Annotated in this window: 97 protein-coding genes and 1 pseudogene (2 of these 98 cut by a window edge); 47 read left to right on the forward strand and 51 right to left on the reverse strand. The window is 70.5% G+C overall.

The window, feature by feature from the left end; genetic code table 11:
* The 3 genes in view from ACFSKW_RS07790 to ACFSKW_RS07800 are tightly spaced (at most 55 nt apart) and all read right to left on the reverse strand, a layout consistent with a single transcriptional unit that may run on beyond the window.
* A protein-coding gene (locus ACFSKW_RS07790) for an endo-beta-N-acetylglucosaminidase (RefSeq protein ID WP_379570643.1) crosses the window boundary here: on the reverse strand, nt 1–2,183 show its 5' portion. Its footprint begins 319 nt before the window's first position; 2,183 of the gene's 2,502 nt are visible here — the first part of the coding sequence; the start codon lies at nt 2,181–2,183; the stop codon falls past the left edge of the window.
* Nucleotides 2,184–2,197: 14 nt separating this feature from the next.
* Nucleotides 2,198–3,409: a glycoside hydrolase 5 family protein gene (locus ACFSKW_RS07795; protein ID WP_379570645.1), complete on the reverse strand. Its 1,212-nt coding sequence runs from the start codon at nt 3,407–3,409 to the stop codon at nt 2,198–2,200.
* Between the two features lie 55 nt (nt 3,410–3,464).
* Complete coding sequence (locus ACFSKW_RS07800) at nt 3,465–4,493, reverse strand: LacI family DNA-binding transcriptional regulator (RefSeq protein ID WP_379570647.1); 1,029 nt, start codon at nt 4,491–4,493, stop codon at nt 3,465–3,467.
* A 100-nt stretch (nt 4,494–4,593) separates the two neighbouring features.
* Here ACFSKW_RS07800 and ACFSKW_RS07805 point away from each other — a divergent pair, with 100 nt between their 5' ends.
* From ACFSKW_RS07805 to ACFSKW_RS07820, 4 genes are read left to right on the forward strand one after another with little or no spacing between them, the layout of a single operon-like run.
* Entirely contained in the window at nt 4,594–5,871 is a 1,278-nt protein-coding gene (locus tag ACFSKW_RS07805; RefSeq protein WP_379570649.1) for an ABC transporter substrate-binding protein, read from the forward strand.
* Complete coding sequence (locus tag ACFSKW_RS07810; RefSeq protein ID WP_379570651.1) at nt 5,871–6,743, forward strand: carbohydrate ABC transporter permease; 873 nt, start codon at nt 5,871–5,873, stop codon at nt 6,741–6,743. The genes ACFSKW_RS07805 and ACFSKW_RS07810 overlap by 1 nt, the downstream gene beginning before the upstream one ends.
* A 1-nt stretch (nt 6,744) precedes the next feature.
* Nucleotides 6,745–7,611 carry a carbohydrate ABC transporter permease gene (locus ACFSKW_RS07815; RefSeq protein ID WP_379570653.1) on the forward strand — a complete coding sequence of 289 codons (867 nt, stop codon included), beginning with the start codon at nt 6,745–6,747 and terminating at the stop codon, nt 7,609–7,611.
* A 27-nt stretch (nt 7,612–7,638) separates the two neighbouring features.
* Complete coding sequence (locus tag ACFSKW_RS07820; RefSeq protein ID WP_379570655.1) at nt 7,639–10,656, forward strand: alpha-mannosidase; 3,018 nt, start codon at nt 7,639–7,641, stop codon at nt 10,654–10,656.
* Nucleotides 10,657–10,894: 238 nt separating this feature from the next.
* Here ACFSKW_RS07820 and ACFSKW_RS07825 read toward each other — a convergent pair whose 3' ends face one another.
* The 4 genes from ACFSKW_RS07825 to ACFSKW_RS07840 form a co-directional block, all read right to left on the reverse strand.
* Complete coding sequence (locus ACFSKW_RS07825) at nt 10,895–12,475, reverse strand: hypothetical protein (protein ID WP_379570657.1); 1,581 nt, start codon at nt 12,473–12,475, stop codon at nt 10,895–10,897.
* Between the two features lie 155 nt (nt 12,476–12,630).
* Complete coding sequence (locus ACFSKW_RS07830) at nt 12,631–13,977, reverse strand: class I SAM-dependent methyltransferase (RefSeq protein ID WP_379570659.1); 1,347 nt, start codon at nt 13,975–13,977, stop codon at nt 12,631–12,633.
* Between the two features lie 11 nt (nt 13,978–13,988).
* A complete protein-coding gene (locus tag ACFSKW_RS07835) occupies nt 13,989–14,612 on the reverse strand; it encodes a Uma2 family endonuclease (protein ID WP_379570661.1) in 624 nt (207 codons plus the stop codon).
* A 32-nt stretch (nt 14,613–14,644) separates the two neighbouring features.
* Complete coding sequence (locus tag ACFSKW_RS07840) at nt 14,645–15,136, reverse strand: MarR family winged helix-turn-helix transcriptional regulator (protein ID WP_379570663.1); 492 nt, start codon at nt 15,134–15,136, stop codon at nt 14,645–14,647.
* A 96-nt stretch (nt 15,137–15,232) separates the two neighbouring features.
* On the opposite strand from ACFSKW_RS07840, the gene ACFSKW_RS07845 reads away from it, so the two are divergent.
* The 3 genes from ACFSKW_RS07845 (at nt 15,233) to groL (ending at nt 18,241) form a co-directional block, all read left to right on the forward strand.
* On the forward strand, nt 15,233–16,081 hold the full coding sequence (locus ACFSKW_RS07845; RefSeq protein WP_379570665.1) for an NAD-dependent epimerase/dehydratase family protein: 849 nt from the start codon (nt 15,233–15,235) through the stop codon (nt 16,079–16,081).
* Between the two features lie 166 nt (nt 16,082–16,247).
* The gene (gene groES, locus ACFSKW_RS07850; protein ID WP_043623565.1) at nt 16,248–16,559 is read left to right on the forward strand and encodes a co-chaperone GroES; all 312 of its coding nucleotides are present in this window, start codon (nt 16,248–16,250) and stop codon (nt 16,557–16,559) included.
* A 59-nt stretch (nt 16,560–16,618) separates the two neighbouring features.
* Complete coding sequence (groL, locus tag ACFSKW_RS07855; protein ID WP_379570667.1) at nt 16,619–18,241, forward strand: chaperonin GroEL; 1,623 nt, start codon at nt 16,619–16,621, stop codon at nt 18,239–18,241.
* A gap of 341 nt (nt 18,242–18,582) precedes the next feature.
* Here groL and ACFSKW_RS07860 read toward each other — a convergent pair whose 3' ends face one another.
* Nucleotides 18,583–19,521 (reverse strand): GlxA family transcriptional regulator, encoded by a 939-nt coding sequence (locus ACFSKW_RS07860; RefSeq protein ID WP_379570669.1) that lies wholly within the window; start codon nt 19,519–19,521, stop codon nt 18,583–18,585.
* A gap of 64 nt (nt 19,522–19,585) precedes the next feature.
* On the opposite strand from ACFSKW_RS07860, the gene ACFSKW_RS07865 reads away from it, so the two are divergent.
* From ACFSKW_RS07865 to ACFSKW_RS07875, 3 genes are all read left to right on the forward strand, one after another.
* Nucleotides 19,586–20,224: an HD domain-containing protein gene (locus ACFSKW_RS07865; RefSeq protein WP_379570671.1), complete on the forward strand. Its 639-nt coding sequence runs from the start codon at nt 19,586–19,588 to the stop codon at nt 20,222–20,224.
* 42 nt (nt 20,225–20,266) lie between these two features.
* A complete protein-coding gene (locus tag ACFSKW_RS07870) occupies nt 20,267–20,722 on the forward strand; it encodes a nuclear transport factor 2 family protein (protein WP_379570673.1) in 456 nt (151 codons plus the stop codon).
* A 1,971-nt stretch (nt 20,723–22,693) separates the two neighbouring features.
* Nucleotides 22,694–23,332 carry a sigma-70 family RNA polymerase sigma factor gene (locus tag ACFSKW_RS07875; RefSeq protein ID WP_379571507.1) on the forward strand — a complete coding sequence of 213 codons (639 nt, stop codon included), beginning with the start codon at nt 22,694–22,696 and terminating at the stop codon, nt 23,330–23,332.
* A 106-nt stretch (nt 23,333–23,438) separates the two neighbouring features.
* On the opposite strand, the gene ACFSKW_RS07880 is transcribed toward ACFSKW_RS07875, so the two are convergent.
* Nucleotides 23,439–23,816: a DUF5319 domain-containing protein gene (locus tag ACFSKW_RS07880; protein ID WP_379570675.1), complete on the reverse strand. Its 378-nt coding sequence runs from the start codon at nt 23,814–23,816 to the stop codon at nt 23,439–23,441.
* A gap of 28 nt (nt 23,817–23,844) precedes the next feature.
* Nucleotides 23,845–24,855, reverse strand: coding sequence for a helix-turn-helix transcriptional regulator (locus tag ACFSKW_RS07885; protein ID WP_379570677.1), 1,011 nt, complete (start codon nt 24,853–24,855; stop codon nt 23,845–23,847).
* A gap of 418 nt (nt 24,856–25,273) precedes the next feature.
* Between ACFSKW_RS07885 and guaB the strand changes: the two genes are divergently transcribed.
* Entirely contained in the window at nt 25,274–26,758 is a 1,485-nt protein-coding gene (gene guaB / locus ACFSKW_RS07890; RefSeq protein WP_379570679.1) for an IMP dehydrogenase, read from the forward strand.
* A gap of 8 nt (nt 26,759–26,766) precedes the next feature.
* Nucleotides 26,767–27,885 (forward strand): GuaB3 family IMP dehydrogenase-related protein, encoded by a 1,119-nt coding sequence (locus tag ACFSKW_RS07895; protein WP_379570681.1) that lies wholly within the window; start codon nt 26,767–26,769, stop codon nt 27,883–27,885.
* A gap of 194 nt (nt 27,886–28,079) precedes the next feature.
* Here ACFSKW_RS07895 and ACFSKW_RS07900 read toward each other — a convergent pair whose 3' ends face one another.
* Nucleotides 28,080–28,649, reverse strand: coding sequence for a dihydrofolate reductase family protein (locus ACFSKW_RS07900; RefSeq protein ID WP_379570683.1), 570 nt, complete (start codon nt 28,647–28,649; stop codon nt 28,080–28,082).
* Between the two features lie 72 nt (nt 28,650–28,721).
* On the opposite strand from ACFSKW_RS07900, the gene ACFSKW_RS07905 reads away from it, so the two are divergent.
* Together ACFSKW_RS07905 and ACFSKW_RS07910 are read left to right on the forward strand one after the other, a co-directional pair.
* Entirely contained in the window at nt 28,722–29,294 is a 573-nt protein-coding gene (locus tag ACFSKW_RS07905; protein ID WP_379570685.1) for a TetR/AcrR family transcriptional regulator, read from the forward strand.
* Between the two features lie 30 nt (nt 29,295–29,324).
* The gene (locus ACFSKW_RS07910; protein WP_379571509.1) at nt 29,325–30,101 is read left to right on the forward strand and encodes a phosphotransferase; all 777 of its coding nucleotides are present in this window, start codon (nt 29,325–29,327) and stop codon (nt 30,099–30,101) included.
* A 6-nt stretch (nt 30,102–30,107) separates the two neighbouring features.
* Here ACFSKW_RS07910 and ACFSKW_RS07915 read toward each other — a convergent pair whose 3' ends face one another.
* The 5 genes from ACFSKW_RS07915 to ACFSKW_RS07935 are packed head-to-tail and all read right to left on the reverse strand — an operon-like array spanning nt 30,108 to nt 34,558.
* On the reverse strand, nt 30,108–30,794 hold the full coding sequence (locus ACFSKW_RS07915; RefSeq protein ID WP_379570687.1) for a hypothetical protein: 687 nt from the start codon (nt 30,792–30,794) through the stop codon (nt 30,108–30,110).
* A 32-nt stretch (nt 30,795–30,826) separates the two neighbouring features.
* Complete coding sequence (locus ACFSKW_RS07920; RefSeq protein WP_379570689.1) at nt 30,827–31,648, reverse strand: class II fructose-bisphosphate aldolase; 822 nt, start codon at nt 31,646–31,648, stop codon at nt 30,827–30,829.
* Between the two features lie 29 nt (nt 31,649–31,677).
* The gene (locus ACFSKW_RS07925) at nt 31,678–32,556 is read right to left on the reverse strand and encodes a 1-phosphofructokinase family hexose kinase (protein ID WP_379570691.1); all 879 of its coding nucleotides are present in this window, start codon (nt 32,554–32,556) and stop codon (nt 31,678–31,680) included.
* A complete protein-coding gene (gene nagA / locus ACFSKW_RS07930; RefSeq protein WP_379570693.1) occupies nt 32,556–33,689 on the reverse strand; it encodes an N-acetylglucosamine-6-phosphate deacetylase in 1,134 nt (377 codons plus the stop codon). The genes ACFSKW_RS07925 and nagA overlap by 1 nt, the downstream gene beginning before the upstream one ends.
* Nucleotides 33,686–34,558 (reverse strand): SIS domain-containing protein, encoded by an 873-nt coding sequence (locus tag ACFSKW_RS07935; protein ID WP_379570695.1) that lies wholly within the window; start codon nt 34,556–34,558, stop codon nt 33,686–33,688. Before ACFSKW_RS07935 ends, nagA begins: the two co-directional genes overlap by 4 nt.
* Nucleotides 34,559–34,661: 103 nt before the next feature.
* Between ACFSKW_RS07935 and ACFSKW_RS07940 the strand changes: the two genes are divergently transcribed.
* Together ACFSKW_RS07940 and ACFSKW_RS07945 are read left to right on the forward strand one after the other, a co-directional pair.
* Nucleotides 34,662–35,432 carry a DeoR/GlpR family DNA-binding transcription regulator gene (locus ACFSKW_RS07940; protein WP_379570697.1) on the forward strand — a complete coding sequence of 257 codons (771 nt, stop codon included), beginning with the start codon at nt 34,662–34,664 and terminating at the stop codon, nt 35,430–35,432.
* A gap of 77 nt (nt 35,433–35,509) precedes the next feature.
* Nucleotides 35,510–37,246, forward strand: coding sequence for a glycerol-3-phosphate dehydrogenase/oxidase (locus tag ACFSKW_RS07945; RefSeq protein WP_379570699.1), 1,737 nt, complete (start codon nt 35,510–35,512; stop codon nt 37,244–37,246).
* A gap of 60 nt (nt 37,247–37,306) precedes the next feature.
* Here the strand turns inward: ACFSKW_RS07945 and ACFSKW_RS07950 are convergent, their stop codons facing one another.
* From ACFSKW_RS07950 to ACFSKW_RS07960, 3 genes are all read right to left on the reverse strand, one after another.
* Nucleotides 37,307–39,394 carry a beta-propeller domain-containing protein gene (locus tag ACFSKW_RS07950; RefSeq protein ID WP_379570701.1) on the reverse strand — a complete coding sequence of 696 codons (2,088 nt, stop codon included), beginning with the start codon at nt 39,392–39,394 and terminating at the stop codon, nt 37,307–37,309.
* Between the two features lie 32 nt (nt 39,395–39,426).
* The gene (locus ACFSKW_RS07955; protein ID WP_379570703.1) at nt 39,427–41,535 is read right to left on the reverse strand and encodes a serine/threonine protein kinase; all 2,109 of its coding nucleotides are present in this window, start codon (nt 41,533–41,535) and stop codon (nt 39,427–39,429) included.
* Nucleotides 41,536–41,717: 182 nt separating this feature from the next.
* Complete coding sequence (locus ACFSKW_RS07960) at nt 41,718–43,703, reverse strand: serine/threonine protein kinase (protein ID WP_379570705.1); 1,986 nt, start codon at nt 43,701–43,703, stop codon at nt 41,718–41,720.
* Nucleotides 43,704–43,758: 55 nt separating this feature from the next.
* On the opposite strand from ACFSKW_RS07960, the gene ACFSKW_RS07965 reads away from it, so the two are divergent.
* Genes ACFSKW_RS07965 through ACFSKW_RS07980 form a run of 4 tightly spaced genes read left to right on the forward strand, consistent with a single transcriptional unit; the run spans nt 43,759 to nt 48,532 of the window.
* Nucleotides 43,759–45,279 (forward strand): succinic semialdehyde dehydrogenase, encoded by a 1,521-nt coding sequence (locus ACFSKW_RS07965; protein ID WP_379570707.1) that lies wholly within the window; start codon nt 43,759–43,761, stop codon nt 45,277–45,279.
* On the forward strand, nt 45,276–46,922 hold the full coding sequence (locus ACFSKW_RS07970) for an FAD-dependent oxidoreductase (protein WP_379570709.1): 1,647 nt from the start codon (nt 45,276–45,278) through the stop codon (nt 46,920–46,922). Before ACFSKW_RS07965 ends, ACFSKW_RS07970 begins: the two co-directional genes overlap by 4 nt.
* Nucleotides 46,919–47,773 carry a PLP-dependent cysteine synthase family protein gene (locus ACFSKW_RS07975; protein ID WP_379570711.1) on the forward strand — a complete coding sequence of 285 codons (855 nt, stop codon included), beginning with the start codon at nt 46,919–46,921 and terminating at the stop codon, nt 47,771–47,773. The genes ACFSKW_RS07970 and ACFSKW_RS07975 overlap by 4 nt, the downstream gene beginning before the upstream one ends.
* Nucleotides 47,774–47,788: 15 nt before the next feature.
* Entirely contained in the window at nt 47,789–48,532 is a 744-nt protein-coding gene (locus tag ACFSKW_RS07980; protein WP_379570712.1) for an MBL fold metallo-hydrolase, read from the forward strand.
* A gap of 61 nt (nt 48,533–48,593) precedes the next feature.
* Here the strand turns inward: ACFSKW_RS07980 and ACFSKW_RS07985 are convergent, their stop codons facing one another.
* On the reverse strand, nt 48,594–49,061 hold the full coding sequence (locus tag ACFSKW_RS07985; protein ID WP_379570714.1) for an Lrp/AsnC family transcriptional regulator: 468 nt from the start codon (nt 49,059–49,061) through the stop codon (nt 48,594–48,596).
* Between the two features lie 66 nt (nt 49,062–49,127).
* Between ACFSKW_RS07985 and ACFSKW_RS07990 the strand changes: the two genes are divergently transcribed.
* Nucleotides 49,128–50,489 carry a pyridoxal phosphate-dependent decarboxylase family protein gene (locus tag ACFSKW_RS07990; protein WP_379570716.1) on the forward strand — a complete coding sequence of 454 codons (1,362 nt, stop codon included), beginning with the start codon at nt 49,128–49,130 and terminating at the stop codon, nt 50,487–50,489.
* Here ACFSKW_RS07990 and ACFSKW_RS07995 read toward each other — a convergent pair.
* A complete protein-coding gene (locus ACFSKW_RS07995) occupies nt 50,482–51,714 on the reverse strand; it encodes an MFS transporter (protein WP_379570718.1) in 1,233 nt (410 codons plus the stop codon). The two genes, ACFSKW_RS07990 and ACFSKW_RS07995, sit on opposite strands and share 8 nt — an antisense overlap.
* Before the next feature lie 90 nt (nt 51,715–51,804).
* Between ACFSKW_RS07995 and ACFSKW_RS08000 the strand changes: the two genes are divergently transcribed.
* From ACFSKW_RS08000 to ACFSKW_RS08020, 5 genes are all read left to right on the forward strand, one after another.
* On the forward strand, nt 51,805–52,782 hold the full coding sequence (locus ACFSKW_RS08000; protein WP_379570720.1) for a LacI family DNA-binding transcriptional regulator: 978 nt from the start codon (nt 51,805–51,807) through the stop codon (nt 52,780–52,782).
* Entirely contained in the window at nt 52,779–54,272 is a 1,494-nt protein-coding gene (locus tag ACFSKW_RS08005; protein ID WP_379570722.1) for a DUF885 family protein, read from the forward strand. The genes ACFSKW_RS08000 and ACFSKW_RS08005 overlap by 4 nt, the downstream gene beginning before the upstream one ends.
* Before the next feature lie 104 nt (nt 54,273–54,376).
* The gene (locus ACFSKW_RS08010) at nt 54,377–55,207 is read left to right on the forward strand and encodes an SDR family NAD(P)-dependent oxidoreductase (RefSeq protein WP_379570724.1); all 831 of its coding nucleotides are present in this window, start codon (nt 54,377–54,379) and stop codon (nt 55,205–55,207) included.
* Nucleotides 55,208–55,291: 84 nt separating this feature from the next.
* Nucleotides 55,292–56,842: a glutamine-hydrolyzing GMP synthase gene (gene guaA, locus ACFSKW_RS08015; protein ID WP_379570726.1), complete on the forward strand. Its 1,551-nt coding sequence runs from the start codon at nt 55,292–55,294 to the stop codon at nt 56,840–56,842.
* A gap of 50 nt (nt 56,843–56,892) precedes the next feature.
* Nucleotides 56,893–57,444 carry a hypothetical protein gene (locus ACFSKW_RS08020; RefSeq protein ID WP_379570728.1) on the forward strand — a complete coding sequence of 184 codons (552 nt, stop codon included), beginning with the start codon at nt 56,893–56,895 and terminating at the stop codon, nt 57,442–57,444.
* 103 nt (nt 57,445–57,547) lie between these two features.
* Here the strand turns inward: ACFSKW_RS08020 and ACFSKW_RS08025 are convergent, their stop codons facing one another.
* Nucleotides 57,548–58,942 carry an MFS transporter gene (locus ACFSKW_RS08025; RefSeq protein ID WP_379570730.1) on the reverse strand — a complete coding sequence of 465 codons (1,395 nt, stop codon included), beginning with the start codon at nt 58,940–58,942 and terminating at the stop codon, nt 57,548–57,550.
* 78 nt (nt 58,943–59,020) lie between these two features.
* Between ACFSKW_RS08025 and ACFSKW_RS08030 the strand changes: the two genes are divergently transcribed.
* A complete protein-coding gene (locus ACFSKW_RS08030) occupies nt 59,021–59,437 on the forward strand; it encodes a winged helix-turn-helix transcriptional regulator (RefSeq protein ID WP_379570732.1) in 417 nt (138 codons plus the stop codon).
* Here ACFSKW_RS08030 and ACFSKW_RS08035 read toward each other — a convergent pair.
* Genes ACFSKW_RS08035 through ACFSKW_RS08045 form a run of 3 tightly spaced genes read right to left on the reverse strand, consistent with a single transcriptional unit; the run spans nt 59,424 to nt 62,696 of the window.
* Entirely contained in the window at nt 59,424–60,575 is a 1,152-nt protein-coding gene (locus tag ACFSKW_RS08035) for an acyltransferase family protein (protein ID WP_379570734.1), read from the reverse strand. The two genes, ACFSKW_RS08030 and ACFSKW_RS08035, sit on opposite strands and share 14 nt — an antisense overlap.
* A gap of 10 nt (nt 60,576–60,585) precedes the next feature.
* Entirely contained in the window at nt 60,586–61,965 is a 1,380-nt protein-coding gene (locus tag ACFSKW_RS08040) for a hypothetical protein (protein ID WP_379570736.1), read from the reverse strand.
* A 47-nt stretch (nt 61,966–62,012) separates the two neighbouring features.
* Nucleotides 62,013–62,696: a polysaccharide deacetylase family protein gene (locus ACFSKW_RS08045; RefSeq protein WP_379570738.1), complete on the reverse strand. Its 684-nt coding sequence runs from the start codon at nt 62,694–62,696 to the stop codon at nt 62,013–62,015.
* Between the two features lie 159 nt (nt 62,697–62,855).
* Between ACFSKW_RS08045 and ACFSKW_RS08050 the strand changes: the two genes are divergently transcribed.
* The gene (locus ACFSKW_RS08050) at nt 62,856–64,277 is read left to right on the forward strand and encodes a glycosyltransferase family 39 protein (protein WP_379570740.1); all 1,422 of its coding nucleotides are present in this window, start codon (nt 62,856–62,858) and stop codon (nt 64,275–64,277) included.
* Here the strand turns inward: ACFSKW_RS08050 and ACFSKW_RS08055 are convergent.
* The 5 genes from ACFSKW_RS08055 to ACFSKW_RS08075 form a co-directional block, all read right to left on the reverse strand.
* Nucleotides 64,237–65,487: an acyl-CoA reductase gene (locus ACFSKW_RS08055; RefSeq protein WP_379570742.1), complete on the reverse strand. Its 1,251-nt coding sequence runs from the start codon at nt 65,485–65,487 to the stop codon at nt 64,237–64,239. The two genes, ACFSKW_RS08050 and ACFSKW_RS08055, sit on opposite strands and share 41 nt — an antisense overlap.
* The gene (locus ACFSKW_RS08060; RefSeq protein ID WP_379570744.1) at nt 65,487–66,515 is read right to left on the reverse strand and encodes a LuxE/PaaK family acyltransferase; all 1,029 of its coding nucleotides are present in this window, start codon (nt 66,513–66,515) and stop codon (nt 65,487–65,489) included. The genes ACFSKW_RS08055 and ACFSKW_RS08060 overlap by 1 nt, the downstream gene beginning before the upstream one ends.
* Nucleotides 66,512–67,897: an AMP-binding protein gene (locus ACFSKW_RS08065; RefSeq protein ID WP_379570746.1), complete on the reverse strand. Its 1,386-nt coding sequence runs from the start codon at nt 67,895–67,897 to the stop codon at nt 66,512–66,514. The genes ACFSKW_RS08060 and ACFSKW_RS08065 overlap by 4 nt, the downstream gene beginning before the upstream one ends.
* A 66-nt stretch (nt 67,898–67,963) precedes the next feature.
* Nucleotides 67,964–68,710: an SDR family NAD(P)-dependent oxidoreductase gene (locus ACFSKW_RS08070; RefSeq protein ID WP_379570748.1), complete on the reverse strand. Its 747-nt coding sequence runs from the start codon at nt 68,708–68,710 to the stop codon at nt 67,964–67,966.
* Complete coding sequence (locus ACFSKW_RS08075; protein WP_379570750.1) at nt 68,697–68,936, reverse strand: acyl carrier protein; 240 nt, start codon at nt 68,934–68,936, stop codon at nt 68,697–68,699. Before ACFSKW_RS08075 ends, ACFSKW_RS08070 begins: the two co-directional genes overlap by 14 nt.
* Before the next feature lie 172 nt (nt 68,937–69,108).
* Here ACFSKW_RS08075 and ACFSKW_RS08080 point away from each other — a divergent pair, with 172 nt between their 5' ends.
* The 3 genes from ACFSKW_RS08080 to ACFSKW_RS08090 are packed head-to-tail and all read left to right on the forward strand — an operon-like array spanning nt 69,109 to nt 73,486.
* Complete coding sequence (locus ACFSKW_RS08080) at nt 69,109–69,948, forward strand: hypothetical protein (protein WP_379570751.1); 840 nt, start codon at nt 69,109–69,111, stop codon at nt 69,946–69,948.
* Nucleotides 69,939–71,597, forward strand: a complete 1,659-nt coding sequence (locus ACFSKW_RS08085; protein ID WP_379570753.1) for a methyltransferase domain-containing protein — start codon at nt 69,939–69,941, stop codon at nt 71,595–71,597. Before ACFSKW_RS08080 ends, ACFSKW_RS08085 begins: the two co-directional genes overlap by 10 nt.
* An 11-nt stretch (nt 71,598–71,608) precedes the next feature.
* Nucleotides 71,609–73,486, forward strand: a complete 1,878-nt coding sequence (locus ACFSKW_RS08090) for a glycosyltransferase family 2 protein (RefSeq protein ID WP_379570755.1) — start codon at nt 71,609–71,611, stop codon at nt 73,484–73,486.
* Here ACFSKW_RS08090 and ACFSKW_RS08095 read toward each other — a convergent pair.
* Nucleotides 73,479–74,603 (reverse strand): DegT/DnrJ/EryC1/StrS family aminotransferase, encoded by a 1,125-nt coding sequence (locus tag ACFSKW_RS08095; RefSeq protein WP_379570757.1) that lies wholly within the window; start codon nt 74,601–74,603, stop codon nt 73,479–73,481. The two genes, ACFSKW_RS08090 and ACFSKW_RS08095, sit on opposite strands and share 8 nt — an antisense overlap.
* Nucleotides 74,603–75,562, reverse strand: coding sequence for a UDP-N-acetylglucosamine 4,6-dehydratase (inverting) (pseB, locus tag ACFSKW_RS08100; protein WP_379570759.1), 960 nt, complete (start codon nt 75,560–75,562; stop codon nt 74,603–74,605). Before pseB ends, ACFSKW_RS08095 begins: the two co-directional genes overlap by 1 nt.
* A gap of 128 nt (nt 75,563–75,690) precedes the next feature.
* Here pseB and ACFSKW_RS08105 point away from each other — a divergent pair, with 128 nt between their 5' ends.
* Nucleotides 75,691–76,419 (forward strand): cytidylyltransferase domain-containing protein, encoded by a 729-nt coding sequence (locus ACFSKW_RS08105; protein WP_379570761.1) that lies wholly within the window; start codon nt 75,691–75,693, stop codon nt 76,417–76,419.
* Nucleotides 76,416–77,369 carry a PseG/SpsG family protein gene (locus ACFSKW_RS08110; RefSeq protein WP_379570763.1) on the forward strand — a complete coding sequence of 318 codons (954 nt, stop codon included), beginning with the start codon at nt 76,416–76,418 and terminating at the stop codon, nt 77,367–77,369. The genes ACFSKW_RS08105 and ACFSKW_RS08110 overlap by 4 nt, the downstream gene beginning before the upstream one ends.
* 17 nt (nt 77,370–77,386) lie before the next feature.
* On the opposite strand, the gene pseI is transcribed toward ACFSKW_RS08110, so the two are convergent.
* Nucleotides 77,387–78,430, reverse strand: coding sequence for a pseudaminic acid synthase (pseI, locus tag ACFSKW_RS08115; protein ID WP_379570765.1), 1,044 nt, complete (start codon nt 78,428–78,430; stop codon nt 77,387–77,389).
* Nucleotides 78,427–78,927, reverse strand: a complete 501-nt coding sequence (gene pseH / locus ACFSKW_RS08120) for a UDP-4-amino-4,6-dideoxy-N-acetyl-beta-L-altrosamine N-acetyltransferase (RefSeq protein WP_379570767.1) — start codon at nt 78,925–78,927, stop codon at nt 78,427–78,429. The genes pseI and pseH overlap by 4 nt, the downstream gene beginning before the upstream one ends.
* 124 nt (nt 78,928–79,051) lie before the next feature.
* Between pseH and ACFSKW_RS08125 the strand changes: the two genes are divergently transcribed.
* The 3 genes from ACFSKW_RS08125 to ACFSKW_RS08135 are packed head-to-tail and all read left to right on the forward strand — an operon-like array spanning nt 79,052 to nt 82,540.
* Entirely contained in the window at nt 79,052–80,551 is a 1,500-nt protein-coding gene (locus ACFSKW_RS08125) for a glycosyltransferase family 2 protein (protein ID WP_379570769.1), read from the forward strand.
* A 35-nt stretch (nt 80,552–80,586) separates the two neighbouring features.
* A complete protein-coding gene (locus ACFSKW_RS08130) occupies nt 80,587–81,504 on the forward strand; it encodes a CDP-alcohol phosphatidyltransferase family protein (protein ID WP_379570771.1) in 918 nt (305 codons plus the stop codon).
* Nucleotides 81,497–82,540 carry a sulfotransferase family protein gene (locus ACFSKW_RS08135; RefSeq protein ID WP_379570773.1) on the forward strand — a complete coding sequence of 348 codons (1,044 nt, stop codon included), beginning with the start codon at nt 81,497–81,499 and terminating at the stop codon, nt 82,538–82,540. Before ACFSKW_RS08130 ends, ACFSKW_RS08135 begins: the two co-directional genes overlap by 8 nt.
* Before the next feature lie 99 nt (nt 82,541–82,639).
* Here the strand turns inward: ACFSKW_RS08135 and ACFSKW_RS08140 are convergent, their stop codons facing one another.
* The 8 genes from ACFSKW_RS08140 to ACFSKW_RS08175 form a co-directional block, all read right to left on the reverse strand.
* Nucleotides 82,640–83,689 (reverse strand): glycosyltransferase, encoded by a 1,050-nt coding sequence (locus ACFSKW_RS08140; protein ID WP_379570775.1) that lies wholly within the window; start codon nt 83,687–83,689, stop codon nt 82,640–82,642.
* Nucleotides 83,686–86,361 (reverse strand): bifunctional glycosyltransferase/CDP-glycerol:glycerophosphate glycerophosphotransferase, encoded by a 2,676-nt coding sequence (locus ACFSKW_RS08145; protein ID WP_379570777.1) that lies wholly within the window; start codon nt 86,359–86,361, stop codon nt 83,686–83,688. The genes ACFSKW_RS08140 and ACFSKW_RS08145 overlap by 4 nt, the downstream gene beginning before the upstream one ends.
* An 80-nt stretch (nt 86,362–86,441) precedes the next feature.
* Nucleotides 86,442–87,110: an SRPBCC family protein gene (locus ACFSKW_RS08150; RefSeq protein WP_379570779.1), complete on the reverse strand. Its 669-nt coding sequence runs from the start codon at nt 87,108–87,110 to the stop codon at nt 86,442–86,444.
* 245 nt (nt 87,111–87,355) lie between these two features.
* On the reverse strand, nt 87,356–88,198 hold the full coding sequence (locus tag ACFSKW_RS08155) for an FAD binding domain-containing protein (RefSeq protein WP_379570781.1): 843 nt from the start codon (nt 88,196–88,198) through the stop codon (nt 87,356–87,358).
* On the reverse strand, nt 88,195–90,585 hold the full coding sequence (locus ACFSKW_RS08160; RefSeq protein ID WP_379570783.1) for a xanthine dehydrogenase family protein molybdopterin-binding subunit: 2,391 nt from the start codon (nt 90,583–90,585) through the stop codon (nt 88,195–88,197). Before ACFSKW_RS08160 ends, ACFSKW_RS08155 begins: the two co-directional genes overlap by 4 nt.
* Complete coding sequence (locus ACFSKW_RS08165; protein ID WP_379570785.1) at nt 90,582–91,049, reverse strand: (2Fe-2S)-binding protein; 468 nt, start codon at nt 91,047–91,049, stop codon at nt 90,582–90,584. The genes ACFSKW_RS08160 and ACFSKW_RS08165 overlap by 4 nt, the downstream gene beginning before the upstream one ends.
* A 139-nt stretch (nt 91,050–91,188) precedes the next feature.
* Nucleotides 91,189–91,395, reverse strand: a complete 207-nt coding sequence (locus ACFSKW_RS08170; protein ID WP_379570787.1) for a hypothetical protein — start codon at nt 91,393–91,395, stop codon at nt 91,189–91,191.
* Nucleotides 91,385–92,962, reverse strand: a complete 1,578-nt coding sequence (locus tag ACFSKW_RS08175) for a PspC domain-containing protein (RefSeq protein ID WP_379570789.1) — start codon at nt 92,960–92,962, stop codon at nt 91,385–91,387. Before ACFSKW_RS08175 ends, ACFSKW_RS08170 begins: the two co-directional genes overlap by 11 nt.
* A 125-nt stretch (nt 92,963–93,087) precedes the next feature.
* Between ACFSKW_RS08175 and ACFSKW_RS08180 the strand changes: the two genes are divergently transcribed.
* The 4 genes from ACFSKW_RS08180 to ACFSKW_RS08195 all read left to right on the forward strand — a co-directional run bounded on the left by ACFSKW_RS08180 (nt 93,088) and on the right by ACFSKW_RS08195 (nt 97,597).
* The gene (locus ACFSKW_RS08180; RefSeq protein WP_379570791.1) at nt 93,088–94,290 is read left to right on the forward strand and encodes an ATP-binding protein; all 1,203 of its coding nucleotides are present in this window, start codon (nt 93,088–93,090) and stop codon (nt 94,288–94,290) included.
* A complete protein-coding gene (locus ACFSKW_RS08185; protein WP_379570793.1) occupies nt 94,287–94,919 on the forward strand; it encodes a response regulator in 633 nt (210 codons plus the stop codon). Before ACFSKW_RS08180 ends, ACFSKW_RS08185 begins: the two co-directional genes overlap by 4 nt.
* Before the next feature lie 57 nt (nt 94,920–94,976).
* Complete coding sequence (locus ACFSKW_RS08190; RefSeq protein ID WP_379570795.1) at nt 94,977–96,113, forward strand: FAD-dependent monooxygenase; 1,137 nt, start codon at nt 94,977–94,979, stop codon at nt 96,111–96,113.
* 83 nt (nt 96,114–96,196) lie between these two features.
* Nucleotides 96,197–97,597, forward strand: a complete 1,401-nt coding sequence (locus ACFSKW_RS08195) for a glutamate-cysteine ligase family protein (RefSeq protein WP_379570797.1) — start codon at nt 96,197–96,199, stop codon at nt 97,595–97,597.
* 132 nt (nt 97,598–97,729) lie between these two features.
* On the opposite strand, the pseudogene ACFSKW_RS08200 reads toward ACFSKW_RS08195, so the two are convergent.
* Nucleotides 97,730–97,834, reverse strand: a pseudogene (locus ACFSKW_RS08200) (DNA-binding response regulator); the annotation flags it as partial.
* 76 nt (nt 97,835–97,910) lie between these two features.
* Here ACFSKW_RS08200 and ACFSKW_RS08205 point away from each other — a divergent pair.
* The 3 genes from ACFSKW_RS08205 to ACFSKW_RS08215 all read left to right on the forward strand — a co-directional run bounded on the left by ACFSKW_RS08205 (nt 97,911) and on the right by ACFSKW_RS08215 (nt 99,571).
* Nucleotides 97,911–98,555 (forward strand): neutral zinc metallopeptidase, encoded by a 645-nt coding sequence (locus tag ACFSKW_RS08205; protein WP_379570799.1) that lies wholly within the window; start codon nt 97,911–97,913, stop codon nt 98,553–98,555.
* Nucleotides 98,556–98,617: 62 nt separating this feature from the next.
* Nucleotides 98,618–98,881, forward strand: a complete 264-nt coding sequence (locus ACFSKW_RS08210) for a WhiB family transcriptional regulator (protein ID WP_379570801.1) — start codon at nt 98,618–98,620, stop codon at nt 98,879–98,881.
* 9 nt (nt 98,882–98,890) lie between these two features.
* Nucleotides 98,891–99,571: a CPBP family intramembrane glutamic endopeptidase gene (locus tag ACFSKW_RS08215; RefSeq protein WP_379570803.1), complete on the forward strand. Its 681-nt coding sequence runs from the start codon at nt 98,891–98,893 to the stop codon at nt 99,569–99,571.
* Here the strand turns inward: ACFSKW_RS08215 and ACFSKW_RS08220 are convergent.
* Together ACFSKW_RS08220 and ACFSKW_RS08225 are read right to left on the reverse strand one after the other, a co-directional pair.
* Nucleotides 99,513–100,259: an ABC transporter permease gene (locus tag ACFSKW_RS08220; protein WP_379570805.1), complete on the reverse strand. Its 747-nt coding sequence runs from the start codon at nt 100,257–100,259 to the stop codon at nt 99,513–99,515. The genes ACFSKW_RS08215 and ACFSKW_RS08220 overlap by 59 nt on opposite strands.
* A gap of 220 nt (nt 100,260–100,479) precedes the next feature.
* Nucleotides 100,480–101,181, reverse strand: a complete 702-nt coding sequence (locus tag ACFSKW_RS08225; protein ID WP_379570807.1) for a PIG-L deacetylase family protein — start codon at nt 101,179–101,181, stop codon at nt 100,480–100,482.
* A gap of 96 nt (nt 101,182–101,277) precedes the next feature.
* Here ACFSKW_RS08225 and pcrA point away from each other — a divergent pair, with 96 nt between their 5' ends.
* The 3 genes from pcrA to katG all read left to right on the forward strand — a co-directional run bounded on the left by pcrA (nt 101,278) and on the right by katG (nt 107,494).
* On the forward strand, nt 101,278–103,527 hold the full coding sequence (gene pcrA, locus ACFSKW_RS08230) for a DNA helicase PcrA (protein WP_379570809.1): 2,250 nt from the start codon (nt 101,278–101,280) through the stop codon (nt 103,525–103,527).
* Nucleotides 103,528–104,794: 1,267 nt separating this feature from the next.
* Nucleotides 104,795–105,232: a Fur family transcriptional regulator gene (locus ACFSKW_RS08235; protein ID WP_379570811.1), complete on the forward strand. Its 438-nt coding sequence runs from the start codon at nt 104,795–104,797 to the stop codon at nt 105,230–105,232.
* 33 nt (nt 105,233–105,265) lie between these two features.
* Nucleotides 105,266–107,494, forward strand: a complete 2,229-nt coding sequence (gene katG, locus ACFSKW_RS08240) for a catalase/peroxidase HPI (protein ID WP_379570813.1) — start codon at nt 105,266–105,268, stop codon at nt 107,492–107,494.
* Between the two features lie 262 nt (nt 107,495–107,756).
* On the opposite strand, the gene ACFSKW_RS08245 is transcribed toward katG, so the two are convergent.
* Both ACFSKW_RS08245 and ACFSKW_RS08250 read right to left on the reverse strand, forming a co-directional pair.
* On the reverse strand, nt 107,757–107,963 hold the full coding sequence (locus tag ACFSKW_RS08245) for a ferredoxin (RefSeq protein WP_379570815.1): 207 nt from the start codon (nt 107,961–107,963) through the stop codon (nt 107,757–107,759).
* 3 nt (nt 107,964–107,966) lie between these two features.
* Nucleotides 107,967–109,175, reverse strand: a complete 1,209-nt coding sequence (locus ACFSKW_RS08250; RefSeq protein WP_379570817.1) for a cytochrome P450 — start codon at nt 109,173–109,175, stop codon at nt 107,967–107,969.
* A gap of 198 nt (nt 109,176–109,373) precedes the next feature.
* Here ACFSKW_RS08250 and ACFSKW_RS08255 point away from each other — a divergent pair, with 198 nt between their 5' ends.
* Complete coding sequence (locus ACFSKW_RS08255; RefSeq protein WP_379570819.1) at nt 109,374–110,033, forward strand: GbsR/MarR family transcriptional regulator; 660 nt, start codon at nt 109,374–109,376, stop codon at nt 110,031–110,033.
* 205 nt (nt 110,034–110,238) lie between these two features.
* On the opposite strand, the gene ACFSKW_RS08260 is transcribed toward ACFSKW_RS08255, so the two are convergent.
* The 4 genes from ACFSKW_RS08260 to ACFSKW_RS08275 form a co-directional block, all read right to left on the reverse strand.
* Nucleotides 110,239–111,030: a hypothetical protein gene (locus ACFSKW_RS08260; protein ID WP_379570821.1), complete on the reverse strand. Its 792-nt coding sequence runs from the start codon at nt 111,028–111,030 to the stop codon at nt 110,239–110,241.
* Nucleotides 111,027–111,860 (reverse strand): hypothetical protein, encoded by an 834-nt coding sequence (locus ACFSKW_RS08265; RefSeq protein WP_379570823.1) that lies wholly within the window; start codon nt 111,858–111,860, stop codon nt 111,027–111,029. Before ACFSKW_RS08265 ends, ACFSKW_RS08260 begins: the two co-directional genes overlap by 4 nt.
* Nucleotides 111,861–111,895: 35 nt before the next feature.
* Nucleotides 111,896–112,684, reverse strand: a complete 789-nt coding sequence (locus tag ACFSKW_RS08270) for a hypothetical protein (protein ID WP_379570825.1) — start codon at nt 112,682–112,684, stop codon at nt 111,896–111,898.
* Nucleotides 112,685–112,824: 140 nt separating this feature from the next.
* A protein-coding gene (locus ACFSKW_RS08275) for a hypothetical protein (RefSeq protein WP_379570827.1) crosses the window boundary here: on the reverse strand, nt 112,825–113,498 show its 3' portion. The gene runs 151 nt beyond the window's last position; the window shows 674 of its 825 coding nt (coding positions 152–825); the start codon falls outside the window, past its right edge; its stop codon occupies nt 112,825–112,827.

Genomic DNA, 113,498 nt, shown 5'->3' on the forward strand with positions numbered 1-113,498 from the left:
TCGGTGTTCCCGCCGTTCACGGTGCCGTTGACGGCCTTGGCCGGGCCCTCGTTCGCGTTGCACTGGCTGGAGGACGTGGCGGGCCGGTTGAGGGCGAGGTTGGTGTCGGTCGGCGGGGTGTCGGACCAGGAGATCGTGGTCGTGGCGGCGGCCGAGCGGCCGTACTCGGCGCCGACCGCCTCCACCTCGATCGTCGTGGCGGACTCGGTGCCGCTCCGGTCGAGCCGCGGCACGAAGTAGGCGTCGTTCGGGGTGGCGCCCAGGTAGGCGCGGGTGCCGTCGGGGTTGCGGCGGTAGACGTCGTAGTGGTGGGCCTGTCCCGCGCCCGTCCAGGACAGGCGGAGCGACTTGCGGGTGGCCGACACGTCGGTGACGCCGAGCACGGTCATCCCCGTCGGGGCGGCGACGCTGTCGACCGCGCCGTCGTAGACGGCCAGCTGGCCCACCCTGATGTCGTAGGAGTCGGCGGTGCCGGCGGCCTGCAGGCCGAGCTGCGCGATCGTCCTGCCCGCGTAGGCGGACAGGTCGAGGGTCCTGCGCTCCCAGCCGGTGCCGCCGGTCGCGCCGAGGTCGATCGTGGTGAAGCTGGTCGGCGAGTCGGTGAACGCGACAGCGGCCTTCAGGTTGGTGGCGCCCGCGGCGGGGGTCTTGACCACGACGGAGAGCTTGGTGTCGGCGGCCACCGGCAGGCGGGTCTGGTAGAGCCGCACCGTGTTGGCCGCGTCGAGGCGTCCGGTGAGGCGGAGCGACGAACCGCCCTCGTAGGCGTCGCCGTAGTCGATGGAGGGGGTCAGCTTGCTGCCGGTGGACGACACGATCCACTGGTAGGTGGGCGGCACGTCCTGGACCGACAGGTTGTTCCAGCCGCCGTCGCGCACGCGGGTGCCGCCGACGTTGTAGAAGTCGCCGTGCCCGGTGTTGAAGCCGGTCACGAACGGCTTCGCGGTGACCGGGGTCGACTCCGCGATGTAGGTGGCCAGGCCCTTCCACGCCGAGGACGTCGAGGTGTTGGACGGGTCGGCGTTGGCGCCCACCCAGAAGCGCGAGTCCTTGGCGCGGAAGTCGGCGGGCCCCGTCGAGGACTTCCACGTCCATTCGGGGCGGTAGATGCCCAGCGAGGTGACGTGCGGCTGCCCTGCGGGGAAGACCGCGTCCCACGGCACTCCGGTGTTGTAGCCGTTGGCCTCGGTGTCGATGCCGGAGTACAGCTCGTGCTCGTCACGGCCGAGTGATCGGGCCAGGTCGCGTGAGGAGTTCAGCTTGGCCGAGGTCCAGCCGAAGTCGAGGAACATCGAGTCGGACACCCTGGCGGGATCGGACAGGAAGGCGTCGTTGGCGGTGGTGAGCGCGTCCTGCCAGGACACCGAGCCGCTCTCGGTCATGGCGTCGTACCACATGAACTCGACCGGGCCCTTGGCCCTGGCGTACTTCATCAGGGACCGCAGCTCCGTCGCCAGGGCGGCGTCACCGCCGGCGGTCTCCTGGTTGATGAACCAGCCGTCGAAGCCGTAGTGCTGGGCGACCTGGACGAGCTTGTCGGCGACCGGGTAGGTGGATCCGGACTTCGTGACGAAGTCGCGCACCCACTGGATCTGGCCGCCGTACGCGGTGGGCGGGAAGAAGACGGTGCCGTAGACCTTGACGCCGTTGCGGTGGGCGGCGTCGATCACGGTGGCGTTGGGGGCGAGGATGAGGCCCTCGCCGGCCGAGCCGCCCCAGAACACCAGGGTGTCGACGTACTGCCAGTGGGTGAAGGCGTAGTAGTTGGGGTCGAGCGCGCCCTGGGAGGGGTTGCCCGAGGTGGGGGCGAACGACACCAGCGAGGCGACGCGGCCTTCGCCGGCGCGGGCGTTCGCGTTCGCCTTCAGCGCCGGGTCGGAGACGCGGGGGCGCAGCGGCACGCGGGAGCGGTTGAACCGGGCGTCGGGGTCGGTCGCCGGGTTCCAGTCGAGGATGGTGTTCGGATGCCAGTAGGAGGCGTACGGCTGGTCGCCGCTTCCGGCGGCGGCCCGCCTGCGCGCGGGCGGCGCGGGGTCCGCGGGCGCGGACTCGCCGGGTGCGGGGCGGACCGTGGAGTCGGCCGAGGGCGATACGGCCGGCGAGGGGTCGGCTTGTGCGGGATGCGTGACCAGGGCGGTCGCGGCGAGGACCCCGCACAGCAGGGGTAATAACGTCCGTCGCATCTGATCTCCTTCTCTCAGGCCTGGGCCAGGACGGTGTTGATCCCCCGAGCTGTGAGATAGCCGGTGTCGGCGGCGCGGTCGGCGGTGACGATGGCCAGCGGTCCCGACCGGCGCAGCCGTACCCACTCGGTGTGGAAGGCGCTGCCGGGCGCGACCTCGGCTCTGCGCTCGGGCGCGGACCGCAGGTCCACGTCGCACACCAGCGCCGGCCTGTCCGCGGCGGTACGGCGCCGCTCCTTGATGACGGCCGCCAGCTCCAGGGCCGCGGGCTTGGGCCGGTGGTCGACGGTGAACAGCCCGAGGTCGTACTCGCGGTCGGGGAAGTCGGCCAGCGCGCGGTCGAGGTCGTGGGAGCACCACCAGGTGACGCCCCACAGCGCGGGGTTCGCGGTGACCGCGTCGAGCATCCCGCGGACGAACGCGGAGGCGTGGCCCTCGGGGATGTCGGGCCTGGGCGCGCCGACCTCCTGCAGCCACACAGGACGGGCCGGGTCGAGCGAGGTGGCGGCGGCGAGTTCGACCAGGTAGTCGGCGTGGGTGACGGTGGCGGGGCCGAGCGGGCCGTCGATGGCGGAGACGCCGTTGAACACCCACGAGTGGACCGTCGTCACGTCGCCCAGGTCCACGTTGTCGGCGGGGTGGAACGGGTGGTCGGGGTCGTACCACGTGGCGTCGTACAGCGAGTGCAGGGTCAGCAGGTGCGGCGCGGCCGCGCGGACGGCGTCGATCAGCTCGGCGGCCCAGCGGGCGGACGCCTCCGGCGTGGTCGGGTTGGCGGGGTAGAGGTTGTTGACCTCGTTGCCGAGCGTCACGGCGAACACGTTGTCGCGGCTCGCCACGGCCCGGGTGAGCCGGTCGGCGTAGGCCGCGATGCCGTCGCGGACGGCCGGGTCGGTGAAGAGGCTGCGCTCGTGCCAGGTGAGCACCCAGGACGGCAGGAAGTCGAAGCTGGACAGGTGCCCTTGGAGCAGGTCCACGGCCACGGACAGCTCGAACTCGGCGGCGACGTCGATCAGCTCGAGCAGGTCGTCGATGCCGCGCTGCCTGATCAGCGTGCGGTTGGGCTGGATCCACGGCCAGATCGGGAACACGCGGACGTGGTCGAGCCCGATCCCTGCGAGGTCCTCGAAGTCGCGGCGGGCGGCGTCCGGCGAGGGGTCCAGCCAGCTGTAGAACCAGCCTGCCGAAGGCACGTAGTTGGCGCCGAAACGGATGGGGTGGGGCACGGGCACGCGTCCTCCGAGCGGTGAGTCGATCTCACCGGACCCTAAACCGCTTTAGTCACCCGTGCCAAGCCCCGGGCGCCGCCGTGCTCCGCCTGACGACCAGGCGCGGGGTGGCGGTCTTGAGGTCCTGTCTCGCCTCGGGGGCGGCGATCAACGCCAGCATGGCCTCGGCCACCTGGCCGCCCAGCGCGAAGGTGTCGCGCGAGAGCGCGGTGATGGCGGGGTGCGCGATCCGGGTGAGCACCGAGTCGTCGAAGGCCACGATCGACAGCTCGTCCGGCACCCGTACGCCCATCTCGCCCGCCACGCCCAGGCCCGCGAGGGCCATCACGTCGCTGTCGTAGATGATGGCGGTCGGCCTGCTGCCGCGGGACAGCAGCGCCCTGGTCGCCGCCGCGCCCTCCGAGTCGCTGAAGTCGGTCGCCAGCGACACCGCGTCGACCAGTTCGAGCCGCCGGGTGGAGTCGCGCAGCGCCCGCATACGGCGCTGGGTGTGCCGGAACGCCGGCAGCCCCGCGACGTGTGCGACGCGCCGGTGGCCGAGCGCCGCGAGGTACTCGACGACCGACAGCATCGCCTCCCTGTCGTCGGCCCAGACGCTGGACAGGGAGCCGTGCCGTCCTGGGCCGCCCAGCACCACGGTGGGCACGCCGAGTTCCTCGAGCACCTCGATCCTGGGGTCGCTCACCTTGAGGTCGACCACGATGAACCCGTCGACCCTGTGCGCGGAGGCCCAGTCGCGATAGACCTCGATCTCGGCCGCCACGTCCTCGACGATCAGCAGGTGCATCGCCACCGACTGCGCCGACAGTCCGGCCTGCAGGCCGGACAGGAGCTGGGCGAAGAACGGCTCCACGCCCAGCGTGCTGGCGGGCCTGGCGATCACCAGGCCGACCGCCTCCGCCCTGGCGCCGCCCAGGGCCCTGGCGGCGCTGTGCGGACGCCAGTTCATCTCCTTGGCCACCTGGAGGATGCGGGCCCGCGTCGCCTCGCCGACCCCTGGACGCCCGTTGAGCGCGAACGACACCGCGCCCTTGGACACCCCGACCCGCTCGGCGATGTCGGCGATGGTCGGTCGGCCCACGACTGTCTCCTTCACGAGTTCATCTCATCTATTGACACGGAAGTCTAGCCGGGGGGATAGTCCCGCAACTAGAGCGGTTTAGTGCCCGAAGGAGAGCGTCATGCGAAGGTACTGGGCAGGGCTGGCCGTGGTGGCCACGATGGTAGCCGGGGGCTGCGGGCTGGGCGAGCAGGAGCCTCAGGCGGCGGCGCCGAGCGCGAACGCCACCGGAGAGGTGAAGGGCAAGGTCAGCCTGCAGACGTGGGCGCTGAAGCCCAAGTTCACCGACTACGTGCAGGGCGTCATCGACGCCTTCGAGAAGAAGTACCCGGGCGTCGAGGTCGAGTGGCTCGACCAGCCGGGCGACGGCTACTCCGACAAGGTGCTGAGCCAGGCCGCCGGCGGCACCCTGCCCGACGTGACCAACCTGCCGCCGGACTTCGCGCTCCCGCTGGTGAAGCAGGGCCTGCTGCTCGACGTCTCCCAGGCCGACCAGAAGCTGTCCGACGAGTACGTCGCCGGAGGCATCGCCGCCTACTCCTACGCCGGATTCCAGGGCGTCTACGGCTACCCGTGGTACCTCAACACGGACGTCAACTACTGGAACTCCGAGCTGATGACCAAGTACGGCCTGGACGCGAAGAAGCCGCCGGCCACCTTCGACGAACTCGTCGCCCAGGCCAGGACCGTCAAGGAGAAGTCCGGCGGCAAGGTCTACCTGATGAGCCGCAGGCCCGAGCTGGGCGACCTGGCCAACGCCGGAGTGAAGCTCATGGCCGACGACGGCAAGAGCTTCACCTTCAACACCCCGGAGGCCGCCGCGCTGCTCGACAAGTACCGCGACGCGTTCAAGGAGGGCCTGCTGCCGCGCGACGTGCTGACCGACACCTACGCGGGCAACGCCAAGCTCTTCAACGAGAAGACGGCGGCCTGGACGACGGCCGGCGGCAACTACATCACCAGCCTGGCCACCGACAACCCGTCGCTGGCGCCCAAGGTGGTGCCGTCGACCGCGATGGGTACGCCGCCGCTGTACGTGCAGGGGCTGTCGGTGTCCAAGCAGACCAAGAACGCGCCCGCGGCCATCGCCCTTGCCCGCTGGGTGACCAGCCCGGAGAACCAGGCCGCCTTCGCCCACCTGGTGAGCATCTTCCCGAGCACCAAGGCCTCGGCGAACGACCCGTTCTTCAGCAAGAGCGACGGCACCAACGCCGGCGACGCCAAGGTCATCGCGTTCGCCTCGCTGGCGCAGGCCAAGATGCTCCAGCCGGTCGAGGTCACCGAGGCGATGAGCAAGTTCATCAGGCAGCAGTTCGCGCTCGCGATCAGCGGTGAGATCTCCTCCAAGGAGGCCCTCGACGCGGCCGCCGCCAAATGCGACGAGCTCCTCAAGAACTGATGACCCATCGACGCTGGTTCACTCCTTGGCTGCTGGTGGCGCCCGCCGCGGTCTGGCTGTTCGTGTTCAACGTCTGGCCATCGATCAACACGGTGGTCCTGGCGTTCACCAACGCCAAACCGCTGGGCGGCGGGCGCTTCACCGGCCTGGACAACTTCGCGCGGGTGCTGGACGACGACCAGCTGGCCGACGCGCTGCTCAACAGCGTCGTGTTCATGCTGGTCTGCCTGCCGTTGCTCACCATGCTGCCGCTGCTGATCGCGGTCCTGGTGGAGAAGAAGCTGCCGGGCATCATGTTCTTCCGGACCGCCTTCTACACTCCCGTGGTCGCCTCCGCCGTGGTGGTCGCGCTGATCTGGGGCTGGGTGCTGGACGACAGAGGCCTGGTGAACGGCTTCGCGCAGTGGCTCGGCGTCGTCACCGAGCCGGTCCCGTTCCTGACCGACCGCTGGCTCCTGCTGTTCAGCGCGATCAGCCTGACCGTCTGGAAGGGCCTCGGCTACTACATGATCATCTACCTTTCGGCTCTCGGGAACGTCAGGCGGGAGCTCCACGAGGCCGCCGCTGTCGACGGTGCGGGGGCGGCACGCCGGTTCTGGAGCGTGACCGTGCCCGGCGTGCGCAACACGATGCTCCTGGTCTCCGTGCTCGTCTCGGTCTCCGCGCTGCGAGTGTTCTCCGAGCTGTACGTGCTGTCCAACGGCACGGGCGGGCCCGGAGGGCGGGACATGTCGGTGGTGATGCTCATCCAGCTCTACAGCCGCGGCTTCACCGGCCACCTCGGCTACGCCTCGGCGCTCAGCATCGTCCTGCTCCTCATCACCATCGGCCCGATGCTTCTGCTCCTGCGGCTCAACAGGAAGGCGGCCTGAGGTGGCGGCACACGCCAGGCCAGGACGGCACAGCGGCTTCAACACGATCACCACCGGTGAGAAGGTCCTGCGTTACGCGCTGCTCCTGCTCGTGCTGGCCCTCACCGTCTCCCCGTTCCTGTGGCAGCTCTCCACCTCGCTGAAAAGCCTGGACGAGGACATCTACACCCAGACGCCGAGCTTCCTGCCCGAGCACCCCACGCTCGACAACTACGCCCAGGTCGCCGAGACCATCCCCGTCTGGTCCTATGCCGTCAACTCGCTCATCGTGGCCGCGATCGTGATCACGGGCAACGCCGTCGGCGCCACCATCGCCGGCTACGCCCTGGCCAAGCTCCGCTTCCGGGGCGCGAAACTGCTGCTGGGACTCTTCCTGGCCACGCTCGTGCTGCCAGGCGAGGTGACGATCATCTCCCAGTACGTCACCATCCGCAGCCTCGGCCTGGCCGACACCCTCCTCGGCGTGGCGCTGCCCGGCGCCATCGGCATGCTCAACGTGCTGCTGATGCGGACCGCCTTCCAGGCGATCCCGCCCGAGATGGACGAGGCCGCCATCATCGACGGCGCGACCGCCTGGGAACGGCTACGCCACATCGGCCTGCCCAACGTGCGCGGCATGCTCAGCGTCGTCATCATTTTCGCCTTCATCGGCGCCTGGGATGATTTCCTGTGGCCGCTCATCGTCCTGACCAACCCCGACAACTACACCCTCACCGTCGGCCTGCAGTACCTCAACGGCACGTTCAGCGCCAACCCCCGGCTCATCGCGGCCGGCACGATGATCTCCTTCGTGCCGATCGTGATCGTGTTCGCCTCGCTCCAGCGGTTCTTCTTCAGGGGCGTCGAGGAAGGCGCGATCAAGGGGTGACGGCTCACACCACCAGGGAGTTCCCCCATGCATGACGACCGCGAGCTGGTCGAAGCCCGCCTCAAGCGCGTCCTCGACGAGCGCATCCGCCCGGCCGTGTACCCGGAGTCGGTGCCGCTCGAGGTGGCGGTCTGGCACGCGCCCGGCGAGCCGGTCCCTGTCGCCGAGGGACTGTCGGCCGTACCCGAGCCCATCGCGGTCGGCGACCAGTGGGGCGCTCCGTGGGGCACCAGCTGGTTCACCGTCAGCGGCACGGTGCCGGCCGCGTGGGCGGGCAGGAACGTCGAGGCCATCCTCGATCTCGGATTCGACGAGAACATGCCCGGCTTCCAGTGCGAAGGTCTCGTCTACCGCCCTGACGGCACCCCCGTGAAGGGGCTCAACCCGCGTAACCAGTGGATCCGCGTGGGCGCGCCTGTCGAGGGCGGCGAAGAGGTGCGGCTGCACATCGAGGCGGCCTCCAACCCCGTCATCCTCGACTACCACCCCTTCCTGCCGACCACGCTCGGCGACAAGGAGACGGCGGGCACCGCGCCGCAGTACCGGCTGGCCCGCATGGACCTGGCCGTCTTCGACGAGACGGTGTGGCAGCTGGTGATCGACCTGGAGGTGCTCGGCGAGCTGATGCGGGAGCTGCCGGTCGACGGAGCCCGCCGCTGGGAGATCATGCGCGCCGTGGAGCGGGCGCTCGACGCGGTCGACCTGCAGGATGTGAACGGCACCGCGGCCGCCGCGCGCGAACGGCTCGCCGGTGTCCTGTCCACGCCCGCGCAGCCGTCCGCGCACCGGATCAGCGCCGTCGGTCACGCGCACATCGACTCCGCCTGGCTCTGGCCGCTGCGCGAGACGGTCCGCAAGGTGGCCCGCACGACGTCCAACATGACCGCGCTGCTGGAGGACGAGCCCGCCTTCGTCTTCGCCATGTCGCAGGCGCAGCAGTGGGCCTGGGTGAAGGAGCACAGGCCCGAGGTGTGGGCCAGGGTGACCAAGGCCGTGGCCACGGGGCGGTTCGTTCCCACGGGCGGCATGTGGGTGGAGTCCGACACCAACATGCCGGGTTCGGAGGCGATGGCCCGGCAGTTCGTGCACGGCAAGCGGTTCTTCCTGGACGAGTTCGGCATCGAGAACGACGAGGTGTGGCTGCCCGACACGTTCGGCTTCGCGGCAGGACTGCCCCAGATCATCAAGGCCGCGGGATCGAAGCGGCTGCTCACCCAGAAGATCTCGTGGAGCCAGACCAACAGGTTCCCGCACCACACCTTCCTCTGGGAGGGCATCGACGGCACCCGGATCTTCACCCACTTCCCGCCCGTCGACACCTACAACTGCTCGATGAAGGGCAGCGAGATCGCCCACGCGGCGCGCAACTTCAAGGACAAGGGCATCGCCCGGCACTCCCTCGCCCCCACCGGCTGGGGAGACGGAGGTGGCGGCACCACCCGCGAGATGGTCGCCAAGGCGGCCAGGATGCGCGACCTGGAAGGCTCGGCCACCGTCACGTGGGAGACGCCCGCCGAGTTCTTCGCCAAGGCCGAGGCCGAATACCCCAACCCGCCCGTCTGGGTCGGCGAGCTCTACCTCGAACTGCACCGCGCCACGCTCACCAGCCAGGCCAAGACCAAGCAGGGCAACCGGCGCAGCGAGTCGCTGCTGCGCGAGGCCGAACTGTGGGCCGCGACCGCCGCCGTCAGGACCGGACATCCCTACCCCCACGAGCGGCTCGACCGCATCTGGAAGACGGTGCTGCTCCACCAGTTCCACGACATCCTGCCCGGATCGTCGATCGCCTGGGTGCACCGCGAGGCGGAGAAGACCTACGCGGCCGTGGCCGACGAGCTCGGCGGCATCATCGACGCTGCCCAGCACGCCCTCGCCGGCGATCCCTCGGCAGGCACCACTCTCGTCTTCAACGCCGCCCCGCACGCCCGCCACGGTGTCCCGGCGGGCGGCGCCTCCGCCGCCCACACCGAGGACGCCGTCGTCCGCCGCCCCCGTGACGAGGGCGGATACGAGCTCGAGAACGGCCTGCTCCGCGTCGAGATCGACGGGCACGGCCTCGTCAGATCGGTGTACGACCTGACCGCCGGGCGGGAGGCGGTCGCGCCTGGCCAGGCGGCCAACCTGCTGCAGATCCACCCCGACTTCCCCAACATGTGGGACGCCTGGGACGTGGACGAGTTCTACCGCAACACGGGCACCGACCTGGTCGCCGCCGACGAGGTGGCACCCGGCGAGGAGCCGGGCTCGGTCCGCGTGGTCCGCTCGTTCGGCCGCTCGAAGGTCACCCAGGTGCTGAGCCTGCCACCGGGCGCCGGGCGGCTCGACATCAGAACCGAGGTCGACTGGCACGAGACCGAGAAGTTCCTCAAGCTGGCCTTCCCGCTGGACGTGCACGCCGAGCGCTACGCCTCGGAGAGCCAGTACGGCCACGCCTACCGGGCCACCCACACCAACACGAGCTGGGAGGCCGCCAAGTTCGAGGCGTGCAACCACCGCTTCGTGCACCTGGAGGAGCCCGGCTGGGGCGTGGCCTTGGTCAACGACTCCACCTACGGTCACGACGTGACCCGCACGGTTCGCGCCACCGACGCGGGGACCACCACCACGCTCAGGGCCTCCCTGCTCCGCGCCCCCCGCTTCCCCGACCCCGAGACCGACCAGGGCGTGCACCGCTTCCGTCACGCGCTCGTGCCGGGGGCGACGATCGGCGACGCGGTCCGCGAGGGCTATTTCATCAACCTGCCCGAGCGCGCCGTCCCCGGTGATGCCGAGGTCGCGCCACTGGTCACGATCGACAACGAGGCGGTGGTCGTGACGGCCGTCAAGCTGGCCGACGACGAGAGCGGAGACGTGATCGTGCGCTTCCACGAGGCACACGGCGGCAGGGCCAGGGCGACCCTGACGGCGGGCTTCCCGATCAGCGGCGTCGCGGCGACTGACCTGCTGGAGCGGCCCATCGCCGAACGTCGGCACGAGGGGGACGCGGTGTCCCTGTCGCTGCGGCCCTTCGAACTGGTCACCCTGCGGCTGAGCCGGCGACCGTAACGCGACGGGCCGCGGGGCCCTCGAACCCCGCGGCCCCTGGTCGACAGGACTCCCGGAAAGGTCCGCACGATCGCGACCCGGGTGTCCTGGGAGGTCCGCGCGAGCGCGGCCTGCGGTTCCTGGGATCATCGCGTTCCATCCCCGCCCGGTGGCCTGGTAGACCGGTGGCCTGGTAGGTCGGAAAACGCGAACGCCGGACCCGTCTTCCTCTCGGGTTCGGCGTTCGGCGGCCGTGCGTCTAGTCCTTCGGGTTGCGGCTGGGGCGCAGGAGGGCCTCGGCCAGGGCGAGCATGGTCTCCTCCAGCGCGCCGAGCCGCTTGGTCAGGTCGCTCGTGGCGGGCTCGACGATCCCCGTGACGCTCTCGGCCAGCTCCACCCGGTCGGGGCGGGCGGCGACGGCGTCGGTGAGGGCGGCGGCCGCGGCGGTCAGCCGCTCGTCGATCGCGTCGAGCCGCTTGACGTGCTCGATCGTCTGGGCGTCGAGCAGCTCGCCGATCCGCTCGCTGATGCTGAGCGTGGCGGGCAGCTGGCCCACACGCTGGTTGACGGCCTCCACCCGGTCGTCGATGGCCTCGAGGTGCTCGCCCGTCTTGTCGGCGGTGGTGGACATGCCGGTGAGCGTGGCGTCGACGCCGTCGAACCGGGCGACCACGCGCTCCTCGACCTCGGCCAGCCGCTCGTCGAGCGTGTCGAGGTGGGTGCCGAGGTCGTTGAAGCGGCCCTCGGTGCGAGTCGCGGTGTCGGCGAGCTGGTTGGCGGTGCCCGCCATGCGCTCGTCGATCGCGGTGAACCGGCCGTCGACGCGCCCGTCGAGCCCGTCGAAACGGTCGTCGTGGCGGCCCAGGTGGCCGTCGAGCGTGCCGAGACGGTGGTCGACGCCCGCGAGGCGGGAGTCGACCCCGCCGAGGCGGCCGTCGATGCCGTCGAGGCGGGTGTCGATGTCGGCCAGGCACTCATCGGCGGTCTCGATGCGGCCGTCGACGCTGGTCAGCCGGTTGTCGACGGCGAGGAGCCTGCCGTCGACGCGGTCGACCCTGCTGTCGACGCCGTCGAGGCGGCCCGTCAGGCGGGTCTCGGTGGCGTCGATCCTGGCGCCTACCTCCTCGATCGAGGCGGACAGCAGCTCCGTCGACGCGGCCAGCGACCCGTCGACCGCCTTGAGCTTCGCCTCGAACATCTCCGGCATGCCCTTCACACCGCTCTCGATGCGGTCGGTGCGGGCGGCGAGCTCGGTCATCGACTTGTCGAGCCTGGTGAAGCGGGTGGCCGCGGCGTCCATGCTGGCGCTGAGCTGGCCGAGCTTGCCGGCGAAGTCGCCGAGGCGCTTGGCGATGCCGTCGGTGCTCGTGATGACCGACTCGATCCGCTTGAGCGCCTCGTCGAGGGTCTCGCTCACGGTGCTGACGTCGGCCCAGAGGCCGGGCAGCTCGATCACCGGCTTGACCCGCTCGCTGACCGACTCGACCCTGGCGTCGACGTTGCCGACCTGCTCGCCTACGGCGTCGACGTGGTCACGCACCGCCTCCACGTGCTGGGCCAGCCCCTCCGCCCACGACGGCGGCCTGGTGGAGATGTCGTCGAGGCGGCCGCTCACCGTCTCGAGCGTGCCGGTGAGGCCGCCGAGCTCGCGCTCGCGGACCTCGCGCAGCAGCCACTCCATGCCCTCAAGCCGCTGGCGGATCTCGTCGAGCACCGCGCCTTGCGTGCGCTGCTCGTAGACGTGGTCCTGGGCGGCCCGCGCGAGCAGCTCGCGCATCCTGTCGGAGATGGCGGTCTGGCTGCCTGCCTGGAGAAGGGTGGTGTGGTTGGAGTGATCCACCGAAAGCTCCTTCACTCGCCGACGGCCTGCCGCGCAGCGGTGGGTATTCAGAATCGTTAGGGGAGAACTCCCGCCCGGTCACCTTAGTAGCTCGATCAAGATCTTTCGGTGCCGACTTTAAAAGATCGTGATTATCGATGTATCGCCCTGATTTGTCATTTACCCAGTTCGAGCGGGGTGCAGATAAGTATGGACGGCCGGTCCGCGATTCGGGTCAGAATGACAACCGCTGATTTGTCGCCGGACAATCGCAAATCGCTGCGCAAGCGTTCGATGTCGACCGCCGAGGCGCGTTTCTTGATAGTCACGTTTCCGACTCGGCGGGCCCGGAGTGCGGCTCTCAGCTTTTTGACGGAGAACGGCATGACTTCATCCACCTCGTACCCGGACGCCCATGCGGTGGCGACAGGTTCATCACCGGTGACGTAGGCGATCAGCGGGTCGGCCAGCCGTCCGTTGACCATCGCGGCCACCTCGGCGACCAGGTGTGCCCGGATCGCGGCGCCGTCGGGCTCGTAGACGTAGCGTCCCATCGGGCCGACGGGCACCCGCGCGCCTGTCGCGGTGAGCGTGCTCCCGCCGGGCAGCAACGTCGCCCTTCGCGTGAACCTCTCCGCGCCGGGGTCGGCGCCCGCCAGTGCGCCCGTCCAGAGCGCGACCTCCTTGACCTCGCCCTTGAAGGACACCCATTCGGCCTCCGCGCCCTGGGGGACGAACTCGTACGGGATCCCGGGCGCGACCTTCAGGCACGCGGCGGGCGCCCGGGCGAGCAGGTCGAGGATGACGGGCCAGGCAGGGGAGTAGGCGTTCGGGTCGAAGGTCCTCCCCTTGGCGGTACGGCGGGCGGGGTCGGCGAACAGGACGTCGTAGGCGGCGGGGTCGACGGTGGCGGCGTCGGCCGTACGAACCGTGACCCTGTCTGACAGCCCCAGCGCGTCGACGTTGGCCTGCGCGACGGCGACGGTCAGGGGATCGGTGTCGACGGCGTCCACGGAGCAGCCCGCGCGGGCCAGCGCGATCAAGTCGCCCCCGACACCGCTGCACACGTCGACCACCCGCAGGCCCGCGCCGACGCCCCCGGTCGTGCCGCCGCCCCGGATCGCGCCACGGTTCCCGGCCGTGCCGCCGTTGCCGATCGTTCCGCCTTCCCCGGCCGGACCGACGTCGCCGGTCATGCCGCCGTTGCCGATCGTGCCGCCTTCCCCGGTCGTGCCGGTGAGGAGGGAGAGCCTGCGGGCGCGGTGTTCGGCGACCTCGCGGCGGGTGGCCTGCTCGACGCCGTGGGGTGTGAAGTACATCAGCGCCGCGTCGTCACCGAACTTCGCCCTGCCCCGCTCCCTGAGCTTCGCCTGCGTGAGGGCGGCGGAGGTGAGGGAGGCGTCGTAGGTCTTGCGCAGCCTGGTCGCGGCCGCGACGGGATCGGCGCCTGCCAGCTCGACGGCCTCGGCGAGGGCTTGCTGCCCGCGCGGGGTCAGGAGTTCGAGGAAGGCGTCGTGGTCCACGCCATACGACGTTAGTGCAGGGTGTCGAACTCGATGTCGATGGGGAACGGCACGGAGACCTTGAGGTGATCCCGGTGGATGCCGGTGCAGACGTAGGAGGCGACGGCCTCGTCGAGTTCGTAGGTGTGGATGACGGGCCTGCTGTCCTCGTCCTTCACGATCCAGAAGTGCTCGATGCCGGCCTCGGCGTAGATCCTGGGCTTGACGTGGTTGTCGCGGTGCTCGGACTCGGGAGAGACGACCTCGATCACCAGATGGACTTCCCGCGGTGTGAACGCCGTGCGATTCCAATCGGTGGTCGCAGCGGTGTCGACCACGAGCACGTCGGGACATGGCCGTTGGCGTGAAGCGATCTTGATGTCCATCTGGCTCACCGCTGAGAAACGCTCAGGGGCCTGCGCTCTCAGAGCGTTTCTGAGGCCGATGATGACGCTCTCGTGGAAGAGCTTCTGAGGGGACATGAGGACAAGGGCTCCATCGACGAGTTCGACACGCTTGAAGAGGTCCAGCTCGCCCTGGGGCCCGTCCTGAGGAAGGAGGTCCAGGTCGTCGGCCGTCCACCCGCCCTCCGGCGGCAACGGCCAGTTGGCGAGGACGTGGCGCACGTCATCCATCGTGCTGGTCACGTCACGCATCGTAGCGTCATCCTCGCCGCCGCTTCTGGTCATCACATGCTCCAGTGTTCCCCGATTCGCGGCTCTGTGTCGTCGAGGGACAGGAGAAGTTTGCTGAGGAGCTCGCCGAAGGCGGACTGCTCGTCGGGTGAGAGGCCCGACAGCAGTGCCCGCTCGGTGGCGGCGCGGCCGTCCGCGAGGGCGGAGACCTGGCGGCGTCCCTCGTCGGTCAGTGTGACGATGATCATGCGGCGGTTGCCGGGGGCGGTCTCGCGGGTCACGAGGTCCTTGGCGACCAGCCGGTCGATGCGGTTGGTCGCGGCGCCGGGGCTGAGCAGCAGGGCGTTGGACAGGTCCGTCATGCAGGAGTAGCCGCCGACCTGGTACAGCGTGGCCAGCACGTCGTACTCCCACGACTCCAGCTCGTGGCCGCTGAAGTAGTCCTTCAGTCCGCGTTCGAGCAGCCGGGAGACGCGGATCGCGCGGCAGGTCACGCGGGCGGTCTCGCCGTCGTGGTCGGGGAGGGTGTCCAGCGCGTCTTCCATGCGGGGAATTCTACCAAACGCTTCGAGATTGAAGTCTTCGACCTTGCGTGTTAGTGTCCACGCAAGATTTCAATGTCGAAGTTTTTGAGGTGGAACATGAAGGTTCTGGTGCTGGGCGCGACGGGGTACATCGGCGGCGCCGTTGTGGAACGGCTGGTCGAGCGCGGCCACGACGTGGCGGTCCTGGTACGGCAACCGCGCACGATCGACGGTGTCGAGGACGTCCGCACGGGCGACCTGGCCGACCTCGCCTCGGTGAAGGCCGCCGTCACCGAGGACATCGAGGTGATCGTCCACGCGGCGGTGCTCACCGGGGACAGGGCCCACGACCTGGCGACCGTCGAGGCCCTGGGCAAGCCGGTCGTCTACGTCAGCGGCGTATGGGTGCTCGGCCCGACGGGGGACGGCCACGAGGAGAGCCCCGTGAACCCGATCGCGATCGTCGGCTACCGGCCGGAGATCGAGCAGGCCGTGCTCGGCAGGGGCGGGATCGTGATCAGGCCCGGCGTGGTTCACGGGCGGGGCGCGGGCATCGTCTCGATCCTGGTCGGGCAGGCGGCCGAGCGCGGGGTCGGGGTCTACGTGGAGGGCGAGAACAAGGCTCCGACGTGGACGTTCGTGCACGTGGACGACCTGGCCGACCTCATCGTGACCGCCGTGGAGAAGGGGCGGCCCGGAGCGGTCTACCACGGGATCGCCGAGGAGGCGGTGTCCGTGGCCGAGGTGGCGAAGGCCGCGGCCAAGGTGGCGGGGGTGCGGGAGGGCGCCGAGCCGTGGCCCGTGGAGCAGGCGGCCGAGGTGTTCGGCGGGCCGTTCGCGGACGCTCTCGCGCTCAGCCAGCGGGCGGGCGCGCGCCGTACCAAGGAGGAACTGGGGTGGGAGCCGGGCCGTCCCGGCGCTCTCGCCGAGTTGGTCGAGGGCTCCTACAGATCCGCTCTGAGCTGAGCCGCGCGGTTCGTGTTGACGGGCAAGGCCTGCTTGCATACTGTTTCGTGTTGGCACTCTCCTACTGAGAGTGCCAACGTGCGACGAGGCAGGTCTGACACCCGCGACGGCAGGCCCAGCTGGTCGCCTCTTCTAGATCAACCAAATCTGAAGGGGAGGTCCGATCGTGACGACCGCCACTAAGGTTCCCGTTAAGCCGCTCGGCGACCGCATTGTGGTCCAGCCGCTTGAGGCCGAGCAGACCACCGCTTCCGGCCTGGTCATCCCGGACACCGCCAAGGAGAAGCCGCAGGAGGGCAAAGTCCTCGCGGTGGGCCCCGGCAACTGGGACGAGGACGGCGACAAGCGGATTCCGCTCGATGTCAGCGAGGGCGACATCGTCCTCTACAGCAAGTACGGCGGCACCGAGGTCAAGTACGGCGGCGAGGAGTACCTCGTGCTCTCCGCCCGTGACGTTCTCGCCATCATCGAGAAGTAAGCCGTGAGAAAGCCCCGGGCCGCCAGTGCCCGGGGCTTTCTACGCTGAGAGGACTTTTCATGCCGAAGATCCTGGAGTTCGAAGAGGACGCGCGGCGCGCGCTCGAGCGCGGCGTCAACGCCCTCGCGGACGCAGTGAAGGTGACCCTCGGCCCGCGCGGCCGCAACGTGGTCATCGACAAGAAGTTCGGTGCGCCGACGATCACCAACGACGGTGTCACCATCGCCCGCGAGGTCGAGCTCGAGGCGCCCTACGAGAACCTCGGCGCCCAGCTCGCCAAGGAAGTGGCGACCAAGACGAACGACATCGCAGGTGACGGCACCACCACCGCGACCGTTCTCGCCCAGGCGATGGTCCGCGAGGGTCTGCGCAACGTGGCCGCGGGCGCTTCCCCGCTGTCGCTCAAGCGCGGCATCGACCAGGCCGCCAAGGCCGTCAGCGAGAAGCTGCTGGCCACCGCGCGCCCCGTCGAGGACAAGAAGGAGATCGCCAATGTCGCGACGATCTCCGCTCAGGACGCCAGGATCGGCGAGCTGATCGCCGAGGCGTTCGACAAGGTGGGCAAGGACGGTGTCATCACCGTCGAAGAGTCCAACGCCATGGGCATGGAGCTCGAGTTCACCGAGGGCATGCAGTTCGACAAGGGCTACCTGTCGGCCTACATGGTCACCGACCCCGAGCGCATGGAGGCGGTCCTCGAGGACCCCTACATCCTCATCCACCAGGGCAAGATCGCGTCCATCACGGACTTCCTGCCGCTGCTGGAGAAGGTCGCCCAGACCAAGAAGCAGCTGCTGGTCATCGCCGAGGACGTCGAGGGCGAGGCCCTGGCCGTCCTGGTGACCAACAAGATCCGCGGCACGTTCACCTCGGTGGCCGTCAAGGCCCCCGGCTTCGGTGACCGCCGCAAGGCCATGTTGCAGGACATCGCGATCCTGACCAACGGCCAGGTCGTCAGCGAGGAGATCGGCCTCAAGCTCGACCAGGTCGGTCTCGAGGTGCTCGGCAGCGCCCGCCGCGTCGTCGTCACCAAGGACGCCACCACGATCGTGGACGGCGCCGGCGACGCGCAGGCGATCGAGGACCGCGTCAAGGAGATCAAGCTCGCCATCGAGCAGTCCGACTCCGACTGGGACCGCGAGAAGCTCCAGGAGCGCCTCGCGAAGCTGTCCGGCGGCGTCTGCGTGCTGCGCGTCGGCGCGGCCACCGAGGTGGAGCTCAAGGAGAAGAAGCACCGCCTCGAGGACGCGATCTCCGCGACCCGCGCCGCGATCGAGGAGGGCATCGTCTCCGGCGGTGGCTCCGCGCTGATCCACGTCGCCAAGGACCTCGACGACCTCGGCCTGTCCGGCGACGAGGCCACCGGCGTGGGCGTCGTCCGCCGCGCGCTGGTCGAGCCGGCCCGCTGGATCGCCGAGAACGCCGGCCTCGAGGGCTACGTCGTCACGCACAAGGTCTCCGAGCTCTCCGTCGGCCACGGCCTCAACGCCGCGACCGGCGAGTACGGCGACCTGGTGGCGCAGGGCGTCATCGACCCCGTCAAGGTGACCCGCTCGGCCGTGCAGAACGCCGCGTCCATCGCCGGCATGCTGCTCACGACCGAGGCCCTCGTGGTGGACAAGCCCGAGGAGGAGGCCCCGGCCGCCAACGGTCACGGCCACGGTCACGGCCACGGCCACTGACCTGGGTTGACCCGAAGGTCCGCGTCCCGTCAGGGGCGCGGACCTTTCGCATTCCCCGGGCGGTCTGCCGGTCTGTGCGGCAGGCGTTCGTCGTTCTTCGGCGGTCTTCCGGTCTGTCTGTACGGCAGGCACCCATAGCCCACCGTGGGCGCGCGGCAGGGGTCCGTCCTGCCACGCCACTCCAGCGGGACGGGGCCGGCCGCCGTTACGTCACGCCCCTGCGCCGACGTCCTGAGGGGCGGCCCTGGAGGTGTCAGGTCTCCTGCGTCAACGTCCTGAGGGGCGGGCCTGAGGGTGTCAGGTCTCTTGCGCCGACGTCCTGAGGGGCGGGCCTGGAGGTGTCACGTCGCCTGCGCCGACGTTCTGAACCGGGCGCGGTAGGCCGAAGGCGTCACGCCCAGGTGGCGGAGGAAGGCCCGCCGCAACGACTCGTCGCTCCCCATACCCGAACGCGTCGCCGCCCCTGTGACCGTTTCGCCGGAGTCGAGGAGCGACTGGGCGGCCTCCAGCCGTACGGACTCCACGAACGCGGCGGGCGTGCACCCCACCCGCTCGTGGAACAGCCGCGTCAGGTGGCGCACGCTCACGCCGGCTCGCGCGGCCATCGCGGGCAGGGAGTGGTCGGCCGCGGGATCGGCGGTCACCCCGTCGAGCAGCTCACGCAGTGGGTCGTGCGCGGGGCGGGGGGTGCGCGAGGCAACGGAGAACTGCGACTGGCCGCCCGGTCGCTGCAGGAACACGACCAGGTCGCGGGCGACCTCCCTGGCCAGCTCGGCACCCGTGTCCTGCTCGACCATGGCCAGCGACAGGTCGATCCCGGCGCTGACCCCCGCCGAGGTGAGCACGTCGCCCGACCGCACGTAGATGGCGTCGGGTTCGACCTCGATCGCGGGGTAGCGTCCGGCCAGCGTGGCGGTGTGGCGCCAGTGGGTGGTGGCCCGCCTGCCGTCCAGGAGCCCCGCCTCGGCCAGAACGAACGCGCCCGTGCACACCGACGCGACCCGCTTCGCCGCGAACGAGGCGACCATCTCCACGACCTCTCCAGGCGGTAGCCGTGCAGGCAGGTCGGGCGAGCCGGGCACGACGAGGGTGTGGGCGCGTGTGACCGGCTCCGTCGCCTCCAGCCGGACGCCGGTCGAGGTCGTCACGGGCGCGCCGGTGGGCGAGCAGAGCCGCACCGTGTACGGCCCGCCGAAGCCCGCGGCCGTGCCGAACACCTCGAGCGGCGCGGTCACGTCCAGCAGCCGCACCCCGTCGTAGGCCAGAATCACGATGTCCATATATGAGGGATAGTAGTCCTGAAGGACATGGCCGCGATACGGTCCAGGTCGGCACGATGAGGTCATGGCAGAACGCATCGCTGACATCGAGATTCCTGACAGCAGCCTGGCGCGCGAGGCCACCGAGCTCGTGCGCGACGTGGCGGCGGAGCTGCTGTTCGACCACTCCCGCCGCGTCTACCTGTTCGGCGCCCTGCGGGGACGCGGGCGAGGGGTCGCCTACGACCCGGAGCTCCTGTACGTCGGGGCCATGTTCCACGACCTCGGCCTCGCCGACCGGCACCTGGAGTCCCGGCAACGGTTCGAGATCGACGGCGCCGACGAGGCGCGCGCGTTCCTCCGCTCGCACGGGGTGAGCGAGCAGGACGCCAAGGTGGTGTGGACGGCGATCGCGCTGCACACCACGCCCGAGATCCCCTGGCACATGGAACCCGAGGTGGCGCTGGTCACCGCGGGCGTCGAGGTGGACGTGCTGGGGATCGGGTACGACGAGGTGCCCGCCGCCGCACGTGAGGCGATCGTCGCCGCGCACCCGAGGCCGGACTTCAAGCAGCGGATCCTTGCGGCGTTCACACAGGGGATCGAGCACCGGCCCGCCACCACGTTCGGCAACGTCAAGGCGGACGTGCTGGAGCACTTCGTGCCCGAGTTCGTCCGGGGTGACTTCGTCGACGTCATCAAGAACTCCCCATGGCCCGAGTGATCCACACCCGCTCTTCGAGATCTACACCAAAGGAGATATGTCATGACTCGTCCGCCTGTTCCGCCCTTCACTGAAACCGACGCTCTGGCCAAGGTCCAGGCCGCCGAGGACGCGTGGAACACGCGTGACCCGGCGCGGGTGGCTCTCGCCTACACGCCCGACTCGGTCTGGAGGAACCGGGACACGTTCGTCACGGGGAGAGAGGCGATCGAGCGGTTCCTGACGGATAAGTGGGCGCGGGAGTTGGACTACGCGTTGCGGAAGGAGCTGTGGGCGTTCGGTGAGGACAGGATCGCGGTGCGCTTCCAGTACGAGTGGCGGGACTCGTCGGGGCGGTGGTGGCGGAGCTACGGGAACGAGTTGTGGGAGTTCGACGGCGAGGGGCTGATGCGGAGGCGCGAGGCCAGCATCAACGACGTCTCCATCACGGAGGCGGACCGCCGCATCCACGGCCCGCGCCCCCTCGCCGAGCACGGCGTCCCGTTCCCCCTGGCCTGACGTCTTCCCCCACACCACTCTTCCCCGGCACCGCCTTCTGACCTTCTCCCGCATCACCTTCTGACCTTCCCCCGCACCGCCTTCTGACCTTCCCGGCACCGCCTTCTGACCTTCCCGGCACCGCCTTCTGACCTTCTCCCGCACCGCCTTCTGACCTTCTCCCGCACCACCTTCTGGTCATCCCCCGCACCACCTTCTGGTCTTTCCTCCGCGCCACCTTCTGGGTCCTTTTCGTCGGACTCGGATGGTGACGGCGTGCCGCCTCCAGGTGCGGCCCCGCCGGTCCCGCTGACGACATGACCCGCTTGGGCGAGGGCCGCTTGCGCGGGCGGTGCTAGGCAGTGCCCGACCGCTTACGCGCCGGGTCCGGCTGGCTATGCAGGGATACGGCCGGCCTTGGCGCGGGTTGGTCCGGTTCCCGGGCGAGGTCCTGCTCGCCCGCGCATGGGGCTCAGCCCGCGGGGCCCTGCTCGCTTCGGCTCGGAGGTCGGGTCTGCGGGGTGCTGTCGCTTCGGTGTGGGGCTCGGCCTATGGGGTCCGGCTTGCTTCGGCGCGGAGGTCGGGCCTGCGGGTCCGGCTTGCTTCGGCGTGGGGCTCGGCCTGCGGGGTCCTGCTCGCTTCGGATCGGATATCGGTCTGCAGGGTGCTGCTCGCTTCGGGGTGGAGCTTGGCCTACGGGGTCCGGCTTGCTACGGCGCGGAGGTCGGGCCTGCGACGTCCAGCTTGCCTCGGTGTAAGGCTCGGCCTGCGGGGTCCTGCTCTCTTCATCACGAAGGCCTGTGGAGTCCGGCCTGCTTCGGGGCGGGGTTCGGCTGTGCCATCCGACCTGCTTTCGCGGGTTCGGCCCGCTCCCGGTGGATTCGGCCTCCTCGCCGTAGGGCGCGGCCCGGTCGTTGGGTGCGGTCGCCGTCGCGACGGGTCGGCCTCAGGTGTGCAGGGGGCAGCCCCCGGGGGGGCGGGAAGCCGATCCCTCGGGGCGGCGAGGGGACGCCTGCTACGCCGCAGATCTGGGAGGTTGTGGACCTGTGAGCCGTGGACCTCGGGATGCTGTGGGGCTGGGAGGCGTGGGCCTGTGACGTCGTGACCCCGCGGTGCTGTGGGGCTGGGAGGTGTGGGCCTGTGACGTCGTGACCCCGCGGTGCTGCGGGCTTGGGAGGTGTGGGCCTGTGACGTCGTGGACCCCGGGATGCTGTGGGGCTGGGAGGTGTGGGCCTGTGGCGCCGTGCCCCGCCATCTCGTGGACCAGAGAGGCCGCGAAGGTCTGGGGGAGGTGGTGCGGAGGGGGAGTCTGCCGGCGGTGGGTGGGGCGGGAATGGGCGAGTGAACACTGATGGGCCGACCTCGAGGGCGGGCGCGCCGGGGTCGGGGAGGTCGCGTGGGTGGGTGTCCGGGAGGACGGGCTCCGCGTCACGGGATGCCTGGGATCGCCGGGGTCGACACAGGTCGCGGCGTGTAGGGACGGATGGCGTCACGAAGGGGTGAGTCGCTGAAGGCGGGTGAGTGCGCCGGGCCCTCGGCCAGGCGATGACCCGCCGAGACGAGACACCCTGTCGCGGGGGCCGCCGACGCCGGACGTATCCCCCCGACGGAGGCTCGGCCTGGCGTGAGGATCGTCCTGATGGTCGATCGCCGGAGGGCGGGGTGCTTGAGGTAGGGAGGGCGCGGGGGCGGTCGGGCGGCGACGATGCTCGTCGATGGGCGGGGCGGGGTGGTCACGGAGAGTTCGTGGAATGGCGGTGGAGTCGCGAGGGCGAAGGTGTCCGGAAAGGGGGTTATTTCCCGGTAAACCGAACCCGTTCGTAAAGCGTCTACGCGTCTGACGCGTTTCGTGCATTTCCGCAAATGGCTTGAAATATCATGGCGACTTGAAATCCTTAGTGTGTCCGTCCGATTACCCCCCGTTATCGTCGCTTCAATGTGACCAATCCGTAGCCGTTCGCTATGACGACAGGCAGTACCAGTGCGGGCATCATGCCTAACGTGAGCGAGGGAAGCGTCGCCGACGCCAAAATTGGGGTAAGGCTTGCGTCGAGACTTCCGGCAAGATCGGATGAGTCCGACCTTCGGGAACTGACGAGCCTCGCCGTCCAGGGGGATCGCAGCGCGATCGAATCTCTGCTCGGGGAGCTCCGCCCGATGGTGGTGCGCTATTGCCGTGCGCGCCTTGGAAGGGTTTCAGGGCAATATCACATTGCCGATGACGTAGCCCAGGAAGTGTGCATCGCCGTCCTGTCCGCGCTGCCCCGTTATCGGGACATGGGGCGGCCGTTCGCCTCGTTCGTGTTCGGGATCGCCTCGCACAAGGTGGCCGACGCGCTGCGCAGTTCGGTGCGCTCGGCCGTACCGACACAGGATCTGCCCGACGGGCCCGACGAGGGGCCGGGGCCGGAGGAGACCGTCGTCCGCTACATCGAGGTTGAGCAGGCCCGCAGGCTGCTGTCGCGGCTGCCGGACAACCAGCGCGAGCTGCTGCTGTTGCGGGTGGTGTCGGGGCTGTCGGCTGAGGAGACGGGTAATGTACTCGGCATGACACCAGGTGCCGTGAGGGTCGCCCAGCATCGGGCGCTGGCCAGGCTACGGCAGATGGCCGAGCTGGAGTCGATCGCTTGACCGAAGACGAAAGCGACGCGCTCCTCGACGCGTTGTCACGGGGTGAGCCGCCGCCCGTGTGGGATCCGGCAGCCAGACTGCTCGCGGCGCTGGTCGAAGACGTCGGTCAGTGCCGCTCTTCGGTGTCGATGACGCCGTCGACGTAGCCCCTGGCGTACTCCCAGCTCACGTAGTTGGACGGGTCGGGGTGGAAGGCCGGCTCGTGCACCTGCGGCTGGCCGTTCTCGATCATCTGGCGGAGGTTGCCGCGCAGCAGCTCCCAGTCGAAGAAATGCTGTTCCGAACATTCGGGGCAGTCGAGGACCAGGCCGAGCACGCCCTGCGGCTCCAGCAGCGAGCGGAAGACCTCGACGTCGGCGAGGTCGGTGATGGCCTCGTCGCGTTCGGCAGCCGTCAGCGGCTCGGCGTCGTCGAGATCACCCAGCGCTGAGCTCGGGTCGTTCGGGTCGTCCGCGAACGGGTCCTGTGGCACATCTTCCAGCACCTTCCCACCATAAGACCGATGGGGTGCTTCAGGTGAGCCATCCCCTCCGCGCGGCCTCGACGCCCGCGTGGAAGCGCGACTGGGCGCCCAGTTCGGCGATGGCGCCGGCGAACCTGGCACGGACCGTGCGGACCGACACGCCGAGGTGGCGCGCGATGGAGTCGTCGCACATGCCCTGCGCGGCCAGGCGCAGCACCTGCACCATGCCGTCGCTCTTGCGTCCCCACGGCAGGGGTACGGCACGCGCCCACAGCTCCTCGAACAGCGAGCGCAACACCCCCACCACGATCGGCGCGCGGACGACGTAGAAGTTGTAGGCGTGGTCGGGCAGGTTGCCGCCCCAGGCGGCGGGCAGTCCCGCCACGCCGGGCCCCGCGGTCATGAACCAGCTCGGCACCTTGTCGAGCGTGCGCACCTGCCCTCCGCTGGCCAGTAACCGGGTCAGCTGGTCGCGCACACCCGGCAGCGGGAGCGTCGAGACCGGGATGATCGCGCGCAGGGACAGCAGCTTCCGCTGCTGGGCGTCCACCCACGGATCGGCGAACTTCCTCGCGAAGTCGAGCATGGTCCGCTCGTCGGGGATGGCGGTGAGCAGCTCCATCGGCGGCGACTGCACGGCGATGCCGACCACGCTCTCGTACAGGATGTCGGCGCCGCTGACCAGTTCGACGGGGAAGGGGCCGCTCTGGTAGTCGCGGCCGGCGTCGTAGTCGCGGATCAGGTGGCGGATCGAGCTGAGCGCCGTGTCGATGCGACGGCTCTCCTCCGCCAGCAGGTCGAGGCGCTGGGCGATGAGCCTGCCGAGGGCGGCGGCGGGATGGCGGGCGAGGTAGTGGCCTGACTGCTCGTCGACCACGCCGAGCCGTACGAGGTCGTCGAGCTGCCTGCCGACGGTGTCGGCGGGGCCGTCCATGGCCGCGGCCAGCTCGGCCAGTGTGGCCCTGTGCAGCCTCAGCACCGCCGTGTACAGCGCGGTCTGTGCCGGATCGAGGCCCAGGGTCTCGAGCGGGTCTGACATGGTGCTGGAGAAGTTGCGCATGTGCGGTGCTCCGTAGAGGGGACACGGGCGTGCCGCGAGGATAACCCGGTCGCCTCGCCCTGTCCCGCCCTTGCGCCGACTCCTCGGCCCGGGGTGCAACTTCGTGCAATTGCACGTTTTCACATTGCGATGTGCCATCGCGTAACGCAGCATTAACCCAGCGTCGGCACCCGGAAGATGAGCAACGCCGCCACTTGGACGCGGAGGGGGGTTCGGTGGCATTCGCGCCTCATCTGAGGCTGCCGGTGGCCGGAGAACCGGGGCGGATCACCGACCGCCCCGGTTCTCCGGCACTTCTCGATGCGTGGAGGACGACGGACCGTGGGGGTCATCGTCCTCCATCCCGGCCATGATCCTTTTGGGCGGACCCTCTAAACTTGCTGCCACAAGCATGTATGGCGGCTGGAGGGGTCACGGCATGTCCAAGTTCACTGAGACGGGGCTCACGTTCGACGACGTGTTGCTCGTACCCGCTTATTCGGACATGCAGCCGGGTGATGCCAATACGGGCACCCGGCTCTCGCGCGGCATCACGCTGTCGATCCCGCTGGTCTCGGCGGCGATGGACACCGTGACGGAGGCGCGCATGGCCGTGGCGATGGCCCGCCAGGGCGGCATCGGCATCCTGCACCGCAACCTGTCCATCGAGGAGCAGGCGCAGCAGGCCGACCTGGTCAAGCGCTCCGAGGCCGGCATGGTCACCAACCCGGTGACGTGCTCGCCTGAGGACACCCTCGCCGACGTCGAGCGGCTCTGCGCCAACTACCGCATCTCCGGCGCCCCCGTGACCGACGCCGACGGCGTGCTCGTCGGCATCGTCACCAACCGCGACATGCGCTACGAGAGCGACCAGCGCAGGACCGTGCGCGAGGTCATGACCTCGATGCCGCTGGTCACCGCGCCGGTCGGGGTGTCGCGCGACGAGGCGTTCGCGCTGCTCAAGGCCAACAAGATCGAGAAGTTGCCGCTGGTCGACGCCCAGGGCAGGCTGCGCGGCCTCATCACCATCAAGGACTTCACCAAGAGCGAGCAGTACCCGCTCTCCACCAAGGACGCCGACGGACGCCTGGTGGTCGGCGCGGCCATCGGCGTCGCGGGCGACGCCGAGCAGCGCGCGCAGGCCCTCATCGAGGCGGGCATCGACGTCATCATCGTCGACACCGCGCACGGCGACTCCAAGGGCGTCGGCGACATGATCGCCAAGGTCAAGGCCAACAGCCACGGCATCGACGTCATCGGCGGCAACGTCGCCACCCGCGCGGGCGCGCAGCTGCTCATCGACGCGGGCGCCGACGCGGTCAAGGTCGGCGTCGGCCCCGGCTCCATCTGCACCACCCGGGTGGTCGCGGGCGTGGGCGCGCCGCAGATCACCGCCATCCACCAGGCCTCGCTGGCCTGCGGTCCTGCGGGCGTCCCGCTGATCGGCGACGGCGGCCTGCAGTACTCGGGAGACATCGTCAAGGCCATCGCGGCCGGCGCCAACACCGTGATGCTCGGCTCCCTGCTCGCAGGCTGCGAGGAGTCGCCCGGCGACCTGATCTTCATCAACGGCAAGCAGTTCAAGTCCTACCGGGGCATGGGCTCGCTCGGCGCGGTCCGCAACCGCGAGCGCGGCGGCACCTCCTTCAGCAAGGACCGGTACGGCCAGGGCGAGGTCAGCTCCGAGGACAAGTACATCCCCGAGGGCATCGAGGGTCAGGTGCCCTACCGCGGCCCGGTCTCGGCGGTCACCTACCAGCTCGTCGGCGGTCTCCACCAGGGCATGTGGTACGCCGGGTGCCGCACGATCGAGGAGATGCACGAGCGCAGCCAGCTCATGCCGATCACGTCCGCGGGGCTCAAGGAGAGCCACCCGCACGACATCCAGATGACGGTCGAAGCTCCCAACTATCACAGAAGGTAACCGTTTTGATGACTCAGGTGGAGATCGGCCGCGGCAAGACCGGCCGCCGTGCCTACGCGCTCGACGAGATCGGGCTGGTGCCCTCGCGGCGCACGCGTGACCCGGAGGAGGTCTCGATCGCCTGGCAGATCGACGCCTACCGGTTCGAGCTGCCCGTCGTGGTCGCCCCGATGGACAGCGTCGTGTCTCCCGACACGGCGATCGCGATAGGCAAGCTCGGCGGCCTGGCGCCGCTCGACCTCGAAGGGCTGTGGACGCGCTACGAGGACCCGCGGCCGCTGCTGGAGGAGTGCGCCGCGCTCGACACCGAGGCGGCTACGCGCAGGCTGCAGGAGATCTACGCGGCTCCGATCAAGGAGGAGCTGATCGGGCGGAGGATCCAGGAGATCCGCGACGCGGGCGTGACCACCGCGGTCCGGTTGTCGCCGCAGCGCACGGTGCAGTTCCACAAGACGGTCATCGACGCGGGCGTCGACATCTTCGTCATCCGCGGCACGACGGTCTCGGCCGAGCACGTGTCGAGCAAGGCCGAGCCGCTGAACCTCAAGCAGTTCATCTACGAGCTCGACGTGCCGGTGATCGTCGGCGGGTGCGCCACCTACACCGCGGCCCTGCACCTGATGCGCACGGGCGCGGCGGGTGTGCTGGTGGGCTTCGGCGGCGGCGCCTCCCACACCACCCGCAACGTGCTCGGCGTGGCCGTGCCGATGGCCACGGCGATCTCCGACGTCGCGGCGGCGCGGCGCGACTACCTCGACGAGTCGGGCGGCCGCTACGTCCACGTGATCGCCGACGGCGGCATGGGCACCTCGGGTGACATCGCCAAGGCGATCGCCTGCGGTGCGGACGCTGTCATGGTCGGCTCGCCGCTGGCACGGGCGACGGAGGCTCCGGGGCACGGGTTCCACTGGGGTTCCGAGGCGCACCACCCGGACCTGCCGCGCGGGCGCAGGGTGCAGTTCGGGACGGTGGGCACGCTGGAGCAGATCCTGCACGGGCCCTCCAGCGTGGCCGACGGGTCGATGAACCTGATGGGGGCGCTGAAGCGGACGATGGCGTCGACGGGCTACTCCGACATTAAGGAGTTCCAGCGCGTCGAGGTGGTCGTCGCGCCGGTCCAGCGCTGACGTCCGACAGACGGGAGGACCCGCACCGCCGTACGGGGGTGCGGGTCCTTGTCGTTTGCGGGGTGCCGGGTCGGACGGGGTCCGCCGCCCGCCACGGGGGCGTCCGCCGCGAGGCAGGGTTCCGTCATGATCTCTCCCTGGGTGCGAGCGCGGCCGGCGGGGAGGGGGTTCACGGTGCGGGCCGGGGGCGGGGCTCAGGCCCGGCTGTACCAGGTCACCCTGGCCCCGTTGCTGAAGGTCTCGGTCTGCGTGGGGGAGAACCGGGTGGGCCTGAAGTCGCCGGAGAAGGCGGGGATGCCGGTCCCCGCGACCACCGGGTAGTGCTTGATGATCAGCTCGTCGATCTCGGGCAGGACGGTGGCGGCCAGCCTGCCGCCGCCGCACAGGTAGATGTCCATGCCCTCCTCCTTCTTCAGCCTGCGCACCAGTTCGAGCGGCTCCCCTCGCACGATCTCGACCTCGGGGTCGGTGCTGTCGGGCAGCGTGGTGGACACGACGTACTGCCGCAGCGGGCTGTAAGGGCTGGTCACGCCGGCGTCGAGGCCGGGGATGTAGGTGCCGCGGCCCATCACCACCGTGTCGAAGCGGCGCGCGGGCGCGTCGAGGCCGACCATCGCGCGGATGTGCGCGGGCACCGTCTCGGGCTGCGCGGTGTTCATCCAGGCCACCATGTCGTCGGCCAGCGGGTAGAAGTCCCATTCCCCGCCGGGCCCGGCGATGTAGCCGTCGATCGAGACGCCTACGTAGTACACGAGCTTTCGCATAAGGAGCAACCTCACATGTAGTACTCTGCTTGAAGTGGTTTGACCGTAGTACTACATGTGGAGTGGTGTCAAGTGAGGAAGAATCCCGAACGGCGGGCGGCGCTCGTCGATGCGGCCATCGAGGTGCTGGCGCGTGAAGGCGCGCGAGGGCTCACGTTCAGGGCCGTCGACGCGCAGGCGGCGGTGCCGACGGGGACGGCGTCCAACTACTTCTCCAGCCGTGACGACCTGCTCACCCAGGCGGGAGGACGTATCTACGAGCGACTCCGACCCGATGAGGCCACCATGGCGCTGAGCATGGAGGGCCCGCGCGACCGGGACAGGACCATCCAGTTGCTCAAGGAGATGGTGAGGCGGATCACCGCCTACTCCACCGGGTACCTGGCGCTGCTGGAACTCCGGCTTGAGGCGACGCGCAGGCCGGAGCTGCGGACTGTGCTGACCGAGCGGATCCGCGCCGACGTGGACATGAACGTGACATACCACCTGGAATCGGGGCTGCCCGGCGACGCGACCGCGGTGAAGCTGCTCTACCTGGCGCTGAACTGGCTGATCGTGGAGCGGCTGACGCTGCCGGAGGTGTTCTCGGAGGAGGAGGCGGAGGAACTGGTCGTGCGGGCGGCCGAGCGTTTGATCCCCGGCTGACGACCTGATCGCCTAGACTGCCCTGCCGTGATGGCCGATCTTCAGCACACGCACGCGGTCTCGTTCGAGGGCGACGTGGTCACCAAGCGGTTCATCGACGGGAAGCCCGGCGCCGCCGAGCGCGAGTGGCGGGCGCTCACCCTCCTGGCAGATCACGCGCCGGGGCTCGCACCCGTGCCGCTCGACTTCCAGCCCGGTGTGGTGGTCATGTCCAGGGTTCCGGGGGCGCCGCTGCGCGGCATGACGACGGGGCCCGCGCCACTGGCGGGACTGAGCGAGGCGCTGGAGGCGCTCCACTTGGCGGTGCCGGCGCCGGTCCTGCGGGACCTGCCCGAGCGGCCGTGGCAGGCGGGACAGCTCACCGCGCAGGTGCGCGCCTGGTGCGCAGGGTGGCGGTCCAGGGGTGGCCAGGCCGATCGGGCGGTGAAGGAGGGCGCCAGGTGGTTGGACGGCTGGCGGCCGGGCACAGCCGGGGCGCGGCCCGCGTTCGGCGCGGGCGACGGCAACCTCGCCAACTTCCTCTGGGACGGCGAGCGGGTGCGGGTTGTGGACTTCGAGGACTCGGGGCGCTCGGACCGGGCCTTCGAGCTGGCCGAGCTGGCCGAGCACGTGTCGGCCTGGGTCGACGGCGAGGTGGACGTCCTGGCCGGTGTCGAGCTCGACCACGCGGAGGCGGTCAGGGTGCGGGAGTGCCGCAGGCTGCAGGCGCTGACGTGGCTGTTCCTGCTGTCGGGAGAGGGGCCGCGCAACCCGCCGGGGACGTTCGGGAGGCAGGCCGAGAGGGTGCTGCGGGCGCTGGACGGCTGACTTGCCTCAGCGCCGCCTGGCCCGGCGTGCCGGCCCGGCCGCCAGCCCGGCCAGCAGTACCGCGGCCGCGACGGCGCCGCCCGCGATCGGCCCCCAGGAGGGGCCGCTGGGAGAGGAGCCCGCCGCCACAGGCGAGACTCCCCCAGTCTCCTGGGAGGCCTCCGGCGAAACGGGCACCGGGGCGGCCGGGGTGCCGAGGGCGGCGAGCAGGTCCTTGGAGACGGACTGACCGAGGGCTCCGGGCGAGCCGGCCTCGTCGCCCCGCCGCAGCGGCCCGGTGCCCGGCCTGAGCTCCAGGTTCCCCTCGCACAGCGACGAGTACAGCGACGTGCCGGGATCCGTCGCGAACAGCCCGCTCGCCGCCGCGCCCGACGACGCGAACACCAGGTAACGTGTCCCCGCCCTGAACGCGTACCCGCAGGAGGCCGAGTCGGCGTTGGTCGCGATCTCGGCCGTCGCCGCGCGTCCCCCCTTGTAGACCTGGTCGACCGCGAACGTGACCACATAGGGCGGGGTGGGGCCGAGAGGCGATCCCGGCAGCCGCCGGACGGCCTTCACCGTTCCGGTGAACACCGCGGCCGAGCGGGTCATCGCCTCCTTGGGGACGAAGGCCGCGCAGCTGCAGGCGCATGCCGTACCGGCAGGGGCGAGGACGACGGCGGCGATCAGGGCGAGGGCGGCGAGTAGGCGCATGCCCACTCACACGTACGCGCGGCGCCCCCGGTTCAGGACAAGACGCCGAGCAGGTGGGTGACCTCGCGCGCCACGGCCTCGCGGCCCGCCTTGAGGTACTTGCGGGAGTCGACGACCTTGGGGTCGTTCGCCAGGTACTCGCGCACGGCTCCGGTGAAGGCCTTGTTGAGGTGCGTGGCGATGTTGATCTTCTTCATGCCGTGCCGTACGGCATCGCGCAGGTTGTCGTCGGACACCCCCGACGAGCCGTGCAGGACCAGCGGCACCGGCACCGCGGCGTGCAGGTCGGCGATGAGCGCCAGGTCGAGAACCGCGTCCTTGGTCGTCATCGCGTGGGAGGTGCCGACCGCGACGGCCAGGGCGTCGACGCCGGTGCGGGCGACGTAGTCGACGGCCTCGTGCGGCTTGGTGCGGGCGCCGGGGGCGTGCACGCCGTCCTTGCCGCCGACCTCGCCGAGCTCGGCCTCCACCCAGACGCCGTGCGCGTGGCAGTGGGCGACGACCTGCGCGGTAGCGGCGACGTTCTCCGCGTCGGGCAGCGCGGAGGCGTCGAACATGACCGATCCGAGGCCCAGCGCGACGGCCTCCTCGACCAGGGCCCTGTCGGTGGCGTGGTCCAGGTGCACGGCCACGGGCACGGCAGCGCGCCTGGCGACGGCGAGCGTGGCGAGGGCGACGGGTTCGAGGGCGCCGTGGTAGCGGACGGCGTTCTCGCTGATCTGCAGCACCACGGGCGCGCCCGCGGCCTCCGCGCCCGCGACGATCGCGGTCGCGTGCTCCAGCTGGATCACGTTGAACGCGCCGACGCCCGCCTTCGCGCTGCTGACGATCTCTGCGATGCCGACGAGAGGCATGGTGCTCCTTCTTGGTTCCTGGCAGGTTGCTAGGCGATGACGATGTCGGGGAGGACGGCGTCGAACACGCCACGGTCGAAGTCGCCCGCCACCGGCGCGGCGACGGCGGCGGCTCCCAGCGCGGCCGCCCTGCGCAGCAGGTCGGGCCACGGCAGGTCCTCCACCAGGCCCAGGGCGAGCCCGGCCACCAGCGCGTCGCCCGCGCCCGTGGGGTTGCCCTCCACCCGGTACGGCATGCGCGCGCGGAAGGTTCCCTCCGGCGTGATGGCGTGCAGCCCTTCCTCGCCCATCGACACGACGACCGCCCCCGCTCCCTCGGCCAGGACGGCCTCGGCGCCGCCGTCGGGGAAGGCGCGGGCCAGCTCGTCCTTGTTGGGCTTGACGATCGAGGGCCGCCCTCTGGGCGCGTGGCGCAGCGGCTCGCCGTCGGCGTCGACGATCGTCGGCACGCCGGTCGTGGCGGCGAGCGTGGCGTAGAGATCGGAGGGGACGCCCCGGGGAAGGCTGCCGGAGATCACGACGGCCTCGGCGTCCTTGGCCAGGCGTTCGAACCCGGCGAGGAAACGGTCGAGCTCGTCGCCGGTCACGAGCGGGCCAGGCTCGTTGAACAGCGCCGTGGTGCCCGAGTGGATCGCCAGCGTGGTGCGGGAGTCGCCGGAGATCGGGGTGAGCGCGGAGGGCAGGCCCGCGGCGTCCAGGTCGGCGCGGATGGCCTCCCCCGTCGGCCCGCCCGCGAGGCCCGCCACCACGACCTCGCGGCCGAGCGCGGCGAGCACCCGCGCGACGTTGACGCCCTTGCCACCGGCACGCCTGTGCACCGAGGAGACCCGGTTCACCCCGTCCCAGTCGGCGTCGGGCACCTGGTAGGTGACGTCGAGGGCGGCGTTGAGCGTGACGGTGAGGATCATCAGGGCTCCGTGATCCAGTCGCCGCGCTTCATGACGCCGGCGACCTCGAGGGAATCGTTGAGGACGACCAGGTCGGCCACCTTGCCCACCGCGATCGACCCCACCTGGTCGGCGACGCCGAGCACGCGGGCGGGGGTCAGTGAGGAGATCTCGACGGCCTCGGCGATGGAGAGCCCGACCTGCTGGACGGCGCGGCGGAAGGCGACGTCCATGGTGAGGGTGCTGCCCGCGATGGAACCGCCCTCGGCCAGGCGCGCCACGCCGTTGCTGACGTCGACCTGCATGGATCCGAGCACGTAGGTGCCGTCGCCCATGCCGGTGGCGGCCATCGCGTCGGTGATCAGCGCCGTGCGCCCTGGCCCCGCGACGGCGTAGGCGAGGCGGAGCATGGCGGGGTGGACGTGGACGCCGTCGTTGATCAGCTCGACGGTGACGCGTTCGTCCTCCAGGAGCGCCGCGATGGGGCCGGGCGCGCGGTGGCCGAGCGGGGGCAGCGCGTTGTAGAGGTGGGTGGCGACGCTCGCGCCCGCGTCGATGCCCGCGATCGTCTGCTCGTAGGTGGCGTCGCTGTGGCCGAGGGCGGCGATGACGCCTTCGGCGCTCGCCGCCCGGATGGTGTCGAGCGCCCCGGGCAGCTCGGCGGCGATGGTCAGCATGCGCACGTGGCCGCGTCCCGCCTTGACCAGCTCGCCGAACTCCTTCGGGTCCGGCTCGCGCAGCAGCTTGGGGTTGTGCGCGCCGCAGCGGGCCTTGGAGATGTAGGGCCCCTCGAAGTGGATGCCGGCGAGGATCCCCTCCTCGCACAGGTCGGCCAGGGAGGCGGTGGCGGCGGCGATGTCCTCGATCGTCCCCGTCACCAGGCTCGCGACCATCGTGGTGGTGCCATGACTCTCGTGGAGCGCGACGGCGTCGCGCGCCTTGTCCTGCTGACCAGCGGGGAAGGACCCGCCCGCGCCGCCATGGTTGTGGATGTCGACGAAGCCGGGCACGACCAGCCGCCCGGCCAGGCTGTGGCCCGCTCGGGGGGCGGGTCCGTGACCGACATGCGTGATGCGGCCGTCTTCGATGGTCAGCCACCCGTCGTGAACTCCCTCGGGAGTCGCGATACGGGCGTCGGCGAGAGTAAGGCTCATGAAGAAAGAATCACAGATCGCGTGAGGTGCATCGGCTCGTCGGGGTCGAGTCCGCGGGCGAAGGCGCGCGCGACCGCGACCCGCTGGGCGCGGATCAGCTCGGCCATCGGGTCGAGCGAGGTCTCGAAGAACGTGCCGCCGGTGGCTTCGACCTGCTCGCGCAGCCCTTCGGGCGCCGTGCCGAGCATCCAGGTGACGCGGCCGGGGCCGGCGATGCTGATCGGGCCGTGGCGGTACTCCATCGCCGGGTACGCCTCGGTCCACGACCTGGAGGCCTCGCGCATCTTCAGCGCCGCCTCCTGCGCCAGGCCGACCGACCAGCCGGTGCCGAGGAAGCTGAACTGCTCGGCCTCGACCAGCTCGGCCTCCAGCGGGGCGGAGACGGCCTCGCTCGCGTCGGCGATGGCCTTGGTGAGGTCCTCGCCGAGGCTGGCGCGCAGCAGCGCGAGCTGGGTGGTGGCGAAGCGGGTCTGCACGACCGACCGCTCGTCGGCGTAGTCGAGGACGATGACCTGGTCGGCCAGCGTCATGACCGGGGTGTTGGGGTCGGCGGTGATGGCCGTGGTCCTGGTCCCGGCTTTGCCGAGCAGGTCGAGGACCTCGGTGGTGGTGCCCGAGCGCGTCAGCGCGAGCACTCTGTCGTAGCCGCGGCCGAGCGGCGCCTCCGACGCGGCGAAGGCGTCGGTCTCACCGAGGCCCGCCTGCTCGCGGAGCGTGGCGTAGGCCATCGCGATGAACCAGGAGGTGCCGCAGCCGACGACGGCGACCCGCTCGCCCGGCTTGGGCAGGGCGTCGGCCGGGATGCTCTCGACGGCTCTGCGCCAGCAGTCGGGCTGAGACGCGATCTCGGCCTCGGTGTGGGTGGTCACGGCTTCCTCCCGATTGTGTTTGTTTCTGCTCTTTTTATATCAGAAAGGAGCACAACTGGGCAGTGGTAGTGGGCGCGTCATCGGATGTGCCACCCTTGCCTCCATGAGCCGTTATGACCGTTGGAACGCGATCCTCGAGCTGCTCGCAGAGGAGGGGCGGCTCTCGGTCGAGGAGGCGGCCCAGGCGCTCGACGTCTCCACCGCGACCATCCGCCGAGACTTCGACCAACTCGCTCAGCAGCAGATGCTCATGCGCACCCGCGGCGGTGCCGTCGCGCAGAGCGTCAGCTACGACCTCCCCCTGCGGTACAAGACCGCGCGGCACGCCGACGAGAAACACCGCATCGCCGCGGCCGCGGCCGAGCTGGTCTCCCCGGGCGCCGTGGTCGGGATGAACGGCGGCACCACCACCTCGGAGCTGGCCCGCACGCTGGCCACCCGCTCGACGCTCGAGGCCGGGTTCACGATCGTCACCAACGCGCTCAACATCGCCTCCGAGCTCACCGTCCGCCAGCACGTGAAGATCGTGGTGACGGGAGGGGTGGCCAGGCAGCAGTCGTACGAGCTCATCGGACCTCTGGCGAGCGGCGTGCTCGAGCAGGTGACGCTGGACGTGGCGTTCCTCGGTGTCGACGCGCTCGACGTCGAGCTGGGCGCCTCCGCCCACCACGAGGGGGAGGCCGCGGTCAACAGCCTGCTCATCGGCAGGGCCGCCCAGGTCGTGGTCGTGGCCGACTCCTCCAAGCTGGGCAAGCGGGCCTTCGCCAGGATCTGCCCCGTCAACCAGATCGACACGCTGGTGACCGACGAGCGGCTGTCCGACGACATGGCGCGCGGCTTCGCCGACGCCGGGGTGAAGGTCATCAGGGCGTGAGCGGGAACGCCAATGTTGTGGCGCAGCTCAAAGTCCGTTAACGCTCGACCCCGACGAAAGCGGGTACGTTTCGTGTCATGACGGCGAACATCGGAGCCTCCAGGCTCGGCCCCGCCGAGAGATCGGCCGCGCTGGCCGCGCTAGCGGAACGAGAGCTTGACGTGGTCGTCGTGGGCGGCGGCGTCGTGGGCGCGGGCGTGGCGCTCGACGCGGCCACCCGCGGCCTGGCCGTCGGGCTCGTCGAGGCGCGGGACTTCGCCTCAGGCACCTCCTCCCGATCCTCCAAACTGATCCACGGCGGCCTGCGCTACCTCGAGCAACTCAACTTCGACCTGGTCAGGGAGGCGCTGCAGGAGCGGGCGCTGCTGCTCCAGCGCATCGCCCCCCACCTGGTACGGCCGGTGCCCTTCCTCTTCCCGATGACCCACTACGGATGGGAGCGCCCCTACGTGGGGGCGGGCGTGGCGCTCTACGACACGCTCGGCTTCGCGTCGGGACTCACCCGTGGCGTACCAGGGCATCGGCACCTGTCCAGGAGCAGGGCGCTGCGGCTGGCCCCCGCGCTCAAGCGAACGGCCTTCACCGGCGCCGTGCAGTACTGGGACGCCCAGGTCGACGACGCCCGCTACGTGATGACCATGCTCCGCACCGCGGCCGCCTACGGCGCGCACGTGGCGCAGCGGGCCCAGGTGGTCGGCTTCCTGCGCGAGGGGGAGCGCGTCACCGGAGTGAGGGTGCGCGACCTGGAGAGCTCCACCGAGGTCGAGATCAGGGCGCGGCAGGTCGTCAACGCCACAGGGGTCTGGACGGACGACATCCAGGAACTGGTCGGCGGCAGGGGCCAGATCCACGTGCGGGCCTCGAAGGGCATCCACCTGGTGGTCCCGCGCGACCGCATCCACTCCCTGACCGGGATCATCCTGCGCACCGAGAAGTCCGTGCTCTTCGTGATCCCGTGGGGCCGGCACTGGATCATCGGCACCACCGACACCGAGTGGACCCTCGACAGGGCCCACCCCGCCGCCTCGCGGGTCGACATCGACTACCTGCTCGACCACGTCAACGCCGTGCTCTCGGTGCCGCTGACCAGGGACGACGTCGAAGGCGTCTACGCCGGGCTGCGCCCGCTGCTGTCGGGTGAGTCGGAGGAGACCTCCAAGCTGTCCAGGGAGCACGTGGTCGCCCACCCGGTGCCCGGCCTGGTGATGATCGCGGGCGGCAAGTACACCACCTACAGGGTGATGGCCAAGGACGCGGTCGACGCGGTCGCGCACGGCCTCGACCAGCGCGTGCCCGTCTCCTGCACCGACCGCATCCCGCTGGTGGGCGCCGAGGGCTACCAGGCACTGTGGAACTCCCGCCACCGGCTCGCGCACAGCTCGGGCCTGCACGTGGCGCGCATCGAACACCTGCTGCAGCGGTACGGCTCGCTCATCGACGAGGTGCTGGAGCTCATCGAGAAGGACCGGTCGCTGGCCAGGCCGCTGAACGGCGCCGACGACTACCTGCGCGCCGAGATCGTCTACGCGGCCACCCACGAGGGGGCCAGGCACCTCAACGACGTGCTGACCCGGCGCACGCACATCTCCATCGAGACCTTCCACCGCGGGCTCGCCGTGGCACAGGAGGCGGCCGAACTGCTGGCGGAGCCGCTGGAGTGGGACGACGACCACGTGAAGAGGGAGGTCGAGTACTTCTGCAAGCGGGTGGAGGCCGAGCGGCTCTCCCAGGAGCAGGACACCGACCAGGAGGCCGACGCGATCCGCCTGGGCGCCCCGGAGATCGTTCCCGTCGCCCTCCCCACCCATCCCTGACCCGCCCCGCAAGGCGGTCCCCGGCCCTTCGAGGAGCCGGGGACCGAGGAACGGCAGCGGTCAGGCGAGCGGGATCCAGGCCTGCTCGTCCAGCGTGTTCAGGTCGTTGACCTTGATCCCCGAAGGCGACACCGTCCACAGCGAGTCACCGATCACCAGCGACCGCTGGATGTTCGGCTCGTAGGTGTAGTTCTCCTCCTTCACCCGGGGGTGCTTGATCGTGCCCGCCTCGCTCACCCCGCTGTCGGTGATCTTCAGCACCATCGCCCCGGACTCCGACTCGCCGTTCCTGTAGCTCGACACGGGGATGACGGCGGTCCCGGTCTTGGGCCAGTACAGGAACGCGTGCGGGTCCCACTCGGCCTCGGAGCCCGAGTCCTTCTGGAACAGCTGCGACAGCCGCCGCGGGTTGGCCGGGTCGCTGACGTCGAACAGCGAGACCTGGGTGCCGAGCGTCCTGCCCTTCTCGCTGGCCTCCTGGCCGAGACCGATCAGCCTGCCCTCGCCCGCCGGGTGCAGGTACGCCGAGTAGCCGGTGATCTTGAGTTCGCCCGTCACCTTCGGCGCGGCGGGGTCGCGCAGGTCAAGCGTGTAGAGCGGGTCGACCTGGCGGAAGGTCACCACGTATCCCACGGGGCCGATGAAGCGGACCGAGTAGATGCGCTCGTTCCTGCCCAGCCCGCCGACCTCGCCGACCTTGGCCAGCGTGTCGGCGCGCAGCACGTAGACGCTGCTGGAACTGGTCTTCTGGTCGGCCGTGGTGGTGGCCACGCGCAGGTTGCCCTCGTACTCCGACATGGCGTACTGGTTCAGCAGCCTCCCGGGGACCTTGCCGGACGCGACGTACTTGGGGGCGCCCGCCTGGCTGATGTCGAAGCGGTGGACCTCGGTCTCCTCAGGCGGGACGGCGGGGCCGGTGGCCGGCGCGCCTGATCCCGTGGGCGTGGGCTCGTCGATGGGGGCCAGCGCCGAACCCGACGACCCGGTGGAGGAGTCGGCGGAGGCCGCGGGGGCGGAGGCCGTGGCGGACGGCGCGTCCGACGGCGAAGCCGGGGGCACGGGCGTGGTCGTGCCTGACACGGTGGCCGGCGGCTGCGGCGTGTCCGCCACCGGCACCGGCTCCATCGGGACGGGGAACCACCAGCGCGGGTTGCTGGTCACGTACAGGCTGGTCCCGGTCCCGTACACGGTGTCGCCGTCGGCCGCCACCGCGATCGGGTCGGCCGCCGAGGCCCCCAGATCCCGCGTCAGGTCGATGGAGTGCACCGTCAGCAGCGACGTCCCGGTGTACTCGTCGGGGTGGCTGACCTGCTCGCACTTCACGGACTCCTCGCGCGACCTGCCCGAGGCGTCGGTGATCGTGAACTTCGGCAGCCACGCCGAGATCGGCGCCTGCCGTACGACGGCCTGGTTGACCTTGATGCGCTCGGCCTCGGGCACGTCCTCGCGCGGCTGCGGGAAGGTGATGTCGGGCTGGCTGCGCACGACCAGCCGGACGGTGGAGCCCACGAGCCTGGCGTCCACGTGCATGCCGCGCGGCTCGATCGTGCCCAGCAGCCTGGGCTCGCCGGACAGGTCGACGAGCGCGTACTGCGGGCCGCCGGTGGGCGCGAAGGCGCGCTTGGCCACGGCGCCGAACGGGATGCCGCCGCCGTTGAACAGCACCAGGGCCCTGTCGCCCGACACGAGCAGGTCGCCCGCGACCCAGTTCTCCTTGGCCAGCTCGAGCGTGCCCGTGACCTTTCTGGTCGCGGCGTCGATGACGCGGAGCTTGCCGTGGCTGACGGTGATGACCCGCTTGCCGTCCGTCTTGACCAGGTCGGGCTCGTCGACGCCCTGCTCGTGCACGTTCGTGGTGGAGTGGTCGGCTGCCTTGCCCTCGGCCGTCGACTGGGGGACGGCCTTGCCTGCGACGTCCGAGCGCTCCATGTACATGATGGGCGGCCCGCCGAGGCCCCATGACGAGACGTTCTTGGCGGTGTTCTCGCGCAGCCCGGACAGCATGTCGTCGCAGCTGCTGTAGGAGACCAGCTTCACGTCGCTCAGGTCGAGTGGCGCCGCGGTGCGCGGGGCGACGGAAGAGGAGCAGGCGGCGGCCGCCGTGGCGAGGGCGGCGGCGGTGAGTGCCGTCCGGATCAGCGTCTTCATGACCACCTACACGGGCGGGCGCGCGGAACGGTTCATGAGGTTCTGGTAAATGTCGGGCTGAAGCCGACGCCGTTCGGGATGTCGAGCAGCGTGCGGACCTCCTTGCCCGCGAGGTCGACGACCTCCACGCGGTCCCTGGTGGCGTTGTCGAGCTCCCAGCAGTAGAGGTGGGTCTCGTCGTACCAGCCGAGGAGCTTGTCGCAGGAGGAGGACACCTTGCGCAGCCGGTCGCCCGAGGCGCTGTCCCAGAGGCACAGCTCGCCCGCGGCGCCGTCGGGGCAGCGGGTGGCGAACGTCCTGCCCGAGGGGGAGAAGATGTCCTGCGTGCCCGCGGGCAACTCGCCGACGTTGACGGCGTCGCGCACCTTGTTGCCCGAGGCGTCGAAGAAGCGCAGGTCGGAGCCGAACAGGTTGACCACGCCCTCGCTCCTGCCGTCCCAGCCGAAGGAGCTCTTGCCCGTCACCTTGACCACCTCGGCCTTCTTCGTGGCCACGTCGACGATGGCGAAGCCCAGGTAGAGCCAGTCGTCGCCCTTGGACTGCTCGACATTGAGCAGGATCTTCGAGCCGTCGCCCGACCAGGCGCGGATGCTGCTGATCAGCGGCTCCTTGACGGTCTTGATCGACGTCTTCCTGTCGGTCCGCTGGTCGGTGATCTCGACGGAGTCGTAGCGGTCGGAGGTGTAGTTCTTGCTGCGTCCCGCGAGGTAACGGCCGTCAGGGGACAGCAGGGTCTCCCAGTTGCCGCCGTAACGGCTGAACGGGCCCGTGAGCGCCCCTCTGGCGTAGTTGACCCACTCCTTGGAGTTCTTGTTGTAGACCTCGTAGGAGGTGAGCTTGATCGGGTCGCCGGAGTGCTCGTAGGCGGTGGCCTGCGTGCCGAGCAGCCGCTGCTTGGTCAGCGCCTGCGTCGGCACGGCCGTGCGGGACGGCGTGGCCGAGGGCTTGGGCGTGCTCTCCTGCGCGGCCGACGACGGCGAAGGCGTGGGGCGCCCGGCCAGTCTCTCCCACGGCACCGCGATGACCGCCACGATGACGAGCAGCGCGACGACGCCTGCCGCGAGGCCGACGACCAGGCCGGTCCTGCTCTTCTTCGGCGGAGGGTAGGCGCCCACCGGATAGGTCGCGGGTTGCCACCCCCGCTGGGGGCCCTGTGGAGGTCCCTGCGGCGCCCACTGGCCCTGAGGGGGCGGTGGCCCCGTGGGACCGAGCGGAGGGAAGCCGGGGTTGGACACCTGTGGGTGCGGCTGGGGTTGCGGCGAGCCTGGGGACGGATAGGTGTGCGGGGCGCCCGCGACGGAGGCGGCGGCCGCGGCCTCCTGCAGCATGCCGCCGGGCGTCACCGGGTGCTGCAGCAGCCGCATGATGACCTGCTCGGCCGTGGGCCGCTGGGCCGGGTCCTTGGACAGGCAGGCGTGCACCACCCCGCGCAGCGGCTCGTCGAGGCCGGACACGTCGGGTGCCGCGTTGAGCACCCTGTTGATGACCGCGGGCATGGTGTCACTGCCGAACGGCGCGCGGCCCGAGGCGGCGTAGGCGATCGTGCTGGCCCAGGTGAACAGGTCGGCGGCGGGCCCCACCTGGTGACCGAGTAACTGCTCGGGCGCCATGAACGACGGTGTCCCGACCGGGGAGGAACTGATCGTGGAGGTGGCGTTCAGCGCTCTGGCGATGCCGAAGTCGATCACGCGGGGGCCGTCGGGGGCGATGATGACATTGGCGGGCTTGAAGTCGCGGTGCACGATGCCCGCCTGGTGGATCGCGGCGAGCGCGGTGGCGGTGCCGATCGCCAGGCGGTGGAGGGCCGGCCCGGTGCGCGGGCCCTGCTCCTGGACCACCCGCTGCAGGGAGGGTCCCTCGATGTACTCGCTGACGATGTAGGGCCTGTCGTGCTCGGCGCCCGTGGCCAGGACCTGGGCGGTGCAGAACGGGGCGACCTGCTGGGCGACCCGGACCTCGCGCAGGAACCTCTCGGCGCTGACCGTGTCGCCCGGACGCAGCCACTTGATCGCGACGCGTGCGCCCGTGCGGTCGGCGGCGAGGTAGACGACGCCCTGGCCGCCCTCGCCGAGCCTGCCGAGAAGCGTGTAGTCACCGAGCCTGGCCGGGTCTCCAGATCTGAGCTGGTCGTAGGGCGACATGTACGGAATTCTCGCGTGTCGCCATAACGGTTGAGCCACCGAACATTCTTCCAGGTTTGCCGCGAGGCCTCAGCCGAACCCGGCGAGCCGTTCCCGCCGCTGCACGCTGCGACCCTCGAAGGCCTGGTCGACGGCGTCGTTCAGCGGGAGACGGGCAGGTCTGGTGAGCTGCCCAGGCGTGTTCATGTGACTCTGATGAAGGTGGGACCGTAGTCCTCGTCGTCCGGGCTCTCGAGCAGCGTGCGAACCTCATCGCCGGCGAGGTCGACGACCTCGACGCGGTCCACGGAGGCGTCGTCGAACACCCAGCAGTAGAGGTGGGTCTCGTCGTACCAGCCGAGGAGCCTGTCGCAGGAGGAGGACACCTTGCGCAGCCGGTCACCTGAGGCGCTGTCCCAGAGGCACAGCTCGCCCGCGGCGCCGCGGGGGCATTCCGTGGCGAACGACCTGCCCGAGGGGGAGAAGAGGTCCAGCATGCTGTCGGGAACGTCACCGATGTTGACGGCGGCGCGCACCTTGTTGCCCGCGGCGTCGAGGAAGTACAGATCGGAGCCGTAGAGGTTGACCACGCCGTCGTTCCGGCCGTCCCATCGGAAAGGACGGTCGTTCTCGCCCGCGACCGTGACCACGCTCGCCTTCCGCGCCGCCACGTCGACGATGACGAAGCCCGTGTGGAGCACGTTCTCGCCCTTCGTCTGTTCGACGTCGAGCAGGATCTTCGAGCTGTCCTTCGACCAGGAGATGATGCTGCTCGCCAGCGGGTCCTTGACGGTTGTCACGGCGGCCTTCTGCCGGCCGGTTCTCGTATCGGTGATCTCGATGGAGTCGTAGCGGCCGGCTGTGTCGTTCCTGCTGAGCCGGGCGAGAAGGCTGCCGTCGGGGGAGAGCTGGGTCTCCGTGGCACCGTCATAGTGGCGGAACGGGCCCGTCAGCGTGTCCCTGGCGTAGTTCTCCCACGCATTGGTGCCCTTGCTCTTGAAGTCGTAGGACGTGAGCCTGATCGGATCGTCAGGGCGCTCGAAGAGGGTGGACCGCGTGCCCGGTATTTGCTGCTCGGCCACTCCCTGTGTGGGCCCGTCCGAGCGGGACACGACGACGGCCACCACCGCGAGGAGCAGCGCGGCGAGGGCCGCCGCGAACCCCGCGACCAGCCTTTTCCTGTGTTTCCTCAGCCGCCTCGGACGACTCGTCCCGGGTCGGGCGGCGGTCGACGCCGAGCCCTGACCGGTTCCCAGTGGTGACTCGGCGGGACCTCGAGGCGGAGGGACGACCGCCTCTGGACTCTGAAGACGTGGGGGGTCGCGGCCAGGGAGAACAACGGTGGGCGCGACGGAGGCGGCGGCCTCCGGCGACATGCAGCCAGGGGCCACCGGGTGCTTGATCAGCCGCTTGATGACCTGCTCGGCGGTGGGCCGCTGGGAGGGATCCTTGGACAGGCAGGCGTGCACCACCCCGGCCAGCGGCTCGTCGAGATCTGACACGTCGGGGCGCTCGTTGAGGATCCTGTGGATGACCGCGGGCATGGTGTCGCTGCCGAACGGCGCGCGGCCCGAGGCGGCGTAGGCGATCGTGCTGGCCCAGGCGAACAGATCGGCGGCGGCGCCGACCTGGTGCCCGAGGAACTGCTCGGGCGCCATGTACGACGGTGTCCCGACGGGGGAGGAACTGATCGTGGAGGTGGCGTTCAGCGCTCTGGCGATGCCGAAGTCGATCACGCGGGGGCCGTCGGCGGCGATGATGACGTTGCCCGGTTTGAAGTCGCGGTGCACGATGCCCGCCTCGTGGATCGCGGCGAGCGCGGTGGCGGTGCCGATCGCCAGGCGGTACAGGGCGGTACCCGCGCGCGGGCCATCCTCCTGGACGACGTGCTGCAGGGTGGGCCCCTCGATGTACTCGCTGACGATGTAGGGCCTGTCCTGCTCGACGCCCGTGTCCAGCACCTGGGCGGTGCAGAAGGGGGCGACCTGCTGGGCGACCTGGACCTCGCGCAGGAACCTCTCGGCGCTGACCGCGTCGCCGAAACGCAGCCATTTGATCGCGACGCGCGCGCCCCAGGGGTCGTCCGCGAGGTAGACGACGCCCTGGCCGCCATCGCCGAGCCTGCCGACGATCGTGTAGTCACCGAGGTGTGACGGGTCTCCTGACCTGGGCGGATCGTAGGACCGCATACGTGAAATTCTCTCGCGCCTCCCAACGGTGGAGCTACCGAATATTCTTCCAGGTATGCCGCAAAGCCTCAGCCACGTGGTCTCCAGCGGAAGGACGCAGGAGATCAACGCCCCGTTCACCGGCGAACCACTGGCACAAATGCCGATCTCCACACCCGACGACGTCCGCGCCGCCCACGAAAGGGCCCGCGCAGCGCAGGAGGCGTGGGCGGCCCTGCCCGCGGCCGAGCGCGCCAGGCCGTTCCTGCGGCTGCACGACGCGATCCTCGACCGGCGCGCCGAGATTCTCGACGTCGTCCAGCAGGAGACGGGCAAGGCCCGCAGGCACGCCTTCGAGGAGGTGCTCGACGTCGCGGGCTGCGCGCTCTACTACGCCCGCCGTGCCGCGGGACTGCTCGCGCCGAAGGCGCGCAAGGGGATCTTCCCCGTGGCCACGCGCGTGGTCGAGCTGCGCCACCCCAAGGGCGTGGTCGCGCTGATCTCGCCCTGGAACTACCCGCTCTCGCTCGGCGTGGGCGACGTGGTCCCCGCGCTGTTGGCGGGGAACGCGGTGGTGCACAAGCCCGACACGCAGACCTCGCAGTCGACGCTGTGGACGATCGACCTGCTGGCCGAGCTGGGCATGCCGCGCGAGATCTGGCAGGTGGTGCTGGGCGATCCGGCCGACATCGGCGACGCGCTCATGGACGGCGCCGACTACGTCGCCTTCACCGGCTCGACGCGCGGCGGCCGCAAGATCGCCGAGGAATCGGCCAAGCGGCTCATCGGCTGCTCGCTCGAACTCGGCGGCAAGAACCCGATGATCGTGCTGGACGACGCCGACCTCGACGTCGCCGCCCAGGGCGCGATCCGCGCCTGCTTCACCAACGCGGGCCAGCTGTGCATCTCCATCGAGCGTCTCTACGTGCACGAGTCGATCTTCGACGCGTTCGCCGACCGCCTGGTGCGCCAGGTCGAGGGCATGAAGCTCGGCGCGGGCCGCGACTGGTCGATCCAGATGGGCTCGCTGACCTCGCAGCGTCAACTCGACGGCGTGGTCGCGCACGTCACGGACGCGGTCGACAAGGGCGCCAAGGTGCTGACCGGCGGCAGGGCCCGCCCCGACCTCGGACCGCTGTTCTACGAGCCGACCGTGCTGACCGGCGTCACCGAGGACATGGCGCTCTGCCGCGACGAGACGTTCGGCCCCGTCGTCAGCCTGTACCCCTACTCCTCGGAGGAGGAGGTGCTGGCGCTGGCCAACGACACCATCTACGGGCTCAACGCCTCCATCTGGACGGGCGACCCGGCGCGCGGGCGGGCGCTGGCCGCGCGGGTGAAGGCGGGCACCGTCAACATCAACGAGGGCTACGGCTCGGCCTACGCCTCCTACGACGCGCCGATGGGCGGCATGAAGGCCTCGGGCCTCGGCCGCAGGCACGGCGTCGAAGGGCTGCTGAAGTTCACCGAGGTGCAGACCGTCGCCGGCCAGGCGTCGTGGCTGGGCTTCGACCCCCCGATGGGCATGCCGTACGACAAGTACGCCGACCTGCTGGCGGGCCTGCTCAAGACGATGAAGAAACTGCGGCTGAAGTGAGCTTCGACGTCCTGGTCATCGGATCGGGCTTCGGCGGCAGCGTGTCCGCGCTACGGCTGACCGAGAAGGGGTACAAGGTCGGGGTCCTGGAGGCGGGCCGCAGGTTCGACGAGTCGACGCTGCCGAAGACCTCGTGGCGGGCGCGTGACTTCCTCTGGGCGCCATGGCTCGGGTTGAAGGGCATCCAGCGCATCCACGTCCTCGGCGGCGCGAAGGGCACCCGCGTCATGGTGCTGGCGGGCGCGGGGGTCGGCGGCGGCTCGCTCGTCTACGCCAACACCCTCTACGAGCCGCTCGACCCGTTCTTCGCCGACCCGCAGTGGGCGGCGATCACCGACTGGAAGGCGGAGCTGGCCCCCTACTACGACCAGGCCAAACGCATGCTCGGCGTGGTCGTCAACCCGACGCTCACCCGCGCCGACGAGGTCATGAGGAAGGTCGCGGCCAGGATGGGCGTCGAGGAGACGTTCCGCCTGGCCCCCGTCGGCGTGTACTTCGGGCCCTCGGGCCGGGACCCGTACTTCGGCGGCGCGGGACCCGTCCGCCAAGGATGCGTCGAGTGCGGCGAGTGCATGACGGGCTGCCGCCACGGCGCCAAGAACATGCTGACCAAGAACTACCTCTACCTGGCCGAGCGGGCCGGCGCGAAGGTCTACCCGGAGTGCACGGCCGTCTCGGTCAGGCCGGACGGCGACGGCTACGTCGTCACCGCGCGCCGGACGGGCGCGCCGTGGCAGCGCCGTACGTTCAGGGCGAGGCAGGTGGTGTTCGCGGCCGGCACCTACGGCACCCAGCGGCTCCTGCACCGGCTCAGGGACAGCACGCTGCCGGGGATCTCGCCCAGGCTCGGCGCGCTGACCCGCACGAACTCCGAGGCGCTGCTCGGCTTCGAGCGGCTTTCGACCGGCGGCGACAGGCTCAACCGCGGTGTGGCGATCACCTCCTCGATCCATCCCGACGCGGAGACCCACATCGAGCCGGTCCGCTACGGCGACGGCTCCAACGCCATGGGCCTGCTGCGCACCCTGCTCGTCGACGGCGACCGGTCCAGGTGGCGCGGGTTCCTGCGTCAGATCGCAGGGGATCCGCTGACCGCGCTGCGCCTGCTCAACCTGCGCCGCTGGTCGGAACGCACGATCATCGCGCTGGTCATGCAGGCCAACCACAACGCCATCACCACCCGCAGGTCACTGTTCGGCCTGCGCAGCGAGGGCGGCAGGAACCCGACGTGGATCCCCGCCGGTCACGAGGCGGTACGGCACGCGGCCAAGGAGATCGGCGGCGTGCCAGGCGGGTCGTGGCTCGACCTGTTCGACACCCCGGCGACCGCGCACTTCCTCGGCGGCTGCGCCATCGGCGACTCCAGGGAGAGCGGGGTCATCGACCCCTACCACCGGATCTACGGCTACGAAGGGCTCCACGTCGTGGACGGCTCGGCGATCTCGGCCAACCTCGGCGTCAACCCGTCGCTCACCATCACCGCGCAGGCCGAGCGCGCCATGGCGTTCTGGCCGAACGCGGGGGACGCCGATCCGCGCCCGGCGGTAGGGTCCCCTTACATGAAGATCACTCCGATCGCGCCGGCGCGGCCGGCCGTACCCGAGGCGGCTCCCGGAGCGCTGCGACTGAAGATCGTCTCATGAGCTGGCAGGAGTGGGCGCTGAGCCTGCTGGACGAGCCCCGCGAGCCCACTCCGCTCGTCGAGTTCCCGGACGGCGGGCCCGTCAGGGTGCTGTTGAAGGACGAGACCGCGCACCCGACGGGGACCATGCGCCACCGGCACGCCAGGGCGCTGTTCCGCAGGGCGATCGTCGAGGGGCTGGTCACCGAGGGCACGACCGTGGTCGAGGCGACGGGAGGCAACGCGGCCGTCGCCCAGGCGTGGTTCGCCAGGCGGCTCGGCCTGCCGTACATCGTGGTGATGCCGGGGCAGCGCACGGAGCAGCGGGCGAGGCGCGTCGAGGAGCTCGGCGGGGAGTGCAGGTTCGTCACTCCACCGCCGGCGATCTACGACGCGGCGCGTAGGATCGAGGGGCACTTCCTCGACCAGTTCGGTCGCGCGACCGAGCACGATCTCGCGGACGAGCTGCTCGCGCAGGTGAAGCCGGACTGGGTGGTGGTCGGCGCGAGCACCGGGGTGACGTCGGCGACGCTCGGCAGGCGGACGCGCGTCGCGGTGGCCGACCCGGAGAACTCCGCCTACTTCCCCGGCTGGACGCTCGACGCGGCCGACTACGCGACGGGCATGCCGTCGCGGATCGAGGGCATCGGCAGGCCGAGGATGGAGCCGGGCTTCAAGGGCGATCTCGTCGACAGGGTGATCCCGGTGCCCGACGAGGAGAGCAGGGCGATGGCGCGGCGCATCCGCGAGGTGACGGGGATCGCGGCGGGTGACGCGGCGGGCGCCGCGCTGGCCGCCGGGCTCATGCTCGCCGAACGCATGGACGGCGGCCTGATCGTGACCGTGATCGGGGGAATAGCCGCCGGCCGGTGAATGTCGTAGTACGCCATGGAGATGCGTTACGCGGGCGGCCCGACCGCCGTGATCGAGCTGGGCGGCGTCCGGCTGGTCGTGGATCCGACGTTCGACCCGCCAGGTGAATACCCGATCGGCGAGCGGAAGCTCACGAAGACGGCGGGGCCGGCCTTCGGGCCCGAACCGGCCGATCTGGTGCTGCTCTCGCACGACCAGCATCCGGACAATCTCGACACGGCAGGCAGGGCCTACCTGGAGACCGTCCCGCTGGTGCTGTCGACGGGACAGGCGGCCGGACGGCTCGGCGGCGCCGTCAGGGCCCTGCCGAACTGGGAGAGCGTCACGGTCGGCGCGCTGCGCGTCACCGGCGTCCCTGCCCAGCACGGACCCGACGGCAGCGAGCACCTGGTGGGCGAGGTCACCGGTTTCGTGCTGTCGGGCGACGGCCTTCCGACCGTGTACGTCAGCGGCGACAACGCCTCACTCGACGTGGTCAGGGCCATCAGCGCCCGCATGGGCGCGATCGACGTGGCCGTGCTGTTCGCGGGAGGGGCGCGGACGCCGCTCCTCGGCGAGGCCAACCTGACCCTTTCGAGCGCCGACGCCGCCGAGGCCGCGCGCATCCTCGGTGCCCGTGACGTGGTGCCGCTGCACTTCGAGCACTGGCAGCACTTCACTCAGGGGCCCGACACGCTCGTGCAGGCCTTCGAACGGGCCGGCCTGTCCGACCGGCTGCGCCTGCTGAAGCCGGGCGAGCAGATCACAGTGGGTGGCTGACCCAGACGTTCGGCGCGACGTAGACGGCGTGGTCCTGGCCGAGCGCGGAGAGCGGCCATCCTCACGCAGCGGGTCGCTGCACGGGCTGGTCGTACGTCCTGAAGATCAATGTCGTCTGCAGGTGCACGATCTCGGGGCGCACGAGGTACTTCTCGAGCACCAGGCGGTGCAGGCTCTCGGCGTCGGCCACCGCCACGTGCACGAGGAAGTCGTCGGGGCCCGCGACGGCGTAGAACGCGATCGTCTCCGGCAGTCCCAGGATGAACACGCGCAGCGGATCGACGAGCTGGCTGGTGTGCGGCCGCACCTTCAGCGCCAGGAACGCCTGCAGGGGCCTGCCGAGCGCCGAGGTGTCGATGGTCGCCCTGAACCCGGTGATCACACCACGTCGCCGCAGCGACCTGACGCGTTCGAGTGCGGTGGAGGGGGCCACGCCGAGCCGTTCGGCCAGGTCCTTGTTCGGCAGCCGCGCGTCCTTCTGCAGTTCCTTGAGAATCGTCAGGTCGATCGAATCCAGTTCGGCGCTCATCGTCTTCTGCTTCCTCCGATTCGGTGGCGCTGGCCTCTCGCCGCATGTTCACCCGATTATGGCCGTATGTGGGACATCGAGGAGTTCGAGAGCGCGGCGCGGGTCGCCGTCGAGGAGCTGTCGCGCTACGTGGCCGACAGCCAGAGCGGCACGGCCAGGGTGCTCAACCGCACGCCGCCGCGTGAGCTGGCCGAACGCCTTCATCTGCCTGAACTGATCGAGAAGGGCGGCCTGACGCCCGAGGCCTTCCGCGGCTTCCTGCGGGCCTTCCTCGACGAGGGCACCAGGCTGCACCACCCGGCCTATCTGGCCCACCAGGTCGCCTCGCCCGACTTCCCCGCGGCGCTGGCCGACTTCGTGCACGGCGCGACGAACAACCCGATGGCGGTCTACGAGATGGGTGCCTCCGCCGCCACAGTGGAGTTCGAGGTGCTGCGGTGGATGCTGGACAAGGTCGGCTTCCCCGACGGCGGCGGTGTGCTGACCCACGGCGGCTCGCTGGCCAACCTGACCGCCCTGCTGGCGGCCAGGGCACGCGCCGTTCCCTCCGCATGGGAGGAGGGAGTGCCCGGCGACCTGGCGATTCTCGCGCCGTCCTCCGCGCACTACTCGGTGTCGCGGGCGGCGAGCATCCTGGGCATGGGGCAGCGGGCGGTGATCCCGCTGCCCACCGACTCGCTGGGCCGCATCGACGTCGCCCGCCTGCCCTCCTCGTTCGACCGGCGGCCGATCGCGCTGGTCGCGGGCGCGTGCGCGACCGGCACCGGGCTCCACGACGACCTGCGCGCGGTCGGACAGTGGTGCCGCGAGCGCGGCATCTGGTTCCACGTCGACGCCGCGCACGGGGCGTCGGCGCTGCTCAGCGAGCGGCACGCGCACCTGCTCGACGGGATCTCCCTCGCCGACTCGGTGATCTGGGACGCGCACAAGATGCTGCGCACCTCGGGGCTGTCGGCGGCGGTCCTGGTGCGGCGCGAGGGCGATCTCGACGCGGCCTTCCAGCAGCAGGCCAGCTACCTGTTCTACGGCGACCAGGGTTTCGACCTCATCAGCAGGACCGTGGAGTGCACCAAAGCGGCGCTCGGCCTGAAGGTGTTCCTCAACCTGGCGTGGCGGGGGGAGCGGGGGCTCGGCGACTACGTGGCCAGGCAGTACGACACCGCGCACAGGTTCTGGGAGCTGGCGCGGGAGCGGCCTGGGTTCGTCCTGCCGTACGAGCCGGAGAGCAACATCGTCTGCTTCAGGTACGGCGACGGCGACCAGACGGTGATCCGCGAGCGGCTGATGGCCGACGGCGCCTTCCACCTGACCTCGACCGAACTGGACGGCGTGCGGCACCTGCGCGTCACCGTCATGGCGCCCGCGACGGACGAGCGGCACCTGGAGGCGCTGCTCGACACCGTCGCGGGCGGCCGGAGCACTACCTGACGCCCTTGACCGGCAGGACGGCGACCGCCCCGACGAGAGAGATGACGATGGCCGCGACCCAGAGCGAGGCGTAGCCGCCCAGGCTCCCGATGATCGCCGCGGCGATGAAGGGCGCGATCATCTGCGGCCCCGCGTTGGCGATGTTGAGGATGCCCATGTCGCGGGCGGCGTCCTCCTTGCTGGGCAGGACGAGCGTGACGATGGCGATGTCGACCGCGCTGTACGCGCCGAAAGCGGCGCCCTGCACGACGGCGAACAGGAGCATCGCGGTCCAGGTCGGCCACAGCAGAGGCAGCAGCATCGCCAGTGCCGCCACGACACCCGAGACCGTCACGAACAGCTTGCGGCGGTCGAGCCGGTCGGACAGCGGCCCGCAGATCACGGTCGCCACGATGCCGCTCAGCGTGGAGACGATCGTGATGGTGGCCACCGCCTGCGGCGCCTGGTCCTTCGGGATGCCGATGTAGTCCTGGACGATGAACAGGGTGAACATCAGCGGCATGAAGTAGCCGAGGATCATCATCGCGCGGCCGAGGAAGACCCACATGAAGTCGCGGTGCCTCAGCGCGGACAGGAAGTCGGTGATCGACGGCCTGGGCTTGACGACGACCTCGTACTCGCCGGGGCGCGGGTCGTGCGTGAGCGTGACGACGAGCAGTGCGCCCAGCACGACCGCCGAGCCGAACACGAGGTAGCCGAGCGAGATGTCGGCGACGAAGAACACCGCGACCTGGGTGCCCAGGATGGTGCCGAACGACAGGGCGACGCCGAGGACGGCGGAGGCGGTGCCGCGGCGCTCCTCCGGCACCCGGTCGGGGACGATCGCGGTGAGGGCGGCCTGGTAGATGTTCATCATGGCCTGGGCCAGCGACCAGCCGAGCAGGATCATCGGGATGGTGGAGACCTGGCTCATCAGCAGCATGGTGGCCAGGGCCGCGAGGGCGCCGCCGATGATCCAGGGGTTGCGCCTGCCCCAGCGGGAGCGGGTGGTCCTGTCGGAGAGCGTGCCACCGATCGGGTTGAAGACCGTGGCGAAGATCGCGCTCACGCCGGCGACGAGACCGACGTTGGCGACCTTGTCGGCGGGGTCGATCGCGGCGATCTGGGACTGCACGAGCAGGCCGCCGACGCCCATGTAGAGGGCGTACATGACGGCGTTGCCCGCGCCGAGGACGGTGAGCAGCTTCGGAAGGCCGTCCCGGCGGACGCCAGTGGCGGGGACCATGGCGACTCCTGACTTGAGGGGGTGCTTATACGTATAAGCACTGGATAGCATCGGGTGACGGCACCTGACAAGAGGAATGTTCTGAACGTGATGAGCGGCAACAGACCCGCCACCAGCATGGACGTGGCCAGAGCGGCAGGCGTCTCCCAGGCCACGGTCTCGTACGTGCTCAACGACCGGCCGGGCAGCCGGATCAGCGAGGAGACCAGGGCCCGCGTGCGTGACGCGGCGGAACGGCTCGGATACGTCCCCCACGCGGGCGCCCGCACCCTGCGCACAGGCAGCAGCGGCCTGGTGCTCGTCGCGCTGCCGGACGTCCCCCAGGGCTCCCTGGCCACCGGCCTCCTCGAGGAGCTCGACAGGAAGCTGGGCGGGCGCGGCTACACGATGGTCCAGTACGGCGCGCGCGAGGTGAAGGGCGTGGCCGCGGCGAAGGCGTGGGCCGAGCTGCGACCGGTCGCCGTGCTGGCCGACCTGGCCAGGCTGACCGGCGCGGGCATCGAGGTGCTGCGTGCCGCCGGGGTCAAGGCGATCATCGGGATGGGGTCGGAGGGGATCGGCGGAATCCCCTCCGTGCTGGCCGACCACGAGGGGGTGGGCGCGCTGGCCGTACGGCACCTGATGGAAAGGGGCCGCACGGAGATCGTGGCGATCGTGCCCCGCGAGGAGGGGATCAGGCCCATGGGCCTCGAAAGGCTGCGCGGCGCGCGGTCGGCAGGCGTGCCCGTCAGAGCCGTCGACCTGGCCTTCGACGAGGGCGAGGCGGCCGCGTTCGTGGCAGGTCTGTCGGGCGGGGAGGGCGTGTTCGCCTACAACGACGACTACGCGATGCTCCTGCTGGCCGCGCTCCACGACGCGGGGCTCGCCGTGCCGGGCGACGTGGCGGTGGTGGGCTGCGACGACCTGCCGCTCGCGCGCCTGACCCGACCCAGGCTGACCACCGTCAGGCCCGACCTGTCGGAGGCTCCTGCCAGTATTGCCACGTTGATCGACCGGCTCGTCCGCGGCGAGACGTGTGGCGACGTCGGCATCTGGACACTCCAGCTCATCGGAAGGGACTCCACATGACCGAACTCGACGCCCGGCTGCGCGCCGTCCTCGATCTGGCGCAGGCCGACGCGCGGGAGACGGCGGGCAGGCACGAGTACGACGGCAGGATCCAGGACCTGTCTCCCGAAGGTGTGCGGGCCGGGCTCGCGCGGGTCGGTGAGGGGCCCGCGCCCGCCGACGCCTACGACGCCGCCCACCTGGAGGTGTTCGAGGACGCGGCGAAGGTCGTCTTCGGTGAGCTGGAGCTCCACCGGCGCAACCCGCTGTTCCACCTGTCCAATCTCGACCTGGCCTGCTACGACCGCGACTACGCGCCGGAGGAGGAGCGCGCCGCCGCCAAGGCCGCGCACCTGGCGCTGTGGCCCGAGGCCGTCGACCACGCGATCGCCTCCCTCGACCAGGTCCCGGCGCCCATCGCCACCTCGCTGCTCGGCGCGGTCAAGGGCCTGGCGGCGGGCGTCACCGACGCCGAGGCGCTGAAGGCGCACGCCAGGCTGGTCGCGCACGTCGAGCGGGCCGCCGCGGCGGGCGATCCCGACGCCGCTCTCGGCGGCCAGGCCCTGGCCAGGCTGATGGGCGGGTCCGAGGGGCTGCCCGTCGACCTCGGCAGGCTCGCCGAGCGCGCGGACGCCGAGCGCGACCGGCTGATGGAACGGCTCGCCGACGCCTGCGCCAGGCTGGGAGAGCAGGGCAGGCCGCCGCTGGAGGTCGCGCGGGAGCTGGTCAAGCAGCACCCCGACGCCGACGGGGTGATCGAGGCGGCACGGGTCGGCACGGAGAAGGCCATCGCGTTCACCCGCGAGAAGGACCTGGTGCCCTACCACGACGGCGAGTGCCTGGTCGGGCTCGCGCCCGAGTCGCGCCGCTGGGCGATGGCGATGATGGCGTGGAACGCGCCCGGCGAGCCCGAGGGCCCCTCGTGGTACTACATCACGCCGCCCGACGCCTCGTGGCCGGTGGAGGAGCAGGAGAAGTGGCTGGAGGTCTTCAGCGACACCACGCTTCCGGCGATCAACGTGCACGAGGTGGCGCCGGGGCACTTCTCCCACGGCCGCGCGCTTCGACACGTGGGCACCGACGTCAGGCGCCACCTGCTGTCGATGTCGTTCGCCGAGGGATGGGCCCACTACGGCGAGGAACTGTGCGTCGAGGAGGGCTTCGAGGCTCACGACCCGCGCTTCGAGATCGGCGTCTGGCTGGAGGCGCTGATCCGCGTCACCCGTCTGGCCTGCGCCATCGGCGTCCACACCGGGCAGATGACGGTCGAGGACGGCGCGCGTCGCTTCGCGTCCGACACCCAGCTGGCCGGTCCCGCCGCGCTGTCCGAGGCCCGCAGAGCGGGCTTCGATCCCACCTACGGCCGCTACACGTGGGGGAAGCTGCTCATCCAGGACCTCAGGGCGCGAGCCCGCGCCGAATGGGGCGCGGCGTTCACGCTGCAGCGCTTCCACAAGGCGATGCTCGACCTCGGCTCGCCGCCGCTCGGCCTGCTCGACAGGATCCTCTGAGCCCGCCGACGGGCGCGGGTAACGTTTACCGCGCCCCCCGGTGTCCTTTCCACACGACGGAGATCACGCTAACGTCTCTTTCAAGCGAGCGCTAGGGAGGGGCGGTGCGGGAGCTCTCCGGCAAGGTCGCGGTGGTGACGGGCGCGTCGGGCGGGATCGGCAGAGCGCTGGCGGTGCGGTTCGCGGCGGAGGGCATGTCGCTGATGCTCGCCGACGTCGATCCGCGCGGCCTGGCCGAGACGGCCGCGATGGTCTCGGGGGTCAAGGTGCTCACCCAGATGACCGACGTCTCCGACGCGCCGGCCGTACACCATCTGGCCAACAGGGCCTTCAGCGAGCTCGGCGGGGTGCACGTGCTGTGCAACAACGCGGGCGTCTTCCAGGGCGGACGCATGTGGACGCGCACGGAGGAGGATTTCGCCTGGCTGCTGGGCGTCAACGTCTGGGGCGTGCTGCACGGCATCCGCGAGTTCGTGCCGCGCATGATCGAGCAGGACACCGAGGGCCACATCGTCAACAGCGTCTCCGTCGCGGGCCTGTTCGCCGGGCCCAACCTCGGCGGCCAGGCGGTCAGCAAGTACGCCGCCCTTGCCGCCTCCCAGTCTCTCGCCCACGACCTGCGGCAGGTCGGTTCCAAACTGCGCGTCACCGCGCTGTGCCCCGGCGGGGTGCGCACCGGCATCAGCCGCTCCGAGCGCGTCAGGCCCGCCGACCTCGCGGTGGCCCGCACCCGCGACGACCTCTTCTCGCAGGAGTGGCTCGAGGCGCTGGTGGAGAAGGGCGTCGATCCGGCCGAGGTCGCCGACGCGACCGTCGCGGCGATCAGGGACGAGCGCTTCCTCGTGCTGACCCACGCGAGCTACGAGCGGAGCCTGGTCGAGCAGACCGCCACCCTGCTCGACGGAGGGGTTCCGGGTCCGCCCGACTACGAGTGACCGAGGCACAGCCGCCCTGCCGGGTGCTCGCCGGCCTACGGATACACTGAGAGCACCGCATTCACCTGGTTGGGGGTTCTTTCGGTGTCTGAATTCGACACAGTGCTCGTGGTCGACTTCGGTGCGCAGTACGCACAGCTGATTGCCAGGCGGGTGCGCGAATGCCACGTCTACTCCGAGATCGTCCCCTCGACGATGCCGGTCGAGGAGATGCTGGCCAAGAAGCCGAAGGCGATCATCCTGTCCGGCGGCCCCTCCTCGGTCTACGCCGAGGGCGCGCCCGCCGTTCCTCAGGGCCTGTTCGAGACCGGGGTGCCGACCTTCGGCATCTGTTACGGCTTCCAGGCCATGGCCCAGACGCTCGGCGGTGAGGTGGCCCGCACCGGCGTCGCCGAGTACGGCGGCACCGAGCTGCGCGTCGGCCGCGAAGGCGTGCTCTTCTCCGGCCTGCCCGCCAAGCAGACCGTCTGGATGTCCCACGGCGACAGCGTCGCCTCGGCGCCCGCCGGCTTCACCGTCACCGCCGCCACCGACGAGACGCCGGTGGCCGCCTTCGAGCATCCCGCCAAGGGCCTGTACGGCGTGCAGTTCCACCCCGAGGTCCTCCACTCCGACCACGGCCAGGCCGTGCTCAAGCACTTCCTCGACGCCGCCGGCTGCCGGCCCTCGTGGACGATGCTCAACATCGTCGAGGACGCGGTGGCCGCCGTCCAGCAGCAGATCGGCCCCGAGGGCCGCGCCATCTGCGCGCTGTCGGGCGGGGTCGACTCCGCGGTGGCCGCCGCCGTCGTCCAGCGCGCCATCGGTGACCGCCTCACCTGCGTGTTCGTGGACCACGGCCTGCTGCGCAAGGGCGAGGCCGAGCAGGTCGAGCGCGACTTCGTGGCCGCGACGGGCGTCAAGCTCCGCGTCGTGGACGCCGCCGACCGCTTCCTGAAGGCGCTCGACGGGGTCACCGACCCCGAGGAGAAGCGCAAGATCATCGGCCGCGAGTTCATCCGCGTCTTCGAGGACGAGCAGCGCGCCATCATGTCGGAGGGACCTGTCGACTTCCTGGTCCAGGGCACCCTCTACCCCGACGTGGTGGAGTCGGGCGGCGGCACGGGCACCGCCAACATCAAGTCGCACCACAACGTCGGAGGCCTGCCGGAAGACCTGCAGTTCTCGCTCGTGGAGCCGCTGCGCACGCTGTTCAAGGACGAGGTGCGCAGGGCGGGCGAGGAGCTCGGCCTGCCCGCCGCGATGGTGTGGCGCCAGCCGTTCCCCGGTCCCGGCCTCGGCATCCGCATCATCGGCTCCGTCACCCAGGAGCGCCTCGACATCCTGCGCGAGGCCGACGCCATCGCCAGGGAGGAGCTGTCCAGGGCGGGGCTCGACCGCGAGATCTGGCAGTGCCCCGTGGTGCTGCTGGCCGACGTCCGCTCGGTGGGCGTCCAGGGTGACGGCCGCACCTACGGCCACCCCGTGGTCCTGCGCCCGGTGACCTCTGAGGACGCCATGACCGCCGACTGGGCACGGGTGCCCTACGACGTCCTGTCGCGCATCTCCACGCGCATCACCAACGAGGTGCGTGACATCAACAGGGTGGTGGTCGACGTGACCAGCAAGCCGCCCGGCACCATCGAGTGGGAGTAGGCGTTCCTTAGCGGGGAGTTACGGAATAATCGCGTTCCGTGACTCCCCCTTTGCGTTTCGGCTACATCGACGAATCGATCCACGACAGGCAGGGCCTGTATCTCCTCGCCGTGGTGCGTGCGGAGCCTTCGCGCGATGACGAGGCGCGCGGCGTGCTGACCGCCTGCGTACCCAACGGCCGACGGCCGCACTGGTGCAAGGAGAGTGACGCGGTGCGCGACGCTCTCGTGCGGGCGGTCGCGTCGCTCGGTGTCGACGCGAGCGTCTACGCCTGCCGGTTCGGGGACCTCCATCGCCAGGAGGCCGCGCGGGCGCGCGCGTTGAGCTGGGCGGCGCTCGAACTCGCCCCAGGTGTCGGCCACCTGGTCATCGACCGGCGTGAGGATCGACAGAACCAGACTGACCGGAAGGTGCTCTCGGCATTCGCGGGACGCCCTCTGCGCTTCACTTTCGCGCACGCCTCGTCCAGTTCGACGCCCCTGCTATGGGTGGCTGACATCGTGGTGGGTGCTGCCGCGGCGCAGCTTGCGCGGGGAGAGGAGCGTTATCTCAAGGCACTCGACGGGTCGGGGGAGCTCTCGTGCGAGCTGACCGCCTCCTGACAGCGCAAAGGCCGGGCGCCCGCCATCCGGCGGAAAAACCCGGCCTCACTTCACAACCCTAGTGGGCTGTGCATCACCAATAGTAATCGAACGACTGCGATCGTCAAGCCGGTTGCTGTGCCCGGCTCTCGCTCACGGCGGCCGCCTTCAGGCCAGGCAGCATGGTCAGAGCCACCGCCAGGGCGACGGCCATGACGGCGACGGCCGCCCACAGGGCCGCGTGGTAGCCGGCCACCAGGTCGGCGGGCTGGGTGGAGCCGCCCGTGGTCGTCGCGGCCAGCGAGATGAGCACGGCCATGCCGATCGAGATGCCGGTCTGCTGGCTGACGTTCATCAGGCCTGAGGCGAGGCCCGCCTCGCCGGGGGAGGCCTCGGCGGTGGCGGCGACGGTCGCGGGCACGACCATGAGGCCGAAGCCGAAGCCGGTGAGCAGCTCGGGGGCCAGCATGCTGGTGAGGAAGCCGCCGTCGACGTCGATGCGCAGGTAGAGGGCGATGCCCGCGAGCATGAACACGATTCCGGTCGCGGCTGTGGCGCGCACGCCGTACCTGCTGAGCGCCCTGCCGCCGACGGTGGAGGCGGTGACGGCGACGGCGACGGCGATGGCGACCATGGACAGGCCCGACTGGGTGGGGCTGTAGCCGAGGACGAACTGCGTGTAGAGGGTCAGGATGAAGAAGATCGGCTGCATGGCGACCGGTACCAGGAACATCAGCACGTTGCCCGCGCGGAGCTGCCGCTTGCGGAAGATGCCCAGGGGCATGAGCGGGTTCTTCGAGCGCGACTCGATGGCCAGGAAGGCCGCCAGCAGTACCACGGCGAGCGCGCCCGCCCACAGCGTGCCCGAGCCCTCGAAGGCGTAGGTCAGCAGGGCGAGCCCGCCGGTGGAGGTGACGGCTCCGGCCAGGTCGAAGCCGCCGCGCGCCTCGGTGGACCTGACGGCGGGCAGCAGGCGGAAGGCCAGGAGGGCGGCGACGGCGCCGACGGGAACGTTCACGAAGAAGACCGAGCGCCAGCCGAACCAGTCGGTGAGCAGCCCGCCGAGCACCACGCCGGCCGCGCCGCCCACACCGCCGACCGCGCCCCACACGCCCATCGCCTTGTTGAGCTGCGGATCGTCCTTGAAGATGGTCATCACCAGCGACAGCGCGGCGGGCGCGACCAGCGCCCCCGCCAGCCCCTGGACGGCCCGCGCCGCGATCACGAGGGCGCCTGTCGAGGCGAGGCCCCCCGCGAGGGAGGCGGCGGCGAACAGCAGCATGCCGGCGACGAAGACGCGGCGGCGGCCCAGGTAGTCCGACAACCGGCCGCCGAGCAGGAGCAACCCGCCGAACACCAGCGTGTACGCGGTGGTCATCCAGGACAGCTCCTGGGGTCTCAGGTGCAACTCCCCGCCCATGATCGGGCTCGCGATGCCGATGATCGTCAGGTCGAGGATCAGGACGAACTGGGTGGCGGCCAGCAGGGCGAGAGCTGCCCACTTGTTGTGCGCGGTCACTGTTACTCCCTTAGTGCATGTTTTGTAACAGTGGCCATGATGTGTGACTATCGAGGTCCGACGGAAGAAGGCACTTTCATGTCCCAGGGGAACACCGCTGTACCAACCCAGCTCAGGACGCTGGACGACGCCAGGGCCCTGCTCGAGATGGGGGAATGCCCCGTCCCGCCCAGGGAGATCCTCGACAGGATCGCGGGCAAGTGGGCCATCCAGATCATCGTCGCCTCGGCCGAAGGGCCGATCAGGTTCACCGAGCTGGAGCGGCTCATCCAGGGCATCTCCCGGCGCATGCTGACGCTGACCCTGCGCAACCTGGAGCGCGACGGGATGCTGACCCGCACCGTCTACCCGACCGTGCCGCCCAAGGTGGAGTACCAGGCGACGCCGATGGCGTTGGAACTGTACGAGGCGATGCTGACGCTCACCGACTGGTCGCGCCGGCACAGCGCCTGCGTGGCCAAGTCACGCGAGCTCTACGACGCTAGGCGGCAATGAGCTCGCGGGCGGCGGCCCGACGTTCGATGAGCCGCCTGCCGTAGCGCTGGGCGGGCAGCTCGACGAAGCGGTAGGTGAGCCAGCTCACGCCCAGGATCAGCGCGAGCAGCGCCAGGCCGAGACCGAGCTGCGCGGGCCACGGCAGCCGCCCTGGATCGCCGATGACGAGCAGCGCGAGCTTGATCAGTGGAACGTGCACGAGGTAGACCGAGTAGCTGATCAGGCCGAGCCAGGCCAGCACGCGCGGGAGTTCGCGCCCGCGCAACGCGAAGAACAGCGCGAACGTCGCGGCGGCCAGGCCCATCGTCGCCAGGTTGGTCAGGCCGTTGAACGTCACGGGCTTGAGGAAGGGCACCAGCAGGATCAGTGCCGCGACTCCCGCCACCGGCCACAGGCCCGAGCCCTGCGCGCGTTCCCAGCGATGGATCGCGGTGCCGGTGAACATCACCGCGAGGATCATCGCGCCCTGCCACGACTCCCTGCTGCCGATCCAGATCAGCGCGACCGCGAGGACGGCCAGCAGGACGGCGCCCGCCGTACGGGAGGAGCGGGAGCCGAACAGCACGCAGCCCAGGCCGACGGCGGCGACGACGAGGACCGCGACAGGCGCCCATGGGCCGTCGAGCAGGTGACCCTCACGCGGCAGTGTGAAGGCCACCAGCGTCGCCAGCAGCGCGAAGGCCAGCGCGAACCAACCGCTGCGCCGGTGCACCCCCGCCACGAACAGGCCCGTGACCAGCAGGTAGAAGACCATCTCGTAGGAGAGCGTCCACATCGGCTCGACCATGCCCGCCGAGCCCGTGACCTCCATGAGCATCGTCAGGTGGGCGACCGCGTTGACGTCGCCGCGCAGTGGCAGCAGCGGCGACAGCGCGAGCGTGACCGCGATGAGCAGCAGGTAGAGCGGGTAGAGGCGGAAGACCCTGCTGATCCAGAACGCCGGCACATCGCCCCTGCGTTCCAGCGACGCGGGAATGATGTAGCCGCTGACCAGGAAGAAGACCAGGACGCCGTAGATGCCCAGATTCATCCAGCGTGGCCGTAGCTCGTCAAGGAAGTGGTAGTTGAGATGCTCCACGAGGACAGCCGTGGCGCCCAGCCCTCGCAGGGCGTCGAGCCACGCCAGCCGTCTCGTCATCTGACGAAGCTTACCCGCGCCCCGCGCGCCAGAAGCGAACGAGCAAGGGGAGCATGAGGAAGCCGATGAAGATCGGCGAAGCCATGTAGCGGAAGTCCTGCGCGGAGATGTTGGCGAGCACCGCGAGCTGCTGGCCGAGCATGGCGGCCGCGATCCCGAGGACCCATCTGTTGCCGCGCAGCCAGGCCGCCAGCGCGAGCGCCACGTAGGCGGCGTAGCACCAGATCGGCCCCCGCCACACCAGCCAGTCGAGGTCGGGCGCGAAGGAGGCGTCCAGCCACTGGTCGGCGACGTCGTGCAGCGGCCACGACAACGGGCTCAGGTTGAAGCTCTCCAGCTCGGGATGGCGCTCGATCATGTCGGGGCCCACGTACTCCCACGCGAACCACCTGCTCGAGAAGTGGTAGGTCGCGCCGCCCTCCGACCAGCGGTCGGCCCCTGGCCGCCACGCGATCGCCCCCCTGCACAACCTGGTCCTGATCACCTGGTCGGGCGCCTCCACCAGGATGCGCTGCCAGAGCGCCATCACCTGCGGGCTGAGCTCGTCCGAGCGTCGCCAGTCGAAGTCGCCCCGCCAGATCAGCGGATTGATCGTGTTGCAGTTGCCGCCCCTCCACCAGCGCTCCAGCGGCGCGATCTCGGCCATGAGCGCCACGTCCTGCGTGGTGAACAGGTCTGTCCGCTCCTTCCACGCGACCGCGATGTCCCCGTAGGCGGTGTGGTAGACGAACGTGCGTGACGGCGGGACGATGCCCACCTGCGGCAGGACGAGGTTGGTGAGCAGGACGGGTACGGCCGCCGCGCCCAGCCCCACGGCCGCCAGCCCCAGCCGCGCCCCCTTACCGATGATCATCAGGGCGAGCACCACGATGCCCACGACCATGAACCCGTTGGCCCTGAACAGCCCCGCGCCCAGCATCACCGCGCCGAGCGCGACCAGCGTCCCCCTGGTCGGGCCCCTGTCCCTGGCGATCCGCGCGCAGACGGCCGTGATGCCGATGACGCAGGCGGTGAACGGCACGTCCTTCCAGAACGTCACGGAGAAGGCCCCGAACGGCGGCGCGAAGGGCAGCAGGACGGCGGCCAAGGTCGTCGGGAGCCTCGGCGCGCCGAGGCCCTTGAGCTCCTGCGCGAGGAGCGAGATCGCCAGCGCCATGCCCGTGGTCTGGAGAAGGGTCACGGGACTGACGGCGCCCGTGGCCTTGACACTCAGCCACAGGAGCGCGTCGTACAGGACGGAGTGGTCGCTCACCCACGGGCCGACGATGGTGTGGCTCAGATAGAGCACGGAGTCGCGGCTGAACAGACCTGGATAGAAGGCGGCCCACCACAGCAGGAGCACTGCCTGGATCCAGAGGAAGATCCTTACCGTGGGGCGTTCGATCATCATCGAGAGCTATTGTCCGGGCGGTAGCGGATCAGAGCAAAACGGACGGTCTACGGATAGGTCTCACCCGGTTCGAGCGTGCGCCCCTTGAGCAGGGCCGACACCGTCACCAGGTGGTAGCCGCGCTTGCGCAGATCCTTGATCAGCGTCGGCATCACCTGGACGGTCTGCGGGACCACGTCGTGCATGAGGATGACGCCGTCGCGCCTGGCCAGCTTGAGCACGGCCGCCCTGATCTTCTTCTGGTCGCGCAGCTTCCAGTCGAGCGTGGTGCCGGTCCACAGCACCTGAGCCATCCCCTCGTCGCCCGCCAGCGCGGCCACCCTGTCGTCGGTGTTCCCGTACGGCGGGCGGAACAGCTTCGGCGCCCTGCCGGTGACCTTCTTGACGGCCTCCTGGGTCGTCCTCAGCTCCTGCGTGATCTCCTCGTCGAACAGCGTGGTCAGGCTCGGGTGCGACCAGGTGTGGTTGCCGATCTCGTGCCCCTCCGCCGCCATGCGCTTGACCAGCGTGGGACGGCTTTCGACGTGCTTGCCCATGAGGAAGAAGGTGGCCTTGGCCCCGGACTTCCGCAGCGTGGACAGGAGCGTTCCAGTCGAGGCCCCTGGTCCGTCGTCGAAGGTCAGCGCGAGGCACTTGACCTTCGCGCAGTCGACCTTGGCCGCCGCGTGCGCGGAGGGCGCCGGCAGGAGCACGGCGGCCACTCCGGCCATGACGAGACCACGCACGAACATCAGGCACCTCCATCGACGGGGGATCAACGGGCCCCGTCTATCGTGCCCCATTTCGCCGGTGTTCTCGTCACCGTGGCCGCCTCCCCGCTGTCCGATGGCGCGGACAACAGGGCGTAAAGTCCGGCCCGGCCCGCCGGGCCACGCAGCATGATCCTGACCATGCGACACCCGTCGTTCGCGTGCGCGATCATCGCCTTCTGCCTGGGACTGTGGGGTCTCACCGGGCCTTCAATGTGGGTCGACGAGGTCGTCACCGCCGACCTCGCGACACGGTCGACGCGCCAGATGATGACGATGCTGTCCCAGGTGGACGCCGTGCACGGGCTGTACTACCTGATCGCCAAGGGAGTGGCCGAGCTGGCGGGACAGGCGGGGGAGGCGGTCCTGCGCCTGCCTTCCGTGGTCGCGATCACCGCCGCCTGCGCAGGCCTGGCGGCGGTCGGGTACAGGCTCGGCGGCCGGGGGGTGGGCCTGGCCGCCGGCCTGCTGTTCGCCGCGCTGCCGGTGGCGGCCCAGTACGCGCACGAGGCGCGCTCCTATCCGCTGGTCGCCATGCTGGCGGTCGCCGCCACGTGGCTGCTGGTCCGCGGGATCCAGGACGGCGGCAGGCGGTGGTTCGCCGGTTACGCGCTGGTCCTCGCGCTCATGGGCGCGTTCAACCTGGTGGCGCTGTCGCTCGTCGCGGCGCACGCGGTCACGATGCTGTGGACGCGGCCCGCGCGGCGGACCGCTCTGGCCTGGCTGGCGGCAGCGGCGGCAGGCGGTCTTGCGACGCTTCCGCTGGTGCTGATCGCCTACCCGCAGAAGGGCGCCGTCGCGTTCGTGCCCGCCCCTGCCCTCCGCGGCCTCTGGACGGCGATGTGCGGCCTGGCCGGTTCGGCCGTCGGGGCCGTCGCGCTGGTCGCGCTCATCGGCGCGGGAGTGTGGCACGACAGGGGAAGGAAGGTCGGCGTGGCCGCCGTGGCACTGCCGTGGATGGTGGCGCCGTCCGTGGCGCTGCTGGCCGTCCTGCCCTTCCAGTCGCTCTTCCTGCCGCGCTACCTGTTCTTCTGCGTGCCGGGCTGGGCGCTGGCCGCCGCCATGGGCATCGTCTCGCTCCGCCCGGCGCCGCGCGTGGCCGCGTTCGCGGGCCTGGCCGCCCTCCTGGTACCCGCGAACGTCGCCGCCCGCGCCAACGACGCCAAGCCCATGGACGTGCGGGCCGCCGCGGACGTGCTCAACCGGCACGCGCGCGCCGGCGACCTGATCGTCTACGTGCCGCGCTGGCCCAGGCTCATGTGGGCGGCCTACCCGGGGCCAGGGTCGCGCCTGCGCGACGTGACGATGCGGAAGTCACCCCGTCGGGCAGGCACCCTGGTCGGCCTCGACGCGCGCACCACGAAGGTCGCCGAGCGCCTGGACGCGGGCCGGCGGGTGTGGCTGCTGCGCATCGGCGACCCCAGCGGCGAGGTCGAGCGGCTCCAGCGGATCAGACGCGAGCAGATCAGGGCGGCGGGCGGGTACGCGGTGGCCGGCCGCTGGAGGTTCACCGGCGCGCGCGTCACCCTTTTCGAGCGGCCGATCCCGTGGCCTGTGCGCTGACCGTCACCATGCGGGTGAACTCCGACGGCAGGTCCACCCCGTCCCACACCCGGTGGAAGGTCAGCGCGGAGCCGAAGGGCACCATGCGGTCGACCCCGCGCCCCGCCAGCGCCCTGGCCAGCGCCTCCAGCTCGTCCCTCGCGAAACCGAAATGCGTCATCGTCTGGTCCTTGCGCTCGACGAGCGGGACCAGCTCGCTCAGGTCGCCGAGCCTGGTGTGCGCGAACGTGCCGGTGCCCAGCCACCGCCTCGGCATCGCCGAGGGCGCCGAGAGCCGCACGTCGGTCAGGGCGTTGCCGTGGAAGGTGATCGACTCCCCGGCCCCGTCGGCGGCCATCCCGTAGGCGGCGACCCGCTTCTCGACGGCCATCGCCGCGTCGACGCTCCAGCCGCGGGCGGCGATCGCCTCGGCCAGCCGTACGGCGAAGTCGGCGTGGGCCTTGTCGGTGTCGGCGGCCGAGCCGACCCAGAATACCGTCCTCGGGGACGAGCACGCGGCCTGGTCGAACCAGTAGGAGTCGTTGGCGAACCCCTCGGCGGCCGCGGCCCGCACAGGAGCCGTGCTGCCCAGCCACGCCACCGACCTGATGACGGCGAACGACGAGCGGTCGGGGAAGGTGAGGTCGCGGGCGTGCGGGGCCAGCCGGTGGCGGCGGATGGCGGTGACGGCGGCGTCACCGCCCCAGATGACCCGTAGGTCGCAGGCGGCGGAGAAGGCGGCGGTGGCCTCCTCCGAACGGTCGTAGGAGACGATCCGCTGGGTCTGCGCCACGGCGGGGTCGGCGTCGCGCAGCGCCCTGGCGAGGGTCTCGACGATCGTGCGGGCGACGGCCCCCGAGCGCGGCGACAGCCGTACGACGTTGCGGTTGCCCATGAGCGCCGACAGCGCCCACGAGTAGACGAAGACGGTGTCGACGTTGGCGGGAGGGACGTGGAAGACCAGCCCGCGCGGCACCCGCAGGTGTTCGCCTTCGAGCAGGTCGAGCGCCCTGGCCAGCTCGACGCGGCGCAGGAAGAAGCCGAGCGAGCCGAGCTCGGGATGGCGTCGGGCGATCGCGGGGCTCAGGAGTCTGGCGCCGAACGCGGTCAGGAAGGCGCGCATCCGATCGTCGCCGACCGCCAAAGGGCCGCCGACGGGAGCGGCGGTCAGCTCGGCGACCAGCGTCCCTGCGTCGGACCTGCCGGGGACGGGGAACAGGACGTCGATCATCAGGCGGCCGCTCCGAACGTGTCGCTGCACCCGCGCGCCTCGGCCCTCGGCAGCCTGCCCAGGACGGAGAACCTCTTGCCCGGCCACACCCCGTCGTCCACGCCGTGGACGACGCCCAGGTCCTCGGTCAGCAGCACATGCCCCGGATAGGAGGTGGGCAGCGTGCTGACGACCTCGATCAGTCCAGGCACGCCCACCGGCGCCTCCTGCCAGGTGTCGGGGTCGCGGATCAGCACGTCGGCGAAGTCGGGGCAGTAGAGCCCGCCGCCGTCGGCGCCCTCCAGGAAGACCGTGCCGATCTGCTCCACCATCCCGTAGAAGTTGTGCACGGCGGTCAACCCCGTGCGCGCGGCGAAGTGGCGGCGGAAGGCGGCGTTGTCCACGGCCTGCTCGGCCAGCTTCTTCCAGCCGCCTGAGTGGATCAGGATCCCGTTGGACAGGTCGGCCTCCAGCTCCCGCAGGTAGAGCCAGACCATGAAGGTGAAGCCGAACACCAGGAACGGCTCGCGCCCGTGCTCGGCGAGGAAGCCCGACACGGCCTCGGGGTCGGGGCGGCCCTCCTCGTCGAGAGCGAAGGTGTGGTCCCTGCCGAAGTTCATCATCCCGAGCACGCCGGCGCCCCTGGCGCTCAACGTGGGGTCGCGCACGACCGCCCTGGTGTCGGCGATCAGCATGGGCAGCCGCCGCTCGCCCAGCACGCCGCGCATGGTGGCGGCGAGCATGCGCGTCTGCGTGGCGGCCGCCTCCCTGTCCAGGTAGACCAGGCTCGGCCGCTGCCCTGTCGTCCCGCTGGAGGTCAGCACCCTGAACACTTGCTCCTCGGGGATGCTGCGCAGCTCGTGCGTCTTGAACAGGCGGACCGGCAGCCACGGCAGGTCCGCCACCGACCCGTACGGCGGGGCGGACCCCGTCGCGTCCAGGATCCGCCGGTACGGCTCGCACTCGCGCCTGTGGCGCTCGGTCAGGGCGGCGAGCCGGGGCAGCAGCGCCGCCTCCTTCGCCTCCTGGGGCAGGGTGAAGACGCTCACGTGCGGGCCTCCAGCGCTCGGTAGTCGATCTTTCCTGTGGTGAGGAGGGGAAGCCTGTCGACGCCTCGCACGTCGAAGCCGCTCCAGTGCAGGCGCAGCTCGTCGCCCAGCCGTCTGGCCACCGCCTCGCGCGCGCCGGGGTCCATGCCCTCCGTCCACACCGTCACCCTGTCGTCGCCGCCGGTGGCCGCGACGGGGCCGCAGTCGCGCAGGAGCCGCTCCACGTCGTCGAGGTTGACACGCACGCCGAAGATCTTGGCGATGCGCTTCACCCTGCCCGTGACGAACAGGAACCCCTCCTCGTCGAGACGCCCGAGGTCGCCGGTCCTGAGCACGCCGCCCAGATCGTCGCCCCTGGCCAGGTCGGCCGCGGTCTCGGCGTAGCCCATCATCACGTTGGGGCCCCGGTAGACGACCTCGCCGTCCTCGATGCCGAGCGTGCCGCCGGGAAGCGCGAGGCCCGCCGAGCCGAGCCTGTCGGCCAGGCGGTCGGGAGGCAGCACGGCGATGCGCGCGGTGGCCTCGGTCTGGCCGTACATCACGAAGAACCTGTCGACCTTGGCGGCGAACTCGGCGACCAGCTCGGGTCGCAGCCTGCCGCCCGCCTGGGTCAGCGTGGTGAGCGCGGGATAGGCGGCGGGGTCGAAGCGGAGCCTGCGCAGCATCTCGTACTGGTACGGCACGCCCGCCAGCGAGGTGCAGCGGTGCTCGGCCAGCTCCCGCCAGAAGGGGCGTTCGAGCAGACTCGCGCCGGTCAGCACGACGGTGGCGCCGACGGCCAGATGGCTGTTGAGCACCGACAGGCCGTAGCTGTAGTGGAGCGGGAGGCTGGTGGGGGCGACGTCGGCGGGGCCGAGGCGCAGGGCCTGGGCGATGGCGCGGGCGTTGGCCATGACGGCGGCGTGCGAGAGCCGTACGAGCTTGGGGTTGCCGGTGGAGCCCGACGTGGTCAGCAGAACGGCCAGGTCGGGGTGCGGGTCGGGAGCGCCGCGCGGCCGCCGCGCGTCGATCCCCGAGAGCGCTGCGGGTCCGGAGAGCGCGTCGACCTCGGAAAACGCTGCGGGTCCGGAGCGTGTGGTGGGTCCGGGGAGCGCGTCGAGCCCGGAGAGGGCGGCGGGCTGGAAGCGGTCGGTCAGGTCGGCAAGCACGGCGGCGTTAAGGGCCGGGTCGAGCAGGGCGACAGGCCTGCGCGCCCGTAGCGCCGCCAGGTAGCCGAGGACGGAGGGCAGGTCGTTGCGCATGCCGAGGAACAGCGGGCCCGGTGGCGACGCGGCCAGCGCCCGCTCCGCCTCGGCGACGCGCCCGGCCAGCTCCTCGCCGCCGAGCACGTCCTGGGTGCCCGCCACGACGAGCCTCGCCTGCGGGTGGGGGAACGGGTCCATCGCTGCTGCCTTTCCTGTCGGGCGCGGTCTCCCCGCGAGGCGCGCGGTCCTTTGGGGTGCGGGTGGTCAGAGCACCAGGCCGCCGTCGACGCCGAGGATCTGGCCGGTCACGAAGGCGGCGTCGGCCGAGAGCAGGAAGGCGGCACTCGCGGCGACGTCCTCGGGTCTGCCGAGCCTGCCGAGCGGCGTGGCGGCGACCGTGGAGGCACGGCCCTGCTCGTCGAGCGTCTCCAGCATGCCGGTCTCGACGAAGCCGGGCGCCACGGCGTTGACCCTGATGCCCGAGGGGCCGAGCTCCTTGGCGGCGGCGAGCGTGAGGCCGAGCACGGCGGCCTTGGTGGCGGAGTAGACGGCCTGTCCCGCGCCGCCCTTGGCGGCCATGACGGAGGAGACCAGGACGACGGCGGGAGCCGTACCCCTGCGCAGCAGCTTCACGGCGGCCTGCAGCGTGTGCGTCGCGCCCACGGCGTTGACCTCGAACAGGCGGCTCACCGACGAGCCGCGCATCATGCCGAGCAGGGCCGCCTCGTGGGCGCCCGCGTTGATCACCAGGGCGTCGAGCCGCCTGTGGCGGCGATGGATCTCCCGCATCAGGGCGGCGACCGCGTCGGCGTCGGCCACGTCGCCGTGGACCGCGCAGGTCGGGCCGCCGGTCTCCGCCGTGATCTCGGCCGCCGCCTTCTCCGCGGCCTCGGCCGTGCGGCCGTGGACGACGACCTCGTGTCCCGTGGCGGCGAGCCTGGCCGCGATCGCCCTGCCGATGCCCCTGGTGGACCCGGTGACGAGGGCGACCCTCGGCTCAGGCCGCGACACCCTGCTTCTCCAGCAGCCGCACGGCTTTCTCGAACGAGCTCATGTCGATCATGTCGTCGGTGTCGATCATGATGTCGAACGCGTCCTCCATCGCGGCGATGAGGGCCATGTGGCCCAGCGAGTCCCACTGCGGGATGGAGCGGTACTCCAGTCCGTCGACGTCGGTGCCCTCTGGCAGGTTGAGCGAGCTGCGGAAGACGACGCGCAGGCGATCGAGATGTCTCATGCTTCCTCACTATCTGCGACAGAATCGAAACGCAGTGTAGCGCCGTGGCGGCAGCTCGAGACGGCGTGTGAAGGCAACTTCCACCGCGAGTAATGGATGGGTATAGCGCCGCGCGGCTCGCGGGGACGACTGGAAAGGTCTGCCCGAGCGCAGGCTAACGAGGAGGTTCGGTGTGGACGAATCCAATCACTGGTACGGGCACTCCCAGATCTTGGGCGCCTACTGCGGGATAGCCCAGGGAGGGCCGCCACGTATCCAGGGATTCGTGCAGCATGGCTGGAACTACCTTCACGGCTTTCCGCCCAACGACAAGTGGTGCAGCCCCGGATATCCCCGGTTCATCTGGTCGGACGTGCTGCGGCGCAGGGGCTGGTCGATGGGCCGTCGGGGCCACTACCTCATCGGCGCGCCGTGGATCTACCTGCTGGCCACGGAGCCCGAGCTGGGCAGTGTGCCGGAGGGCGAGCGTGAGGGCACGATCTGGTACCCCTTCCACGGTTGGGAGAAGAGCGCGGTCCACGGCGACCACGCCAGGCTGGCGGCGGAGATCCGCGAGGTCGAGACCGGCCCCGTGACCGTCTGCCTCTACTGGCTCGAGTACGGCGACGCCGCCGTCAGACGGGCCTACGCGTCGGCCGGATTCCGCGTCATCAGCCACGGCCACAGGGGTTCGCGCTGGGACGGCAAGGGGGGCGACTTCCTGCGCGGCCAGCTCACCGAGCTGCGCCGCCACCGCAGGGTCGCCTCCAACCGGCTGGGCAGCGCGCTGTTCTACGGAGCCTCCGTCGGATGCGACATCGCGGTGTACGGGGACCCGATGCAGTTCGAGGACGAACGCCCCGAGTACGGCGGCACGGCACGCAGGATGCGGCTGTGGCCCGACCTGCACGGCGTGCGGGTGGACCGCGAGCTCGCCCACGAGGTGGCGAGACGCGAGCTCGGTTTCGAGTACCAGGCGGGCCCGGAGGAACTGCGGCGCCTGTTCGGATGGAGAAAGGCGCGATGCGCGTGAACACGACGCCGGACACTGTCCAGCTGATCGGTGGCGAGATGTTGTTGTGGTCGGACTTCACACAGTCGAGAGACTGGGGCGCCGTCGCCACCGAGCTGGCGTCCCTCTTCGTGACGGAACGTGGCAGGGTGCTGGTCCTCGGGCCGCACCCTGGGGGCCTGTTCGACATGGTGGCCGCGCGGGCGGGGTCGCTGTCGGCGTTGCTCCGCTCCTACCCCGACGCCTGCGCGCTGGCCACCAGGCACCCTGCGGCCAGGGTCTTCTGCGGCAGGCTTGACGGGCTACCGCTGGCCGAGCCGTACGACCTGGTGCTCGCCTTCGAGGGGTTCGCCTCCATGCACTCGGCCGAGTCGCCCGTGCAGAGCTGGCGCGAGACGCTCGCCGCGCTGTCGGAGCTGGTCGCCGAGGGCGGGCGGCTGATCCTGGGCGTGGAGAACGACCTGGGCGTCGACCGGTTCGTGTCGGCCAGGCCGGCCGGCCGCGAGGGCGACGACTCGCAGTGGACGCCCCACGGCTACGACGTGACCTATCCCAACGGCCCCGAGACGGTCGAGCGGGAACTCCAGGCGCTGAACCTCCACGCGGAGACCTGCTACGCGGCCTATCCCACCCGTGAGGCGCCGCGCGCGCTCCTGGCCACCCACGTGCTGGCCCAGCGCCCGCCCGACGCGCTCACCGTCCCGCTCAGCGCCAGGGGCTACGACACCAGGATGGTCGTGGCCGACCCGCTCCATCTGACCCGCACCGCCTTCAGACACGAGCTGGCCGACCGGCTGGCCCCGCTGTGGGTGACCGTCGCGAGGAAGGGGCCCTCGGCTCCCGGCCACACCATCCTGCCGACGGGCCTGCTGCAGAGCGGCCCGATCGTCCACGAGGTGATCTACGGCAGCACCGGCTGGAGCCGCCGCGCGCTGTCCGCGCCGCCGGAGAGCGGCAGGGTGCGCCTGGTGGCGTCGGAGGCCTCCGCGATCATCCCGCACGGCCGGGTGCTGGAGGAGATCCTGCTGGAGGGCTGCGCCCGCGACGACATGCGGGCGCTCAGGGACACCTTCACCGTGCTCGGCGAGTGGGTGAAGGCGCAGCCGCCCTTGATCGCCGTCTTCGGGACGACCGACAACCTCGTATGGGACGGCGAGCGGCTGCAGCTGGCCGAGTCGGGCTGGACGCTGGACGACGCCCCCGTCGTCGAGATCGTGCTCTGCAGGATCCTGTGGCGCTTCGCCGTACGGCTGCTCGCCGCCGGTCACCACCACCCGTGGCCGTGGCCGATCGAGGCCGACCAGCTCACGCTCACGCTGGCCGGCATGTGCGGGATCCCGTGCGACAAGGAGCACCTGGAGGCGGCGATGCGGCTGGAGGAGGAGATCGACACCGTCATCGAGCCAGGCCAGACGCCGCCGGCCTACCGCGAGCTGCTCGACGCCCGCGACCACCTCCACCAGTGCCTGTCCGACTCCCAGGCGAGGGTGGGCAGGCTGGAGACCAAGCTGACCTATCGCGAGCGCGACCTGAAGAAGACCAAGGCGAAGCTCAAGAAGGTTCAGCGCAAGGCCATGGCCTGCCGCAGGACGCTGGGCTACCGGCTCTCGCTCAGGTTCGCGCGGCCCGGGCGGCTGGCCCGCAGGGTCCTCCGCAAGTTCTCCATCTGAAGGGAGTCGCAGTGCTTTCGGTGATCGTCCCCTTCCACAACGTGGAGAAGTACGTCGGCGAGTGCCTGGAGTCGATCGCGAGGCAGACCCTGGGCGACATCGAGGTGATCTGCGTCGACGACGGGTCGACCGACGGCAGCGCGGCCGTCGCGGCGGCGATGTGCGCGGTCGACGACAGGTTCCGCCTGGTCAGGCAGCACAACATGGGCCCTGGCATGGCGCGCAACGTCGGCGTCCGCCTCGCGACGCGACGCTATCTCGCCTTCGTGGACGGCGACGACGTGGTGCCGCGCGTGGCGTTCGCCAAGATGGTCGCCTCGCTGGAGTCGACGGGCTCCGACATGGCGTGCGGCAACGCCAAGCGGCTCATCGGCGGGCGGCTGAAGGCGTCGTGGGCGCACAAGGACGCCTTCAGGGTGCAGAGGAAGCGCACCCACATCACCCGCCATCCGCTGCTGATCCGCGACCGCATGGTCTGGAACAAGGTCTTCAGGCGGTCCTTCTGGGACGAGCTCCGCCTGGCCTTCCCCGACCGGATGTACGAGGACCACCCCGTCACCATGGCGGCGCACGTCCGCGCCGGTTCCGTCGACGTGCTGCGCGAGGTCGTCTACCACTGGCGGCAGCGCGACGAGGCGGAGTCCTCCATCACCCAGCGCAAGCTCGAACCGGACAACCTCCGCGACCGGCTGCTCTCGGTGTGCGACGCCTCCAGGATCCTGCGCGGGGGAGCGCCGCGCCTGGCCGCCGCGTTCGACACCGACACGCTCGACGTCGACATGCACGTGGTGGCGGAGGCGGTCGCCCACCACGGCGACGCCCTTCCTCCCGACATCGTCGACCTGGCCGTGTCGTATCTCGACCAGGTTCCCCTGTCGGGCTGGCTCGGCCTGCCGTTCGCCCGCCGGCTGCTGGTCCACCTCCTGCACACGCGGCAGCTCGACACGCTCGCGAAGGTCTTCGGCGAGGTCGAGAGCGGCGCGATGCAACCCCTGATGCGCAGAGCAGGGCCGGGGCGGCGCTGGATCGCCGAGCACTCCCGGATGCCCGACCACCTGGCGCCGCTGTCCGGCGACCTGGCTCTCACCTCCCGCCTCCTGCGGCTGGACTGGCACGAGGGCAGGCTGCACGGCGAGGGACGGGTCTCGATCGGCAGGTTCGACGCGGGCGCCGTGGGCCAGGTGAAGCTCACGATCTGGCTGATGGAGCGCAAGAGCGGCGCCAGGATCTCGCTGGGCCACGGAACGGCCTTCCCGACCTGGTCGGAGATCGCCTGGGAGGACGGCAGCACGGCGCTGGAGAGCGGCTACCACTTCGCGTTCGCGCTCGACCCCGCCGCGCTCGCCTCCCACGGCCCGGGCCACTGGGAGCTGCACGTGGAGCTGCGCCGTCCAGGGCTGCACCTGACCGGCAAGATCGGCGGCCCGCGCTGGGCGCCGCCCGCGACCCCGGTCCCCGTACGGCTGCGCCAGCTGTGGCTGGTGCCCGTCCGCACCTTCCGCGGCTCGTGGGGCATCAGGCTGTCGCGGAGCAACGCCGTCGTGCGCGAGTGCCACGTCCATGACGACCGGCTGGTGATATCGGGAGAACTGGGCCGGCGCGGCGACGGCGAACCCGTCCTGCGCCTCATCCGCAGGCACGACGCCGAGGAGATCTACTTCCCCGTGGCCGTCGGCGGCAAGGCCTTCACCGCTCGCGTGGCCTTCGCCGAGATCGACGACTCCAAGCACGAGGAGGCGTGCTGGAATCTCGTCCTCGACCAGGGCAAGGTCGTCAGTCTGGTGGTGGAGACCGCGGCCAGGCCCGAGGTCGAGGTGAGGGGCAGGCGCTTCCTCGTCGACAGGAACGAGGAGGGCGGCCTGATGATCAGGGAGATGGGCGCTAGCTGAGGATGCCCGCCAGGCACTCGACCACGCGGTCCTGGTCTCCCTCGGACAGGTCGGGGAAGAGCGGCAGCGAGAGCTGCTCGCCGTAGTAGGCCTCGGCCTCCGGGCACAGCCCGCGCCGGTAGCCGAGGTCCTCGAAGACCGGATGCCAGTAGGCGGGGATGTAGTTGACCTGGACGCCGATGCCGGCGGCGCGCATCCTGTCGTAGACCTCACGGCGCCGCCCTTCGCGGACGCGGACCGGGTAGAGGTGCCACGAGGGCTCGACGTGGTCGCGCTGGACGGGCAGGCCGAGACCCGGCACCCCGCACAGCAGCTCGTTGTAGCGCGCCACCAGCTCGGCCCTGCGCGCCCTGAACGCGGCCAGGCGGCGGAGCTGGCTGACCCCGAGCGCGCACAGCACATCGGGCAGCCGGTAGTTGAGGCCGAAGGAGTGGACCTCCTGGTGCCAGCCGCCGACCTCGGGGTCGCGCTGCAGAGCGGGGTCCCTGACCAGGCCGTGGTTCCTGAACATGGCCGCGCGCCTGAACAGCTCGGCGTCCCCGGAGACGACGGCGCCCCCTTCGGCCGTGGTCACCGTCTTGGTGGGGAAGAATGAGAACGTCGTGAGGTCGCAGAGCGAGCCGACCGGCCGCCCCCGATAGGCGGCGCCTATGGAGTGGGCGGCGTCGCCCACCAGCGTCGCGCCGCACCCGTCGGCGACCTGGCGCAACCGGTCGTACTCGGCGGGATGGCCCGCGTAGTCGACCGTGGTGATCACGCGTGTCCTGGCCGTCACCGCGGCGGCGGCCGCGGCCGGATCGAGGTTGCCGGTGTCGGGCTCCACGTCGGCGAAGACGACCTTCGCGCCCAGCAGCGCGGCCGTGGCCGCGGTGGCGACGAACGTCAGCGGCGTGGTGACCACCTCGTCGCCCTCGCCGGCACCCGCCGCCGCGTAGGCGACATGGAGCGCCGCGGTGCCCGAGGTGACGCTGACGCACGGTACGCCGCCCGTCCACGTGGCCAGCTCGCGCTCGAACAGCGCGACCGCGGGACCCGTCGTAAGCCAGTCGCCGCGCAGCACCCCGGCGACGGCCTCGACGTCGGCGTCGATGATCGACTGGCGTCCGTAGGGGAGCATCAGGCGTTCACCGTCACCATGTCGCGCAGTTCGTCGACGGACAGCCAGCGGTCGTTGGTGTCCGAGCGGTAGGCGAAGCCCTCGGGCAGCGCCTCCCCGCCCTGCGGCGGGACGTAGCCCCAGGTCGCGATCGTCGGCTGGACCACATAGCGGTCGGTGAGGCGCAGCGTGCGCCTGCCGTCGTCGGGCGCGATCATCTCCTCGTGCAGCTTCTCGCCAGGCCTGATGCCGATCTCCTCCATCGGGCTCTCGGGGGCCAGCGCCTCGGCCAGATCGGTGATGCGCATGCTCGGGATGCGCGGCACGTACAGCTCGCCGCCCTGCATCATGTCGAAGGAGTCGACGACGAACCTGACCGCCTGCTCGAGGGTGATCCAGAAGCGGGTCATCCGCTTGTCGGTGATCGGCAGGCTGCCGCCCTCCCTGGCCAGGCGCAGGAAGAAGGGCACGACCGAGCCGCGGCTGCCCACCACGTTGCCGTAGCGCACCACGGCGAACCTGGTCACGTGGCTGGCGGCGTAGTGGTTGGCGGAGACGAAGAGCTTGTCGGCGACGAGCTTGGTCGCGCCGTACAGGTTGATGGGGCTGGAGGCCTTGTCCGTGGACAGCGCGACGACCTTGCGCACGCCGCAGTCGATCGCGGCCTCGACGACGTTCTGCGAGCCCGCGATGTTGGTCCTGACGTACTCGAAGGGGTTGTACTCGGCGGTGTCGACCTGCTTGAGCGCGGCGGCGTGGACGACGTGGTCGACGCCGTGCATGGCGCGGGTGAGGCGGTCGCGGTCGCGTACGTCGCCGATGAACCAGCGCAGCCGCTCGTCCTCGCCGAACAGCTGCCTGGCCTCGTACTGCTTGAGCTCGTCGCGGGAGAAGATCACGAGGCGGCGCACACCGAGGTGGTCGAGGGCGTGGCGCACGAAGGCCTTGCCGAACGAGCCCGTGCCTCCAGTGATCAACATTGACGATCCGGTCACCACGCTCACGTCGCCCCCTGATTTCGGTGGTACCACCTGCGTCTGCGTAGACAGGCCGGTAGCATAGCGCGACGAAGCAGACACGCACGGTCACACGGGGGAATGGGGCATCAGTGCGTATTGTCGGAGTCATCCAAGCGCGCATGGGGTCATCGCGACTGCCCGGCAAGGTGCTGCGCGACCTGGGGGGTCGCTCGGTGCTCGGCTGGGTGGTCAGGGCCGTCGACAGGTCGGACGTCGTCGACGACCTCGTGGTGGCGACCACGGGGGAGGCCGCCGACGACGCGGTCGTCGCGGAGTGCGAGCGGCTCGGCGTCGCCTGGCACCGCGGTCCCGTCGACGACGTGCTGACCAGGTTCGTCGACGCGCTGGAGAGCCGTCCGTGCGACGCGGTCATGCGGTTCACCGCCGACTGCCCGCTGCTCGACCCCGAGATCATCAGGGAGGTCGCGCTGGCCTACCAGTCGGTTCCCGGCCTCGACTACATGACCACGAGCCTGGTCCGCACGCTGCCGCGCGGCATGGACGTCGAGATCGTCGGCAGGGACGTGCTGGAGGCGGTCGGCAAGGTCGCCTCCGGCTACCACCGCACGCACGTCACCTCCCACATCTACACCCACCCCGACGACTTCCGGCTGCTCGGCCTCAGCTACTGCCCCGCCGCCCCCGACCTGCGGGTCACGCTCGACACCGAGGACGACTGGCGGCTGATCGCCACGATGGTGGCCGCCATGGGCGACCGCTGCGCGCGCGTGCGCGAGCTGGTCGCGTGGCTGCGCGCGCGGCCGGAGGCGTGCATGATCAACGCACATGTCGAGCAGAAGGCGCTGCGGGAGGCGTGATCGTGCGCGTCGGCATCCGCTGTGACGCGGGGTCCGCGATCGGCGTCGGCCACCTGGTGCGCTGCGTCGCGCTGGCCGAGGAGTTGCGGGCGCGCGGCACGCACGTGTCCTTCCTCGGCGACATGGGGTCGCTGCCGTGGGCCATGCGTCAGCTCGACCTGCGCGCCCTGCCGGTGCGCCCGGCGCCCGCCGAGCCCGGCCGGCTCGCCGCGCTCGGCTTCGACGCGGTCGTGCTCGACTCCTACACGCTGCCCGCCGAGACGGGGCGTGTGCTCATGGCCGCGGGCACGCGCGTCCTCGCGATCATCGACGGCGATCCGCTGGGTCAGGAGGCGCACCTCTATCTCGACCAGAACCTCGGCGCGGAGGAGGTCGCCTGCGCCCTGCCGTATCCGGGGGTGCGGCTGGCCGGGGCGCGCTACGTGCTGCTGCGCGACAGCGTACGGCGGGCCGTCCGCGCGCCCGCGCGCACCGGCGCGGCCCCGCCGCACGTGCTGTGCTTCTTCGGCGGCACCGACGCCACCGGCGTCGCGCCCCGGTGGGTGGAGGCGCTGCGCGCGACCGGCGTGCCGTTCGCCGCCACCGTGATCAGCTCGGATCCGCTGCCGGCGGGGGAGGGCATCACCGTCCTCCCGCCCACCGACCTGCTGCCCAACCTGATGGCCGAGGCCGACCTGGTGGTGACGGCAGCGGGCTCGGCCATCTGGGAGCTGCTCTATCTCGGCGTGCCCGCGGCGCTGACCTGGGTGGCCGACAACCAGCTCATCGGCTACGAGGCGCTGGTGGGCCGCGGCCTTGCCGCGGGGCTCGGCGGCAGCCCCGAGCGGGCGGTGCCCGCGCTGCGGCGGCTGCTCACCGACCCCGGCCTGCGAGCGGAGTACGGCACGCGCGGCCCTGAGCTGGTCGACGGCAGGGGAAGGGAACGCGTCGCCGACGCCCTCCTCGGCTGAACCCCCGTCCGCTGGATTCAGATGAGGTCCCAGGTCAACGGGGTTCCCATGGCGGCGTCCCTGGTGAACGCGCGACCCATCACCTCGCTCGCCGTCGCGGGCGGCAGACCGCCCGCCGGCCTGATCGACCTGACGTTCTCCGGGGTCACAGGCTCGCCCGCCCGCACGTCGCGCACGACGTAGAGCGAGCGCCTGAACCGCAGGCCTTCGCGCTCGCTCGGCCGCGGCCCGATCACCGGCGCGCCGAGCGACTGCCAGGCCCGATGGCTCTCCACCACGAGCGCCGCCAGCTCGGCGGGCTCCAGCGAGAAGGCGGCGTCGACCCCTCCGTCGGCGCGGGAGAGCGTGATGTGCTTCTCGATGACGCACGCGCCCAGCGCGACCGCCGCCACCGGCACCCCGATCCCTGGCGTGTGGTCGGACACGCCGACCACCGTGCCGGTGATGCCGGCCAGGAGGGGCAGCGCGCGAAGGTTGCTCTCCCCGGGCTCGGCGGGATAGCTGGCCGTGCAGGCCAGCACCACCGGCTGCGCGCACCCCGCCTCCCGGGCGGCCTCGACGGCTGCGTGGATCTCGGCGATCGTCGCCATGCCGGTCGAGATGATCAGCGGCTTGCCCGTGGCCGCCGCCAGCCTGATGAGCGGCAGGTCCACGATCTCCGAGGAGGCGATCTTGTAGGCGGGCGTGTCGAGCTTCTCCAGCAGGTCGATCGCGGTCGGGTCGAACGGCGAGGAGAACGGCACGAGACCCCGCGCGCGGGCCCGCTCGAAGATCGGCTGGTGCCACTCCCACGGGGTGTGGGCGCGCTCGAAGAGCCGGTAGAGGTTCTCGCCGCCCCACAGCTCGTGGCCCTCGCCGACGCGGAAGGCGGGGCCGTCGGCGTCGACGGTGATGGTGTCGGGCCGGTAGGTCTGCAGCTTCAGCGCGTGGGCCCCCGAGGCCGCCACCGCGTCGACGATGGCCAGCGCCCGGCCGAGGTCGCCGTTGTGGTTGCCGGACATCTCGGCGATGACGAACGGCGGGTGCGCCGGCCCTATCTCGCGCCCTGCGATGGAGATCACGCGTTGTCCTCTCTGCTGAGCTGGATGGTGATGACGGTCCTGTCGACCCCGTCGATGGCGCGGGGGTCCGAGCCGACCTCGGCGAAACCGAACCGCCGGTGCAGACGCCTGACCGACTCGTTGTCCTCGAGCACCTCGCCGCGCAGCGTCGCCAGGCCGAGCGGGCCGAAGGCGTGCTCGATCGCGGCCCGCTCCAGCCCGATCCACGCCCGCAGCAGCTCGCCCGACGACTCCAGACCCTCGAGGTCGAGGTAGAAGCCCCACGCCGCGCTCGTGGCGCCGGGGCCGAGCCCGGTGAACGTGACCACGCCAGAGGGAGTGCCGCCGTGCTCGTAGACGAGCACCTCGCGGCTCGGGTCGCCTTTCACGCCCGCCCACCATCTGGCGTGCTCGTCGGGGCCGATCTCGTGCGTGGTCAGGCTGGCCGCGCGGACCCTCGGGTGGTTCCGCCAGCGCCTGATGACCTCCAGGTCGTGTTCGCGGACGCGTCTCAGCACCTCGCCCCCCTACGAAGAGTGCTCATGTCGAAGCTCAACGTAGCGGATTCGAGTGTGGGTAAAGAGCTGATCAGGGACAGGCATGCTCCCTGCCGTCCTGTCATGGGGAGGGCATTCTGCGAGCATGCCCCTGCTCAGCGTGATCGTGCCGTACTGCAACGTCGAGCCGTACATCACCGAATGCCTGAAGTCGCTCGCAGCCCAGTCTTTGACAGACCTTGAAGTGATCCTCGTGGACGACGGGTCCACCGACGGGAGTCGCGCGGTCGCCGAGGACTTCGTCGCGAGAGACCCCCGATTCGTGCTGGTCACCCAGGAACGGCAGGGCCCAGGCCCCGCCCGGAACACCGGTGTACGGCACGCGACCGGCACCTACCTCGCCTTCGCCGACAGCGACGACCTGGTGCCCCCGGGCGCGTACGACCTGCTCGTCCGCTCGCTCGAGACGACGGGCTCCGACCTGGCCTGCGGTGGCGTCGAACGCCTGCGGTCGGGAGAGGTCTCGCCGTCCTCGCTGCACGCCAAGCCGTTCAGGCGGAGCGTGGAGCGCACCCACATCAGCCGCATGCGGGTCCTCGTCAGGGACCGCACGGTATGGAACAAGGTGTACCGGCGATCCTTCTGGGACGACCGGCGGCTGGAGTTCGCCGCCGGGATCTACGAGGACCTGCCCGTCGCCATCAGGGCCCACGTCGTGGCCGATCAGGTCGACGTCCTTTCCGAGGTGGTCTACCAATGGAGAGAGCGCGACGTGGGGGAGCCCTCGATCACTCAGGGCCGCCAGGAGCCGGACAACCTGCGCGCGCGCCACGCGTCGATCAGGGCGGTACGGGAGATCATGGCGGCCGAGGCGGCGCCGCGGCTGCTCGTGTCCTTCGACCGCGTGGTGCTGGAGAAGGACACCGCCTTCCTCCTCCAGGCCGTCGCCGAGAGCGACGCCGAGGAGAGGGGCGAACTTCTGGAGCTGGGGAGGGCCTGGCTGGCCGACCTGCGCCGCTCGGTGGTGAAGGAGGCCAGCGCGCTGCGCCGGCTCGAGCTTTACCTGCTCAAGCGCGGGCTGGCCGACGAACTGCGCGAGGTCCGCGCGTTCCGGGCCAAGGCCGCGGGGGAGCTCCGGGCGGCCAGGCGGCGCAAGAAGGACGAGGGCTGGTACGGCGACTATCCCTATCTCCGGGACAAGCGGCTGCAGATCCCCTACAAGGTCTTCGATATCAGCGAGGAGCTCAGGCTCGTCGCGAGGGTCGAGAGCGCGTCCCTGGACGGCGACCGTCTCAGGGTGCGGGGCGAGGTCTTCATCAGGCGGCTGGAGGGCCGCAGGCTGAAGGTCGCGCTCTGGCTGGAGCAGGACGGGACGACCATCCCCGTGAAGGCGCGATGGAAGAAGCGCAGGACCTTCACCGCCCAGATCGACGCGTCCGCGCTCGCGCACGGGACGTGGCGGATGGGCGTGCGGGCGGAGTTCCAAGAGTTGATCAAGGACGGATATCTTCGGCCCGCGCCCATCGGCGGACAAGACGACGCCGCGGACGACGATCCGGACCTGAATGGATCTACCCAGGAGCTTGGTACGTGCCGGGATGGTCAAGAAGCGGCATGGACATTCTCCAGTAGTTCCAGAGAGTAATCGAAGAACCACGCTGTGTCGCCATGCTGGGATTCATGAGGACCTACTCGCTCGATGACGTCTACGCGACATGCAAGCGGAGAGACTCCTGGTGGACCGTGTGCTTCGTGGACCCGGTCGCCTGCCGGGTCGCGTTGTTCGTCGCGAACCGATCGAACATCACGCCGAACGGTCTCACGGTCTTCTCGCTGGTTCTCGGCATGGCGTCCGCCGGGTGCCTGGCGGCCGGTCAGCTCGCCGCGGGAGCGGTGCTGTTCTACCTGAGCTTCATGATCGACTGTGTCGACGGCAAGATCGCCCGCCTCAAGGGCACGGGGACGCCGTTCGGTCTGTGGCTCGACTTCATGGGCGACAGGATCAGGGAACTGTGCTGCGCCACCGGGCTCGCCTACGGCCAGTACGCGGCCACGGGGAACGTCGCCTTCATCGTGCTCGGCGCCGCGGTGGCCGCACTCGACATGTTCAGGTACGTCAACTCGGCAACGATGAAGCGGGTCAGGGAGACGATCAGGGAGGCCAACGCCTCCTCGACGCCGGCCCACCTTCCCGCGCCGAGACCGCACGAGCCACTGGCGTACCGGCCGATGCCGCACCAGCAGGGGGCACGGCCGGCGCCGGGGCACCAGACGGGAGTACAGACTTCACGGCCGCAGCAGTCCGCGCCGCCACGGCGCCGTGGCCTGCTGCGCCGGGTCAACAGGGCGATGGCCAGGCGGAGGATCCGGTCCCACCTGATCAGCGGCATCGAGTACCACGCGACGGTCTTCGTGATCGCACCGCTGCTGGGGCAGACGGCGCTCATCCCCGTCATCTCGGTCGGCAGCGTCCTGTTCGTGGCCAACGAGATCTTCCTTATCTATCGAATGTGGCTCTTCACCCGCCGCCACGGGGCGGTCCCCAAGCCGGAGGAGAGCCGAGAGCAAGCGCTAATCGGGGGTTCACCAAATGTCTGACAGGCCGGTATTCGTCGTTGGCTGTCCACGTTCGGGCACCACACTGCTGCAGCTGATGCTCCACTCGCACTCGAGGATCGCGGTGCCGCCGGAGACCAGGTTCGTGGGCGCCGTCTACAACAAGCGCCGCTCGTTCGGCGACATGCGGCAGGCCGCCAAGCGCCTCGCGCTGGCCGAGTGGATCACGGGCGACCGCACCAAGTTCCGCGAGCTCGGCGTCGACAAGGACGAGTTCATCAGGCAGGCGGTCGAGGGTCCTGGCTCACTCGGCTCGGTGCTCGGCACCGCGTTCAGGATGTACGCCGACCGCTTCGGCAAGGCAAGGTGGGGCGACAAGCGCCCGAGCTACGTCAAGCAGGTGGACATGCTGGTGAGGCTGTTCCCCGACGCGCAGTTCGTGCACCTGATCAGGGACGGCCGCGACTGCGTCTCCTCGCTGAAGGAGATGCCGTGGTTCACGCACGACTCCTTCCACGCGATCTCCATCTGGGCGGAGGCGATCGACGCGGGCAAGAGGCTGCGCAAGATCATGCCGGAGGACAGCTACTACGAGCTGCGCTACGAGGACCTGACCGACGACCCGGCGACCGAGCTGAAGAAGCTCTGCCACTTCCTCGAAGAGGACTTCGACCCGGCGATGTGCTCGCCGGGTGACATGGCCAGCGTCGCGGTGCCCGCCCACAAGGTGTGGCACAGCAACACCCACGGCGAGGTCCTCAGGTCACGGGTGGGCAGCTGGTCGACGCGCCTCGACAGCTGGGAGGTCAGGCTGTGCGAGCAGGTGCTCGGCGAGCGCCTGGAGGCCAACGGCTACGAGCTGACCGGCGCGCCGAAGGCGGCCAAGGATCACCTGGCCCGCCTGCAGAGGGTCATGCAGAAGCGGCGCGCGGCCCGCATGCGCAAGAGCATGCGCGACCGGTTCAACCGGCTGCGCGAGCCCGGCCCCGTGCCGGCGTTGCTGACCTCCGGCCAGCGCGTGCTCGCCGGCGTCCCCGCGCAGCGCATCGAGGTGGAGGTCCCGCAGCGCGTCATGTGAGGCCTCGGCCTCCGCAGCGCGTCATGTGAGGCCGCGCGGCCTTCACAGCGCGTCATGTGAGGTTCGCGCGGCCTCCGCAGCGGGTCGCGCGTGGCTTCCTCACCGCTCCATGTGAGCGAAGAGCTCTTCCCAGCGGTCGAGCACGGGTTCCAGACGGAACGCCTCGGCCCTGGCGCGAGCGGCGGCGCCCAGTCGCCGCCGCTCGCCCGCCGACTCCATGAGGGCGGCGAGCCGTTCGGCGAGGGCGGGCACGTCGCCGGGCGGCGCGAGCAGCCCGCCGATCGAGCGCACGCCTCCCGAGACGTCGAAGGCGACGGACGGCAGCCCGTGCGCGGCCGCCTCCATGAGAACCAGCGGCAGACCCTCGTGCTCGCTGGACAGCGCGACGATGGACGCGCCGAGGTACTCCCGTTCCATCGCGCCCGCGTCCACGCGGCCCCTGAACACCACCCGGTCGGCGACGCCCTCCTGCGTCGCCCAGGCGCGCAGCCGCGGCTCCTCGGGCCCGTCACCGATGAGGTGCAGCTCCCACGGTGGCGCGGACGCCTTGGCGAAGGCGCTGATCAACCTGTCGAACCGCTTCACGCCGGCCAGCCTGCCGGCGCCCAGCACTCTCGCGGCCGACAGCTCGGCCCTCGCCGCAGGCCAGCCCTGCAAGGGGTTGGGCAGCGACCAGGTGTTGGGCAGCAGCGCGTGCTCGGCGAACAGCCACGCGTCCTGTTCGCTGAGGAAGACCGCCTGGTCGAGATCGCCATAGTGACGCCTGATCGAGCCGAGGTGCGAGCAGATGCGGGCGTGCTGGTAGGAGCCGTGGTACTGGCCGATGGCGCGCGTCCGCTCGGGCAGCAGCCCGGACAGCCGCGTCACCACGCCGGGGGAGGTCAGGACGGCGAAGGCAGGCCCGATCCTGGCGAGCAGCCCGCCGGCGCGCCCCTTCTCGAACACGGACGAGCGCGGGGACCTGCTGATCACGTGCCTCGCGTACAGCGGCCGCGCCACGTATCGGAACGGCTTCTCCGCCCTGTGCAGGCCCACGACGTGCACTTCGTGGCCGCGGCCTGCCAGCCCCTGCGCGAGCGTGTGGGTGACCTGCTGGATGCCGCCGAGGGTGTCGGCGTCCATGCAGGCGAAGACCACCGCCCCGCTCACGAGGCGCTCCGCAGCGGAGGCCGCCGCCGCACCGGTACGGCAGGCGGCACGCCGAAGAAGTCCGCCACGACCCTCGCGGCCGCGTCGCCCCTCTCCTCCTCGCACCACAGCCGCCGCGCCGCGGCGTACTTGGCGGCGAACGAGGCGTGCACCGCCGGAAGGTCGCGCAGGCACGCGACGAGCTCGGCGCCCGTGGTGACGCACGGGCCCGGCGCGATCGCGGGCAGGTCGGTGTTGACGCCCCGCTCGGACAGCCGGTACTCGTCCCAGTCGTCGATGAAGAACAGCATCGGCTTGCCCGTGACCGCGTAGTCGCACATCACGGAGGAGTAGTCCGTCAGCAGCGCGTCGGAGACCAGGATCAGGTCGTTGATCTCGGGATACGCGCCCGCGGGCCGGACGAAGTGGAGCAGGTGCTGGGGGACCTTGTAGCGCTCGACCGGATGGGTGCGCAGGATCACCACCCATTCGTCCGCCACCGCCTCCGCCAGCTCGGCCAGGTCCACCCGCACCGACATGCCCGAACTCTTGGCGCCGTCGCGGTAGGTGGGCGCGTAGAGGAGGATCCTGCGGTCCTGCGGGATCTCCAGCCGCTCGCGCACGCCTTCGGGCGGCTCGCCGCGCACCAGCGTGTCGCAGCGTGGCGTGCCGTACCGCAGGACGGGGCCCTCGTAGCCGAGGGCGGGCACGAAGTAGCGGGAGAACTCGGCGCTCGGCGAGATCAGCGCGTCCCATCGGGCGACGGCCGCGCGCCACTGCTCGCGCGGACCCGGCAGGTCGGCGCGCAGGTCGGGGGCGTCGAAGCCGATGGACTTGATGCCCTGGCCGTGCCAGGTCTGCAGGTAGCGGGTGCCGCGCGGCTTGGGGTAGTCGAGGGGGAAGCCGTGGCTGTCGACCCAGATGCCGGCGCGGGCCATGGTCCAGATGTGGCGCCAGCTGCCCCGCCGTACGAGGGGGACGCCGGAGGGGAAGCAGGCGCGGCCGCGGGCGACCGACCAGACGGCGGTGACGGGCAGTCCCCGGCGGCGCACCTCCTCGTAGACGGCGCGCGGGCTGCCGGTGTAGCCCTTGCCGCAGTCGGCCTCGAACAGTGCCAGGTCCTCGCGCGGCGGCAGCACCCTGATCAGCGCCTTGTAGGCCCTGAGCTTCAGCCGGGGCGTGCTCACCCGGCGGAGGACGCTGCGCTTCAGCTTGGCGAGGACGACCCGCGGCGTGGGCCTCGGGCTCAGGTGCAGCTGTCCCGCGGCGCCCGCGGCGCTGACGCGCAGGCGGCCGAGGCCGAACGGCTCCATGCCGGGGTCCGCGAGCAGGGTGTCGGTCGTGGTGAGGCCGTCAGGCCTGGTGAACCCGATGCGCGGGTCGCAGCGCGCCCTGACCTTCGCCAGGTCGAGGGTGACCTCGCTGACGAGGGCGCCGTCGGGGGAGGGAACCGGGTCGATCGGCACCGTGAGAGGGCCGCAGCGCAGGAACGCGGTCCACTCGGTGAGGACCGAGAAGGGGTCGTAGGTGCGCACCCGCATCCGCAGACGCGTCCCCTCCGTGGCGAGCGCGACCACCTCGTGCCGCAGCCTGGAGGCGGTGTAGGGCAGCTCGGCCATGCGCAGCTCGGTGATGTCCAGGCCTGCCGCCGGCGTGCGGCCCCAGTACGTGCGCCCCTCGTGCGTGACCACCTCGCGCGGCGGGGCCAGAGGCGCGCTCAGCGACCTGGCCGCCACCCGCAGGTCCTCGGCCCTGCCGTCCAGGATCAGCCGACAGCACACGCGCACCATCGGGTCCATCCGGCCGATCACCTCGTCGGGTACCTCCTCCAGGTACGGCCTGACCATCGAGGCGAACTCCTTGGCCCACACCAGGTCGCGCGAGGGGAGCGGGTTGAGATAGACCCGCAGGTCCTGGCGGACGAAGCGGTACTGCCGATCCGGCACCAGGTCGCCGAACCCGTGCGCGCGCAGCGTCGCGTCGCTGCGTCTTGCCGCCTCCACCCGGTGGCGGACGTTGTCCATCTCCCTGATGCTCATCGAGATCGACGTGCGCTCGTGGGACCTGCGCCAGTGGTAGACCACCCACGGGACGATCGCGAACCTGCGTGCCGAGCAGTACATCTCGGCGCCGAAGACGTGGTCCTCGTAGTGGATGTCCTCGGGGAAGCGCAGCGCGTGACGGCGCAGGAAGGACACGTCGAACAGCTTGTTGGTGCTGAAGCAGTCGAGGAACAGCTCGGGCTCCTCCCGGATGCCCTCGACCACCCGCCGCTTCCTGAACAGTTGCGGGTAGTAGCGCTCGGTCCTGCCCGTCGGCTCGTACAGCCGTGAGATCTGTCCGGAGACGAAGTCGGCGCCGGTCCGCTCGATCTCCGTCAGCATGCTCTTGCACGCGTGCCGCGGCAGCGTGTCGTCGCTGTCGAGGAACATGACGTACGGCGAGAGCGCCGCGTCGATCCCGTCGTTGCGCGGCGCTCCGCACCCGCCCGAGTTGGCCTCCCTGCGCACGTAGCGGACGCGGGCGTCGGCCCGCATGAGCTCCCTGGCCACGCGCGGGGTGTCGTCGGTGCTCGCGTCGTCCGAGATGATCACCTCGAGGTCGCGGAGCGTCTGGTCGAGCACCGAGCGGACCGCTCTCGGGAGGCGGGCGGCGTCGTTGTAGGTGATCACGACAACGGTGCAGTCCGGCATGCCTGTTCTCCCCCGAGTCCCGATGCTCGAAGGCAGACATTCCCTCGCGATTCACCAAGTGTCCTGACTTGATGGCGTTTTTACCGGACGATTCGCCTGATTAGCCACACAAGTAGAACTATCCCGGCAATCGCCCCCGCGATCGGCGCGATCCTCTTGAGCAGCGGTGCTCCCGCGATCTCCAGCAGGTCGAGCGCCTCCTCGTCGGGCGTGCGGGAGGTGCGCAGGGTGCCGCTCGGCCTGACGTCCGCCTCCTCCTCGATCTCCGGCACCGCGGCCAGGTGGCGCTCCTCGCCCTGCGGCTCGCCCAGCAGGGCCGACAGGTTCGCCGCGAACGTGTCGATGAGCTTGGCGCCCACCTCCGCCATGACGCCCCTGCCGAACTGCGCGGGCCTTCCCGTGACGTTGAACGTCGTCTCGACCTTCACCGTGGTGGCCCCTTCGGAAGGGGCCAGCCGGGCGGTGACGGCGGCGTTGGCGGTACCCGAACCGCGGGCCTCCTTGCCCGAGGCCGAGAGCGTGAGGGCGTAGGCGTCCTTGTCGACGTCCTCGAACCTCGCCGTGCCCCGGTAGGTGACGGTGATCGGGCCGACCTTCACCTTCATCCTGCCGGTGAACTCCTCTCCCTCGACGATGTCGAGGGTCGCCCCAGGCAGGCACGGTGCCACCCGCTCGACGTCGAGCAGCGCCGCCCAAGCCTGCTCGACCGGAACAGGAACCGTGAACTCGTGCTCGAACCGCATCGCCATCGATCCGCTCCTTCCACCGACTGGACGCGCTCTCCCAGCCTCGTCCTTGGGACACCCGCTGGCTACCCCCAGGACGGGCCCTCAGCCGCGCCCTCCGAAACCCCGCACCCGCGCGCGGCCCTCCAGGACCGCACCCATGCCTTCCCTGCGGTCCCCGCCGCCTCGCGGGGTGGGGAGAGGGCCGGGCCGGCCCTCTCCCCGAAGTCGGAGAAGGCCGCGCCTGCCCCCTCCACGAAGCCCGAGCGTCAGGGGGCGCCGGCCGCCGCGCTGACCGCCCGCTGGGTCAGCACCCGGGCCAGGTGCCGCCGGTAGTCGGGCTGAGCGTGCAGGTCGGCCGTCGGCGACGTGCCCTCCGCCGCCTCCGAGCACGCCTGCGCGAGCGCGTCCCCGACCTCGACGCCCCTCAGCGCCGTCTCCGCCGCCAGTGCCCGCAGCGGCGTCGGCCCCATGTTCGCCAGGCCGATCCTCGCCTCCTGTATCGAGCCGTTCGACCGGCGGACCGCCGCCGCCACGCTGACGATCGCCCACGCCTGCGCCGTGCGGCGGAACTTCTCGTAGTGGAAGCCCCACCCCGGCCCCAGCTTGGGAACCTTGACGCCGAGCAGGATCTCCCCTGGCCCGAGCGCCGTCTCCAGATAGTCGAGGAAGAAGTCCGCGGCCGGGACCTCCCTGGACGAGGTCACCATCACGCACTCCAGCGCCACCGCCACCGCTGGCAGGTCGCCGGCCGGATCGGCGTGGGCGAGGGAGCCGCCGAAGGTGCCGCGGTGCCGTACCGCGGGATCGGCGACGGTGGCTGCCGCGAGGGCCACGAGCGGGCAGCCCGAGGTGACCGCGGGCGACCGCGTCACCTCGTCGTGCGTGGCCATCGCGCCGATGAAGACGTGGTCGCCCTCGTCGCGGATGCCGTTGAGCTCGCTGAGCCTGCTGACGTCCACCAGCAGCGACGGGTACGACAGCCGCAGGCGCAGCAGCGGCAGCAGCGACTGCCCTCCGGCCAGGACCTTCGCGTCCTCGTCCGAGGCCAGCGCCTCGCTCGCCTCCTGGAGGGAGGCGGGCCGCAGGTAGTCGAATGGGGCCGGAATCATCGGATGGCCCTCCAGATCCGTTCGGGCGTGCATGGCATCTGGACGTCGTGGACGCCTCGCGGCCGCAGCGCGTCCACGATGGCGTTGACGACGGCCGGGGTGGAGGCGATCGTGCCGGCCTCGCCGACGCCCTTGACGCCGAGCGGGTTGGACGTCGCCGGCGTCTCGGTCCTGTCGGTGACGAAGTCCGGCAGGTCGGCGGCCGAAGGCAGCAGGTAGTCGGCCATGGTCGCGGTCAGCAGGTTGCCGTCGGCGTCATGGATGGCCTCCTCGAACAGCGCCTGCGCGATGCCCTGCGCGAGGCCGCCGTGCACCTGACCCTCGACGATCAGCGGGTTGATCACATGCCCGACGTCGTCGACCGCCACGTACTTGCGGATCTTCGCCATGCCGGTCTCGGTGTCGACCTCGATCGCGCACAGGTGCGTGCCGTGCGGGAACGAGAAGTTCTCCGGATCGAACGTGGCGTCGGCGTCGAGCCTGGGCTCCACGCCGTCCGGCAGGTCGTGCGCGGCGAACGCGGCCAGTGCCAGCTCCTGGATGGTCTTGCTCGACGTGGTCCCCTTCACCGTGAACGAGCCCTGGGCGAAGTCGAGATCGTCGGCCGAGCACTCCAGCGCGTGCGCGGCCAGCTTCCTGGCCTTGTCCTTCACCTTCTCGCAGGCCTGGAGAACGGCCATGCCGCCCACGACGAGCGAGCGCGAGCCGTAGGTGTCCATGCCCTTGTGCGAGATCGCGGTGTCGCCGTGCATCACCGCGACGTCCTCGAACGGCACGCCGAGCGAGTCGGCCACGATCTGGCTCCACGCCGTCTCGTGGCCCTGGCCGTGGGGCGAGGTGCCGGTGACGACCTCGACCTTGCCGGTGGGCAGCATGCGTACCGAGCCGTGCTCCCATCCGCCCGCGCCGTAGCTGAGCGAGCCGAGCACCCTGCTGGGCGCGAGCCCGCACATCTCGGTGTAGGTGCTGACGCCGATGCCGAGCTGGACGGGGTCGCCCCTGTCGCGCCTGTCGGCCTGTTCGGCGCGCAGCTTGTCGTAGCCGAACAGCGCCATCGCCTTCTCGGTGGCCGCCTCGTAGTTGCCCGAGTCGTAGGTGAGCCCCGCGATCGTGGTGTACGGGAACTCCTCGTGCCTGATCCAGTTGCGCCTGCGCACCTCGATGGGGTCGAGGTGGAGCTCGTCAGCGAGCTCGTCCATGACCCTCTCGATGGCGTAGGTGGCCTCGGGCCGCCCGGCGCCGCGGTAGGCGTCGGTCGGCGTCTTGGTGGTGAAGACGCCCGTGCAGTCGAAGCTGTAGGCGTCCATCTTGTAGATGCCGTTGAACATGAACGCGCCGAGCAGCGGCACCCCCGGCGTGACCAGCATGAGGTAGGCGCCCATGTCGGCCAGCAGCTCGACCTTCAGCCCCCTGATCCTGCCGTCGGACTCGGCGGCCAGCGCGATGTGCTGGATCTGGTCGCGGCCGTGGTGCACGGTCAGGTTGCCCTCGGAGCGCGACTCGGTCCACTTGACCGGCTTGCCGAGCTTCCTGGTCAGCAGCAGGCAGATCACCTCCTCCGCGGTGACCTGCAGCTTGGAGCCGAACCCGCCGCCCACGTCGGGCGCGATGATGCGCAGCTTGTGCTCGGGCACTCCGGTGGTCAGGGCGAGCATCACCCGCAGTACGTGCGGGATCTGCGTCGAGGTCCACAGCGTGAAGCCGTCGCCGTCGGTCGTCGCGACGACCGCGCGCGGTTCCATCGCCGTCGGGATGAGGCGCTGCTGGACGTAGGTGCGGTCGATGACCACGGGGGCGTCCCTGAACGCGGCCTCCATGTCGCCTTGGGCGAACGTCCACGTGAAGGCCTTGTTGCCCGCCTCGTGGACCTTCGGGGCGTCGTCGCCGAGCGCCTCCGTCATGTCGAGGACGGCAGGCAGCGGTTCGTAGTCGACGTCGATGGCGTCGAGCGCGTCGGCGGCCAGGTAACGGTCGGTGGCCACCACGCAGGCCACGGCCTCGCCCGGATAGCGCACCTCCTCGACGGCCATCGGCGGATGGTCGGGAATGACGACGTCCTCACTCACCGGCCACGCGCACGGCAGGCTGCCCTGCTCGTCCGCGAAGTCCTGGCCGCTGAAGGCCGCCACCACGCCCGGCAGGCCCTTCGCGCCGGAGACGTCGACCCCGGTGATCCTGGCGTGCGCCATCGGGCTGCGCTTGAAGGCGACGTACAGCATGCCGGGCAACTGGATGTTGTCGGTCCACTGGGTGCGGCCGGTCAGCAGCCGGGCGTCCTCCTTGCGCCTGCGTGCCCTGCCGATCTCTCTGCCGTCGCCCGGCTCGGAGAGCATCCCGCTCTCGGCCACCTGCTGGGCCACCACGCCCGCGTCGAGTTCCTCGGTCATGACGTCTTCACCGCCGCGCCTCGCCGTACCGCTCTGACGATGTTGCAGTAGCCCGTGCACCGGCAGAGGTTGCCCTCGAGACCCTCCCTGATGGCCTCCTCCGACGGGTCGGGATTCTGCCTGAGCAGGTCGATCGCGGCCATGACCATGCCAGGGGTGCAGTAGCCGCACTGCAGCGCGTGCTCCTCGTGGAAGGCCTGCTGCATCGGGTGCATGGTGCCGTTGGTCGCCAGGCCCTCGATGGTGACCACGTCGCCGCCGTCGGCCTGTACGGCGAGCACGGAACAACTTTTCACGCTCTTGCCGTCGAGCATGACGGTGCAGGCGCCGCAGTTGCTGGTGTCGCACCCGACGGGTGTGCCGGTCTTACCCAGCCGATCCCTGAGCAGGTGCACGAGGAGGAGCCGCGGCTCCACATCCTCCTCGTAGCGGATTCCGTCGACGGTGACGGCGATGCGAGGCATACGTCCTCCCTCGATTCCTGAGGTCAACGAGAAAGGCGCGGGCCGGGCCGCCGCGATGGTGCGCCCGCTCGGAGCGAGGGCGGCGGTCCGGGGGCGGTTTCTCATTGATAAGTGGAACGTACGCCTAACAAACGCCAGGTCAAGAGCGGCGTATCGACCTCGCAACGATCGCCACCACACCGGCCAGTCCCAGGCCGCCGAACAGCAGCGAGAGCAGGAGCACGAAGTCCGTGATGACGCCGGTGACCAACAGGATGCCGATGACCAGGAACAGGATGCCGCTGAGCAGGGCCATCCAGTCGGTCCTGTGCAGAAGCCGCTGCCGCGGGGCCACGTCACGCTGCAACGCGCACCTCCATGTCGCCTACGCCGCCCTTGAGGTTCAGCACGATGGTCGGGGCATCGCCCTTCGGCGGCGTCTCAGGCTCCAGGACCTTGTCGACCTCCACGTCGGTGCCGCCCTCGAAGGACTGGCCGATCATGATGTCGCCCACCCTCGACTTGGCGTGGACCTCCACCCGGGCCGTCGGCGGCACGATCACGACGAGTTCGCCGACCGCCAGCTTGGCGTTGAACGTCACCTTGGCGCCGGGGGTGAGCTTCAGGTCCGACAGGTCCAGCGTGCCGTCGCCGATGCCCACGTCATAGGTACGGGCGGCCTCGGCCACGGTCGTCGGCGCCCAGTTGGCGGTGCCGATCTTCCTGGGGAGGTCGCCGAGCATCAGGCTCGCGCTGACGATGACGATCAGGACGGTCCCGAGAGCGACGAGCCCGGCGCCGCGGCCGAGCCAGGTGGCCACCAGCAGGCCTGCGCCGATGGTGATGAGCATGGCGCCGCCCACGGCGGTGAGGCTCGGGGCGGTGGATCCTGAGGTGGCTTGGGCCGCCACGACGATCCCTCCAACGATCAATGCCAGCAGGACGGTGATCACGCCGGTGAACGACCTGCGTCGTCTCGGGCGTGGGGTGGCGACCTGCTCGCCGTAACGGCTCAGGTCGTAGGGCGAGTGGCCGGCGCGCCTGCGGGGGTCCAGCGGCTGGAACGGGCCGCGCGGGGCGAACGGCTCGCCGTAGGAGTAGGCGGGCTGCCCGGGCGGCGGCGCGGGCCGGTGGTACGGCCGCTGGTACTGCGGCGGCTCGGGGACCTCGTTGACCCTCGTCGGCGCCACAGGCTCGCGGTGCTCCTCACCGGCCGGCGGCTCGCTCGCCGGAGCGGCGGGCTCGGGCGCCTGCCGCGCCTCCCCTGCCTCACCGAACCCCTGCGCCTCGGCGGCTCGCGGAGCCTCGGGTGCTTCAGGAGGGGTGACGGGGGCCTGCGCGCCGGTTCCGGGTGGCGTCCTGAAGGCCGCGGTCTCGAAGGCCACCGTCGCAGGGGGCTCGTGCCGTACGGGGGCGGGCTCCCTGCGGAAGGCGGTCGGCGGGGGCTCGTAGGCGATGTCCTCGGGCGCGATCGGCTCGGTCCTGCGGTTGAGCCGCTCGGGCAGCGACCGCGCGAGAGCCGGCAGATCGACCCCCCTGGCGTGCGCCGTCAGCAGCACGATCGCCATCAACGTGGCCACCACCAGCGTGCCGGTGCCGAGCCACACGGTCGCCACGTTGATGATGAGCCCGAACCCGGCGATGCCCGTCAGCAGCGCGAACACCGTCTCGGCGTCGAAGTCGCGCCGCGTCCACTGCTCGACGTAGCCGGGGCGGCCGTTCGACTCCTTCATCAGCAGGAAGGCCGCGATGTACAGGAACAGGCCGATGCCGGAACCCAGTACCAGCATGGCGAATCCGACGCGGAAGACCACCGGGTCGATCCGCGTGTGGCGGCCGAGCCCCGCGCACACACCGGTGAGCATCCTGCCCTCGCTGCTCCGCTTGAGCACGCGAGGTGGGGCTGCCTGGTCAGTGGGCGGTGCTTCGGTCATGACACCATCGTGGCGTGCGCGGCCTGGACCCGCATCCGGGACTCCCCTGAGGCGACCCCTAGAAGGCGAACCAGGGCTCTCCCCTGATGTCGGTCATGACCGCGACGTGTGACTATGGCGGTGTTATGGCTGACCAACAGACTCTGCGCGAGACGGACGACGCGCCCTTTCCTCGCCTGACCCGTCCGATGGAGGGCCGGCTGGTGGGCGGCGTCGCCCAGGGGCTCGCCGCCCAGCTCAAGCTGGACCCCATCGTGATCAGGCTGAGCTTCGTGCTGCTCAGCGTCGTGGACGGCGTAGGCCTTGCCGCCTACGCCGTCATGTGGATGATCACGCCGCGCAGGCAGGACGAGGGGCCGGTTCCCCCGCGCGACTGGAGCCAGCTCGCCGCCTTCACCGCGATCGGCGTGGCGCTGTTCGCGTTCGGGTGGTTGACCGGGGCGTCGAAGGGCGGAATCGGCATGCTGCCGTTCGCCGTCGGCGGCATCGGCACCCTCATCCTCTGGCAGCAGGCCGATCCCGAACGCAGGAAGAGCTGGGTCAGCGGCGCCACCAAGGGCATGCGGAAGAACCGCGTGCGCACGCTGCTCGGCGTGATCCTCGTGGTCGTCGGCGCGATCGGCTTCCTCGCCCTCCAAGGAGAGCTGAACGCCGCCAGGCCCGGGCTGCTCTACACGGCCGTCGTGGTCGGCGGTCTGGCGGTCATCGCCGCCCCCTGGCTGGCGGGCCTGTGGAAGGAGCTCCAGCTCGAGCGGCGCGAGCGCATCAGGCAGGAGGAGCGCGCCGAGGTCGCCGCGATGGTGCACGACTCGGTGCTGCACACCCTCACCCTGATCCAGCGCGTCGCGCACGACCCGCGAGAGGTCACCAGGCTGGCCCGGGCGCAGGAGCGCGACCTGCGCAACTGGCTGTACCAGCCGGCCCAGGACGCCGACGCCACGCTGGCCGCCGCCGTACGGCGGATCGCGGCGGAGGAGGAGGACTCGCACGGCGTGCCCATCGAGGTCGTCTGCGTGGGCGACGTCGAACTCGACTCGGCCGGTCGGCTCGCGGCGATGCTCAAGGCGTCACGGCAGGCGATGGTCAATGCGGCCAAATACTCTGAAAGCCCGGTCATCTCCGTCTATGCGGAGGTAGAGGGTGAAGAAGTCACCATTTTCGTGAAGGATCGGGGCAAGGGCTTCGATCTCGATGAGGTGCCTCTGGACCGCATGGGGATCAGGGAGTCCATCATCGGAAGGATGGAGCGCCACGGCGGCAGCGCCAGGGTGCGCACCGAGCCCGGCGAGGGCACGGAAGTGATGTTGACGATGAAGGTGGAGAAATGATTCGCGTGCTGATCGTCGATGACCATCGGCTGTTCCGCTCCGGCGTCCGCGCCGAGCTGGGCGACTCGATCCAGGTCGTGGGCGAGGCCGAGGACGTCGAGTCGGCGGTGAAGGCGATCGCCGCGCTCGAGCCCGACGTCGTGCTGCTCGACGTGCACATGCCGGGCGGCGGCGGCCAGGAGGTGCTGCGCAGGGTCCTCGGCGCAGGCTCGCAGGTGCGTTTCCTCGCCCTGTCGGTCTCCGACGCGGCCGAGGACGTGATCGGTGTGATCAGGGGAGGCGCGCGGGGCTACGTCACCAAGAACATCAGCGGCCGCGAGCTGACCGACGCCATCCGCCGCGTCGCGGACGGCGACGCGGTGTTCTCCCCACGTCTGGCGGGTTTTGTGCTCGACGCCTTCGCCTCCACGGAGGCGCCCTCGATCGATCCGGAGCTCGACTCGCTCACCCAGCGCGAGCGGGAGGTCCTCCGGCTGATCGCGCGTGGTTACGCCTACAAGGAGATCGCCAAGGAGCTGTTCATCTCCGTCAAGACCGTGGAGACCCACGTGTCGTCGGTGCTGCGCAAGCTCCAGCTGTCGAACCGGCACGAGCTGTCGCGCTGGGCCACCGCCAGACGCCTCGTGTGAGCCGCCGGTCAGCGTCCGGTGCGTGAGCGGTGCGCGGGGCGGGCCACCGTACCTCACATGAACATTCTGATCTCCGGTGCGAGCATCGGTGGCCCCGCCCTCGCCTTCTGGCTCAGGAAGTACGGCTTCGACGTCACGATCGTGGAACTGTCGCAGGGGCTCAGGCCCGGCGGGCAGGCGATCGACGTGCGCGGTCCCGCCCTCGACGTGGCCGAGCGGATGGGCCTGCTGGCCGACATCCGCACCGCCCGGGTGGACATGCGGGGCATGTCGATGGTCGACGCCGATGGCAACGAGATCTACCGCTCCGAGGAGCGCACGTTCACCGGCGGCGACCTGTCCAGCCCCGACATCGAGATCCTGCGCGACGACCTGAGCCAGATCATGGCGGCGGCGGCACAGGGGGTGGACTACCTCTTCGGCGACTCCATCAGGGAGATCGTCCAGGACGCCGAGGGCGCGCACGTCACCTTCGAGAGCGGGTTGCGCCGTACGTTCGACATCGTGGTGGGCGCCGACGGGCTCCACTCCAACACCCGCAGGCTGGTCTTCGGTCCCGAGTCGGACTTCAGCCGCCACCTCGGCACCTACCTCGCCGTGTGGACCGCGCCCAACACCCTGGGCCTCGACCGCTGGCAGGTCTTCCACCAGGTGCCCGGCGGCAACTGGGGCGGCGGCGTGATGAGCGTGCGCGGCAACAGCGAGGCGCGCGTCTACATGGGGTTCGAGTCGGAGCCGCTCGACTACGACTACCGCGACGTCGCCGCGCAGAAGCGCCTCCTGCGGGAGCGGCTGGGCGGCGCGGGCTGGGTGCTGCCCGAGCTGCTCGGGCACATGTGGGAGGCCGCGGACTTCCACCTCGACTCGATGTCCCAGATCCACATGGACAGCTGGTCGAGCGGCAGGGTCGTGCTGCTCGGCGACGCGGGCTACTGCGGCTCGCCGCTGTCGGGGCAGGGCACGAGCATGGCGATGGTGGGGGCCTACGTGCTGGCGGGGGAGCTGGCCGCGGCAGGGGGTGACCACGTGGCCGCGTTCGCGGCCTACGAGCGGGAGCTGCGCGAGTACGTCAGGCGCAACCAGCAGCTGGCCTACACCAACAAGGCGAGAGTGGAGGCCGAGCAGGCGGGAGTGGAGTTCGACGGGGAGGACTTCGCCGAGGTCGCGGGGGGCTTGACCTTGAAGGACTACTAGTCTCATGCGACATTTCGGTTATGGGCAGAGACGTGCCAGTCGTCGTGTTCAGTCGAGACGATCGACGGAATTACCGTGACAAAGTGCGGCGAAATCTGGACACCTTCGCCCAGATGTTGCGAGAGTCGCGCTTCGAGTTCGAGCAGCCCCAGGCGGGGCTCGAGATCGAGCTCAACCTGGTCGACGAGCGCGGCGAACCCGCCATGCGCAACGCGGAAGTCCTCGCCGCCATCGCCCAGCCCGACTGGGCGACCGAGCTCGGCCAGTTCAACATCGAGATCAACGTCGCCCCGCAGAGGCTGGACGGCGACGGCGCGCACCGTCTCGAGGAGACGGTGCGAGCCAGGCTCAACCACGCCGAGGAACGCGCCCGCTCGGAGGGTGGCCACCTGGTCCTGATCGGCATCCTGCCGACCCTCAGCCAGAAGGACACCCACGAGGGCACCCTCTCGGCCAACCCGCGCTACAAACTGCTCAACGAGCAGATCTTCGCCGCCAGGGGCGAGGACCTGCACCTGCTGATCGAGGGCGTCGAACGGCTCGACACCTACGCCGACAGCATCACCCCCGAAGCCGCCTGCACCAGCGTCCAGTTGCACCTGCAGGTCAGCCCGGAGGCCTTCGCCGCCCACTGGAACGCCGCCCAGGCCATCGCGGGCCCGCAGGTGGCCGTCGCCGCCAACTCGCCCTACCTGTTCGGCAAGGAGCTGCACAGGGAGACCAGGATCGCGCTGTTCGAGCAGGCCACCGACACCCGTCCCACCGAACTCAAGAGCCAGGGGGTACGCCCCCGGGTGTGGTTCGGCGAGAGGTGGATCACCAGCGTCTTCGACCTGTTCGAGGAGAACGTCCGCTACTTCCCCGCGCTGCTGCCGATCTGCTCGGACGAGGACCCGCGCGAGGAACTGCAGGCGGGGCGCATCCCCTCCCTCGACGAGCTGACCCTGCACAACGGCACCATCTACCGGTGGAACAGGCCGGTGTACGCGGTCGTCGAGGGCACCCCTCACCTGCGGGTGGAGAACCGCGTCCTGCCCGCGGGGCCCACCTGCCTGGACGTCATGGCCAACGCGGCCTTCTACTACGGGCTCATGCGGATGCTCCCCAACGCCGAGCGGCCCGTGTGGAGCCAGATGTCGTTCATCACGGCGGAGGAGAACCTGGCGAGCGCCGCCCGGCACGGGCTCGACGCACGGCTGTACTGGCCCGGGCTCGGCGACGTGCCCGCGGCCGAGCTGATCCTGCGCAGGCTGTTGCCGATGGCCGCCGAGGGGCTGGCGCAGTGGGGCGTCGACGCCACGGTCGCCGACCGGCTGCTCGGGGTGATCGAGGGACGCTGCCTGCTGGGGCGGACGGGGGCGACCTGGCAGGTGGAGGCGGTCGAGGCGTTCCGGGGCGAGCGGCGGGAGGCGCTGCGCAGGATGACGCTGGAGTACATCGAGCGCATGCACACCAACGAGCCCGCCCACACCTGGACCCTCTGACCCTTCGAAGGGTCTCGTCGCGGGCACGCCCCACACGGGACCGGTCAGCCGAGGCCGGCCTCGCGGGCCCGGAAACCTCCCGCTCCCTCTCGGTCAACTCGGGGAACGCCGTCCGGGCGGGCTCGGCCATCCCCCGTCCTTCGCCTCGCCTGCGACCTTCATGTCGAGCGCGGACAGCAGCCCGCGCAGCCCTGAGCGGAAGACGGGATGGTCGTCGACGATGAGAACGCGGATCATGCTTCTGATGCTCTCACCGCGCGGTGCTCGCCGTCCCCGTGGCGTACGTCTCCGACCTGCGGGGCAGGATGGGAACATGACCGCGCGCCCTCTGCTCGCAGCCCTCCTGATCCTCGTGCTGGCCGCATGCGGCGGTTCGGTCGGCCGGAGCGCCACCACCGAGGTCCAGGGCGACAGCTTCGAGGAGGACGTCAAGCTGGCCCAGGTCTACACCGAGCAGTTCTGGGCCGCGCAGTTCGAGAGGCTCGGCCGCACCTACAAGCCGGTGACCGAGTTCATCCCCTACCGCGGGGACAACGGGCCGGCGTGCGGCGGAGAGCCCGCCGCGCGGGACAACGCGTTCTACTGCCCCGCCGGCCACTTCATCGCCTATGACCAGGACTGGTTGGAGGGCCTCTGGAACAAGCTCGGCGACGGCTCCACCTACCTGATCATCCCGCACGAGATCGGGCATGCCGTACAGGCGCAGCTGGGAACGCAGTTCGAGCTCAACGTCCAGCGGGAGCTCCAGGCGGACTGCTACGCGGGCGGCGCGCTGGCCGGGATCGTGAAGGCGGGAGTCCTGCGCGCCGACCCTGGCGACGAGAGTGAGCTGATGCTCAACCTGGAGACGGCGGGCGACCCCACGGACGACTGGTTCAACCCCGACGCCCACGGGACCGCGCAGCAGCGCCAGCGGTCGTTCCTGACCGGCTACACCAACGGCGTGGGCGCCTGCTGAGGTAGGCGGAAGTACGCCTCAAGGGTGATGCGGTCACCGGCCCGGAGGTCTAGCTTGAACGCATGCCACTGGGGAACGTCAGGGAGATCAGCTGGTTGCGGCGGGGCGCCTGCAGGACCAGCGATCCCGATCTCTTCTTCCCTCCCGCGCCGTCACCGGCGCAGGAGGCGCGGGCCAAGGCGGTCTGCTCGGGTTGTCAGGTGCTCGCCGAGTGCAGGGCGTACGCGCTGCGGGCGGGGGAGTCCGAAGGCATCTGGGGCGGTCTCACCCCGGACGAACGCAGGCGGTTGCGCTTCCCCGTCGGCTGGCGGCAGCGGAGCGCATAGCCTGCAAGGGTGCTGCTTCGCTCCCTCGCCGTCCTCGTCGCGGCCAACGTCATGAACAACCGCGTCGCCCCCAGACTCGCCCCCCTCACCTCCGCGCTCGCCACCGGCGCACTGGTCGCCATGGCCAGGAGATCGGGCCTGTCGTGGGGCGAGATCGGCTTCACCCACGGGCTGCGGGGCGCCAAGACGGGCGGCGCGCTGGCCGCCACCGTCGCCGCCGGCTACACCGCGGGCATCGCCATCCCGCACACCCGCGCGCTGTTCCACGACGAGCGGGCGTTGTCGCTGTCGAAGGCGGAGGTGGTCGAGGCCGTGCTGCTGCAGGTGCCCGTCGGCACCGTCCTGCTGGAGGAGGTCGGCTTCAGAGGCGCCCTGTACGGCATGCTGCGCCGCGAGCACGGCACCGTCACCGCGACGGCGGTCTCGTCGGCGCTGTTCGGGCTGTGGCACATCCTGCCCGCGATGGAGATGGCGCGTGCCAACCCCGCGCTCGGCGAGCTGGCCTCGGGCAGCACCGACGTGACCAAGGTCGTCGTGGGCAGCGTGGTCTCCACGGCCGCGGCGGGCGTGCTGTTCTGCGAGCTGCGCCGCAGGGGAGGGCTGCTCGCTCCCTCGTTGCTGCATCTGGCCACTAACTCGCTGGGGTATCTGTTCGCCCGAATCGCCCCCGCGCCACCAGCTCGACCGTGACGAGCACGGCGATCGACTCGGCCGCGAGCAGCGAAACCAGCACGACGAGCTGAACCACGCCCGCCTCCAGCGGCTGCGCCCCGCCGAGCAGCATCCCCACGAACGCGCCAGGCAGTGTGACCAGGCCGACGGTCCTGGTCTGGTCGAGCGCGGGGATCAGCGCCTGAGCCGCCGCCGGGCGGCAGATCTCCAGGTTCGCGTCCCTGTCGAGGAAGCCGAGCGACAGCGCGGCCTCCACCTCGCCCCTGCGCTGGCGTAGCTCGTCGAGGGCGCGCCTGCCCGACAGCGCCGTCGCGGTGAGGCAGCCGCCGAGCAGGATCCCCGCGATCGGGATGACGGTGACGCCGCGCATGGGGGCCACGCCGGTGCCGAACAGCGCGGCCAGGACAGGGAAGGTGCCCGCCGCGACAGGGATGGCGGCGGGCCACGGGCGCTCCTTCGAGACGCGGCGGCCCGCGGTGACGGCGGCCACGCCGTACATGACCAGCAGGAAGGCGGCGATGGCGGGCGGTGTGCCGATCACCCAGGCGATCACCAGGGAGACGACGCCCAGCTGGACGGCGGCGCGCAGGCTCGCGGTGAGGACCGCGCGGGCGTGGCCGAGCCCGCCCAGCCGCGCCACGACGGCGCCGCCCACGGCGAGCAGGACGACGACCACGACGAGCGTGGGGGTGAGCGTGAGTCCCATGCCAAGGTTCTACCTGGGAGGCGCGCCACATTCGCGTGACGCCGCCCGGACGTCCTCCTCCGGCGAGACCTGTTCGCCCGCCTGCTCTTCCCCAGGTCTCGTCGGCAGCCTCCCCTCCGCTCTCCCGCCGCTGCCTCAGGTCTTCGCTGGGGTCGCCGGCCCGCGTCTTGCCCGGCGCTCCGCGCGGCGGCGGGTCAGGCGGTGAGGGCAGGTGGTGGGGTCAGGCGGTGGGGACCACCTGGAAGGCCTCGGCGTAGCGGCCCTCGCCCAGGCCGCCTCTCACCGCGATGCCCGCCCAGCGCTCGCGGACGAACTCCTCGAAGCCCTCGCGGTGCCCGACCTGGCTGGTGTGCGCGGACAGCGCGGTGATCTTCCGGTCCATGGTGTCGGTGATGTCCACGTAGTGGTTGGGGCTCATGCCGCCGATCAGCCACACCTCACTGACGGTCCACGCCTCGAGATCGGCCAGTTCGGGGTAGGCGTAGGGGTTGCGTGCGTCGGGGTAGACGGCGTCGAGCGTTGCGGCGCCCACAGCGCGGTGGTCGGGGTGGCTGGGGCCGATGAACTGGTAGTTGCGCTCGGGCGTGCTCGTGATCACCACATCGGGACGAACCTGGCGGATCACCCTGGCGATGTCGCGGCGCAACTCGATCGTGGGCTCCACCCTGCCGTCGTGATAGCCGGACAGGAAGCGCACGTCCGTGACGCCGACCGCCTTGGCCGCCGCGGACTGCTCGGCCCTGCGCAGGTCGGCCATGCCCTCGCCGTCGAGTTCGCGCTCGTGGCCGCCCGCGTCCCCCGACGTCACGAGCAGGTAGGTCACCTCGACGCCCCTGTCGACGAACTGGGCGATCGAGCCCGCCGCGCCGAAGTCGACGTCGTCCGGGTGCGCGGTCACCACGAGGACGCGGGTGATCTCCATGTTCTCTCCTTCGGAAGGGGGTCCAATCACGCAACCCTGGGGGACTGCGGCGCATTCCTGGCCGCGTTTGTCGGTGGCGCGCTTTACCCTAGGTCCGTGCCCACCCAAGTCTCTGTTGACCACCCCTTGCTCGACGGCCTCAACCCGCAGCAGCGCGAGGCCGTGATCCATCACGGCAGCCCCCTGCTCATCGTCGCGGGGGCGGGGTCAGGCAAGACTCGGGTGCTCACCCATCGCATCGCCTACCTGCTGGCCGAACGCCACGTCCACCCCGGCGAGATCCTGGCGATCACCTTCACCAACAAGGCCGCCAAGGAGATGAAGGAGCGCATCGACAAGCTGATCGGCCCGCGCTCCAAGGCCATGTGGGTGATGACCTTCCACAGCGCCTGCATGCGCATCCTGCGCAGGGAGGCCAAGCGGCTCGGCTACCCGTCCAGTTTCTCCATCTACGACCAGGCCGACTCCCAGCGGCTCATGGCGATGGTCTGCCGCGAGATGGACCTCGACCCCAAGCGATACCCGCCGCGTTCGTTCTCCGCGCAGGTCAGCAACTTCAAGAACGAGCTGATCGACTACGAGACCGCCATCGACAGGGCGGGCTCGCACCTGGAGAAGGTGCTGGCCGAGGCGTACAAGGCCTACCAGCTCAAGCTGACCGAGTCCGGCGCGATGGACTTCGACGACATCATCATGAACACCGTGGTGCTGTTCCAGCTCTTCCCGGAGGTGGCCGAGCACTACCGGATGCGCTTCAGACACGTGCTCGTCGACGAGTACCAGGACACCAACCACGCCCAGTACATCCTCATCAGGGAGCTGGTCGGACGGCCGCAGCTGACCACCGTCGACGGCGATCCCGTGCGGTCGGGGGCCGAGCAGTCCGAGCTGTGCGTCGTCGGCGACGCCGACCAGTCGATCTACGCCTTCCGCGGCGCGACCATCCGCAACATCCTGGAGTTCGAGCGCGACTATCCCGACGCGCGCACGATCCTGCTGGAGCAGAACTACCGCTCCACCCAGAACATCCTGGCCGCCGCCAACTCGGTCATCTCGCGCAACGAGTCGCGCAAGCCGAAGAACCTGTGGTCCGACCAGGGCGACGGCCCGAAGATCGTCGGCTACGTGGCCGACAACGAGCACGACGAGGCCATGTTCGTCGCCCAGGAGGTCGACAAGCTCACCGACGAGGAGGGCGTGCGGCCCGGCGACGTGGCGGTCTTCTACCGCACCAACGCGGCCTCACGCGTGTTCGAGGAGATCTTCATCCGCACCGGCCTGCCGTACAAGGTGGTCGGGGGTGTGCGCTTCTACGAGCGCAAGGAGGTCAAGGACCTGCTGGCCTACCTGCGGGTGCTGGCCAACCCCAACGACGTGGTCTCCCTGCGCCGCATACTCAACGTGCCCAAGCGCGGCATCGGCGACCGTGCGGAGGCGCTGGTCGAGGCGCTGTCCTCGCGCGAGCGCATCTCCTTCTGGGACGCGCTGCGCAGAGCCGACGAGGCGTACGGCATGGCGACCAGGTCGCTCAACGCCATCCGCGAGTTCGTCGCGCTCATCGAGGACCTCATCGGCAAGGGAGAGGGGATGCCGCCCTCCGCGCTGGCCGAGGAGATCCTGGTGGCGACCGGCTACCGCGCCGAGTTGGAGGCCTCCGAGGACCCGCAGGACGAATCCCGTCTGGAGAACCTCAACGAGCTGATCTCGGTCGCCTCCGAGTTCGAGGAGGCCAACCCCGAGGGCACGCTCGTGGAGTTCCTCGAGCAGGTCTCGCTGGTGGCCGACGCCGACCAGATCCCCGAGGGCGACGGCGGCCAGGGTGTGGTGACACTCATGACGCTCCACACCGCGAAGGGGCTGGAGTTCCCCGTCGTCTTCCTCACCGCGATGGAGGACGGCGTCTTCCCCCACATCCGCTCGCTCGGCGAGCCGAAGGAGTTGGAGGAGGAGCGGCGCCTGGCCTACGTGGGCATCACGCGTGCCGAGCAGCGCCTGTACATCACGCGGGCCGCGGTGCGCAGCTCGTGGGGCTCGCCGTCGTTCAACCCCGCCTCGCGCTTCGTCAACGAGGTGCCCGCCAAGCTCATCGAGTGGCGTACCGACCCGGAGAAGTCGGCGTGGAGCGCGGCCACGGCCCGCAAGGAGACGCCCGCGCCGGCAAGGAAGTCCGCAGGCAAGCCGATGCCGTCACTGGCCCCCGGCGACCGCGTCACGCACGACGCCTTCGGCCTGGGCACGGTGGTGTCCGTCGACGGGGTGGCCGAGAAGACCAAGGTGAAGATCGACTTCGGCAGCGGCGGGGAGAAGACCCTGCTGCTCGCCTACGCCCCACTGGAGAAGCTGTAACCGGGTCTGGCTGACGGGCGGCACAAGCCTTCACGCGGGGGAGCACGACCCGCGTGAAGGCCCCCGGCTGATCGTCCAGTCTGGTCGCCCCGATGTCGGACGCCCGCGTCTGTACTCAGGAGCCCCACGCCCCCAAGTCGTGAACTGGCCCGACGCTGGTCTTCCTCCGGGCCTCCTTTGCGCGCCTCCCGCCGTCCGCCGCCCTGTGAGAACCTCGTGCGCCCTCACCTGTCGGCACTCGAGCGCCCCACAACCCCGGCCGGGCGGCCTGTCCGCCTCCCGCCGGGACCACGAGGGTCTTGTGCGACCCTCCCACCCCCTAGTGGCCCATGAGGCTGCGCTCATGAGGTTCGGCCTGTGAGGTTCGGCCCGTGAGGCTGGGCACGACCTGCCTTTCGGTCTCCCATCAACCTTTGCGCACCACGTCGACCCGCGAGAGGCCCGGACGACCTGTCTCCCGGTCTTCCTGGTGGTCTCTCGGTCTTTCGGGCCGACTCCCGGTCTTCCCAACGGTCTCCCGGTCTTCCCAACGGTCTCCCCGTCTTCCCGACGGTCTCTCGGTCTTCCCGACGGTCTCTCGGTCTTCTCGATGGCCCGCCGAAATCCCATGCCGCACCAAAGATTCCCGAGGGCAGCGGCCCCCTCATCCGCAGCGTCCCGGCACCCCCGGCTCCAGTCCCTGGCGTCCGCGGTACCCGTCCACAGCGTCCCCGCCGCAGACCCGTAACCGCCGGAGACCCCGAACCCCGCCCGAGGCTCCGTGTCCCGCCCGAGGCTCCGTCACCCGCCCAAGGTGCCGGACGCCGCCCGTGGCTTCGGATCCCGCCCAAGGTGCCGGACCTCGACCCGCCTCTCGGTGTCAGCCCTGCCCCTCGGCGTCGGCCCCGGCTCCCGACCTCGCCCTCGGCCCCTTTCCTCGGCCCGCCCTCACCCTCACCCTCAGCCCTCACCCCTCACCCTCACCCTCAGCCCTCGCCCTCACCCTCAGCCCTCGCCCTCACCCTCAGCCCTTGCCCTCGGCCCACCCCGGCCCTCGGCCCCGGCCCCGGCCCTCGGCCCCGGCCGCCTTCAGCTTTGGCTCCAGATCGGGCTGCACGGGCTTCTGGGCTGGTGTCTTCCGTCCTCGCGGCGGCCTGTCGGGCTGTGCGCTCACCGGCCGGATGGGACATGACGCCACGCAACAGGACAAGACTTTTCCTGACCCAGTACTAGACTTGGATCATTCACTATCTTGTATCGTTCATGTTTGTGACGGTAGGTTGACGTCATGACCGCATCCAGGACCCCGACCCCCGCCGAGGAGCTGCGTGGTGCCGGCCTGCGCGTGACGGCCGCTCGTGTCGCGCTGCTCGAGACCGTCAGGGACGGTGCTCACCTGGGCGTCGAGGCGATCGCTTCCGGGGTGCGTGATCGTGTGGGCCACATCTCCCTTCAAGCCGTGTACGAGGCCCTCCACGCGCTCACCGCGGCCGGACTCGTACGTCGCATCGAACCGGCCGGCAGTCCGGCTCTGTTCGAGGGACGTGTCGGGGACAACCACCACCACGTCGTATGCCGGTCGTGCGGTGCCGTCGCTGACGTCGACTGTGCGGTCGGTCATGCGCCCTGCCTGGCCGCGTCCGACGACCACGGCTTCACGATCGACGAGGCCGAGGTCGTCTACTGGGGCCTGTGCCCCGACTGTTCCACCACTCGCAGTTCCTGAGCATCGAGATCCGAATAGTCCGGAAGGATTCCCATGTCTGAGAACCACGACGCAATCGTCACAGACGCGAAGGCGGAGGGCGGAGGTGGCTGCCCGGTCGCGCATGAGCGCGCTTCGCACCCGACTCAGGGAGGCGGCAACCGTCAGTGGTGGCCGGAGCGGCTCAACCTGAAGATCCTCGCCAAGAACCCCGCCGTGGCCAACCCCCTCGGTGGGGAGTTCGACTACGCCGAGGCGTTCAAGTCCCTCGACCTGGCGGCCGTGAAGAAGGACATCGCCGAGGTGCTGACGACCTCGCAGGACTGGTGGCCGGCCGACTTCGGCCACTACGGCCCGTTCATGGTCCGTATGGCGTGGCACAGCGCGGGCACGTACCGGATCAGTGACGGCCGCGGCGGTGCCGGGGCGGGCCAGCAGCGCTTCGCCCCCCTCAACAGCTGGCCGGACAACGGGAACCTCGACAAGGCTCGCCGCCTGCTGTGGCCGGTCAAGAAGAAGTACGGCAAGAAGCTCTCGTGGGCCGACCTCATGATCCTCACCGGCAACGTCGCCCTTGAGTCGATGGGCTTCAAGACCTTCGGCTTCGCCGGCGGCCGCGCGGACGTCTGGGAGCCCGACGAGGACGTCTACTGGGGTCCCGAGACCACCTGGCTCGGCGACGAGCGCTACACCGGCGACCGGGAGCTGGAGAACCCTCTCGGCGCGGTCCAGATGGGTCTGATCTACGTCAACCCGGAGGGCCCGAACGGCAACCCGGACCCGCTCGCAGCGGCCCGCGACATCCGTGAGACCTTCCGCCGGATGGCGATGAACGACGAGGAGACGGTCGCCCTGATCGCGGGCGGTCACACCTTCGGCAAGACCCATGGCGCGGGCCCGGCCGACCACGTGGGCGCGGACCCCGAGGCCGCCTCGATCGAGCAGCAGGGCCTGGGCTGGAAGAACTCCTTCGGCACCGGCAAGGGTGCCGACACGATCACCAGCGGTCTCGAGGGTATCTGGACCGACACCCCGGTGACGTGGGACAACAGCTTCTTCGCCATCCTCTTCGGCTACGAGTGGGAGCAGTTCAAGAGCCCCGCGGGCGCGCACCAGTGGCGGCCGAAGGGCGGCGCGGGGGCGGGGACCGTCCCCGACGCCCACGACCCGTCGAAGAGCCACGCCCCGACGATGCTGACGACCGACCTCTCGCTGCGCGTCGACCCGATCTACGAGCAGATCTCGCGGCGCTTCTACGAGAACCCCGACGAGTTCGCCGACGCCTTCGCCCGGGCGTGGTTCAAGCTGACCCACCGCGACATGGGCCCGATCGCGCGCTACCTCGGCCCGGAGGTCCCGGCCGAGACGCTCCTGTGGCAGGACCCCATCCCCGCGGTGACGCACGAGCTCGTCGACGCTGCTGATGTCGCCGCCCTCAAGGGCCAGGTCCTCGCCTCGGGCCTGTCGGTGTCCCAGCTCGTGTCCACCGCGTGGGCGTCGGCCGCGTCCTTCCGCGGCAGCGACAAGCGCGGCGGCGCCAACGGTGCGCGCGTCCGCCTCCAGCCGCAGAGCGGGTGGGAGGTCAACGAGCCCGACCAGCTGGCGACGGTGCTGGGCACCCTTGAGGGGATCCAGCAGACCTTCAACGCCGCCCAGACCGGGGGCAAGCAGATCTCGCTCGCGGACCTGATCGTGCTCGCGGGTGCCGCGGGCGTCGAGAAGGCCGCCAAGGACGCCGGTTTCGACGTCCAGGTCCCCTTCACGCCGGGCCGTGCGGACGCCGCGCAGGAGCAGACCGACGTGGAGTCGTTCGCCGCGCTCGAGCCGACCGCCGACGGGTTCCGCAACTACCTCGGGAAGGGCAACCGGCTGCCGGCCGAGTTCCTGCTGCTCGACCGGGCGAACCTGCTGACCCTGAGCGCTCCGGAGCTGACGGTCCTCGTCGGTGGCCTCCGCGTCCTGGGCGCGAACTACCAGCAGTCGCCGCTCGGTGTCTTCACCGCGACTCCCGGGTCGCTGACCAACGACTTCTTCGTCAACCTGCTCGACCTGGGCACGACGTGGAAGGCGACGTCCGAGGACGCGAACACCTTCGAGGGCAGCGACGCGTCGGGCGAGGTCAAGTGGACCGGCAGCCGAGTCGACCTCGTCTTCGGGTCGAACTCCGAGCTGCGCGCGCTCGCGGAGGTCTACGCGAGCGACGACGCGAAGGAGAAGTTCGTGAACGACTTCGTCGCGGCGTGGGACAAGGTCATGAACCTCGACCGGTTCGACCTCGTCTGATCATGACGTCCAGGCCGGCCCGAGCCGGCCGGCCTGGACGTCATCAGCCCGAAGGATCCGGACATCGCCCGGCTCGACCGCGACGCCGAGAGGCTCGCGGTCGCGCGGATGCCGGGCCCGTGCGCGTGCCGCAGCCGGCAGAATCCATCGAGCCGATCGACTGGTGGGCCACCCTCGACGCGGAGTGCATGGCGGCCGGGCGATGACCAGCCGCCGCGGACGATGGATGCCACGGGACACAGCTTTGTCTGGCAACGCTCTGCTAGGGCCGGCGGCCGGTCGACACGGCGATCGCCGCGGCAGGGCACAGGTCGACGGCCTCGCGCACCGCGTCCCACGTTTCGGCGGGCGGCTCGGGGCGCACGACGATCACCTTGCCGTCGTCCTGACGCTGGTCGAACACCTCGCCGGCGGTCAACACACACATTCCGGACCCGATGCAGCGCTCGGTGTCCACGGTGATCCTCATGGATCACGCATCCCAGGTGACGGGCAGGCTCTTCACCCCGTAGACGTCGGCGGCCTCCGGGCGCAGGGAGACCTCCTCGGCCGGTACGGCCAGGCGCAGCGTGGGGAAGCGGTTGACCAGCGCGGGGAAGGCGACCCGCATCTCGACGCGGGCCAGTTGCTGGCCCAGGCACTGGTGGATGCCGTGGCCGAAGGCCAGGTGCCCGCCGTCCTGCCTGCGGAGGTCGAGGACGTGGGGATCGGTGAAGCGCTCGGGGTCGCGGTTGGCGGTGTTGTAGGACAGGATGACCGTGGTGCCGGCCTTGATGGTCTGGCCGCCCACCTCGACGTCCTCCAGCGCCGTTCTCATGAAGGTCTTGGCGACGCTCAGATAGCGCGTCAGCTCCTCGACGGCCTTGTCGGCGAGCGTGGGGTCGGCACGTAGCGCGGCCAGCTGGGCCGGGTTCCGCAGCAGGGCGAAGGTGCCCAGCGCCAGCATGTTCGCGGTGGTGTCGAACCCGGCCGCCAGCAGGATCAGGGCCATGCCCTTCAGTTCCTCGTCGGTCAGGTCGCTGTCGGTGAGTTCGCTGAGTATGTCGTCGGTGGGGTTGGCGCGCTTGGCGGCCACCAGTTCGGCGAGGTACTGCTGCACCGAGGTGTAGGCCGCGATCAGGTCCTCGTCGCCGGCCTCCCCGCTCATGAACGTGTCGATGTTCTCCTGGAAGGAGCCCCGGTCCTCGTACGGCACGCCCAGCAGCTCGCAGATCATGATGGCGGGGACGGGCTTGGCGAACGCGGTCACCAGGTCCGTCGGCGGTCCAGCCTTCTCCATGGCGTCCAGGTGGTCGGCGGTGATCTGCTCGACCCGTTCGGTGAGCTGCCGCATCCGCCGTACGGTGAACTTGCCCACCAGCGGCTTGCGGTAGCGGCTGTGCTGCGGCTCGTCCATGAGGAGGAACTCCCCGGGCGGCGCCGGAGGGACCTCGATGCCGGTCATGTCGATGGTCGGGTGGTGGAGCATGAGCTCCTTGCGCGAGCTGAACCGGGCGTCGGCCAGGATCGATCGGACCAGGTCGTATCCGGTGACCAGCCAGCCCTGGTGCCCGTCAGGGAAGGGGAAGCGGCTGATGGGGCCGTGCCGGCGGGCGTCGATCAGCTCTGCCGGCGGGTCGAAGGGGCAGCCGGGCTGACGCGCCGTCGGCAGCGTCGTGACGGTGTGGAGGGATTCACCCATGACCATTCCTCGCCTCGCGATAGTACGTGTTTTGTACCGCTCGAAAGCTACGTTGCATTCAGATTGATGTCAATCGAGTGAAAGGCGTTTGTCCAGGTGTATGGCGACAAATTGGTGCAATGACGCTGGGCTCGAATGCAATGCTGCGTTGCAATGAATGGTCGTGAAGGCAATACTGGCGCCATGCCAGGAGGACGGTTGACCCAGCAGGACCGCCAGCGCATCGCGGTCGGACTCGCCGACGGGCTCTCCTACGCCGAGATCGCCAGGCGGCTCGGCCGGCCGACCTCGACGATCAGCCGGGAGATCCGACGCAACGGCGGTCCCGGCGGCTACCTGCCCCAGCAGGCGCACAAGGCGACGGTCCAGCGGGCGCGGCGTGGCACACCGGCACCCCCACGCGCGACCACGTCGCCGGGCGGAACGCTGGAAGAGGAGATCATCGAGATGGCGGTCAGGACGGGGCTGCCGAGGATGACCGCGCGCGTGCACCTCGACCTGTTGCTGTCCGAGGACGGCAGGCGCACCGCGGCCGAGCTGACCCGCAGGCTGAAGGTGAGCCCAGCCTCCGTCTCCGTGGCCGTGAACTACCTGGTCCAGCAGGGGTGCGTCCGGCGCGAGCGCGATCCGCGGCGGCGTCGCGACATCTACGTGGTCGATGACGACGCCTGGTACCACTCGATCGTGATCAGCTCGCGGCAGACGCTCGAGGCGGCGCGGGCCTCGATGGCGGCGGCGCGGACGGCAGGGCTCGACAGCCCCGCGGGGCAGCGGCTGGCCAGGGGAGGGGCGTTCCTGGAGCGGGTCAGCCTGGACCTGATGGTCTCGGCCGACCGCTGGCGCGCCCTCCTGGCGTGATGGATCTCATCCGCCACCTGGGGAGCGGGCAGACCGGTTCCTGCTGATCGTCACCGACCCGCGCCACGTCGCCCCGGAGTTCGATCCTGGGGGGAGGGGCGTGAAAGGCCCCGCTCGGCCGCCGGGGCGTGACCTCTGGGGAACGGGCGGGAAGCGGGACGGACGAACGGCGGCCTGTCGCCGGGCCGCCGTTCGTGTCGTTCACCTACTTGTTCGCCTCGGCGATCGGGTCAGGGATGGGTACGGCCTGGCCCAGCGCGTCGGCGTCGTACACCCCGTCGGCCGGAGCGGCGATCTTGACCGAACCCCACCGGCTGACGCGTGTCCCGGTCTTCACCGACATGCCGTCTGTGCTGGGCAGGGTGGCCGAGAAGCTCTTGACCAGGCCCTTCCCGTCGAGGGTGAGCGTCCAGGAGATGGCGCCCTTCGTCGCGAAGGCCCGCAGCCGCGGCGCCACCGAACGCAGTCCGGCGACCGAGGTCGTGCCCTTCACCACGCCGCCCTTCGCGGGCCCGGCGCCGGCCAGCAGCGTCTTGAGCGTCCCGGGAGCCAGGACGTCGATCAGCGGCGCGCCGGGGGACGTGACGGGCTCCTCGAACCGCAGCCATGTCATTCCCGTCGGCAGCGCGTTACGGACGAGCTCGCCCGACACGTAGGTTTCCTTGCCGATGGTGACGAACCGCGAGGTTCCGGCCAGGGCCGAGAGGGCGTGGACGTCGCCGGGCTCGATCGAGGCGAACAGCGCGAGGCTGAGGTCTCCCTTGAACGTCAGGTCGCTGCCCTTGCCGGGCTGGATCTTGCCCTTCTCGGTGAAGCTGATCAGCTTCTTGCCCTTGACGCTCATCGTGGTGCTGGAGGTGACCTCCGCGCCCTTGCCCGAGGAGATCTGCGCCTTGAGAGCCTTGACCGGATCCGGTCTGGCCGCGGCCTGGGCGGGGACGGCGGTGACGAGGGCGACGCCGGTGGTCAGCGCGAGGCCGGCGATGACGCGCCTCACTTGTCGGCCTCGGTGAGCATCTCGGGCATGCCGGGCACGGTGGGCAGTTCCTTGCCGAGGTCCTTGCTGTCGACCCACGACTCGGCGGGAGGCTCGGTCACCTTGACCGTGGAACCCCAGCCGGTGAACCGGCTGTCGGTGGTGAAGTCCAGCGTCTCGCCCTTGCCCGCCGGGAGCGAGACCTTGGTGGTGAACCGGCTCACGAGGCCCTTGCCGTCGAACTGGAGCATCCAGGTGAGCTTCTGGCCGGCTCGGAAGGCCAGGGGCTTGCCGGGCAGCCGGCCGACCTTGATGGTGCCCTTGGCCACGCCGTTCTTGAACGAGGAGACGCTGGCGAGCAGGGTCTTGAGCGTGCCGGGCGAGAAGAGGTCGACCTCGGCGCCCGCAGGGCTCGCGTCCACTCTCGGGCCGCGCACCCAGGTCTTGCCCTCGGGCAGTGAACTGGCGACGAGCCCGCCGGACAGGTAGCTCCAGCGCTTGATGTTGATCTGGCGTGTGGGAGTGCGCACCAGCTCCTTGAGCGCCTGGCTCTCCTTCTCGTCGTCGAGCGCCGCGACGAGGATCGGGTCGATGCGGAACTTGACGGTCTTGTCGGAGGCGGCGACCCCCGACGCGCCGAACTCGGAGACGCCGCTCTCACTGGCGGTGAGGATCGGGTCGCCGGAGATCGACATCCGTACGGTGGCGGAGGTCTTGACGCCCTTGCCGGCGACGAACTGCGCCTTGAGCGTCTTGACCGGGTCGGCCTTGGGCGCCGCCGCCTGGGCGGGGGCGGCGGCGATCAACGCGACGCCTGTCGTCAAGGCGAGGCCGATGATGGTTCGCTTCATGAACGTTTTCCTTCTGGAGGGGGAGGAAGATCATTTCACTTGGAGATCACGGGCCTGTCTCGCAGGATGGGATCGCCGGGCAGGGTGTCGTCGAGTCGCCGCTCGTCGATCACCTGGTCGGCGGGCGGGGCGACGATGGCGGCTCGCGAGCCCCAGCCGCTGAAGGTGAGATCCGCTCGGATGAACTCGTTCCGGTTCAGCGGGGCAGTGCTGGTGAAACGCTCGATCACTCCCTTGGAGTCGAGCTGGAGCGCCCACGTGAGCCGCAGATGAGGGGCCATGGACGGCAGGTCCTCGAAGTACCGTCTGAACGACGGGGACACGGCGGCGAGGCTCCTGTACGGCGTGCTCCCCCTGATCACCCGCCCGCGACGGGACGTGGCGTCGGCCAGCAGGGTCTTCAGCGTCGCAGGGGCGAGCACATCGGCCGTTCCCGACCAGAACGAAGGCCCCTCCCAGTCCTTCAGCTTGACCCAGGACCTGCCCTCGGGGAGCCCGCCGAACAGGTTTCCGCTGACGTAGGTCCAGCGGCCGAGCCGGATCCACCGCTGCGGCGTCTCCCACTCGGCCATGTCGACCTGGTCGACGGGTTCGCCATGCTCGCGGAGGAAGTCGTGGAACGCGGGACCATAGCGGAGCGTGCGGGTCATCTCCAGGTTGTCGCGGCCGAAGGCGATGGACCCGACCTGGGACTCGGAGACGTACAGCTTGCCGCCGCTGAACTGCTTGGTGAGCGCCTCGATCCGCACACCCTTGCCGGGGGCGTCGATGACGTGGGGCGGTGCGACCAGAGAGACCGCCGTCAGGACCGAATGGACGAGCATGGCGGCGAGCCTCCCAAGCGAAGATCACGAAATGCGGGAGGCGATGCGCACGGATGGTGAAGGTTCGGTGCAGCCCGACGGCACCCTGGACGGCAGAAGGCCCGGCCCCCGTGGTCGGGAAGCCGGGCCTGGCGCGCAGACTAGCCGGCGGCCTCGGTGAGGACGCTGGGCAGTTCGGGAACCTCGGTGTCGAGGTCGGCCGCGTCGATGACCTCCTCCTCCGGCGGAGCGGTGATGGTGACCTTGGAGCCCCAGTCGGTGTAGCGGGTGTCGGCGGTCATGCTCATCACGCCCAGCAGCCCGAAGTCCAGCTTCGCGACGCTGGTCACCCTCGTCACGAGCTGCTTGGAGTTCAGGGTGATCGCGTAGGCGACCTTGACCTTGCCGATCTTGCCGGGCAGCGAGGTGCCGCTGGAGGCCTTGCTGAGGTCGCTCAGGCTGATCGCGCCCTTGTAGACGCCGCCGCCGGCGGACTTGGCGCCCTTGAGGACGGTCTTGAGCACGGAGCCGTCGAAGATGTTGATCAGCTGGCTGCCGGACAGGGTGGCGTCGGGCGCGCCGGCGACGCGCACCCACTTCTTGCCCTCGGGCAGGTCGCGCGAGTAGATGCCGCCCTTGGCGTACGTCTGGCCCTTGACGCTGATGTACCGGGTGGGGCTGAACAGGGCGGCGAACTCGTCGTCGGCCTTGACCGCCGGGCCACCCTTGGTGCGGCGGGTCAGGTCGGACGCGACGACGCCGGACTTGCCGAACGCGATCACACCGGTCATGCGGCCGACACCGCCGCTGGGCTTGCCGTCGGTGAGCATGGTGG

Origin of the sequence: Nonomuraea mangrovi (genome assembly GCF_042681425.1) — a bacterium.
In the GTDB taxonomy this organism is placed as follows: domain Bacteria; phylum Actinomycetota; class Actinomycetes; order Streptosporangiales; family Streptosporangiaceae; genus Nonomuraea; species Nonomuraea mangrovi.

What these genes read in the sequence shown, in the direction of transcription:
- ACFSKW_RS08160 (WP_379570783.1), bottom strand. Translation starts at nt 90,585, where the DNA reads ATGACCGAGGAACTCGACGCGGGCGTGGTGGCCCAGCAGGTGGCCGAG.
- ACFSKW_RS08155 (WP_379570781.1), bottom strand. Translation starts at nt 88,198, where the DNA reads ATGATTCCGGCCCCATTCGACTACCTGCGGCCCGCCTCCCTCCAGGAG.
- ACFSKW_RS08065 (WP_379570746.1), bottom strand. Translation starts at nt 67,897, where the DNA reads ATGGACCCGTTCCCCCACCCGCAGGCGAGGCTCGTCGTGGCGGGCACC.
- groL (WP_379570667.1), top strand. Translation starts at nt 16,619, where the DNA reads ATGCCGAAGATCCTGGAGTTCGAAGAGGACGCGCGGCGCGCGCTCGAG.
- ACFSKW_RS07810 (WP_379570651.1), top strand. Translation starts at nt 5,871, where the DNA reads ATGACCCATCGACGCTGGTTCACTCCTTGGCTGCTGGTGGCGCCCGCC.
- ACFSKW_RS08185 (WP_379570793.1), top strand. Translation starts at nt 94,287, where the DNA reads ATGATTCGCGTGCTGATCGTCGATGACCATCGGCTGTTCCGCTCCGGC.
- ACFSKW_RS08035 (WP_379570734.1), bottom strand. Translation starts at nt 60,575, where the DNA reads ATGACGAGACGGCTGGCGTGGCTCGACGCCCTGCGAGGGCTGGGCGCC.
- ACFSKW_RS07845 (WP_379570665.1), top strand. Translation starts at nt 15,233, where the DNA reads ATGAAGGTTCTGGTGCTGGGCGCGACGGGGTACATCGGCGGCGCCGTT.
- ACFSKW_RS07985 (WP_379570714.1), bottom strand. Translation starts at nt 49,061, where the DNA reads ATGAGCGCCGAACTGGATTCGATCGACCTGACGATTCTCAAGGAACTG.
- pseB (WP_379570759.1), bottom strand. Translation starts at nt 75,562, where the DNA reads ATGTTGATCACTGGAGGCACGGGCTCGTTCGGCAAGGCCTTCGTGCGC.
- ACFSKW_RS07955 (WP_379570703.1), bottom strand. Translation starts at nt 41,535, where the DNA reads ATGTCGCCCTACGACCAGCTCAGATCTGGAGACCCGGCCAGGCTCGGT.
- ACFSKW_RS07840 (WP_379570663.1), bottom strand. Translation starts at nt 15,136, where the DNA reads ATGGAAGACGCGCTGGACACCCTCCCCGACCACGACGGCGAGACCGCC.
- ACFSKW_RS07990 (WP_379570716.1), top strand. Translation starts at nt 49,128, where the DNA reads ATGTGGGACATCGAGGAGTTCGAGAGCGCGGCGCGGGTCGCCGTCGAG.
- ACFSKW_RS08235 (WP_379570811.1), top strand. Translation starts at nt 104,795, where the DNA reads ATGACCGCATCCAGGACCCCGACCCCCGCCGAGGAGCTGCGTGGTGCC.
- ACFSKW_RS07865 (WP_379570671.1), top strand. Translation starts at nt 19,586, where the DNA reads ATGGCAGAACGCATCGCTGACATCGAGATTCCTGACAGCAGCCTGGCG.
- ACFSKW_RS07920 (WP_379570689.1), bottom strand. Translation starts at nt 31,648, where the DNA reads ATGCCTCTCGTCGGCATCGCAGAGATCGTCAGCAGCGCGAAGGCGGGC.
- ACFSKW_RS08005 (WP_379570722.1), top strand. Translation starts at nt 52,779, where the DNA reads ATGACCGAACTCGACGCCCGGCTGCGCGCCGTCCTCGATCTGGCGCAG.
- ACFSKW_RS07895 (WP_379570681.1), top strand. Translation starts at nt 26,767, where the DNA reads ATGACTCAGGTGGAGATCGGCCGCGGCAAGACCGGCCGCCGTGCCTAC.
- ACFSKW_RS08225 (WP_379570807.1), bottom strand. Translation starts at nt 101,181, where the DNA reads ATGGAGATCACCCGCGTCCTCGTGGTGACCGCGCACCCGGACGACGTC.
- ACFSKW_RS08000 (WP_379570720.1), top strand. Translation starts at nt 51,805, where the DNA reads ATGAGCGGCAACAGACCCGCCACCAGCATGGACGTGGCCAGAGCGGCA.
- ACFSKW_RS08085 (WP_379570753.1), top strand. Translation starts at nt 69,939, where the DNA reads ATGCGCGTGAACACGACGCCGGACACTGTCCAGCTGATCGGTGGCGAG.
- ACFSKW_RS08210 (WP_379570801.1), top strand. Translation starts at nt 98,618, where the DNA reads ATGCCACTGGGGAACGTCAGGGAGATCAGCTGGTTGCGGCGGGGCGCC.
- ACFSKW_RS07820 (WP_379570655.1), top strand. Translation starts at nt 7,639, where the DNA reads ATGCATGACGACCGCGAGCTGGTCGAAGCCCGCCTCAAGCGCGTCCTC.
- ACFSKW_RS08095 (WP_379570757.1), bottom strand. Translation starts at nt 74,603, where the DNA reads ATGCTCCCCTACGGACGCCAGTCGATCATCGACGCCGACGTCGAGGCC.
- ACFSKW_RS08075 (WP_379570750.1), bottom strand. Translation starts at nt 68,936, where the DNA reads ATGAGACATCTCGATCGCCTGCGCGTCGTCTTCCGCAGCTCGCTCAAC.
- ACFSKW_RS08270 (WP_379570825.1), bottom strand. Translation starts at nt 112,684, where the DNA reads ATGCTCGTCCATTCGGTCCTGACGGCGGTCTCTCTGGTCGCACCGCCC.
- ACFSKW_RS07950 (WP_379570701.1), bottom strand. Translation starts at nt 39,394, where the DNA reads ATGAAGACGCTGATCCGGACGGCACTCACCGCCGCCGCCCTCGCCACG.
- ACFSKW_RS08220 (WP_379570805.1), bottom strand. Translation starts at nt 100,259, where the DNA reads ATGGGACTCACGCTCACCCCCACGCTCGTCGTGGTCGTCGTCCTGCTC.
- ACFSKW_RS07995 (WP_379570718.1), bottom strand. Translation starts at nt 51,714, where the DNA reads ATGGTCCCCGCCACTGGCGTCCGCCGGGACGGCCTTCCGAAGCTGCTC.
- ACFSKW_RS07965 (WP_379570707.1), top strand. Translation starts at nt 43,759, where the DNA reads ATGCCGCAAAGCCTCAGCCACGTGGTCTCCAGCGGAAGGACGCAGGAG.
- ACFSKW_RS08055 (WP_379570742.1), bottom strand. Translation starts at nt 65,487, where the DNA reads ATGATCGACGTCCTGTTCCCCGTCCCCGGCAGGTCCGACGCAGGGACG.
- ACFSKW_RS07975 (WP_379570711.1), top strand. Translation starts at nt 46,919, where the DNA reads ATGAGCTGGCAGGAGTGGGCGCTGAGCCTGCTGGACGAGCCCCGCGAG.
- ACFSKW_RS07915 (WP_379570687.1), bottom strand. Translation starts at nt 30,794, where the DNA reads ATGCGCCTACTCGCCGCCCTCGCCCTGATCGCCGCCGTCGTCCTCGCC.
- ACFSKW_RS07910 (WP_379571509.1), top strand. Translation starts at nt 29,325, where the DNA reads ATGGCCGATCTTCAGCACACGCACGCGGTCTCGTTCGAGGGCGACGTG.
- ACFSKW_RS07805 (WP_379570649.1), top strand. Translation starts at nt 4,594, where the DNA reads ATGCGAAGGTACTGGGCAGGGCTGGCCGTGGTGGCCACGATGGTAGCC.
- ACFSKW_RS08150 (WP_379570779.1), bottom strand. Translation starts at nt 87,110, where the DNA reads ATGGCGATGCGGTTCGAGCACGAGTTCACGGTTCCTGTTCCGGTCGAG.
- ACFSKW_RS08045 (WP_379570738.1), bottom strand. Translation starts at nt 62,696, where the DNA reads ATGTTCGTGCGTGGTCTCGTCATGGCCGGAGTGGCCGCCGTGCTCCTG.
- nagA (WP_379570693.1), bottom strand. Translation starts at nt 33,689, where the DNA reads ATGAGCCTTACTCTCGCCGACGCCCGTATCGCGACTCCCGAGGGAGTT.
- ACFSKW_RS08030 (WP_379570732.1), top strand. Translation starts at nt 59,021, where the DNA reads ATGTCCCAGGGGAACACCGCTGTACCAACCCAGCTCAGGACGCTGGAC.
- ACFSKW_RS08180 (WP_379570791.1), top strand. Translation starts at nt 93,088, where the DNA reads ATGGCTGACCAACAGACTCTGCGCGAGACGGACGACGCGCCCTTTCCT.
- ACFSKW_RS08250 (WP_379570817.1), bottom strand. Translation starts at nt 109,175, where the DNA reads ATGGGTGAATCCCTCCACACCGTCACGACGCTGCCGACGGCGCGTCAG.
- ACFSKW_RS07960 (WP_379570705.1), bottom strand. Translation starts at nt 43,703, where the DNA reads ATGCGGTCCTACGATCCGCCCAGGTCAGGAGACCCGTCACACCTCGGT.
- ACFSKW_RS08050 (WP_379570740.1), top strand. Translation starts at nt 62,856, where the DNA reads ATGCGACACCCGTCGTTCGCGTGCGCGATCATCGCCTTCTGCCTGGGA.
- ACFSKW_RS07835 (WP_379570661.1), bottom strand. Translation starts at nt 14,612, where the DNA reads ATGCGTGACGTGACCAGCACGATGGATGACGTGCGCCACGTCCTCGCC.
- ACFSKW_RS08190 (WP_379570795.1), top strand. Translation starts at nt 94,977, where the DNA reads ATGAACATTCTGATCTCCGGTGCGAGCATCGGTGGCCCCGCCCTCGCC.
- ACFSKW_RS08265 (WP_379570823.1), bottom strand. Translation starts at nt 111,860, where the DNA reads ATGAAGCGAACCATCATCGGCCTCGCCTTGACGACAGGCGTCGCGTTG.
- ACFSKW_RS07860 (WP_379570669.1), bottom strand. Translation starts at nt 19,521, where the DNA reads ATGGACATCGTGATTCTGGCCTACGACGGGGTGCGGCTGCTGGACGTG.
- ACFSKW_RS08135 (WP_379570773.1), top strand. Translation starts at nt 81,497, where the DNA reads ATGTCTGACAGGCCGGTATTCGTCGTTGGCTGTCCACGTTCGGGCACC.
- ACFSKW_RS08125 (WP_379570769.1), top strand. Translation starts at nt 79,052, where the DNA reads ATGCCCCTGCTCAGCGTGATCGTGCCGTACTGCAACGTCGAGCCGTAC.
- guaB (WP_379570679.1), top strand. Translation starts at nt 25,274, where the DNA reads ATGTCCAAGTTCACTGAGACGGGGCTCACGTTCGACGACGTGTTGCTC.
- ACFSKW_RS07980 (WP_379570712.1), top strand. Translation starts at nt 47,789, where the DNA reads ATGGAGATGCGTTACGCGGGCGGCCCGACCGCCGTGATCGAGCTGGGC.
- ACFSKW_RS07945 (WP_379570699.1), top strand. Translation starts at nt 35,510, where the DNA reads ATGACGGCGAACATCGGAGCCTCCAGGCTCGGCCCCGCCGAGAGATCG.
- ACFSKW_RS08130 (WP_379570771.1), top strand. Translation starts at nt 80,587, where the DNA reads ATGAGGACCTACTCGCTCGATGACGTCTACGCGACATGCAAGCGGAGA.
- ACFSKW_RS07940 (WP_379570697.1), top strand. Translation starts at nt 34,662, where the DNA reads ATGAGCCGTTATGACCGTTGGAACGCGATCCTCGAGCTGCTCGCAGAG.
- ACFSKW_RS07900 (WP_379570683.1), bottom strand. Translation starts at nt 28,649, where the DNA reads ATGCGAAAGCTCGTGTACTACGTAGGCGTCTCGATCGACGGCTACATC.
- ACFSKW_RS08175 (WP_379570789.1), bottom strand. Translation starts at nt 92,962, where the DNA reads ATGACCGAAGCACCGCCCACTGACCAGGCAGCCCCACCTCGCGTGCTC.
- ACFSKW_RS07885 (WP_379570677.1), bottom strand. Translation starts at nt 24,855, where the DNA reads ATGCGCAACTTCTCCAGCACCATGTCAGACCCGCTCGAGACCCTGGGC.
- ACFSKW_RS08040 (WP_379570736.1), bottom strand. Translation starts at nt 61,965, where the DNA reads ATGATGATCGAACGCCCCACGGTAAGGATCTTCCTCTGGATCCAGGCA.
- ACFSKW_RS08245 (WP_379570815.1), bottom strand. Translation starts at nt 107,963, where the DNA reads ATGAGGATCACCGTGGACACCGAGCGCTGCATCGGGTCCGGAATGTGT.
- ACFSKW_RS07875 (WP_379571507.1), top strand. Translation starts at nt 22,694, where the DNA reads ATGCCTAACGTGAGCGAGGGAAGCGTCGCCGACGCCAAAATTGGGGTA.
- katG (WP_379570813.1), top strand. Translation starts at nt 105,266, where the DNA reads ATGTCTGAGAACCACGACGCAATCGTCACAGACGCGAAGGCGGAGGGC.
- ACFSKW_RS07925 (WP_379570691.1), bottom strand. Translation starts at nt 32,556, where the DNA reads ATGATCCTCACCGTCACGCTCAACGCCGCCCTCGACGTCACCTACCAG.
- ACFSKW_RS08165 (WP_379570785.1), bottom strand. Translation starts at nt 91,049, where the DNA reads ATGCCTCGCATCGCCGTCACCGTCGACGGAATCCGCTACGAGGAGGAT.
- ACFSKW_RS08205 (WP_379570799.1), top strand. Translation starts at nt 97,911, where the DNA reads ATGACCGCGCGCCCTCTGCTCGCAGCCCTCCTGATCCTCGTGCTGGCC.
- ACFSKW_RS07870 (WP_379570673.1), top strand. Translation starts at nt 20,267, where the DNA reads ATGACTCGTCCGCCTGTTCCGCCCTTCACTGAAACCGACGCTCTGGCC.
- ACFSKW_RS08145 (WP_379570777.1), bottom strand. Translation starts at nt 86,361, where the DNA reads ATGCCGGACTGCACCGTTGTCGTGATCACCTACAACGACGCCGCCCGC.